Source organism: Adlercreutzia sp. ZJ242, assembly GCF_011038995.1.
Taxonomy (GTDB): domain Bacteria; phylum Actinomycetota; class Coriobacteriia; order Coriobacteriales; family Eggerthellaceae; genus CAAEEV01.
On sequence record NZ_JAAKEE010000007.1, the window covers coordinates 1 to 81,376 of the forward strand.

General features: G+C 67.0%; 71 protein-coding genes and 4 tRNA genes. 13 read left to right on the forward strand and 62 right to left on the reverse strand.

Going from position 1 to position 81,376, the window contains the following annotated elements; all coding sequences use genetic code 11:
• Positions 1 to 115: 115 nt before the first annotated feature.
• The 14 genes from murB to G7Y49_RS03245 all read right to left on the reverse strand — a co-directional run bounded on the left by murB (position 116) and on the right by G7Y49_RS03245 (position 17,585).
• Positions 116 to 1,042, reverse strand: a complete 927-nt coding sequence (murB, locus tag G7Y49_RS03180) for a UDP-N-acetylmuramate dehydrogenase (RefSeq protein WP_165171140.1) — start codon at positions 1,040 to 1,042, stop codon at positions 116 to 118.
• An 8-nt stretch (positions 1,043 to 1,050) separates the two neighbouring features.
• On the reverse strand, positions 1,051 to 2,457 hold the full coding sequence (murC, locus tag G7Y49_RS03185; RefSeq protein ID WP_165171142.1) for a UDP-N-acetylmuramate--L-alanine ligase: 1,407 nt from the start codon (positions 2,455 to 2,457) through the stop codon (positions 1,051 to 1,053).
• 80 nt (positions 2,458 to 2,537) lie between these two features.
• Positions 2,538 to 3,635, reverse strand: a complete 1,098-nt coding sequence (gene murG, locus G7Y49_RS03190) for an undecaprenyldiphospho-muramoylpentapeptide beta-N-acetylglucosaminyltransferase (protein ID WP_165171144.1) — start codon at positions 3,633 to 3,635, stop codon at positions 2,538 to 2,540.
• A 6-nt stretch (positions 3,636 to 3,641) separates the two neighbouring features.
• The gene (locus G7Y49_RS03195) at positions 3,642 to 5,066 is read right to left on the reverse strand and encodes an FtsW/RodA/SpoVE family cell cycle protein (protein WP_165171146.1); all 1,425 of its coding nucleotides are present in this window, start codon (positions 5,064 to 5,066) and stop codon (positions 3,642 to 3,644) included.
• 12 nt (positions 5,067 to 5,078) lie between these two features.
• Positions 5,079 to 6,572 (reverse strand): UDP-N-acetylmuramoyl-L-alanine--D-glutamate ligase, encoded by a 1,494-nt coding sequence (gene murD / locus G7Y49_RS03200; RefSeq protein WP_165171148.1) that lies wholly within the window; start codon positions 6,570 to 6,572, stop codon positions 5,079 to 5,081.
• 1 nt (position 6,573) lies between these two features.
• Complete coding sequence (mraY, locus tag G7Y49_RS03205; RefSeq protein ID WP_165171150.1) at positions 6,574 to 7,620, reverse strand: phospho-N-acetylmuramoyl-pentapeptide-transferase; 1,047 nt, start codon at positions 7,618 to 7,620, stop codon at positions 6,574 to 6,576.
• 1 nt (position 7,621) lies between these two features.
• Positions 7,622 to 9,235: a UDP-N-acetylmuramoyl-tripeptide--D-alanyl-D-alanine ligase gene (gene murF / locus G7Y49_RS03210; protein WP_165171152.1), complete on the reverse strand. Its 1,614-nt coding sequence runs from the start codon at positions 9,233 to 9,235 to the stop codon at positions 7,622 to 7,624.
• A 3-nt stretch (positions 9,236 to 9,238) separates the two neighbouring features.
• Complete coding sequence (locus tag G7Y49_RS03215; protein ID WP_165171154.1) at positions 9,239 to 10,771, reverse strand: UDP-N-acetylmuramoyl-L-alanyl-D-glutamate--2,6-diaminopimelate ligase; 1,533 nt, start codon at positions 10,769 to 10,771, stop codon at positions 9,239 to 9,241.
• Between the two features lie 7 nt (positions 10,772 to 10,778).
• The gene (locus G7Y49_RS03220) at positions 10,779 to 12,569 is read right to left on the reverse strand and encodes a penicillin-binding protein 2 (RefSeq protein WP_241157244.1); all 1,791 of its coding nucleotides are present in this window, start codon (positions 12,567 to 12,569) and stop codon (positions 10,779 to 10,781) included.
• An 11-nt stretch (positions 12,570 to 12,580) separates the two neighbouring features.
• Entirely contained in the window at positions 12,581 to 13,042 is a 462-nt protein-coding gene (locus tag G7Y49_RS03225; RefSeq protein WP_165171156.1) for a cell division protein FtsL, read from the reverse strand.
• Positions 13,043 to 13,096: 54 nt separating this feature from the next.
• Positions 13,097 to 14,056: a 16S rRNA (cytosine(1402)-N(4))-methyltransferase RsmH gene (rsmH, locus tag G7Y49_RS03230; protein ID WP_165171238.1), complete on the reverse strand. Its 960-nt coding sequence runs from the start codon at positions 14,054 to 14,056 to the stop codon at positions 13,097 to 13,099.
• A gap of 18 nt (positions 14,057 to 14,074) precedes the next feature.
• Positions 14,075 to 14,554, reverse strand: coding sequence for a division/cell wall cluster transcriptional repressor MraZ (locus tag G7Y49_RS03235; protein WP_165171158.1), 480 nt, complete (start codon positions 14,552 to 14,554; stop codon positions 14,075 to 14,077).
• 452 nt (positions 14,555 to 15,006) lie between these two features.
• Positions 15,007 to 15,918, reverse strand: coding sequence for a site-specific tyrosine recombinase (locus tag G7Y49_RS03240; RefSeq protein WP_165171160.1), 912 nt, complete (start codon positions 15,916 to 15,918; stop codon positions 15,007 to 15,009).
• 41 nt (positions 15,919 to 15,959) lie between these two features.
• Complete coding sequence (locus tag G7Y49_RS03245) at positions 15,960 to 17,585, reverse strand: CTP synthase (protein ID WP_165171162.1); 1,626 nt, start codon at positions 17,583 to 17,585, stop codon at positions 15,960 to 15,962.
• 230 nt (positions 17,586 to 17,815) lie between these two features.
• Here G7Y49_RS03245 and G7Y49_RS03250 point away from each other — a divergent pair, with 230 nt between their 5' ends.
• Positions 17,816 to 19,297 carry a DUF1846 domain-containing protein gene (locus tag G7Y49_RS03250; RefSeq protein WP_165171164.1) on the forward strand — a complete coding sequence of 494 codons (1,482 nt, stop codon included), beginning with the start codon at positions 17,816 to 17,818 and terminating at the stop codon, positions 19,295 to 19,297.
• Positions 19,298 to 19,350: 53 nt separating this feature from the next.
• Here the strand turns inward: G7Y49_RS03250 and G7Y49_RS03255 are convergent, their stop codons facing one another.
• From G7Y49_RS03255 to G7Y49_RS03275, 5 genes are all read right to left on the reverse strand, one after another.
• The gene (locus G7Y49_RS03255; protein WP_165171166.1) at positions 19,351 to 20,505 is read right to left on the reverse strand and encodes a M23 family metallopeptidase; all 1,155 of its coding nucleotides are present in this window, start codon (positions 20,503 to 20,505) and stop codon (positions 19,351 to 19,353) included.
• 98 nt (positions 20,506 to 20,603) lie between these two features.
• Positions 20,604 to 21,464 (reverse strand): NAD(+)/NADH kinase, encoded by an 861-nt coding sequence (locus tag G7Y49_RS03260; protein ID WP_165171168.1) that lies wholly within the window; start codon positions 21,462 to 21,464, stop codon positions 20,604 to 20,606.
• 13 nt (positions 21,465 to 21,477) lie between these two features.
• Entirely contained in the window at positions 21,478 to 23,403 is a 1,926-nt protein-coding gene (gene asnB, locus G7Y49_RS03265; protein ID WP_165171170.1) for an asparagine synthase (glutamine-hydrolyzing), read from the reverse strand.
• Entirely contained in the window at positions 23,376 to 24,185 is an 810-nt protein-coding gene (locus tag G7Y49_RS03270) for an aspartate/glutamate racemase family protein (protein ID WP_165171172.1), read from the reverse strand. Before G7Y49_RS03270 ends, asnB begins: the two co-directional genes overlap by 28 nt.
• A gap of 13 nt (positions 24,186 to 24,198) precedes the next feature.
• Positions 24,199 to 25,434 (reverse strand): ATP-grasp domain-containing protein, encoded by a 1,236-nt coding sequence (locus tag G7Y49_RS03275; RefSeq protein WP_165171240.1) that lies wholly within the window; start codon positions 25,432 to 25,434, stop codon positions 24,199 to 24,201.
• Between the two features lie 141 nt (positions 25,435 to 25,575).
• Here G7Y49_RS03275 and murJ point away from each other — a divergent pair, with 141 nt between their 5' ends.
• Positions 25,576 to 27,180 (forward strand): murein biosynthesis integral membrane protein MurJ, encoded by a 1,605-nt coding sequence (murJ, locus tag G7Y49_RS03280; protein WP_241157245.1) that lies wholly within the window; start codon positions 25,576 to 25,578, stop codon positions 27,178 to 27,180.
• A gap of 15 nt (positions 27,181 to 27,195) precedes the next feature.
• Here the strand turns inward: murJ and map are convergent, their stop codons facing one another.
• The 11 genes from map to G7Y49_RS03340 all read right to left on the reverse strand — a co-directional run bounded on the left by map (position 27,196) and on the right by G7Y49_RS03340 (position 32,751).
• Positions 27,196 to 27,969, reverse strand: a complete 774-nt coding sequence (gene map, locus G7Y49_RS03285) for a type I methionyl aminopeptidase (RefSeq protein WP_165171174.1) — start codon at positions 27,967 to 27,969, stop codon at positions 27,196 to 27,198.
• A gap of 388 nt (positions 27,970 to 28,357) precedes the next feature.
• Positions 28,358 to 29,068, reverse strand: coding sequence for a 50S ribosomal protein L1 (rplA, locus tag G7Y49_RS03295; protein ID WP_165171176.1), 711 nt, complete (start codon positions 29,066 to 29,068; stop codon positions 28,358 to 28,360).
• 133 nt (positions 29,069 to 29,201) lie between these two features.
• Complete coding sequence (gene rplK, locus G7Y49_RS03300) at positions 29,202 to 29,702, reverse strand: 50S ribosomal protein L11 (protein ID WP_165171178.1); 501 nt, start codon at positions 29,700 to 29,702, stop codon at positions 29,202 to 29,204.
• Positions 29,703 to 29,813: 111 nt separating this feature from the next.
• On the reverse strand, positions 29,814 to 30,344 hold the full coding sequence (gene nusG / locus G7Y49_RS03305) for a transcription termination/antitermination protein NusG (protein ID WP_165050517.1): 531 nt from the start codon (positions 30,342 to 30,344) through the stop codon (positions 29,814 to 29,816).
• Between the two features lie 4 nt (positions 30,345 to 30,348).
• Positions 30,349 to 30,762 carry a preprotein translocase subunit SecE gene (secE, locus tag G7Y49_RS03310; RefSeq protein WP_165171180.1) on the reverse strand — a complete coding sequence of 138 codons (414 nt, stop codon included), beginning with the start codon at positions 30,760 to 30,762 and terminating at the stop codon, positions 30,349 to 30,351.
• A gap of 85 nt (positions 30,763 to 30,847) precedes the next feature.
• Positions 30,848 to 30,924: transfer RNA gene (locus G7Y49_RS03315), tRNA-Trp, on the reverse strand.
• 27 nt (positions 30,925 to 30,951) lie between these two features.
• Positions 30,952 to 31,101, reverse strand: a complete 150-nt coding sequence (gene rpmG, locus G7Y49_RS03320; RefSeq protein WP_022363057.1) for a 50S ribosomal protein L33 — start codon at positions 31,099 to 31,101, stop codon at positions 30,952 to 30,954.
• A 115-nt stretch (positions 31,102 to 31,216) separates the two neighbouring features.
• Positions 31,217 to 32,413, reverse strand: a complete 1,197-nt coding sequence (gene tuf, locus G7Y49_RS03325; RefSeq protein WP_165171182.1) for an elongation factor Tu — start codon at positions 32,411 to 32,413, stop codon at positions 31,217 to 31,219.
• Between the two features lie 91 nt (positions 32,414 to 32,504).
• Positions 32,505 to 32,581, reverse strand: a tRNA-Met gene (locus G7Y49_RS03330).
• Between the two features lie 5 nt (positions 32,582 to 32,586).
• A tRNA-Thr gene (locus G7Y49_RS03335) sits at positions 32,587 to 32,662 on the reverse strand.
• Between the two features lie 4 nt (positions 32,663 to 32,666).
• A tRNA-Tyr gene (locus G7Y49_RS03340) sits at positions 32,667 to 32,751 on the reverse strand.
• A 410-nt stretch (positions 32,752 to 33,161) separates the two neighbouring features.
• On the opposite strand from G7Y49_RS03340, the gene G7Y49_RS03345 reads away from it, so the two are divergent.
• On the forward strand, positions 33,162 to 34,265 hold the full coding sequence (locus G7Y49_RS03345) for an NlpC/P60 family protein (protein WP_165171184.1): 1,104 nt from the start codon (positions 33,162 to 33,164) through the stop codon (positions 34,263 to 34,265).
• 242 nt (positions 34,266 to 34,507) lie between these two features.
• Here the strand turns inward: G7Y49_RS03345 and putP are convergent, their stop codons facing one another.
• Positions 34,508 to 36,070, reverse strand: a complete 1,563-nt coding sequence (putP, locus tag G7Y49_RS03350) for a sodium/proline symporter PutP (RefSeq protein WP_165171186.1) — start codon at positions 36,068 to 36,070, stop codon at positions 34,508 to 34,510.
• 187 nt (positions 36,071 to 36,257) lie between these two features.
• On the opposite strand from putP, the gene G7Y49_RS03355 reads away from it, so the two are divergent.
• Positions 36,258 to 37,553, forward strand: a complete 1,296-nt coding sequence (locus G7Y49_RS03355) for an aminotransferase class I/II-fold pyridoxal phosphate-dependent enzyme (protein WP_165171188.1) — start codon at positions 36,258 to 36,260, stop codon at positions 37,551 to 37,553.
• Between the two features lie 255 nt (positions 37,554 to 37,808).
• Here the strand turns inward: G7Y49_RS03355 and G7Y49_RS03360 are convergent, their stop codons facing one another.
• The 5 genes from G7Y49_RS03360 to G7Y49_RS03380 form a co-directional block, all read right to left on the reverse strand.
• The gene (locus tag G7Y49_RS03360) at positions 37,809 to 38,699 is read right to left on the reverse strand and encodes a DmsC/YnfH family molybdoenzyme membrane anchor subunit (protein WP_241157246.1); all 891 of its coding nucleotides are present in this window, start codon (positions 38,697 to 38,699) and stop codon (positions 37,809 to 37,811) included.
• A 139-nt stretch (positions 38,700 to 38,838) separates the two neighbouring features.
• Positions 38,839 to 39,417: a Tat proofreading chaperone DmsD gene (dmsD, locus tag G7Y49_RS03365; protein ID WP_241157247.1), complete on the reverse strand. Its 579-nt coding sequence runs from the start codon at positions 39,415 to 39,417 to the stop codon at positions 38,839 to 38,841.
• Between the two features lie 451 nt (positions 39,418 to 39,868).
• Positions 39,869 to 40,732 carry a DmsC/YnfH family molybdoenzyme membrane anchor subunit gene (locus G7Y49_RS03370; RefSeq protein WP_165171192.1) on the reverse strand — a complete coding sequence of 288 codons (864 nt, stop codon included), beginning with the start codon at positions 40,730 to 40,732 and terminating at the stop codon, positions 39,869 to 39,871.
• A gap of 1 nt (position 40,733) precedes the next feature.
• On the reverse strand, positions 40,734 to 41,354 hold the full coding sequence (locus G7Y49_RS03375) for a 4Fe-4S dicluster domain-containing protein (protein ID WP_165171194.1): 621 nt from the start codon (positions 41,352 to 41,354) through the stop codon (positions 40,734 to 40,736).
• A gap of 30 nt (positions 41,355 to 41,384) precedes the next feature.
• Positions 41,385 to 43,799: a DMSO/selenate family reductase complex A subunit gene (locus G7Y49_RS03380; RefSeq protein WP_165171196.1), complete on the reverse strand. Its 2,415-nt coding sequence runs from the start codon at positions 43,797 to 43,799 to the stop codon at positions 41,385 to 41,387.
• A gap of 259 nt (positions 43,800 to 44,058) precedes the next feature.
• Between G7Y49_RS03380 and G7Y49_RS03385 the strand changes: the two genes are divergently transcribed.
• Entirely contained in the window at positions 44,059 to 45,783 is a 1,725-nt protein-coding gene (locus tag G7Y49_RS03385) for a helix-turn-helix transcriptional regulator (RefSeq protein ID WP_241157248.1), read from the forward strand.
• 578 nt (positions 45,784 to 46,361) lie between these two features.
• On the opposite strand, the gene nifJ is transcribed toward G7Y49_RS03385, so the two are convergent.
• Positions 46,362 to 49,901: a pyruvate:ferredoxin (flavodoxin) oxidoreductase gene (gene nifJ / locus G7Y49_RS03390; RefSeq protein WP_165171198.1), complete on the reverse strand. Its 3,540-nt coding sequence runs from the start codon at positions 49,899 to 49,901 to the stop codon at positions 46,362 to 46,364.
• A gap of 506 nt (positions 49,902 to 50,407) precedes the next feature.
• On the opposite strand from nifJ, the gene G7Y49_RS03395 reads away from it, so the two are divergent.
• The 8 genes from G7Y49_RS03395 to G7Y49_RS03430 all read left to right on the forward strand — a co-directional run bounded on the left by G7Y49_RS03395 (position 50,408) and on the right by G7Y49_RS03430 (position 61,015).
• On the forward strand, positions 50,408 to 52,021 hold the full coding sequence (locus G7Y49_RS03395; RefSeq protein ID WP_165171200.1) for an ABC transporter substrate-binding protein: 1,614 nt from the start codon (positions 50,408 to 50,410) through the stop codon (positions 52,019 to 52,021).
• Positions 52,022 to 52,126: 105 nt separating this feature from the next.
• Positions 52,127 to 53,032 carry a GDSL-type esterase/lipase family protein gene (locus tag G7Y49_RS03400; protein ID WP_165171202.1) on the forward strand — a complete coding sequence of 302 codons (906 nt, stop codon included), beginning with the start codon at positions 52,127 to 52,129 and terminating at the stop codon, positions 53,030 to 53,032.
• Positions 53,033 to 53,276: 244 nt separating this feature from the next.
• Complete coding sequence (locus G7Y49_RS03405; RefSeq protein ID WP_165171204.1) at positions 53,277 to 54,233, forward strand: ABC transporter permease; 957 nt, start codon at positions 53,277 to 53,279, stop codon at positions 54,231 to 54,233.
• Between the two features lie 4 nt (positions 54,234 to 54,237).
• A complete protein-coding gene (locus G7Y49_RS03410) occupies positions 54,238 to 56,259 on the forward strand; it encodes a dipeptide/oligopeptide/nickel ABC transporter permease/ATP-binding protein (RefSeq protein ID WP_165171206.1) in 2,022 nt (673 codons plus the stop codon).
• Positions 56,259 to 57,116, forward strand: coding sequence for an ABC transporter ATP-binding protein (locus G7Y49_RS03415; protein WP_165171208.1), 858 nt, complete (start codon positions 56,259 to 56,261; stop codon positions 57,114 to 57,116). Before G7Y49_RS03410 ends, G7Y49_RS03415 begins: the two co-directional genes overlap by 1 nt.
• Before the next feature lie 143 nt (positions 57,117 to 57,259).
• Positions 57,260 to 58,210, forward strand: a complete 951-nt coding sequence (locus G7Y49_RS03420; protein WP_165171210.1) for a dihydrodipicolinate synthase family protein — start codon at positions 57,260 to 57,262, stop codon at positions 58,208 to 58,210.
• An 88-nt stretch (positions 58,211 to 58,298) separates the two neighbouring features.
• On the forward strand, positions 58,299 to 59,540 hold the full coding sequence (locus tag G7Y49_RS03425) for an AGE family epimerase/isomerase (RefSeq protein WP_206214538.1): 1,242 nt from the start codon (positions 58,299 to 58,301) through the stop codon (positions 59,538 to 59,540).
• Positions 59,541 to 59,638: 98 nt separating this feature from the next.
• A complete protein-coding gene (locus tag G7Y49_RS03430; protein WP_165171212.1) occupies positions 59,639 to 61,015 on the forward strand; it encodes an ROK family protein in 1,377 nt (458 codons plus the stop codon).
• A 134-nt stretch (positions 61,016 to 61,149) separates the two neighbouring features.
• Here G7Y49_RS03430 and nagA read toward each other — a convergent pair whose 3' ends face one another.
• The 25 genes from nagA to G7Y49_RS03555 all read right to left on the reverse strand — a co-directional run.
• The gene (gene nagA / locus G7Y49_RS03435; protein WP_165171214.1) at positions 61,150 to 62,304 is read right to left on the reverse strand and encodes an N-acetylglucosamine-6-phosphate deacetylase; all 1,155 of its coding nucleotides are present in this window, start codon (positions 62,302 to 62,304) and stop codon (positions 61,150 to 61,152) included.
• Positions 62,305 to 62,325: 21 nt separating this feature from the next.
• Positions 62,326 to 63,054, reverse strand: a complete 729-nt coding sequence (gene nagB / locus G7Y49_RS03440; protein ID WP_165171216.1) for a glucosamine-6-phosphate deaminase — start codon at positions 63,052 to 63,054, stop codon at positions 62,326 to 62,328.
• A 15-nt stretch (positions 63,055 to 63,069) separates the two neighbouring features.
• Positions 63,070 to 65,247 carry a cytochrome C oxidase Cbb3 gene (locus G7Y49_RS03445; protein WP_165171218.1) on the reverse strand — a complete coding sequence of 726 codons (2,178 nt, stop codon included), beginning with the start codon at positions 65,245 to 65,247 and terminating at the stop codon, positions 63,070 to 63,072.
• Positions 65,248 to 65,340: 93 nt separating this feature from the next.
• Positions 65,341 to 65,967, reverse strand: a complete 627-nt coding sequence (locus G7Y49_RS03450) for an adenylate kinase (RefSeq protein WP_165171220.1) — start codon at positions 65,965 to 65,967, stop codon at positions 65,341 to 65,343.
• 109 nt (positions 65,968 to 66,076) lie between these two features.
• Entirely contained in the window at positions 66,077 to 67,357 is a 1,281-nt protein-coding gene (secY, locus tag G7Y49_RS03455; RefSeq protein ID WP_165171222.1) for a preprotein translocase subunit SecY, read from the reverse strand.
• Positions 67,351 to 67,800 carry a 50S ribosomal protein L15 gene (gene rplO / locus G7Y49_RS03460; protein ID WP_165050157.1) on the reverse strand — a complete coding sequence of 150 codons (450 nt, stop codon included), beginning with the start codon at positions 67,798 to 67,800 and terminating at the stop codon, positions 67,351 to 67,353. The genes secY and rplO overlap by 7 nt, the downstream gene beginning before the upstream one ends.
• 334 nt (positions 67,801 to 68,134) lie before the next feature.
• Entirely contained in the window at positions 68,135 to 68,326 is a 192-nt protein-coding gene (rpmD, locus tag G7Y49_RS03465; protein ID WP_165171224.1) for a 50S ribosomal protein L30, read from the reverse strand.
• The gene (gene rpsE, locus G7Y49_RS03470; RefSeq protein WP_165050119.1) at positions 68,326 to 68,853 is read right to left on the reverse strand and encodes a 30S ribosomal protein S5; all 528 of its coding nucleotides are present in this window, start codon (positions 68,851 to 68,853) and stop codon (positions 68,326 to 68,328) included. The genes rpmD and rpsE overlap by 1 nt, the downstream gene beginning before the upstream one ends.
• Positions 68,854 to 68,868: 15 nt before the next feature.
• Positions 68,869 to 69,237 carry a 50S ribosomal protein L18 gene (rplR, locus tag G7Y49_RS03475; RefSeq protein ID WP_165171226.1) on the reverse strand — a complete coding sequence of 123 codons (369 nt, stop codon included), beginning with the start codon at positions 69,235 to 69,237 and terminating at the stop codon, positions 68,869 to 68,871.
• A gap of 34 nt (positions 69,238 to 69,271) precedes the next feature.
• The gene (gene rplF / locus G7Y49_RS03480; RefSeq protein WP_165171228.1) at positions 69,272 to 69,811 is read right to left on the reverse strand and encodes a 50S ribosomal protein L6; all 540 of its coding nucleotides are present in this window, start codon (positions 69,809 to 69,811) and stop codon (positions 69,272 to 69,274) included.
• Between the two features lie 19 nt (positions 69,812 to 69,830).
• Entirely contained in the window at positions 69,831 to 70,229 is a 399-nt protein-coding gene (gene rpsH / locus G7Y49_RS03485) for a 30S ribosomal protein S8 (protein WP_165050075.1), read from the reverse strand.
• A 103-nt stretch (positions 70,230 to 70,332) separates the two neighbouring features.
• A complete protein-coding gene (locus tag G7Y49_RS03490) occupies positions 70,333 to 70,518 on the reverse strand; it encodes a type Z 30S ribosomal protein S14 (protein WP_103265579.1) in 186 nt (61 codons plus the stop codon).
• 101 nt (positions 70,519 to 70,619) lie between these two features.
• Complete coding sequence (rplE, locus tag G7Y49_RS03495; protein WP_165171230.1) at positions 70,620 to 71,165, reverse strand: 50S ribosomal protein L5; 546 nt, start codon at positions 71,163 to 71,165, stop codon at positions 70,620 to 70,622.
• 294 nt (positions 71,166 to 71,459) lie between these two features.
• Positions 71,460 to 71,771, reverse strand: a complete 312-nt coding sequence (gene rplX, locus G7Y49_RS03500; RefSeq protein ID WP_165171250.1) for a 50S ribosomal protein L24 — start codon at positions 71,769 to 71,771, stop codon at positions 71,460 to 71,462.
• A 20-nt stretch (positions 71,772 to 71,791) separates the two neighbouring features.
• Positions 71,792 to 72,160: a 50S ribosomal protein L14 gene (gene rplN / locus G7Y49_RS03505; protein WP_022740329.1), complete on the reverse strand. Its 369-nt coding sequence runs from the start codon at positions 72,158 to 72,160 to the stop codon at positions 71,792 to 71,794.
• Between the two features lie 50 nt (positions 72,161 to 72,210).
• A complete protein-coding gene (gene rpsQ, locus G7Y49_RS03510; protein WP_165171232.1) occupies positions 72,211 to 72,471 on the reverse strand; it encodes a 30S ribosomal protein S17 in 261 nt (86 codons plus the stop codon).
• Between the two features lie 20 nt (positions 72,472 to 72,491).
• Positions 72,492 to 72,686, reverse strand: a complete 195-nt coding sequence (rpmC, locus tag G7Y49_RS03515) for a 50S ribosomal protein L29 (RefSeq protein ID WP_160710048.1) — start codon at positions 72,684 to 72,686, stop codon at positions 72,492 to 72,494.
• Positions 72,687 to 73,109, reverse strand: coding sequence for a 50S ribosomal protein L16 (gene rplP / locus G7Y49_RS03520; RefSeq protein ID WP_165050028.1), 423 nt, complete (start codon positions 73,107 to 73,109; stop codon positions 72,687 to 72,689).
• Complete coding sequence (rpsC, locus tag G7Y49_RS03525; RefSeq protein ID WP_165049999.1) at positions 73,109 to 73,819, reverse strand: 30S ribosomal protein S3; 711 nt, start codon at positions 73,817 to 73,819, stop codon at positions 73,109 to 73,111. The genes rplP and rpsC overlap by 1 nt, the downstream gene beginning before the upstream one ends.
• A 5-nt stretch (positions 73,820 to 73,824) precedes the next feature.
• Entirely contained in the window at positions 73,825 to 74,166 is a 342-nt protein-coding gene (rplV, locus tag G7Y49_RS03530) for a 50S ribosomal protein L22 (RefSeq protein ID WP_165049990.1), read from the reverse strand.
• A gap of 14 nt (positions 74,167 to 74,180) precedes the next feature.
• Positions 74,181 to 74,456, reverse strand: coding sequence for a 30S ribosomal protein S19 (gene rpsS, locus G7Y49_RS03535; protein WP_165049968.1), 276 nt, complete (start codon positions 74,454 to 74,456; stop codon positions 74,181 to 74,183).
• Positions 74,457 to 74,480: 24 nt separating this feature from the next.
• Entirely contained in the window at positions 74,481 to 75,311 is an 831-nt protein-coding gene (gene rplB, locus G7Y49_RS03540; RefSeq protein WP_165049944.1) for a 50S ribosomal protein L2, read from the reverse strand.
• A gap of 266 nt (positions 75,312 to 75,577) precedes the next feature.
• Positions 75,578 to 77,578, reverse strand: a complete 2,001-nt coding sequence (locus G7Y49_RS03545; protein ID WP_241157249.1) for a YgiQ family radical SAM protein — start codon at positions 77,576 to 77,578, stop codon at positions 75,578 to 75,580.
• Positions 77,579 to 77,585: 7 nt separating this feature from the next.
• Complete coding sequence (tig, locus tag G7Y49_RS03550) at positions 77,586 to 78,929, reverse strand: trigger factor (RefSeq protein WP_165171234.1); 1,344 nt, start codon at positions 78,927 to 78,929, stop codon at positions 77,586 to 77,588.
• A 117-nt stretch (positions 78,930 to 79,046) separates the two neighbouring features.
• Positions 79,047 to 81,376, reverse strand: a 2,330-nt coding sequence (locus tag G7Y49_RS03555) for an MBG domain-containing protein (RefSeq protein ID WP_304518551.1), incomplete at its 5' end; no start/stop codon positions are given.

An 81,376-nucleotide genomic window follows, 5' to 3' on the forward strand; every position in this document is an offset into this window, starting at 1 on the left:
AGGGCGCGGGCCCGCCGCCGGGCGCGCCGGCATGCCCGAACCCGCATGAGGGCGCGCCGGGGCGCGCCCTGCCGCGGCAGCGCGCGCCCCGCGCGGGTTGTTCTGCCCCCGCGGCCTAGTTGAACCCGAGGAACCGGACCTCGGGCGCGAGTTCGATGCCATAAGCCTCATGCACTTTCGAAGCGATCAGCGAGATGAGGGCGCGCACGTCGCGCGCCGTCGCCTCGCCGGTGTTGACGATGAAGTTGGCGTGCACGTCGGACACGCGCGCGCCGCCGATGGTCGCGCCCTTGAGCCCGAGCTCCTCCACGAGCACCGCCACGTGCGCCCCCTCGGGGTTGCGGAACACGCTGCCGCAGCTCGGCTCGCCGAGCGGCTGGCTCTTCTTGCGCCGCGCGAGGTTCGCCTCCATCTTCCCGCGGATGTAGAAGGGGTCGGACGGCTCCACGCTCAGCTCGCACTCGAGCACGATCTCGTCAAGCGCGAAGGAGGAGGCGCGATACCCCCACGTGATCTCGGAGCCCGCGCGCCGCTCCAGGCCGCGCCCCGGCCGCAGCGTGGTGACGCTCGCCACGCGGCTGCCGATCCACTCGTCGCGCGTGCCCGCGTTCATGCGCAGGGCGCCGCCGATGGTGCCCGGCGTGCCCACGGCGAACTCGAGCCCCGCGACTGACCGGCGGAACGCCTCCTGCACCACCGCCGAGAGGAGCACGCCCGCGCCCGCGACGAAGCAGCTGCGCTCCGCGTCGAAGCGGAAGGAGCGGAAGTCGCGCCCGAGCGAGATGACCACGCCCGGGAAGCCCTCGTCGGCCACGAGCAGGTTCGACCCGCGCCCCACGACGACCCACGGCACGCCCTCCTTCTCGCACACGTCGACGAGTCGCGTGAGCGCGCCGATGGAGCCCGCGCGCACGTAGAAGCGCGCCGGCCCCCCGATGCGGTAGGTGGTGTGGCGAGCCATGGGCTCGTGAGCGTAGATGTCGCCGTCGAACCGCTCGTCGACGAGAAGCGCCTGCAAGGGCGAGGTATGCCGTGCCGCCATGGGCGCCGCTAGCCCTCGCGAGCCGCGAGCGCGTCGATGATGTGCGGGCCGAGGGCCGTCACGTCGCCCGCGCCCATGGTGATGACCAAATCGCCCTCCTTCGCGAGCTGCGCCATGAAGGGCGCCGTGTCGATGCGGCGGGGGACGTAGTGCGCCTCGGGATGCCCCTCGTGCTCGAGCACCACGTTCAAGAACGTCTTGCCGTTGATGCCGGGCACGGGCGCCTCGCCCGCCGAGTACACGTCCATGAACGTGACGGTGTCGGCCGCGTCGAACGCGCTGCCGAACTCGTCTTTGAGCACCTCGGTGAACAGCCCCGCGCGCGAGTAGCGGTGCGGCTGGAACAGCACGTGCACGCGCGCGAAGTCGAGCGCGCGCGCCGCGGCGATGGTGGCCGCGATCTCGGTGGGATGGTGCGCGTAGTCGTCCACCACCGTCACGCCCTGCTCCTCCCCCACCAGATCGAAGCGGCGGCGCACGCCCGTGAACGCGCGCAGCTTCTCGGCCGCGGCGTCCACGTCGAGCCCGAGCGCGTCGATGAGCGTGAGCACGGCCGCGCCGTTCGACACGTTGTGCATGCCCGGGTTCTGCTTGATGGAGCTCTCCACCTCGCGCCCGTCGGGCAGGCGCAGCGTGAAGGCGGACCCCACGCCGCGCGCCTGCGCGCGCACCACACGCGCGTCGCAGCCCTCGGAGAAGCCGTAGGTGATCACGCGCCCGCGCGCCTCCTTGCGCGCGAGGCGGGTGAGCGCCTCGTCGTCGCCGCACACCACCACGGGCGCGCCGGCGGGCACCGACGCGATGAACTTGCCGAACTGCGCGTAGATCTCCTCGAGGCTCTCGTAGTGGTCCAGGTGGTCGGTCTCCACGTTGGTCACGATGCACGCCGCAGGCGAGAGGAAGGTGAACGACTTGTCGGACTCGTCGGCCTCCACCACGTAGTAGCGGCCCTTCCCGGAATGGGCGTTGGTGCCCCACGCGCGCACGATGCCCCCGATGAGGAAGGTGGGCGAGGCGCCCATGGCGTCGAGCGTGGAGGCGAGCATGGAGGACGTGGTGGTCTTGCCGTGCGTGCCGGCCACGGCCAGCGTGTCGAGGTTGCGACCGAGCGCGGCCAGCATCTCGGCGCGGTGGCGGATCTCCAGGCCGCGGCGGCGAGCCTCCATGAGCTCGGGGTTGTTGTCGAGGATGGCCGTCGAGACCACCACCGTGGGGTTGCCCGCGGGGATGTTCCTGGCGTCCTGGCCGATGAACACCGTGATGCCCGCCTCCTCGAGCTGCTTGGTGTAGCGGCTCTCCTTGAGGTCGGAGCCGCTCACGCGCATGCCCTGGTCATGCGCGACGCGCGCGATGCCGCTCATGCCCACGCCGCCGACGCCGATGAAGTGCAGGGCCTCGGTTTCCACTTCGTTCATGGTTCTACGCCTTCCCTCTCGCGATCAGCCGCAGGCAGGCGCCCGCGGCTCGATACCTCACGCCATTGTAATACGTCACCCTACGCGCGCGCCGCCGCCATCACAACATCTGCCAATCTGGAGGCGGCATCGGCGGTCTTCTGCGCGCGCGCCGCCGCGGTCATGCCCGCGCGCACGCCCGCGTCGTCGACGAGCGTGAGCACCTTCTCGGCGAAGGCGGGATCGCCCAGGTCGGCGTCAGGCACCATGAAGGCGCACCCCGCGTCCACGTACGCGCGCGCGTTGGTGGTCTGGTGGTCCTCGGTGGCGTAGGGGAAGGGCACGAGCAGCGCCGGGATGGCGCGCGCTGAGATCTCGGCGAGCGAGGTGGCGCCGGCGCGCGACACGATGGCGTCGGCCGCGGCGAGCGTCTCCCCCATGCGGTCCTGGTACCCCATCACGTGCCAGCGAGCCTCCTCCGCAGGCGTGAGCGCGAGCGCCTCGCGCACGCTGTCGAGCTCCTTGGGGCCCGTGATGTGCACCACGTGCAGGTCGGCGCGGGAGAGCAGGTCGGGCTTGAGCGCGCAGACGGCCTCGTTGATGTGGCGCGCGCCGAGGCTCCCGCCGAACACGAGCAGCATGCGCGCCTCGTCCGGGATGCCGAGCAGCGCACGTCCCTCCGCACGGCTCGCCGCGAGCACCGAGGAGCGCACGGGGTTGCCCGTGAGGTGCACGCGGCTCTTGTCGGCCACGTCGCGCGCCGAGCACTCGTAGGTCACGCACACGGCGGCGGCCTTCTTCGCGAGGTACTTGTTCGCCATGCCCATGACCGAGTTCTGCTCGTGCAGGACCACGGGGACGCCGGTCTTCTCGGCCGCGCGCGCCACGGGGATGGACACGTACCCGCCGAACCCGACGACCACGTCGGGCCTCACCTCGGCGAACCACTTCTTGGCCGCCGCGGTCGACTTGGCGATCTTCGACACGCCCGTGACGATGGTGGCGGGGTGGCTGCGGTTGAAGCCCGACGCCTCGAACGCCTTGAACGGGATGTCGGCCTGCGGCACGAGGCGCGCCTCGACGCCGTGGGGCGTGCCCGCGAACAGCACCTCGCAGCCGCGGTCGGCGAGCACCTCGGCGAGCGCGAGCGCGGGGTTGATGTGGCCTGCCGTGCCTCCGCCGGAAAGGATTGCGCGCATAAGACATTACCTCCTTGCGCCGGACGGCGAGAGGCGCCGCCCCGCGTGAGACGAGCTGGGACGTGCGGGCGCATGGCCGGCGCCGGCGCGCGCACGCGAGACCGCCGCGCGGGGCCGGGCGGACGCGGACGCGGGCGCGAAGGCGTCGACTTCGACGAAGCGGGCGCCCGAGCGCGGGCGCGACGAGCCACCGCGCGAGCCCGAGCGGCCCGGCGCACGCGACGCGGCGCGCCCGGGATCGCCGTTCGCGCGCACCACGCGCAGATCGGCGCGGCGCTGCTCGTACACCGACGGGGCGTCCGCGGCCTGCGCCACCGACAGGATGAGCCCCACCATGCTGAACGACACGAGGAGCGACGTGCCGCCCGACGAGATGAACGGCAGCGGCTTTCCCGTGGTGGGGAACACGCCGATGGTGCAGCCGATGTTCAGGAACGCCTGGAACACGAGCATGATGGCGAAGCCGCCCGCGATGAGGGCGCCGAACTCGTCCGGCGCGCCGTTCGCGATGCGCAGGCCCGCGAACAGGATCACCAAGAACAGCGCGATCACGACGAGCGCGCCGAGCATGCCGAGCTCCTCGCACACGATGGCGAAGATGAAGTCGCTGTCGGAGGCGAACAGGTAGTCGAACCGCTCGTGGCCCTGCCCGACGCCCACGCCGAACAGGCCGCCCTCCGCGATGGCGTAGTACGAGCGGATGATGTTGTAGCCGGTGCCGTAGCCGCCCTGGCCGTCGTTCCACGGGTCGAGGTAGACCATGCGCCCGCTGCGGTAGTCGCTGCCGAAGATGGCGTAGAGCACGAACAGCACGCCGAGGACGCAGAGCGCCGCGAGGTACTTCGCCGGCACGCCGCCGAGCCACAGCACCGCCACGATGCCCACGGCGCAGATGAGCGTGGTGCCCAAGTCGGACTGCGACCAGTACAGAAACAGCAGCGGCGCCAAGATGAGCAGCAGGATCTGCACGAGCATGGCGCGCGGCTCCATCGAGCCGGAGCGCACGGCGCAGATCACGCGGATGGACATGAGCAGGAAGGCCACCTTGGCCACCTCGGAGGGCTGCAGGCTGATAGGCCCGAGGGACAGCCAGCGCGTGGCGCCGTAGCCCTCGCTGCCCATGAGCGCCGTGAGGGCCAGGAGCACGAGCGCGATGCCCCACGCCGCCCACGTCCACGCGCCGTTCCACACGTGGTACGGGATGAGCTTCCACACCACCGCCATGACCACGACGCCGAGCACCGCGTAGATCGCCTGGCTCCTCACGTCAGCCCACGGCACCTCGCCGGCGCCGGCGAGCGAGGCCGACGAGGCCGAGTACACCATCACGAGCCCGATCACCGTGAGGGCGATCGTCGCGAGGAGCAGCAGGACGCACGGCCCCTGCGCCCCGAGGAAGCTGGCGGACCTCTGTCGCGCGGATGACGCCATCAGGCGCTCCCGCTAGCGCGTCGCGCGCGCGGCGCGCTCGGCCACGAGCTGCTTGAAGACGCGCCCGCGCTCCTCGAAGCAGCTGAACTCGTCGAACGACGCGCATGCCGGGGAGAGCACCACCACGTCGCCCGCCTGCGCGAGCGCCAGCCCCGCGTCGAGCGCGGATTCCATGCCGGCAGCCTCCTCTACGGCGATGCCGTCGGCGCGCAGAGGCTCCATGGCCGCGTGGAAGCGCTCGCGCGCTTCGCCGAAGCACACCACGCCCTTGGCGTGGACGCGGCAGGCGTCCACGAGCGGCCCCAGGTCGGTGCCCTTGTCGCGCCCGCCGAGCAGGATGACGGGGCGCGCGGGCTCGAACGCCGCGATCGCCTTGAGCACCGCGTCGACGTTGGTGGCCTTCGAGTCGTTGTAGCAGCTGACGCCGTCAACGCTCCCGCACGGCTCGATGCGGTGCTCGAGCGGCGCGAAGCTGGCGAGAGCGCGTGCGACCGCGTCGGCGTCGGCCCCGAGCGCCACGGCGCACGTGGCGGCCGCCAGCGCGTTCGCCACGTTGTGTGCGCCCTTGATCTGGAGCTCGTCGCGTGCGGCGAGCACGACCTCCTCGCCGCGCAGGGCCACGCGCAGGCGCCCGTCGGCGCCCACGAAGGCGGCGTTCTCCGCGCCGCACGCCGCGCGCATGTCGGCGTCCACGCCGCGCGCGGTGCCCACGGGCACGTAGTCGAACCCGCGTTCCTCGCGCGAGAGCGCCTTGAGCGCGCGCACCTTGGCGCGCACCTCGTCGTCGGTGGCGTCGAGCACGGCCACCCCGCCGGGCACGCTGCCCAGGTTGGCGAGCACCTTCCACTTGGCCGCGGCGTAGTTCTCGTGCGTGCGGTGCCACTTCACGTGGTCGGGCGTGATGTTGAGCACCACGGCCACCTGGGGCGCGAACGCGCGCGTCGACGCCAGCTGGTAGGAGGACACCTCGGCCACGTAGACGTCGGCGTCGTCCGCCGCCACGGCCTCGATGCACGTGTCGCCGATGTTGCCCACCGCCCGCGCGCGCATGCCGCACGCCGCGAGCACGTGGGCCGCGAGCGCCGTCGTGGTGGTCTTGCCGTTCGTCCCCGTGATGGCCACCCACTTCGACTCCGCGCGGCTCTCGCGCCATGCGAACTCCACCTCGCTGATGACCTCGTCGCTGTGCGCGGCGGCGTTGCGGTAGAACGCCGAGAACTCCGAGATGCCCGGGCTCGCGACGCACACGTCGTAGCGCCCCGTGATCTCCTCGGTGTCGAAGGTCACCTCGGCGCCGCGCGCCCGCGCCTCGCGCGCCCACGCGCGCGCCTCGTCCGTCGCCGCGCCCGCCGCCACGGACATGCCCTCGACGCGCGTGCCGAGGAGGTCGAGCAGGTAGCCCGCGCACGCGCGCCCGCTCACGCCGAGCCCCAGCACGAGCACGCGCCCGAGGTTCTCGGGCGCGAGCTTCCTGCCGTCAACCAGCTTCTTTCCGCTTGCGCTCATATCAAGCCACCACCATCATCGACTCGGCGAAGTACAGCACGAAACCACAGGCCGCGAGCACCCCCGACACGATCCAGAACCGAACGACCACCTTCGTCTCGCTCCAGCCCTTCTTCTCGAAGTGGTGGTGGAGCGGCGCCATGAGGAAGATGCGCTTCTTCGTCCGCTTGTAGTAGAACACCTGGATCATGACCGAGAGCGCCTCGGCGACGAACAGCCCCCCGATGATGATCACCACGAACTCGGTCTTGGTGACCACCGCCAAGCACCCGAGCGCCATGCCGAGCGCGAGCGAGCCCGTGTCGCCCATGAAGATGTCTGCCGGGAAGGAGTTGAACCACAGAAAGCCGATGCACGCGCCTGCGAGCGCCGCCGCGAAGATGGCGGGCTCGAGCAGGTCGGAGCGGTACGCGATGGCCGCCATCACGATCATCACGATCATCACCGTGCCCGCCGCCAAACCGTCGAGGCCGTCGGTGAGGTTCACGGCGTTGCACAGGCCCACGAGCAGGATGAGGTCGAAGATGAGGTAGAGCCACGGGACGGCGATGCCGTCGCCGATGGGGATGACGGTGGTGAGGACGCCGAGGTCGAACGTGTAGACGAAGGGGATCTCCACCGTCGGCGCCACGCCGAGCAGGTTGACCGCCACCTCGACGAACACGGCCGCGATGACGAACTGGCCGATGAGCTTCGCCTTCGGCGTGAGGCCGAGCGAGCGCTCATGCGCCACCTTCGACGCGTCGTCGATGAGCCCGAGCGCGCCCGTGAGCACCGTGGCGCCGAGGAGCAGCAGCGTCTCGGGCACGGGAAGCCCCACGAGCAGCGCCGTGATTATGACGGCGATGAGCATGATGACGCCGCCCATGGTGGGCGTGCCCTGCTTCACGAGGTGGCTCTGGGGGCCGTCGGCGCGCACCTGCTGGCCGATGTGGCTCGACCTCAAAAAGCGGATCCACGCCGGCATGAGGGCGATGGTGAGCACGAGCGACAGCACGATGGCCAGAAACACCAGAAACGTCGGATATGCTGCGAAAAAAGAGAACATGCTAGTTAACCAACCCTTCGACCACGCGGGTAAGGCCCATGAAGTGGGACGCCTTGACGAGCACCGCGTCGCCCTTCTCCAGATACACGTCGAGCTCCTCAAGCACCTCGGCCACCGCGTCCGCGCGCATGACGCGCGCGGGGTCCATCCCTGCGTCGAGCGCGCCCTGCGCGATGCCGCGGGACAGCTCGCCCACGCAGATGAGCAGGTCGAGCGGCAGGCCCGCCGCCACCTCGCCGATGCCGCGGTGGCACGCGGGCGCGAAGTCGCCCAGCTCGCCCATGTCGCCGAGCACCGCCACGCGCCGCCCGGGCACGTCGAGCGCGCAGAACGTGGAGAGCGAGGCGCGCATGGAGTCGGGGTTGGCGTTGTACGCGTCGTTCACGATGCTGAAGCCCCCGCGCGCCGCGAGGACCTCCTGCCGCCCGCTCTCGGGCACGGAGGATGCGAGCGCTGAGGCGATCGCGCCGAGGTCGATGCCGAGCGAGCGCCCCACCGCCGCGGCGGCGCAGGCGTTGCCCACGTTGTGCAGGCCGCGCAGGCTCAGGTGGCACGTCGCGCGCTCCACCGCGAAGGCGGGCTCGGGGGAGGATGCGGCCGCCTCACGCGGGGCCGCGCCGGATGCGGCTGGCGCGCCTGTCGCCTCCGCGCCCGCGTCGGCGCTCGGCGCGGCGGCGAACCCGCAGGCGCACAGCGTGAAGCGCGGGCGCCCCTCGCCGTCGAGCTCGACGTCCTCGGCCCACACGCGCGGGCCCGCGGGCAGATCCACGTTGTCGGACGCCAGCACGGCGGCCGGCACCTCGCGCGCATGCCCCGTGCAGCTGAACGCCGCGTGCCCGCTGCCGTCGTAGGCGACGCACGCCACCGCGCGCTCGGAGAGGCCCGCGCGCTCGGCGATGGAGGCCGCGAAGTCGTCGGCCGCGTTCAGGAACGCGCGGCCCACCCCCGCGGGCAGCGCCTCGAGGAGCTCCGCCTTGGCGCGCGCGATGTTCTCGCGGCTGCCCAGAAGCTCGATGTGGCTCTCCCCCACGTTCGTGACGATGCCCCACTCCGGGCGCACCACCTCGCACAGCTGCGCGATCTGGCCCAAGCCCCGCATGCCCATCTCGACCACCACGCACTCGGTCTCGGGGTCGGCGGCGAGCAGCGTGCGCGGGACGCCCAGCTCGTTGTTCTGGTTGGCCTTCGTGGCCACCACGCTTCTGCCCGCGCGGACCACGTCGCGCACGAGGTTCTTCGTGGTGGTCTTGCCCGTCGACCCGGTCAGCGCGACGACGCGGCCCCTGAGGTGGCCGCGCCACTCGCGCGCCAGGTCGGTGACGGCGCTGTAGGTGTTGGGGACCTCGATCACCGAGGCGCCCATCTCGCGCGCCAGAAGGCGCGTCTCGCGGTCGAGCGCGTCGCACACGAGCGCCGCGCGCGCGCCGGCGCGCAGGGCGGCCGCCACGAAGTCGTGCCCGTCGACCCGTTCGCCCGAAAGCGCCACGTAGAGCCAGCCCGGCTCGATCTCGCGCGAGTCCCACGAGATGCCGCAGACGAGCTCGGAGGCGTCGATGGGATCGACGACGAAGCTGCCTCCCGTGTAGGCGGCGATCTGCTTGTGGTTGAGGCGCATGGGCTACTTCACCTCGGTCGCGTCATGCGGCTGCGAGCCGCCGGCCGCGCCGGTTGCGTCGCCGAACGCGCGCGTGAGCTCCTCGGCGGCCACCACGCGGTCGTCGAAGGAGAGCACCTCGTCGCCGACGAGCTGATAGTCCTCATGCCCCTTGCCCGCGACCAGGATGCTGTCGCCCGGCTCGGCGAGCGCGATGGCGCGCGCGATGGCGCGCCGGCGGTCGGGCTCCACCTCGAAGCGCCCCGCGCCCTCGGTCATGCCGGCCAGGATGTCGTCGATGATGCCGAGCGGGTCCTCGTGCCGCGGGTTGTCGCTCGTGACCACGGCGAAGTCGGCCGCCAGGGCCGCGCGTCCCATGATGGGGCGCTTGCTCGCGTCGCGGTTGCCGCCGCAGCCGAACACCACGAGGGTGCGCTGCGACGAGAGCGCCTTCACCGACGAGAGCGCCTTGGCGAGCGCGTCGGGGGTGTGCGCGTAGTCGACGTAGACCGACACGCCGCCGTCGGCGGGCACCTTCACGCGCTCGAGGCGGCCCGGCACCGACGGCACGTCGGCGAGCGCCTCCACGATCACCTCGGGGGCGATCCCGAGCTGCATGCCGATGCCGAAGGCGCACATGACGTTCTCCACGTTGAAGCGCCCCACGAGCGGGTAGGTGAAGTCGAAGCGGCGGCCGCGCACGTCGAGCACGACGTGCGTGTGCGCCGCGGCGTAGTCGACCTCGACGGGGAAGATCTGCGCCGAGGAGTCGAAGCCGAACGTGATGACGGCGTCGCCCGCCGCCGAGCAGCGGCGCAGAAGCTCGAGGCCCCACTTGTCGTTCACGCTGATCACGCGGCGCGCCGGGTAGTCGCGTGAGAACAGGAGCGCCTTCGCCTCGAAGTAGGCGTCGAAGGTGTGGTGGTAGTCGAGGTGGTCCTGCGTGAGGTTCGTGAACGCCGTGACGGCGAACTGCGTCCTCCACGTGCGCACCAGGTCGAGCGCGTGCGAGCTCACCTCCATGGCCACGACGTCGCAGCGCGCCGCGCGCATGCGCGCGAACGTCTCCTGCAGGTCAGGCGACTCGGGCGTGGTGTGCTCGGAGCGCTCCTGCACGTCGCCGATGCGCGTGCCCACGGTGCCGATCACGCCGGTGCGCTTGCCCGCCACGCGCGCGATGTGCTCCACCAAATACGTGGTGGTGGTCTTGCCGTTGGTGCCGGTGATGCCCACGAGCTGGAAGGCAGCCGACGGCTCGTCGAAGAAGCGCGTCGCCGCGTACGCCATGGCCTTGCGGCTGTCCGACACCACCACCTCGGTGACGTCGGTGGCGTCAGCCAGGTACACCTTGCGCTCGACCACGAGCACGCGGGCGCCGCGGTCGATGGCGTCCTGCGCGAACGAGTGGCCGTCGGTGGTGAGTCCTACGATGCAGAAGAACATGTCGCCTTCGCTCACGCGGTCGCTGCGGTAGGCGAGCCCGGTCACTTCCTCGTCCGCGTTACCGATGATGGTGCATTCAAGCCCCTCGAAGAGCTCGGCGCATGTCTTGCCCATGATTCGCTCATACCTCCGGCACGATGTTGTACTGCTCGATAGCATTCGCCATTATATCCTTAAACGTAGAGGCCACCGAAGCCTGGCTGTAAACCTCGTTTGCACTCACAAAACAAACTAACTGGCTCGAGGAGTTGTCGATGAAGCCGGTGAAGCACAGGTTGTACTTGCCCTTGACGTAGCCGCCCTCGCCGGCGATCTCGGCCGTGGAGGTCTTGCCCACCACGTCATAGCCCTCGATGTTGGCGGCCGTGCCCGTGCCCTCCTGCACCACCGTGCGCAGCATGCTCTTGATCTGCTCGAGGGCGGCCTCGTTGTCGGTCACGCGCTTGGTCTCGTACTCGGGCACCTCGCCGCTCTGCGGATACGAGATGAGGAAGTGAGGCGTCACCGCCACGCCGTCGTTGGCGATGGCCGCGTAGAAGCGCGTCATCTGCAGCGGCGTGCAGGTGAGGCCCTGCCCGAAGCTCACGTTGTAGCCGGTGATGCGCGCCCACTCGTCGAAGTCCTGCATGAGGCCCGACGCCTCGCCGGGGTAGTCCACGCCAGTGGCCTCGTTCAACCCGAAGCGCTCGATGGCGTCGTTGAGCTTGTCGAAGCCGGCCTTGTTGATGGCGAGCGAGATGCCCACGTTGGAGGAGTTGTTGAGGATCTCGCGCAGCGTCATGGTCACGTCGCCGCGCGCGTGCGCGTCGGAGATCTTGTACTCGTCAGCCTGGATGTAGCTCGGGCAGAAGAGCGTGTCCTCCGCGGTCATGGCCCCGGACTCGAGCACGGTGAGCGCCGAGACCGCCTTGAAGATGGAGCCGGGCTCGAACGCCTGCGTGACGGCTGTGAGGTTGTCCGAGCCGACGTCGGACTCCGCGAGGTTCGTGGGGTCGAGGTAGGGCAGCGAGCAGATGGCGTAGATCTCGCCCGTGGCGGCGTCCATCACCACCGAGTTGCCCTTCTCGCCCGCGATGGCGGGGTCCTCCACGCCCGCCTTGAGCGCTTCCTCCACCACGTTCTGCAGCTTGATGTCGAGCGACACCATGATGTCCTGCCCGTCGACGGCCCGCGTCTGCTCCTTCACGCCGCCGGGGATGGGCGTGCCCTTGCGTCCGCGCTCGGCCTCGTAGGTGCCGGGCGTGCCGCGCAGGACGTCGTCGTACTGCAGCTCGAGGCCCGTGATGCCCTCGCCGTCGACGTTGCAGATGCCGATCACCTGCCCGCCCACGGCGCCGTTGGGGTACTCGCGCCGCGTGTCGTCGATGAAGTAGATGCCGTCGAGCTCAAGCTCGCGCAGCTGCGCGGCCTTGTCCACGTCAGCCTGGCGCTTCACGTAGACGAAGGTGGCGCCGGGCGTGCTGAGCGCCTCCTTGTAGTCGGCCACCTCGCCGCCGAGCACCGAGGCGATCTTTTTGGCCTCGTAGCTCGCGTCGGTCACCTCGGCGGGGTTCGCGTAGACGGTGGTGGCGTCGACGCTCGTGGCGAGCACCACGCCGTTGCGGTCGTAGATGGTGCCGCGGCGCGGCGTGGTGTCGAAGCTCACGGTGCGCGACTCGCTCGCCATGGCGGCGTAGTGGTCGCTCACGATGACCTGCAGGTAGAACAGCCGCGCGAAGAACACGACCACGATGATGCCGAACAGCGCCATGACGAAGGCGAGGCGCGCCGAGCCCATGGCCTCGGTCAAGGCCCCGAACTGGGTGTTCACGGTATCGGAGAAAGAAGACGCGCGACCAGCCCTGCGGTCGCGCGCACGGCGAGGCTCGCGCGAGCCGCGGCGGTCGCGCGCGTTGCGGGGACGGGACGCCAAGGGAGCCCCTCTCACATGCCCGCGGCGGCCGCGACGCTGCCTGAGAGCGAGAGCGCGCCCGTCTCGTCGGTGACCACCACGTCAGCAGGCAGGTTGATCTTCACCGTCTCGGTCGCCGGCGCCATGCCGAGCGCCGTTGCGGCGCCCTTCACGGCCGTGGGGTTGGTAAGCGTGCTCTGCGCGACCTCGAGCTGGCTGCCCGTCACGCGGGCCTCCTCGATCTGCGCGCTGAGCTGCTGGGACTCTATCGCGGTGGCCACCGTCGCCGAGCTTAGGGCAATGCGCGCGACGCTCAGGAGCGCGAACGCCAGAAGCATGGCAACCGCCGCCGTGGCGAGGACCGCCACAGAAGAAGAGCGCGGCTCGCTCTGGACGGAGCGGCCGCGACCGGGCACGACGCTGATGTCGGGGCGCGCATGCCGCTCGCGCTCCAGGGCGCGCGCTTGGAAGTCGTACGCTGGCGCTGCGCTCATGGGCCTGCCCTCCTTCTGCTTCGTTTCGTGTGCGTTTCAGCGGGCGAGAAGGACTCAGGCGCGCTTGAGCGCCACGCGCAGCTTGGCGCTGCGGGCGCGCGGGTTGCGCTCGACCTCCCCGGGCGTGGGCGGAAGCGGCTTGCGCGTGACTACGTCGAGTACCGGCTTCTTGCCGCACACGCACACCGGAAGGTCCGGCGGGCAGGTGCAGCGGTTCGCGAACGCCGCGAACGTGTCCTTGACGATGCGATCCTCCAGGGAGTGGTAGCTGATGACGGTTATGCGCCCGCCTGGGTTGAGCCAGCGGACCGCCGCGTCGAGACCGCGACGCAGGACGGTCAGCTCCGAGTTGACTTCAATCCGAAGCGCCTGGAAGGTGCGCTTGGCAGGATGCCCCCCGGCGCGGCGCGCCGAAGCGGGGATGGCTGCCTTGATCACGTCGACCAGCTGCCCGCTCGTCTCAAGCGGCGCGTCCTCGCGGGCGCGCACGATGAACTCGGCGATGCGGCTCGCCCACCTCTCGTCAGAGTAGGCGCGAATGATCCGAGCGAGATCTGCTGCGTTGTAGGTGTTGACGATCTCTGCTGCGGTGAGGGTGGTGTTACCCGGATCCATTCGCATGTCGAGCGGGGAATCCTCCTTGAAGGAGAACCCGCGAGACGGCGTGTCGATCTGCACGGAGGAGACGCCCAGGTCAAAGAGTATCGCATCGATGCCGGGGACCTCTGCCTCCACGAGAAGCTCGTCGAGGTTGCCGAAGTTGCCGCGCAGAAGCTCCAAGCTCGGGCGGCGATCATCGGGTATCTGGCCGAGGCGCTCGGCGGCGCTTGCGAGCGCCACCTCGTCCTGGTCGATGCCGATGAGCACGCCTTCGCTCCCAAGCCGCTGCGCCGCCTCGAAGGAGTGGCCGGCGAAGCCCAGGGTCGCGTCAACGAACACGTCCCCCGCTTCGAGCCTCAGCTGCTCAAGGCATTCGGCGAGCATGACTGGTATGTGCCGGTATTCGCTTGTCATCACGCTCACGTCTTACGACTAGTCCTCGTAGAACATCGACGGGTCGAAGTCCTCGAAGTCCTCGTCGTAACGCTTCGCGTCCCAGATCTCAAAGTAGCCCGTGTTGCCCACGAGCACGACGTCCTTGTCAATGCCGACTGCGCTGCGCACGTCCGCCGAGAGCATGATGCGCCCGGAGGAGTCCACCTCCACGTCGTCAGCGCGCGACTTCAGAAAGCGGCGCGCCTTGGTGTGGGTGCGGTTCGTCGAGCGGAACTCGCCGAACCTCTCGGCGAGCATCTGCTTGACCCAGTCGTCGAAGATCGGTCGGTCGAAAACGCGAACGTACTCGTCCGTGGGGTCGGGGGTTACGATAAGCTCTGTAGGAAGTACCTTGCGGAATTTCGCGGGAAGGGCCATGCGGCCTTTGCTGTCGACCTTGAAGCGAAACGAACCGTACAGCTCAACGGGCTCGTGCGGTTGAGCGGTGCGCTGCGCCTCTGTGACGGCGTCGGCCATGGGGTCCTTTCCGTGCTGCGTTTAGGCTGGGTTTCGAATCGTGTTGGTGGTGCGTTTCAAAATCCCGGCAAGGTAGTGTTCCGTGGAATGCATATTACCCCACATCGACCCACTTCGCAACATTTTGCTGCACCTAAAGTGCTTTTTCGAGCCACTTTCGGCGCGGTGGACGGAGGCTCCGAAGCCGTGCAGGGTGCCGCAATATAGCGGCGTTTCAACGCGTTTTGAGCTTGTTGGCGCTATATGTTGTGGTTTTCCATTTTGGTCTCCACCCTATCTGGGAAGGCGGTGGGGCGAAGTGGGGGGGCGCGGCGGCGCGAAGCGAGGCTTGGGGCGCGCATGACGCGCCCGCCCGACCGTCATCCGCCCGTCACCGCGCCCCTACGTTCCCTCCACATTTCGGGCCGCCAGAGCCGGCGAGCGGCGAGGGGCACGCGAGTCCCTGCGGGCCCCTACCCCTTCGCGCGCGGGTGGGCGGCGCGGTACTCCTCCTGCAGGTGGGTGCGGTCGACGTGCGTGTAGATCTGGGTGGTGGAGATGTCGGAGTGGCCGAGGATCTCCTGGATCACGCGCAGGTCGGCGCCGCCCTCGAGCATGTGCGTCGCGAACGAGTGGCGCAGCGTGTGGGGGTGCAGCCCCGCGATGCCGACCGCCGCGCCCGCGCGCTCCACGATGCGGTGGACGCCCTGGCGCGAGAGCCGCCCGCCGCGCGCGTTCAGAAACACCGCAGGCAGGTCAGCCGCGCGCGGGGAGGTCGCCTTCATGCTGAGCGCCGGGCGCGCCTCGGCCAGGTAGCGCCCGAGGCTCTCCGCCCCGCAGCCCGACAGCGGGGCGATGCGCTCCTTCGCGCCCTTGCCCACCACGCGCACGAACCCCTCGTCGAGGTACACGCTGCCCACGTCGAGCCCGCACGCCTCGCTCACGCGCAGGCCGCAGCCGTAGAGCACCTCGAGCAGCGCGCGGTCGCGCACGCCTGCGGGCGCGGGGTCGCAGCACGCGTCGATCACCCGGCCCACGTCGGCGACGCTCAGCACGTCGGGCAGCCGCCCGGGGACCTTCGGCAGCGCCAGCGCGCTCGCCGGGTTGTCGGCGGCGTAGCCCTCGCGCACCAGGTAGCGGTGCAGCCCCTTCACCACCGACATCCGCCGCTTGACCGACGAGGGTGCGTAGCCGCGCGCGATCACGTGCTCCTCGAAGTCGCGCAGCACCCCGCGCGTCACCTCGTCGGGGCGCGCGATGCCGCGCTCGGAAAGGAACGCCTGGTAGTCGCGCAGGTCGCGCTCGTACGCCTCCACGGTGCGCGCCGAGGCGCCGCGCTCTATGCGCAGGTACGCAACGTACTCGCCCACGTATGCCTCGATCATCGCGCCGCCTCCTTCCGCCACGCGCCCTTCCCCACGTGCCGTCAATTGTAGCGCGGCCTCCCGCCCTGCCCGCGCGCGGACAGGGCGGCTCCCACGAAGTCGCGGAACAGGGGGTGCGGGCGGTGCGGGCGGCTCTTGAACTCGGGGTGCCCCTGGCTGGCCACGAACCACGGGTGGTCGGGCAGCTCCACCATCTCGGTGAGGCGCCCGTCGGGCGAGAGCCCCGAGATCACCATCCCCGCGTCCACGAGGCGGTCGCGGTAGGCGTTGTTCACCTCGTAGCGGTGGCGGTGCCGCTCGTAGACGACCGCCTCGCCGTACGCCGCGGCCGCGCGCGTGCCGGGAAGGACCTTGCAGGGGTAGGCTCCCAGGCGCATGGTGCCGCCCTTGTCCTCCACGTCCTCCTGCTCGGGCATGAGGTCGATCACGGGGTGGGCGCACGCAGGGTCGAACTCGGCCGACGTGGCGCCCTCGAGCCCCGCCACGTGGCGCGCGAACTCGCACACCGCCGCCTGCAGCCCCAGGCAGATGCCCAGGTAGGGCACGTCGTGCTCGCGGGCGTAGCGCGCCGCGGCGATCTTGCCCTCGAACGCCCGCTGCCCGAAGCCGCCCGGCACCAGGATGCCGTCCATGCGCCCGAGCACCTCGGCCGCGTTGGCGTCGGAGAGCTCCTCGCCGTCGACCAGGTGCACGTTCACGTGGCGCCCGTGGTGCACGCCCGCGTGCCCGAGCGCCTCGATCACCGACAGGTACGCGTCGGGCAGGCTCACGTACTTGCCCACCACGGCGATCTCCACCTCCCCCTCGCAGCTCGCCGCGTCGCGCAGGAAGCCGCGCAGGTCGCTGAGGTCGGCACAGCGGCGCTCGAGCCCCAGGCGGTCGAGCACCTTCGCGTCGAAGCCCTGATCGGACAGGCTCAGCGGCACCTCGTAGATGGAGGGCGCGTCGATGCAGGCGAGCACCTCGTCGGCGGCCACGTCGCAGAACAGCGCGATCTTCTCGCGCACCTTCGCCGAGATCTCGTGGTCGGACCTGCAGACGATGAAGTCGGGCTGCACGCCGACGGAGCGCAGCTCCTTCACCGAGTGCTGCGTGGGCTTGGTCTTCACCTCGTGCGCGGCCGCGATGTAGGGCACGAGCGTCACGTGCACGAAGATCACGTCGCCGGCGGGCTTCTCCTTCTTGAACTGGCGCGCGGCCTCGATGAACGGCTGGCTCTCGATGTCGCCGATGGTGCCGCCGATCTCCGAGATCACGATGTCGGCGCAGCTCTGGTCGGCGATCCGGCGCAGGCGCTCCTTGATGGCCTCGGTCACGTGCGGGATCACCTGCACGGTGCCGCCCAGGAAGTCGCCGCGGCGCTCGCGCGCGATGAGCGTCTGGTAGATGGAGCCCTGCGTGAAGTTTGACTCGCGCGTGAGGTTCTCGTCGATGAAGCGCTCGTAATGCCCCAGGTCAAGGTCGCCCTCGTGCCCGTCCTCGGTCACGAACACCTCGCCGTGCTGGAACGGGCTCATGGTGCCGGGGTCCACGTTGAGGTAGGGGTCCATCTTCTGCATGGTCACCTTGTACCCCCGCGCCTTCAGCAGATGCCCGAGCGACGCCGCCGTGATGCCCTTGCCCAGCGACGACACGACGCCGCCCGTAACGAAGATGTGCTTGGCCATGATGCTCTCCTTCCCGCCCGAAAAAGAAAAAGCGCCGCACGGCGCCGTCATGAGACGCCCTGCAAACGCCTTTCTATTCTACGAGCCGCCCCGCCCGCGCTCCCCGCGCGCCCCCTGCTTTTTACAAAGGCGAAACGAAAGCGCGGCCGCCTTCGCTATAATACGTTGGTACGCGCTATTCGTGCGTACGCCTCCACTGACAAGCACGACGAGAAGGGGCAGGCCCACACATGCAGCGCGGCTTCGACAACGACAAGTACATCACCCTGCAGGCAGAGCACATTCGCGAGCGCATCAACCAGTTCGGCGGGAAGCTCTACCTCGAGTTCGGCGGGAAGCTCTTCGACGACTACCACGCCTCCCGCGTGCTGCCCGGCTTCGAGCCCGACTCCAAGATCCGCATGCTCAGAAGCCTCATCGACGACGCGGAGATCGTGATCGCCGTCAACGCCAACCACATCGAGAAGGCGAAGGTGCGCGGTGACCTGGGCATCACCTACGATGACGACGTGCTGCGCCTCATGGACATCTTCCGCTCCATGGGCTTCATGGTGGGCAGCGTGGTCATCACGCACTACGCCAACCAGCCCGCCGCCGACGCGTTCCGCAAGCGCCTCACGTCCATGGGCATCACGAGCTATCTGCACTACCCCATCACGGGCTACCCCTACGACATCGACCACATCGTGAGCGAGGACGGCTTCGGCCGGAACGACTTCGTGGAGACCTCGCGCCCGCTCGTGGTGGTGACCGCGCCCGGCCCCGGCTCGGGCAAGATGGCCACGTGCCTCTCGCAGCTCTACCACGAGAACAAGCGCGGCGTCGTGGCGGGCTACGCCAAGTACGAGACGTTCCCCATCTGGAACCTGCCGCTCAAGCACCCCGTGAACATCGCGTACGAGGCCGCCACGGCCGATCTGGCCGACGCGAACATCATCGACCCGTTCCACCTGGAGGCCTACGGGAAGACCACCGTCAACTACAACCGCGACGTGGAGATCTTCCCCGTGCTCAAGGCCATGATGGAGCGCATCCTCGGCGAGAGCCCGTACCAGTCCCCCACCGACATGGGCGTGAACATGGCCGGCATGGCCATCGTCGACGACGACGCGGTGCGCGCGGCGGCGAACATGGAGATCGTGCGCCGCTACTTCCAGACCGCCGTGAAGGCCAAGCGCACGGGCACGGGCACCGAGGAGGTGGAGAAGCTCGAGATGCTCATGAACCAGGCGGGCATCAACGCGAACCTCTCGCCGGCGCGCTCGGCGGCGCTGCTGAAGGAGGAGATGACGGGCGGCCCGGCGGGCGCGATGGCGCTGCCGGACGGCACGGTGGTCACCGGCAAGACGGGGAACCTCCTCGGCGCGGCCTCGGCGCTGCTGATGAACGCGCTCAAGGGCGTCTCCGGCGTCGACGACGAGCTCTACGTGATCTCCGACGACGTTCTCGAGCCCATCTGCCACCTCAAGACCGAGCACCTGAAGAGCCAGAACCCGCGCCTGCACTCCGACGAGACGCTGCTGGCGCTCTCGATCAGCTCGGTCACCAACCCCATGGCCGAGCGCCTCATGGAGAACGTGGACAAGCTGCGCGGCTGCGACGCCTACTTCAGCGTGATCATCTCGTCGACCGACGAGAAGCTCTACCGCACGCTCGGGATCAACGTCTGCTGCGAGCCGAAGTACGAGCAGCACCGCTACTACCACAAGTAAGGGCGGCAAAAGCAAAAGCGGGGCGGTCGCCGCCCCGCTTTGGTCTTCGCCCCTTAGAAGCTGAAGAAGTTCCTCGGGTTGATGGGAGTGCCGTTCACCTCGATCTGGAAGTGAAGGTGCGGGCCGGTGGACAAGCCGGTGGAGCCCACGTACCCGATGAGGTCGCCCGCCGACACCTGCTGCCCGACGGATGCCGCCGTCTGGCTCTGGTGCATGTAGATGGTGCGCACGCCATCGCCATGCGACACGATGACGGAGTTGCCGCCCGTGCCGTACCAGCCCACGTACGTGACCGTGCCGGACTTCGCGGAGAGGATGGGCGTGCCCGACGAAGCTCCCAGGTCGATGCCGTTGTGCGAGCCGGTTATCGGCGAGTAGCCGAACTCGCAGGTGACGCCGTAGTAGCCGGGGCACGGGCTCGTCCAGCCGCCCGTGTTCGGCACCGCAGCGCTCGCGCCGCCGCCCGAGCTCGCGCCCGAGCCTGCGCTCTGCTGCATCTGCTGCACGTACTGCTTCTCGAGCTCAGCACGACGCGCCGCCTCCTCGGCAGCGATGCGCTCCTGCTCTTCCTTCGCCTGCAGAACGGCGATCTCCTCGGTGACCTTCGCAAGCTGCGTCTCCATCGACGCCTTGGTCACCGCGATCTCCTCCTGAGCCGCCTTCGCGTTCGTCATCTCCGCGGCGGCCTTCTCCTGCTGCTCGCGATAGTCCGCCTCGGCAGCTTCCGCCTCGGCACGCGCGTCCTTGCTCTCCTGAATGAGGTCGGCGTCCTGCCCGGCGATCATCTGGATGGCATCCCACGAGACGAGGAACTCCTCGAACGTCGAGGTGCCGAGGAGCACCTCGACGAGCGAGGCGGAGCCGCCCGTCTTGTACATGCCGCGCGCGCGGTCGCCCAAGCGCTCCTGCAGGTCGGCGATGCGCTCGCGAGCCTCCTCGGCGCGCGCCTGCGCCTCGTCAGCGGCAGCCGAAGCGGCTTCGTGCTCGGCCATGGCGCGCTCGTATTCGGCATTCGCCTCGTTGAGGTTCGTCTGCAAGGCGTCGATGGCGGCGGCGATCTCGTCTGCCTCCACCTGCTTCTCGCTCGACGTCACGGCCCATGCCTGCTGCGGCGCGGCAGCTCCCGCGCCCAAGGCGGGTACCGCCAGCACGCTGGCAAGGGCGCAAGCCAGCGCAGCTCTGCCCATTCGCGTTGTGGTTTTAGTCATGTATGCATCCTCACTGCTGCTTGGCGCAAAAGTTTCGTTCATGGTACCAGTCTGCGCTCAGGGCAGGCCGATCTTTCATCAAAGGTGCATACGCGCAGCTAGCGCAGGAAAACGTCCGCGATGTGCTTGTAGAAGCCGTCATGGCCGAGGCGCAGAAGGCGCGTGGGGCGCTCGCCCGTGCGCACGCGCACGCGCCTCAGCGCGCCCGAGAACCCCACCGCGTCGCCGTCTACGAAGACAGACACCTCGCTGCGCCTCTCGTCGACGCCGAGGCGCACCTCCACCACGTCATCGCCCTCGGTGACGATGGCGCGTGACACGAGCGTATGCGGCGCGATGGGCGCCACCACAAGCCCCCGATGGCGCGGCGACACGAGCGGGCCGCCCGCCGAGAGCGCATAGGCCGTCGAGCCGGTGGCCGTCGCCACCACCACGCCGTCGCCGCGCATGCGCAGCACGCCCTCTTCGGCAACCGCCACCGAGAAGTCCACGATGCACCCCGACGCCGCGCGCGCCACCGCCACCTCGTTCAGCGCGAAGCACGTCAGCGACTCGGCCGTGGTGGCGATCTCCACCACGGCGTTCACGCGCTGCTCCTCGGTTGCCGCGCCCGCAAGCGCCGCATCCACCATGTGCGCGACGCTCTCCACGCACGGGTTCGCCAAAAAGCCCAGATGCCCGAAGTTCACGCCCAGAACCGGCGCGTCGAGCGCGTGCGCCACGCGCGCCGACTTCAGAATGGTGCCGTCGCCGCCGAGCACGACCACCAGCTCGAACGGCGACGAGAGCGAGAGCCGCTCGAGGGCCTCGTCAAGCGCGTCCCCCATCACGCATGACGGCAGCGCACGCGAGTCGAGCACCACGTGCTGCACCTGGCGCTTCTCCAGATGGCGCGAGAGGCCGCGCACGGCGCGCGCCGCCTCGGGGTTCGCGTTGTTGACGACCGTGAGAATCCGCATGGAAGGCCCTCTCCTACGCCCCTGCGCCCAGGCCCACGGCGACGTCTGCCGCACCCGCGCCCTCCAAGCTGCGGCATCGGGCGCGCGCGCCGTCTCCGAAGAACTGCTCGTACCACACGATGAACGTGTAGAACGACCAGATCTGCTGCATGTGCGAGACTTCCCCGCCCCTGTGCTCGTCGAGCAGGCGCACCAGCTCCTCGGGCTTGAAGAACTCGCGCGCCACCGCGCCCGTGAACGCGTCGCGCACGCGCGCGTAGTACTTCTCCTCACGCAGCCACACCGCCAGAGGCGACGGGAACCCGAGCTTCTCCTTGCGGTACACCGTCTCGGGCAGGCGGCGCGCGGCGGCGTGGCGCAGCGCTATCTTCGACTCGTCGTCATGCGCGCGGAACCGAGCCGGGATGGTGAGCGCGAGCTCGAGCACCTCCTTGTCCAGGAACGGCACGCGCAGCTCGAGGGAATGCGCCATCGACATGCGGTCGGCCTTCAGCAGGATGTCGTAGGCCATCCACGTCTTCATGTCCACGTACTGCAGCTGCGTGACCGCGTCAGCGTACGCCACCTCATCGTAGTAGCGCTTCGAGTACGCCTGAGGATCCTCGCTCACGATGGCGTCCGCCAGATAGCGCTGGCGATCCTCGTTCTCGAACACGTAGTCGGCGCGCGAGTTGCGCTCCCAGGGCTCCATGGCGCCGTGCGTGAGGAAATGGCGGCCCTTCATCTGCGGCAGCGCGCCGGCGAGGGCCCCTGCCGCGCGGCGCAGCGCGCGGGGCACCTTGCGCTCGTAGGCGGCGATGTGGTCTTCTTGCAGGTAGTTCGGGTATCCGCCGAACAGCTCGTCAGCCCCCTCGCCCGAGAGCACCACCTTCACGTGCTTCGCGGCGTTCTCCGCCAGGAAGAACAGCGGGTTCTCCGACGGATTGGGCAGCGGCTCGTCCATCACGTACTGGATGTCGGGCATGGCGTCGAAGAAGTCGTCGGCGGAGATCTTGTTCGCGATGTTCTCCACGCCGAGCCCCTCGGCGAACGCGCGCGCGTAGGACAGCTCGCTGTACTTCTCCTCCTCGTACCCTACCGAGAACGTGCGGATGGGAGAGCCTTCGTGGAACACCCGCTCCACCACGTAGCTCGAGTCCACGCCCGACGACAGAAAGCCGCCCACCTCCACGTCGGCGATCTGGTGCGCCTTCACCGACTCCGTGAACACCGCCTCTATGCGGTCCGCCCACTCGTCAAGCGAGAGCGTCTCGTCTATCCTGTAGCGCATCTCGTAGTAGCAGCCGGTCTCGAAGCTGCCGGTCTCGGCGCTCCACTCGAACCAGTGCGCAGGCAAGAGCTTGCACACGCCCTCGAACAGCGTGTTCTCGTACGGGATGTACTCGTAGGAGAGGTACTCGGGGATCTTGGCGCGGTCGATGCGCTTCACGAAGCCCGGATGGTCCATGAAGCACTTGATCTCCGAGCCGAACATGAACTCGCCGTTCTCGCGATAGTAGTAGAAGGGCTTGATGCCGAAGATGTCGCGGGCACCGAAGAGCTTGCCGGTGTTCTTGTCCCAGATGACGAACGCGAACATGCCGCGCAAGCGGTCGAGCACGCCCCTGCCGTACTCCTCGTACCCGTGCAGGATGGTCTCGGAGTCGCTCTCGGTAGTGAACTCATGCCCGCGCGCGAGCAGGTCGGCGCGCAGCTCCTGGTAGTTGTAGATCTCCCCGTTGAACACCAGCACGCGCGAGCCGTCCTCGTTCAAGATGGGCTGGCGCCCGCCTTCGAGGTCGATGATCGACAGGCGGCGATGTCCCAGCGCCATGCGCTCGTCCACGTAGTAGCCCGCGTCATCGGGACCGCGATGCCTGATGCGGTCGCCCATGAGCTCGATGGTCCGCCGCGGATCCTCCACGCGCTTCGTCAGGTAAAAGCCGGTAATGCCGCACATAAGACAATCCTCTGCTCTCTCTTCGCGCCGCGCTCACACAAGCGGGCGAGTTCAGGTGAAAACGAGCGGGCGACCTCGGACCTCCGCAAAGACGCGCCGCAGGCGACCACGCAGCTCGCCGCGAGGACGTCGAGCGCGTCGACCACGGGCACGCCCGCCACGCACGGCGGCATGCCGAGCACGGAAAGCTCCGTGCAGCCCAGCACGACGCCGTCGCAGCAGCGCTCGGCGAGCGCCTCCACCAGCGGCGTGAGGCTCTCAGGCCCGGGCACGTCCCCCCTCTTCACGCGGTCGTAGATGACCTCCATCACCGCGCGCTGCTCGTCAGGGGAAAGGGGCGCGAGCTCGAGCCCCTCCGCCGCGAGCGCACGCGCGTACACGCCCGTCTGCATGGTGCCGTCGGTGGCGAGCACGCCCACGCGGCGAGCCCCTCCGCGCGCGAGCAGGCGCGCGGAGGCGTCGGGCATCGGCACGAACCGCGCGCGCGTGAGCGGGGCGGCGATGTCTTCCAGGCGCGCATGCGAGGTGTTGCACGGCGTGGCGAGCACCGTGCAGCCCGCCGCCTCGAGCTCGCACGCGGCCTGGCGCATGGGCTCCACGAAGGAGCGCGCGCCGGGCACGCCGAGCAGATACGCCGTGCGGTCGGGAATCTGCGGGCGGCAGAGCACCGTGACGTCGAGGTGGTCCTGGTCACGCTGGGCGTCGGTGAACTCCACGACGCGCGTCATCAGCCGCGCCGTGGCAGCAGGCCCCAACCCCCCGATGATGCCGAGCTTCTCCACGCGCGCGCACCGCCTAGTCGTTCACGTGACGGCGGTTGAAGCATGCCGCGTACTGCTTCTTGTAGTTGCGCTGGTTCACCTTGAAGCTCACCCAGCGCATGAGCGACCTGTCGTCCTCGCTCCAGTACGACCACCTCACGCGCCCCTCGCGCATGAGCCGCTCCGCGCGGGCGAGCACGTCGGGCTCGCTTACGTACGTGCGGATGACCTCGAGGGGGATCATGGTCCAGAGCACCTCGTCGTCGAGCGTGGCCACCTCGCAGGCGTCATCGCGCCCCTCCACCACGTCGCGCACGAGGTAGCGCGCCAGGTTCTTGCCCGAGGCCGTCGTGAAGTAGCTGGACCGGCCCTGGCGGGGGTTGATCTCGAAGAGCTTGTAGGATCCGTCGCGCTCGTCGAGCTTCAAGTCGAAGTTCGAGAAGCCGATGTAGCCGATCTCCTCCAGAAAGCCCTTGATGCGCTCGTTCACCGCGGGGTCGTACCCCGTCATGATGGCGCCGTAGCTGCCGATGCCCTCGGGCGTGTGCTCCTCGAGCAGCACGTCCCCGAGCGCCATCATGGTCACGCGCCCGTTGCGGTCGCTGTAGCAGTTCATGACGCGCATGCGGCTGTCATCGCCCGGGACGAAGTCCTGCACGATCATGGCGTCATCGTAGCTCGACGAGTACACGCCCGCCAGGATGGCGTCCATCTCCGCCTGGTCGCGCACTACGAACACCTTCTTCTTGCCCGGATACGAGCAGTTCCAGTACATGACCGAGTTCGACGGCTTCACCACCACGGGGTAGTCGAACGGCGGCTTGAACCCCTTGGCGGCATCCTTCGTGACCTCGCAGGTCTTCGGGAACTCGAGGCCGTAGCGCTCGCACGTGCCGTAGAACCGCTCCTTGGTGGAGAGCAGGTCGAACTGGTCAGGCGTCATGATGGAGAACCGGTAGGCGTCGCGCAGCGCGTCTTGGTTGCGCACGAGCATCTTGGTGTAGTTGTCGCCGCACGGCGCGAGCACGAGCGTGCGCCCCTCGAAGCGGAGCGCGAAGTCGAGGAGCGTGCGCGTGAACACCTCGTCGTCCTCCAGGTTCGGCTCGACGACGTCAATGGACAAGAGCTTCGAGTTCTGGCAGATGTGGAACGCGCCCTTGCACACCACGTGCGACTTGGTGCCGTACTCCTCGTAGAACGACCGCGCCATGCCGTAGGCGTTGGCATCTCCGCCCAACAAGACGGGCACGAAATCAGCTGTTGTAGTCACGCTTTGCTTTTCCATTCTTTAGGTGAATTTTCCTTCTTGCGCATAGGTGTTGATCATTATAGTCGTGTTGCATTTGCGTCCGCTGAGCGGCTGCAGCTTGCTACACAAGTTTCATAGAAGACTGCCGAAGGAGAGAACTACGTGGCGAACACGTCTGTTGCCCGTTCCACCGCGCTCATGTCCATAGCCACGCTCGGCTCGCGCGCAACCGGGCTCATCCGCACGTGGACGATGGCGTTCGCCCTGGGCAACACGCTCATCACCTCGGCGTACCAGGTGGCCAACAACATGCCCAACGTGGTATACGAGCTGGTGGCGGGCGGGCTCTTGGGCGCCGCCTTCATCCCGGTGTACCTCTCGCAGAAGGAGAAGCTCGGCACGAAGGGCGGCAACCTGTTCGCCTGCAACCTGCTGAACCTGTGCATCGTGGTCCTCGGCGTGCTCTCCATCCTCGCCACGGTGTTCGCGCCGCAGGTCATCGCAACGCAGACGTTCACCGTGAGTGACACTGCCGCCGTCTCGGTGTACGCCACCATGTTCTTCCGCATCTTCGCCGTGCAGATCGTGTTCTACGGCATCGGCGGCGTCATCACGTCCATCCTGAACGCAAACCGCGTGTACTTCCTGCCCTCGCTTGCGCCGGCGCTGAACAACGTGGTGGTCATCGCGTCGTTTCTGGCATACGTGCCCCTGAGCGCCGTCAATCCCGACCTCGCGCTCGTGGTGCTCGCGGTCGGCACGACGCTCGGCGTGGTGGTCCAGTTCTCCATCCAGATACCCGCGCTCGCCAAGCTGGGCTTCCGCTGGAAGCCGCGGATCAACCTGCACGACCCCGCGCTGCGCGAGGCCATCAAGATAGCCGTCCCCACGTTCGTCTACATCGTGGGCACCATGGTGTCGTTCTCGTGCCGCAACGCGTTCTCGCTGCAGGCAGGTGACAACGGGCCCTCCACGCTCATCTACGCCTGGACGTGGTACCAGCTGCCGCACGGCGTGGTGGCGGTGTCGCTGTCGCGTGCGCTGTTCACCGAGATGAGCGAGGACGTGGCGAAGGGAGACGTTCGCGCGCTGCGCCGCCACATCACCTCGGGCGTGTCGGGCACGCTCCTGCTCATCGTGCCCTTGGCGGGGCTGGTGGGAGCGCTCTCCACGCCGCTTATGCAGCTGTTCCAGGCGGGCGCCTTCAACGCGGAGGACGCGCAGTACGTCGGCTCCATCCTGGCGCTTTGGGTCGTGAGCATGCCGTTCTACTCGGTTCTGATGTACCTGTACAACGTGTACGCCAGCATGCGGAAGTTCATGACGTTTGCGCTGGTCAGCACCGTCATGGTGGCGGTGCAGTGCGGGCTGTACTACTACCTGTGCGCACCTGGCGTGCTCGGGCTTGCCGGCGTGCCCGTAGCTGATCTGGTGTACTACGGAAGCTGCTGCATGGTGCTGCTGGGAATCCTGCGCTTCAGCCTGGGCGGCATCAAGCTCGGCGCCATCTTGTGGAAGGCGGCGCGCACCGTCGCCGCCACCTGCGTGGGGCTGGCGCTCGTGTGCCTGCTGCAGCGCGTGCTGCCCTTCGGCGACGGCATGGCAGGCGGGCTTGCGACCATCATGGTGTGCGGGCTTGCGGGGCTCGCAGTCATCTTCGCGCTTTGCGCGGCCTTCCGCATCCCCGAGATGGCGATGGTGACTCGCCTGCTCGATCGGTTCCTCCCCTCCAGCAAGAAGGCCCGCAGGGGACGCCACGCGAGATAGCGTCCCGCGAGGACCCTACACGGGTCGGCGGTGACCCTCCTCGGTGGTGAGCACCACGGGACCGTCCTCGGTGATGGCGACCGTCTTCTCGAAGTGCGCCGAGGGCTTCCCGTCACGCGTGCACACGAGCCAGCCGTCGGGCATCGCACGCGTCTTGTGCGTGCCCATGTTGATCATCGGCTCGATGGCGATCACCATGCCAGGCTGGAGGCGCATGCCCGTGTGGCGGAACCCGTAGTTGGGGACGTTGGGCTCCTCGTGCATGACGCGCCCGACGCCGTGCCCCACGTACTCGCGCACCACGCCGTATCCCGCCGCCTCGGCCACCGTCTGCACCGCATGCCCGATGTCGCCGAGGCGGTTGCCCGGCCGCGCGGCCTCCACGCCGGCCCACATGCACTTCTCCGTCACCTCGAGCAGGCGCGCCTTCTCGGGCGAGACCTTCCCCACGGCAAACGTCCAAGCGTTGTCGCCCACCCAGCCGTCGACCACGGCGCCCGTGTCGATGGAGATGATGTCGCCTTCCCTGAGCACCACCTTCGCCGACGGGATGCCGTGCACGATCTGCTCGTTCACCGACGCGCAGATGGAGCCGGGGAAGCCGCCGTAGCCCTTGAACGCCGGGACGCCGCCCTCGAGGCGGATGAGCGCCTCGGCGAACTCGTCGAGCTCGAGCGTGGTGACGCCCGGGCGCACCATCTTGCCCACCTCACGCAGCACCTTGGCGGACACGCGTCCCGCCTCCTTCATCGCCTCGATCTCCGACGCGCTCTTTATGACAACGCCCATGCCAAACCCTTCCCATCAACTTTCACGCCGACCCATTATACCTGATCATCTGGCGAAACACCCCATAAGCGGAAGCGGAAGCCCGCTCGGCACCCACCAAGCGAGCCCTGTGCGCGCCGAAGCGCCCTGCGGGCGTTTCATATGAGATGCACATCTACGCGGCTAGATTTCAACCCCCACACGCGAGCGGAGGCGGGGCCGGGCGGTGCTCACCAAGCGAGTTCCGCACGAGCCGAAAGCGCCAGTGGCGCTTTCGCGCGAGCAGGACTGTCTGAGCGACTGAGCTCCGCCCGGCCCCGCCTCCGCACCCCGCGCACATCCGCCCCTCGCCCAAACGCAAAAAGGCCGCCCCACAAGGAGCGGCCTTCAAATGATGAGAGAGTGTCTGCTACTCAGCAGCCTCGAGGTAGTTGCGGGTCACCGCGGAGTCAACGGGCACGCCCGGGCTCATGGTGGAGGCAACCGTGACGGACTTCACGTAGCGGCCCTTGGCGGCAGCCGGCTTCATGCGCAGGATCTCGTCGAACACGGCGCCGTAGTTCTCAGCGAGCTGCTCGGCCGTGAAGCTCACCTTGCCGAGCGTCACGTGCGCGATGCCGTAGCGGTCGGCGCGGTACTCCACGCGGCCGCCCTTGAGCTCCTTGATGGCCTTGGCGACGTCGTTGGTCACCGTGCCGAGCTTGGGGTTCGGCATGAGGCCGCGGGGGCCGAGGATCTTGCCGAGGCGGCCGACCTTGCCCATCTGATCGGGCGTGGCCACGGCGGCGTCGAAGTTGAACTCACCGGCCTGCACCTGGGCGACGAGCTCCTCGGTGCCGACGATGTCAGCGCCCGCCTCCTCGGCGGCACGCGCAGCCTCGCCCTCGGCGAACACGGCGACGCGCACGGTCTTGCCGGAGCCGTTCGGGAGGCTCACGGTGCCGCGCAGCTGCTGGTCAGCCTGGCGGGTGTCGATGCCGAGGCGGAAGTGGCCCTCGACGGTCTCGTCGAAGTTCGCGGTCGCGATCTCCTTGACGAGCTTCATCGCGGCGAGCGGGGAAACGGGCTGCTCGGGGATCTGCTCCATCGCAGCGAGGTACTTCTTGGACTTCTTGGTCATGCTCTGATCCTTTCGTGGTAATGGCGAGCGCTTCCAGCTCTTCCACTTACAACTGACGTGTCATGCGAGCGTATGCTCGCGAACGCCGCTCAAAGCCTCGCAGGGGCCGTGCCGCCTGCGAGCCTGCGGCAGGCTACTCCTCGATCGTCTTGCCCTGCAGCATCGCGGCGACCTTGCGAGACGGAACGTACTTCTTCTTCATCTCGCGGCCCTCGATGCGCACGCCCATGGAGCGGGCCGTGCCGGCGACGATCTCCATGGCGGCCTCGATGGTGTTGGCGTTCAGGTCGGGCATCTTGATCTCGGCGATCTCGCGGAGCTGATCCTCGGTCAGCGTGCCGACGGTCTGCAGCTGCGGGATGCCCGCGCCGCTCTTGATGCCGAGCTTCTCCTTGATGAGCACAGCCGCCGGGGGCGTCTTGCACACGAAGGTGAAGGTCTTGTCCTCGTAGATCGTGATCTCAACGGGGATGATGGTGCCGGACTGGTCCTGCGTCTGGGCGTTGAACGCCTGGCAGAACTGCATGATGTTGACGCCCTGGGCGCCGAGCGCCGGGCCGACCGGCGGTGCGGGGTTCGCGGCACCCGCGGGAATCTGCAACTTGACGAAGCCCGTCTGCTTCTTCTCAGCCATCTGTTACTACCTTTCAGATGTGGTCGAATACTCTCTCTATCACAAAAACCTCGCGCTCGTGAGAAGCCCCGGTCCACGCGGGCACGAACGCGACGTTCAGTGTGTTCAAACTTAGATCTTGGCCACCTGGTCGAACGAAAGCTCAACCGGGGTTTCGCGGCCGAAGATCGAAACCATAACCTTAACCTTGCCGGCTTCGGGGGACACCTCGGAGATCACGCCGTCGAACTCGGCGAGCGGGCCGGAGACCACCTTGACAGGCTGTCCCACCTCAAGGCTCGACGAGGTCTTCTTCGGAGCCTCGTGGCTCGTGCGCTTCATGATCTTGTTGTACTCGTCGCGCGTCAGCGGCGAGGGGTTGCCTTGGCTCCCCACGAATCCCGTGACGCCCGGCGTGTTGCGGACGGCAGCCCAGCTGCGGTCGTCGAGCTCCATGCGCACCAGGACGTAGCCCGGGAACACCTTCTTCTCGCTCTCGACGCGGCGGCCGCCTTCCTTGATCTCCGTGACCACTTCGGTCGGGATCTCGATGCCGAACACGTTGTTTTCGAGGCCCATGGTTTCAATGCGGGTCTCGAGGTTCGTCTTAACCTTGTTCTCATACCCGGAATAGGTATGCAGGACGTACCACTTCTTAGCCATAACGTTAAGCTCCAATGCCAGAGATCAGGACGAGAAGCGGCGTGATGATGGCGTTGTCGAGCAACGCGACGAACACGCCGAAGAACAGGAGGGCCACGACCACGACGCCCGACCAACGCAGGACGTCGGTGCGGGTCGGCCAGGTGACGCGCTTCATCTCGGAGCGGACCTCGCGGAGGAACTTGAAGCGCTTCTTCTTGGGCTTCTTCTCCTCAGCCTTCTTGGCAGAGCCCTTGGGCTCAGGGCTTTTCGCAGCCGCGTCATCGCTCGTCTTCTTGAAGAGCGACTTCTTGGGAGCCTCCTCGACCGCCGGAGTCGTCTCGACGCTCGGGTTGAGCTCCTCCTGCTCACGCGCAGCCTTGCGCTGCTGACGAGCCGCGGATGCCTTCGCTCTCTGTGTCTTGGACTTCTTCGCCATGAGAATCCTTCTGAAAAAAGTGGTGAAATGATTAATCGTCTAAACGCCAAACAAGCAGCCGTCGGGCTGCTCGTACCAAACAAGCTGGCAGGCCAGGAGGGACTCGAACCCCCAACATGCGGTTTTGGAGACCGCCGCTCTACCAATTGGAGCTACTGGCCTATGCCTGTTTCCTAAAACACCAAACCTCTAGCGAGTTTCCTTGTGCATGGTGTGATGCCCACACCACTTGCAGTACTTCTTGAACTCGATGCGGTCAGGGTTGTTCTGCTTGTTCTTCTTGGTCGTGTAGTTGCGGCGCTTGCACTCGGTGCAGGCCAGGGTGACCAACGTACGCATGAATTCTCCTTTTGCCGTTAAACTCGAGCAAGCTTAGCGCATACACATGAATTCCGAAGAACAGGGCTTGCGCCTGCGAGCAAGCGCAAGCCCTGCGGTATCAAGCAAGGTTCAGTTACTTGATGATCTTGGTCACGCGGCCGGAGCCAACGGTGCGGCCACCCTCGCGGATAGCGAACTTGAGGCCCTCTTCCATGGCGATCGGATGGATGAGCTCGCCCGTGATGGTGACGTTGTCACCAGGCATAACCATCTCGGTGCCCTCGGGAAGATGCGCAACGCCGGTGATGTCGGTGGTGCGGAAGTAGAACTGCGGACGATAGCCGTCGAAGAACGGGGTGTGGCGGCCGCCCTCTTCCTTGGTCAGGATGTAGACCTGACCCTCGAACTCGGTGTGCGGGGTCACGCTGCCGGGCTTGCAGAGAACCTGGCCGCGGACGATCTCCTCGCGCTTGATGCCGCGAAGCAGGCAGCCGATGTTGTCACCAGCCTGGGCCTCGTCGAGCAGCTTGCGGAACATCTCGATGCCGGTGCAGACCGTGTTCTGGGTCTCGCGGATGCCGATGATCTCCAGCGGGTCGTTCACGTGCAGGACGCCGCGCTCCACACGACCGGTGGCAACGGTGCCGCGGCCGGTGATGGTCATGGTGTCCTCGACAGCCATCAGGAACGGCTTGTCGACGTCACGCTCGGGAGTCGGGATGTGCTCGTCAACGAGATCCATGAGCTCCCAGATCTTCTCCTGCCACTCGGCCTCGCCCTCGAGGGCCTTCAGAGCAGAGCCGCGAACGATCGGGCAGTCCTCGAAGCCGTAGGAGTCGAGCAGCTCGGTGACCTCCATCTCGACGAGCTCGATGAGCTCCTCGTCGTCGACCATGTCGCACTTGTTCAGGAAGACCACGATGTAGGGAACGCCAACCTGGCGGGCGAGCAGGATGTGCTCACGCGTCTGGGCCATGGGGCCGTCGGTGGCGGCGATGACGAGGATCGCGCCGTCCATCTGAGCAGCGCCGGTGATCATGTTCTTGACGTAGTCGGCATGGCCGGGGCAGTCAACATGAGCGTAGTGACGCTTGTCGGTCTCGTACTCGATGTGAGCGATGGAGATGGTGATGCCGCGCTCACGCTCCTCGGGAGCCTTGTCGATCTGATCGAAGGCGGTGAAGTCAGCGCGAGCAGTGCCGTGCGCGCCGTCGTTCTCGGACAGGGTCTTGGAGATGGCGGCCGTCAGCGTGGTCTTGCCATGGTCGACATGACCGATCGTGCCGATGTTAACATGCGGCTTGGAACGCTCGAACTTCTCCTTAGCCATGTTTCATCCTCCTTATTAAAAGAGATTCCTTCGCATACGCGAAACAAACAAAATAAACGCGTCCGCAAGGAGCGGACGCGACAGTTCCTCATGGTAGCGGTGACTGGATTTGAACCAGTGACGCCACGGGTATGAACCGTGTGCTCTGACCAACTGAGCTACACCGCCATTAATGGAGCCTGCGACCGGACTTGAACCGGTGACCTCTTCGTTACCAACGAAGTGCTCTACCGACTGAGCTACACAGGCGAAATGGTGGGCGCGCTAGGATTCGAACCTAGGTAAGCATAGCTAACGGGTTTACAGCCCGTCCCCTTTAACCACTCGGGCACACGCCCATTTCGGCACTTAATTCATGTGTATTTATCAAGCTGCCACCCGCCCGTCCAAACGTGCTCCGAACAAGCGAGCGAATGAATAATACGCTACCGGATACCGCCTGTCAACTACTTACACGCCTCCGGGCGTATCCACACATCTCCTCCGCAAATCACGCATGGCGAGCGAGAAAACCTCCTTCGCATCAGGCATTATGCCGAATGATGCGCACCTGCTCCCCTTCTTTATAAGAGTATGGCGCGTGCAATCCCTGAAAAAAGTTCGAGCATAATCAAGCACCTAACGCAAAGCAGCGAGTTATGAAGGCTTTCTCAAGGAAGCCTTCACTCGGAGTTGTCATGTTATGATAGCGAACATGTTTGCATCAAACGACATTCACTGTGCTCAATCTAGGGAGGTTCATAATCTGATGAGCGAGCATTTCAACACCGTAAGCAGACGCGCGTTCCTCGGGAGCGCCGCGGTCTTCGGGGCCGCAACTTGCACCCTGGCCCTCAACCCCCTCGCCGCCCTCGCCGTGCCCACGGCCGCCGAGAAGCAGGCTGAGGCCGCCGCCACGCTCGACAAGCTCAACGCCATGCAGACGCAGCTCGACGCCGCGTCTGACGACTACTTCGACGCGCTGGCCGAGCAGGAGGCCGCGCAGGAGAAGATGGACGAGGCGCAGGCGCGCATCGACGAGGCCAACGGGCAGATCGCCGACCTCCAGGACAAGCTCGGCACGCGCGCGCGCAGCATGTACCGCACGGGCTCGCTGTCCTTCATCGACCTGCTCTTGGGCTCCACCACGTTCCAGGCGTTCTCCAACAACTGGGACCTGCTCAACAGCATGAACGAGAACGACGCGAACATGGTCCAGCAGACCAAGGACCTGCGCGCCGAGGTGGAGGCCCAGAAGGCCACCTACGCCGAGCAGGAGCGCATCGCCGCCGAGCAGGCCGAGACGGCCCGCCAGGTGAAGGAGGAGGCCGAGGCCACCGTCGCCGAGATACAGGCCATCTACGACAACCTGAGCGCCGAGGCTGCGGAGCTGCTCGAGCAGGAGCGCGAGGCGCAGCGCCGCGCCGAGGAGGCTGCGGCGGCATCCGTCGTCCAGCAGGCCATCCAGCAGGCCACGCAGCCGTCGGGCGGCGGGAGCTCCGATGGCGGCAACGCGGGCGGCAGCGCCAGCAACGCCCCTGCCTACGTTCCCGCCGACGCAGGCTCGGTCGTCGGACGCGCGCAGAGCTACGTGGGCAACGCCCAATACGAGTGGGGCGCCTGCGCACCGGGCCGGTTCGACTGCTCGGGCTTCGTGTCCTACTGCCTCACCGGCTCCTACAGCCGCTTGGGCAGCACGAGCACCTTCCTCGGCTGGCCGCGTGTGAGCGACCCGCAGCCGGGTGACGTGTGCGTGAACTCCGGTCACTGCGGCATCTACGTGGGCAACGACCAGATGATCCACGCCGCAGACTACGGCGTCGGCGTCATCTACGGCCCCGTGCAATCCGGCATGGTGTTCGTCCGCTACTAAGACGCCACCTCAACTTGGCGCAGCACCGCGCCGCGCTCCGTGTGCTGCCGCGCTCCATGCCGCAAGGTCAAGCATCCTGAGATAAAAAGATCCCCGCCGAAGCGGGGATCTTTTTTCATGGGGAAGCACGTTACGCGGGCCATGCGGACACCTTCACGAGGAGCGAGGCCCGAACCCGCGACGAGCACCATGCGGCGGGCAAGACGCCAACGGCGTCGGCCGCGCCATGCGACTGGAATCCGCTAGACGTCGAGCTCCATGTAGGTGTCGAAGTCGTCGAGCACCTCCTGCTTGGGCTCGGGCGTGAGCAGCGACACCACCACGATCACCACGAGCGCGAGCACGAAGCCGGGCAGAAGCTCGTACACGCCGAACCAGCCGCCGAGCGGCTTGATGAACATGTTCCAGACCACCACGGTGCACGCGCCCGTGAGCATGCCGGCCACCGCGCCCTGCATGGTGGTGCGGCGCCAGTACAGCGACAGCAGCATGAGCGGGCCGAACGACGCGCCGAAGCCCGCCCATGCGTACGACACGATGTTGAAGATCGAGGAGTCCTGGTCGAGCGCGAGGAAGCAGCCGAGGATCAGGATGGCCGTCAACGTGACGCGCGCGGCGATCATGACCTGGGAGTCAGTGGCGTCGCGCTTGAGCAGGCCCTTGAAGATGTTGTTCGCCACAGCCGAGCCCGAGATGAGCAGGTAGGACGACGACGAGCTCATGGCCGCCGCGAAGATGCCCGAGACCACCAGCCCGCAGAAGAACGAGGGCAGGAGCATGCGCGAGAGCACGATGAACACGCTCTCGGCGGAGGCCTGCGTCAGAAACTCGGCGGGGATGACCGCGCGGCCGATGAGGCCGATGCACACCGCGGAGCTCAAGGAGACCACGAGCCAGATCATGGCGATGAGGCGCGACTTCTTGATCTCGCTCGAGTGGCGGATGGACATGAAGCGGATGAGCACCTGGGGCATGCCGAAGTAGCCGAGGCCCCACGCCAGGCCGCTCACGATAGTGACCAGGCCGTACGCGCCCGCCTCAGCGAAGAGCGGCTGGCCGTTCTCGACCACCTGCTTGCCGGCCTCGTCGACGATCGGCACCGCGATCTCCGTCCCCGACAGAAAGCCCGGGATCGACTGCAGGAAGGCCACCGTGTTGTCCACGCCGCCCGCCGCCGTCACGCTGCCGACGAAGATGGTGGCCAGCGCGAAGAACATGAGCGAGCCCTGGATGAGGTCGGTGGTGCACACCGAGAGGTAGCCGCCCAGGAAGGTGTAGAGGAACACGATGATGGCGCCGATGATCATCATGGTGGCGTAGTCCCAGCCGAACAGCGTGGCGAACAGCTTGCCCACCGTCACGAAGCACGAGGCCGTGTAGATGGTGAAGAACAAGATGATGATCAGCGCGGCGATGGTCATGAGGACGTGCTTGCCGTCATGGAATCGGTTGGAGAAGAAGTCGGGCACCGTGATGGAGTTGTTCGCCTTCTCCGAGTACTTGCGCAGGCGCTTCGCCACGAACTTCCAGTTGAGGTACGTGCCGATGGCCAGGCCGATGGCCGTCCACATGGCGTCCGACGCGCCCGTGAAGTACGCCACGCCCGGCAGGCCCATGAGCAGCCAGCCCGACATGTCCGACGCCTCGGCCGACAGCGCCGTGAGCCACGGCCCGAGGCCGCGCCCGCCCAAGAAGTACTCCTCACTCGAGGAGTTGGAGCGCTTCGCATACACAAAGCCGATGCACACCACTACCGCGAAGTAGATGAGCATCGCGAATACTACCCAGACATCGCTCTCTATCATTTCCCTTTAGCTTTCTCCCCTTGCGGCCCCGCACGCGCTTATCTGCGCGTTAAATCTGAAGATGCCCTCGCTGGCGGGGTCTTACCCTATCATGTGACTAAACAGGGGGATTATACTTTATCCGAGTGGAGTGTTTCGCTCTTTCTCGCCCAAGTTACGAATGTTTAACGGTGAAAGGACGCATGCTATGACGCGCTTTGCGGAAATGCCCATCGACCAGCTGCGCGACGAGCTGGCGGCTCAGCAGGAAACGTACGCGGAATTCAAGGCGCGCGGGCTTGCGCTCAACATGGCGCGCGGCAAGCCGGCGTCCGACCAGCTCGACCTGTCCATGCCCATGCTCGGGCTCGTCACCTCGGCGGCCGACTGCTTCTCCGAGGACGGCACCGACTGCCGCAACTACGGCGTGCTCGACGGCCTGCCCGAGGCGAAGCGCCTCATGGCCTGCCTGCTCGACGACGAGCCCGCAAACGTCATCGTGCTCGGCAACTCGAGCCTCACGGCGATGTACGACGCGCTGGCACGCTGCCTCGACTTCGGCTGCCTGGGCAGCGCGCCGTGGTGCGCCTGCGACGCCGTCAAGTGGATCTGCCCCGTTCCGGGCTACGACCGCCACTTCGCCATCACGCAGGCGTTCGGCATCGAGATGATCCCCGTCGAGATGAACGAGGACGGGCCCGACATGGACGAGGTCGAGCGCCTCGCGGCCTCGGACGCGCGCGTGAAGGGCATCTGGTGCGTTCCGAAGTACTCCAACCCCGGCGGCGTCACGTACTCCGACGAGGTGGTGCGCCGCCTGGCCTCCATGGAGTGCGCCGCCGAGGACTTCCGCATCTTCTGGGACAACGCCTACGCCGTGCACCACCTCCATGACGAGGCGAGCGAGCAGGACCAGCTGCTCGACATCGCCCGCGCGTGCGCGGAGACGGGCAACCTCCACCGCTACCTCAAGTTCGCGTCCACCTCGAAGGTGACCATCCCGGGCGCCGGCGTGGCGGCCATGGCGGCCTCGCCGGAGAACATCGCGGAGGCGAAGTCCCACCTCACCGTGCAGATGATCGGGCACGACAAGCTCAACCAGCTGCGCCACGTGAAGTTCCTGCGCGACGGGGACGGCATCGCGGCGCACATGGCGCTCCACGCCGCCATCCTGCGTCCGAAGTTCGCGCTCGTGGCGCGCAAGCTGGAGGAGGGGCTCGGCGAGGCGGGCGTCGCACGCTGGACGAGCCCGCGCGGCGGCTACTTCGTGAGCTTCGACGGCCCCGAGCACACGGCCGCGCGCATCGTGGCGCTTGCGCGCGAGGCGGGCGTGGTGATGACGGGCGCGGGCGCCACCTGGCCCTACGGGCGCGACCCGCACGACTCCAACATCCGCATCGCCCCCACCCTGCCGCCCACGGAGGAGCTCGAGGAGGCCATGGACGTGTTCGTGTGCTGCGTGAAGATCGCCGCGCTCGAGCAGCTGATCGCGCAGGCAGAGTAAGGCTGCCAGGAGCAGGGCTCGCTCGCTCGGGGCTCGGGAGCAGCGAAGCTCATCTGGCGAGCACGGGGTTGCCGCCCCTAGGCGCTCGGGCTCGCGGGGCCCGGGGGCGGAGGGGGAACCCCGTGCTCAAACAGGCTTCGCTTGGTGAAACAGCCCACTGGGCTGTTTCAGTCGCTGTAGAACCTGCGCGCGGGGCACCCCCTCCGCCCCCGGGCCCCGCGAACCCGAGCAGCACCCCCTGCCCTGCGATGCGGGCTACACGCCCAGGCCCACCGTCAGGTGCATCATGTAGAAGGCGAACCTCATCACGAAGATGCCGGCGAGCGCGAGCACGCAGGCCACCACAAGGCGCACCGTGGTCGAGCGCCGCGTGCCCGAGCCTGCTCGCAGCGCGCTTGCCGCAACGCCGACGCCCGCCCCCACGAGGACCGCGAACGCGCCGAGCATCGCGAAGTAGCCCGGCACCTGCGACGCCGCCGTGGTCACGTGGTTCTCGATGCCCGCGAGGCCAAGCCCCTGCAGCACGTAGACGCACGCGTTGGCCGCCGCGAGCAGCGCCGCCGCGCACACGAGCGCCCAGCCGAGCCGACCGCGCACCGCGCGATATCCCGCGACGTGCAGGCCGAGCAGCGCGAGCAGGGGTCCGCCCGAAAGCGCGTTCAGGCAGAGCGCCAACGGCACGTAGGGCGTGCTCCACGCGAGGATGGTGGGGGCGTCATAGGCGAACGCGATGGCGCCCACGAACGCCATGCCCGCCGCGCACACAAGCGCGAGCCCCGCGCGGCGCAGCCTTACGCGCTGGCGCTCCGAGAACGCCGTGAGCCAGTACACGCCGGCGAGCCCCAGAAACACCACGCCCGCGAACACCTCGTTCGACAGCGGCGAGCGTCCCACGCCCGCCAGCACGTAGAGCGCGTTGGCGGGGTTGCCCAGATGCGTGGTCGACACTACGAGCCCCGTCAAGGTGACGGCGATGGGGATGCACATGAAGCGGTCGATCGCCACGCGCTCGCGCTCGCCCGCGCGCCCCGAGAGGAAGGGCAGGGCCATGAGGATGAGCGCCACCACGCCCGAGGGCGCGAGCGTGGTGAAGAGCACGAGCGTGATCTCGCCGAACGCCGTGCTCAAGCCGTCCATGCTGTACATAGCCCTCCCCTTTCTCGAAGACGGCGGGAGCGCGGGAGCGCCGCCCGCCGTCGCATGCGCGAGCCGACGAAATCTTCTGCCGCGTGCGCCGCCCGACGCTGCCCGCGCACGCGTCGCAGCCGTCCTGCCGAGGATCTGCCTAGCGGTAGAAGCGCGGGTAGGTCACCTCGAGGCCGCGCGCCTCGCACACGCCCTCCAAGCTCGCACGCGTCAGGCGCGCCAGGCCCTCGTAGAACGGATGCGCCGCCTCGCGCTCGACGAGGGAGAGGAAGTGCCCCGCCCAGGTGAGCAGGTGCTCGCGCAGGTACTCGTCGAGCAGCTCGGGGCGGTTGTCGGCGATCCACGTCATGAGCAGCAGCATGAGCCCGATGTGGTCCTCCGGCTCCGTCTTGTCGCCCAGCCGCTCGATGCCGTGTGCGCGCATCCACGCGCGCAGCTCAAGCGTGCTCGCGCCGAACACCACGCACTCGCGGTCGGTGTACACCGAGCCCCACGGCGGCGCGGCCTTCTTCGCCGGCCCCACGAACAGCCGCCGGTACTCCCACACGAGGTCGTCGTCGACGCCGGCGGCAGCGCCGGCGCGCATGAGCTCGAGCGCCGCGCGCGTCTCCTCCTCGTCGACGAAGGGCCACTCGGCGGCGGCCGCCCGCACGTCGAGCGACGCGAAAGACGCCAGGGCCGCGCAAGCCGCCTCGCCGCCGCGGCCGGGGTCGTTCAAGAACAGCGGCCCGAGCGTCTCCCGAGAAACGCCACCTGCTCCAAGGCGTGCTCCAAGGCGTGCTCCGGGGCAGCTTCGCACGCCGCGCCGTTGAGGTCGTTCATGGTTCTCTCTCCCTTCGTGCGAGAAACACGCGATCTGATACCCGCCGTCGCGCAAGCAGCCTGCCGGCGTGGGCGCAGCCCGGCAAACTGCAGGCAAAACCGCAGGTCCGCCTCGCGCCAAGCAGCCGCGCATGCGGCCCGGGAAGCCCCGATGGTATCAGATCGCGGCTTTCTCGCCCCTTCCTTCGCAAACTCTCCGACAACGAGCCGATAACGAGCGAAGCGGGGTGCGCCGACGTCGACGCACCCCGCCCTCAGGCAGCAGGACCCAAGCCCGCTGCCCCACTTGGCCGAGGTCGGAGACAGCAGGATGCGCTCCCGCCGCCTCGGCCAACCCCGCGCAGGCCCTAGAACACGTACAGGCCGACCGACAGGGACATGGCGTAGAACGCCAGGCGCGCGCACAGGATGCCGACGACCGCCAGCACGCAGGCTGCGGCACCCAGGGCGAGCGGGCGCGGCGCGCGCAGCGCCAGCACCGTGCACGCGCAGGCCGCGATGATCCCCACGACGCCCGCGCCGATGAGGGGCGCGGCCGCAGCCACCAGGTCAGAGCCGAGGGTGAGGGCGTTCTGCAGCCCCGAGGCGGTCACGGCCTGCCCGGCCAAGCCCGCGATGCCGAGCACCGCGCCCGAGACCGACACAACCAGGATCGCCTTCTTGGCCGGCTTGAGCGCCTCGGCGTCAAGGCCGCCGAGGGCGAGCACCAGCACGCCCGCCGCAGCGCCGCCCATCAGGGCGAAGTTGACCATCTGGAGGGGCGAGAACACCGTGTCCCACGAGGGGATGGTGCTCATCATGTACGCCAAGCCCATGAACAGGGCGTACACCACGGCCAGCGCGGCCACGGCGGCGCTGAGCCCGCGCCGCGCGCCCGCGGGGAGCTTGCCGGCAACCGCCAGCGCCCAGTAGACGACGGCCGTCACCGTGAACACGCAGCCCACGGCGATCTCATTGGACAGCGGCGAGCGACCCACGCCCGCAAACACCTGCGGGGCGTTCATGACGTTGGCCAGGTGGAAGAACGCCGCGATGAAGCTCACCAGGATGAGGGCCAGCGGGATCGCCGTCATCTTGTCGATCTTGCCCAGCTGCTCAGCGCTCGGCTTCGTGGTGGCAAGCGCCACGGCCAGCGTGACGAACGCGCCCGCGCCGATGGCGGACAGCGTAGTGAACAGCGCCAGCGGCATTTCGGCGAGTACGGCCTCCATGCTACATCACCTCCAGGGGGTTCGCGACCTTCGCGTCCATGTCGCCCGCAGGCTTCGCGTCCGCAGAGGGCTTGACATACAGGTTGGGCTCGGTGTAGTCGGGCTCGGGCAGAGGCGCGATGTTGCCGCGCTCGCCCTTCTCGGCCATCTCCTCGACGGTGCCGAAGTCGAGGGCGCGCGCCGGGCACGCCTTCACGCACACCGGCTTCTCGCCGACGGCCAGGAACTCGGCGCAGCCGTCACACTTCACCGAGTGCCCCTTGGCGCGGTCCACCTTCGGGGCGTTGTAGGGGCAGGCCATGTGGCAGTAGCCGCAGCCGATGCACTTGTCGGCGTCGACGCTCACCAGCCCCCGCTCGGCGTCCTTGCTCATGGCGCCCGTGGGGCACACCTCCACGCACGCCGGCTTGTCGCAGTGGTTGCACGACATGGACAGCGGGTAGCTCACGCACGAGGTGGTGAAGCAGCCGTCCGCGTCCGCGCTCGTCTCGCCGAGCGTCACCTCGTACACCTTGCGGAACGCGATGCCCCGGTCAAGGTCCTTGTAGTCCTTGCAGGCCATCTCGCAGGTCTTGCAGCCCGTGCAGCGAGTGCCGTCAAAGTAAAACGCATGCTGAGTCATGTTTGTTACCTCCTTCTCCTACTCGCTGCCCTATGCCTTGGCCACTTCGCAGATGTTGGTGTGCTGAGGGTTGCCCTTCGACAGCGGCGAGGGGCGCTGGGTGGTCATGGTGTTGATGGAGCCGCCCACGTCAACGCCGTTGGCGTCAGCCTCGAACCAAGCGCCCTGCGAGACGGCGACCGTGCCGGGGACCACGCGCGGGGTCACCTTGGCGAGAAGCTCGATGATGCCGAACTGGTTGGTCACGCGCACCTTGTCGCCCTGCTCGATGCCGCGCGGGTCCGCGTCGGCCGGGTTGATCCAGACCTCCTGCGGGTTGACGTCCTTAAGCTGCTCGATGTTGCCCCACGAGGAGTGGATGCGGCCGCGGTAGTGGAAGCCGGACAGCGCCAGCGGGAACTCGCTGGTCGTGGTCTCGACGCCGTACCATTCGGGGATGTATGCCGGGACGGCGGGCAGCGTGTCCATGCCGGGGAGCGTGTCGCCCTCCGCGAGCTCCCAGCCCTCCGTGAACTGCAGCAGCTTCTCGGAGAAGATCTCGATCTTGCCCGACGGCGTGGCGAGCGCGTTGGCCTCGGAGTCGTCGCGGAACTTCTTCATGGAGACGACCGGCTTGCCGCGACGCGTGTACACGCCCATCTCGACTGCCTCTTCCCACGTGGGAAGCTCGCCGTCCTTCTTGCGCGACGCCTCGTAGAGCTCCTTGATCCAGTCGTCCTCGGTCTTGCCCTCAGTGTAGGCGTCCTTCACGCCGAGCTTCTCAGCCACGAGCGTCGCCATCTCGTAGGCGGTCTTGCGCTCGAACTTCGGGGACGTGCAGGCCGTGCCGGTGATCACGTAGCCGTGGTCGGAGCCCGTGGCGATCTGCGAGGTCTGCTCGAAGCGGAACAGGTCGGGCAGGATGATGTCGGAGTACATGATGGAGTCGCACATCACCGTGTCGACGCCCAGGATGAACTCGCACTTGGTGTCGTCGGCGAGGACCTCGTGCGCGCGGTTGATGTCGGAATGCTGGTTGGTCAGGCAGTTGCCCGCGTAGTTGACCAGGAACTTGATGCCCACGGAGAGCTTGTCAGCGCCCTTGATGCCGGCGTTCTTGGAGGTCATCTCCGGGCCGTGGTCGATGGCGTCGGTGAACAGGAAGCACGGGATGGACGTCTTCACGGGGTTGGTGCCCGCCGGAAGGGAGCTCAGGGACGGGCTGTTGCGGTTCTCGCGCGTGCCGTTGCTGGTGCCGGGAAGGCCGACCTGACCCACCAGGCACGGCAGCGCCATGATCGCCCACGCCGTCCACTCGCCGTTGGAGCGGCGCTGCGGGCCCCAGCCCTGCGTCACGTAGAGCGGCGAGGTCGTGCCGATCTCCTGGGCGAGCTCCTCGATGCGCGCTGCGGGAATGCCCGTGATCTTGGCAGCCCACGCAGGGGTCTTCTCCACCTTGTCGTAACCCTCGCCCATGATGTAGGACTTGTACGACATGTTCTTGCCCTGGTACGCCTCGGGCATGGTCTCCTCGTCGTAGCCCACGCAGTAGGTGTGCAAGAAGTCGAGGTCGACCAGGTCATGCTTGATCAGGTAGTGGGCGATGCCCGCCACGAGCGCCGCGTCGGTGCCCGGGTTGATGGGCAGCCACCCGTCGGAGTGGCCCATGATGGAGTCGTTCATGCGGTAGTCGATCATGTAGATCTTGGCCTTCGTGCGCTCGCGCAGGTGCACCCAGTCGTAATGCGTGGTCAGGCCGCCCTGGCGCGTCTCCGTGGGGCTGCTTCCGAACACCAGGATGAGCTTGGAGTCCTCGCCTGCGGAAAGCGAGCTGCCGTTGCTGCCCTTGGACCCGTACATGTACGGCGTGATGCAGGAGATCTGCGCCGTTGAGTAGCTGTTGTAGTAGCCCAAGAAGCCGCCCATGAGGTTCATCAGGCGGTGAAACGGACGCGAGCTGGTGGCAGACACGCCCGTGGCGTACGCCAGGTAGACGGCCTCGTTGCCGTACTTGCCGATGACCTCCTTCAGCTTGTCGGCGATGATCTGCGTGGCCTCATCCCAGCTGACCTGCTCGTACTTGCCCTCGCCGCGCTTGGTGCCCTCGACGCGCTTGAGGGGGTAGCTGATGCGGTCGGGGTGGTTCGCCCACTGGCGGTAGGTGCGCCCGCGCAGGCACGCGCGCGGCTGCAGGTCGTCGAAGTCGGCGTCGGAGCTCGTGCAGGTGTCGACCCACATGATCTCGTCGCCCTTCGTGTGGACGCGCAGCGCGCAACGACCCGGGCAGTTGATGGCGCAGTGGCCCCACGTCACCTTCTCCTGCATCTCGGCGTGCGCCTCGGCCACGCCCTCGCCGAAGAGCGCGTCGGTTGCGGCGAGGCCGCCTCCGGCCACCGCAAGCGCCCCGAGCGCTCCGCCCGTCTTCAGAAACGTGCGGCGGCTTAGGTTAGAAAAGCCATTCTCCATAGCGTTCCCTCCTCTTTCCTCTTGATCACTGATCCTCGAGCGCGGCCCGCGCGCCCAGACCAACGGCGCCACGATACGCCCCAAAACCCGACCGCCCGTCACATACTATGTGTGATATTTGCAAAGTCGCAGGTCATACGCTGTATATCCCCAGTTGCGCATATAGGGTGAATAAACGGCGGAGCCCCTTGCCGCGCCGCGCGTTCGGTATACTGGCCGTCATACCGTCATGCCCGAGACGAGCCGGGAGAGGTGATTCGTGAACGCAGCCAGCGTACTCAGCGTGCTCAAGCCGAGCGTCACCTCGCTCGGCTACGCGCTCTTCCTGGCCGTCAACGCCGCTGGCGTGTGGGGCGGCGTGTTCCCGTTCCTCCCCATGGACTTCCAGACCCACGAGATCGTGCTCCGGTTCTTCCTCGCGCAGTCGCTCACGTTCGCGGCGAGCTTTTTGGCGAGCGCCGTGGGCGTGTACTTTCTGCCCGGCCCCACGCGCACGTTCCTCGTGAAGCTCACGAGCGCGCCCTACGCGGCCGGCTGGGCGGCGCTCATCGCCGCCATCTACCTGGACGACTTCGCGCTGGAGTTCGTCACCTTGGGCGGCGCCTTGCTCGGGCTGGGGTCGGCTGGGTTCTACATGCTGTGGCAGCGCCTGTTCGCCAGCCAAGACCCCGAGAGCGGCACGCGCGACCTCGTGACGGGCAGCGCCTACGCGGCGCTCCTGTACTTCTCGCTCTACCTCATCCCCCAGGCGGTGACGGCCTTCCTCATTCCGCTCGTGTTCCTGCCGCTGTTCGGCCTGTGCATCGCGCTGCGAAGCCGCGAGATAACGCTCGACCAGCCCATGTTCGAGGACGTGCCGCGCGAGCACCCGCAGGTGTACCGCCGCATCCTGCGCGACTTCTGGCGCAGCGCGCTGTCGGTGGGCACGCTCGGGTTCTGCGCCGGCGTCATGCGCTCGCTTGCCGTGGCCGACCCCCAGGTGGGGTCGCTCGTGAACATCATGTCGATGGCGGGCATGCTCGTGGCCGCGCTGGCGCTCCTGTTCGCCTGGCGCTTCCGCAACGTGCACCTGAACGTCATCGGCATGTACCGCATGGCGTTCCCGTTCATCGTCACGTCGTTCCTGCTGCTGCCGCTTCTGCCGGGCGCGTACCAGCGCGGGCTCGCGGCAGTGCTCTACGCCGCCTACAGCGCGGCCCTCATGATCATGATGGTCCAGAGCGCGCAGGTGTCGCGCGACCGCGGCGTGAACCCCGTGTTCGTCTACGGCTTCTTCGGCGCCGTGGTCTACGCGCTGCACGACATCGGGTTCGTCGGCGGCACGTTCGCCGAGGCCGCCTCCTTCATCGGCGTGTCGCCCGACGCCCTAGTGGCGCTTGTGGCGCTCTACCTGCTCGGGATCATGCACTTCGTGGGGTCAGGCGGGTTCGCGCACGCCGCCGCCCGCGAGGCCGCCGACATCGAGTTCATGGCCCTGAGCACGCCCGAGCCAGCCCGCAAGGCCGCAGAGGCGAAGGCGGGGGCGGCGAGGGAGCGCACGGCGAAGGGAAGCGGAGCGAAGATGGACGTGGCGAGGGAGCGCACGGCGAAGGGAAGCGAAGCGGCAAGAAGGCTCGAGGTGGGGCGCAAGCTCGCAGCGGCGCAGAGGCCGCCCGCCGAAGCATCCCCCGCCCCGCCTGCGACGCGCGGGCAGGTCGCAGGCGCCGGGCACGCCGTGCACGCGTCCGCGCCGCACGACGAGCTCGGCCCCGACCGCATCGCCGCCCAAGCCCAGGCGCTGCGCGAGCACTACCGCCTCACCGCGCGCGAAGCCGAGATCATGGAGCTCATCGCCCGCGGCAACACCGTGGCGCGCATCGCCGAGATGCTCGTGGTGTCCGAGAACACGGTGCGCACCCACTCCAAGCGCATCTACGTCAAGCTCGACATCCACAAGAAGCAGGAGCTCGTCGACCTCATCGACACCTTCGCCCCCGCCCGCTGAGCGCCCCTGAAACGAAGGGTCAGGGCCGCGAAGGCGGTGTGCAGGTTGAGAAGACGAAGGGACCGAAGAGGGAACGGATAGTCAGGGCCGCGAGGGCGGAGGGGTGCCCCGCGCGCAGGTTCTGCAGCGACTGAAACAGCCCAGTGGGCTGTTTCACCAAGCGAAGCCTGTTTGAGCACGGGACGTCCCCTCCATCATCACGACACCAAAGACAGCCGAGAAGCCGAAACCGTGAGGGCGGGTTGACCCGATCACTTCGACAAGATGTAGCGAGTGCTCTTTCCTGCTCCGATGCGATCAACCGCGCACTTTCCCGCAGTTCCTGCGATTCGCTCTCGGCAAATACGTCATTCCGATGGAAGATGAGCTTGGTTCCGTCAGGCGTACGCGCGCACTCGACACGCGCGCCGAAGGCCTCTCTTCGCTGATGGAATTATACTCCGCGTCGCCCCAAGGCGAGCCTCGGCGAAAAAGAAGGGAGCCCCGCATGTGGCGAGACTCCCTGATCGAGCGGGGCGGCGGGGGCGGCGGGCTGCATGCCCGCTGCCCCGCCCCGCTTCGCCAGCGTCAGCGGCCTCTTACGCGTCGGCGTAGAGGTCCTTGAGCTTCACCAGGTGCTCGTAGCGCTCCACGGCAGCCTGCTCGTTGCGCTCGAAGAGCTCCTGCGCGCGCTCGGGGAACTCGCGCGTCAGGCGGCTGTAGCGAGCCTCGTTCATGAGGAACTCGCGGTAGCCGCCGGCCGGCTCCTTGGAGTCGAGCGTGAACTTCTTGCCCGCGGGCGCCGCCGGGTTGAAGCGGTACAGGTTCCAGTAGCCGCACTCCACCGCGCGCCTCATCTCCTCCTGGCAGTTCTTCATGCCGCCCTTGATGGAGTGCATCTCGCACGGCGAGTAGCCGATGATGAGCGACGGGCCCGGATACGCCTCGGCCTCCTGGATGGCCTTGAGCGTCTGGGCCGGCTTCGCGCCCATGGCGACCTGCGCCACGTACACGTAGCCGTAGGCCATGGCGATCTCGGCGAGGCTCTTCTTCTTGATGTCCTTGCCGGAGGCGGCGAACTGCGCCACCTGGCCGATGTTAGACGCCTTGGACGCCTGGCCGCCGGTGTTGGAGTACACCTCGGTGTCGAACACGAACACGTTCACGTCCTCGCCCGACGCCAGCACGTGGTCGAGTCCGCCGTAGCCGATGTCGTACGCCCAGCCGTCGCCGCCGAAGATCCAGACGCTCTTCTTCGCCAGGTACTCCTTGTCCGCGAGGATCTCGGGGGCCGTGGGGCAGCCCGCCTCAGCCGCGGCCTCGAGCGCCGGGATGAGCGCGCGGGCGGCTTCGGCGTTGGCCGCGCCGTCCTCGAGCGTGTCCACGTACGTCGCGATGAGCTCGCGCGTGGCCTCGGGCGTCGCCTCGGCGGCGGCCATGTCGCGCAGCTTCGCCACAAGGCGCGTGCGCACGGCCTCGTGCCCGAGCAGCATGCCCAGCCCGTGCTCGGCGTTGTCCTCGAACAGCGAGTTGCTCCACGCCGGGCCGTGGCCGTCCTTGTTCACCGTGTAGGGCGAGGTGGCCGCCGGGCCGCCCCAGATCGACGAGCAGCCGGTGGCGTTGGCCACGAACATGCGGTCGCCGAACAGCTGCGTGACCAGGCGCGCGTACGACGTCTCCGCGCAGCCCGCGCAGGAGCCGGAGAACTCGAGCAGCGGCTGCTTGAACTGGCTGCCCTTGAGGCTCGCGTCCGCGAGCTCCGGCTTGTCGGAGACGTTCGCCACGCAGTAGTCGAAGGCCTCCTGCTGGGGCAGCTCGCCCTCGACGGGCACCATGGCGAGCGAGTTGGTGGGGCACACGCCAATGCACACGCCGCAGCCCATGCAGTCGAGCGGCGAGATGGCGAGCGTGTAGGCGAGGCCCTTCGCCGCCTTGCCCTTGGCGGCCACGAGCTTGGCGGCCTCGGGGGCGCTGGCAGCCTCGTCGTCGGTCAGCGCGAACGGGCGGATGGTGGCGTGCGGGCAGACGAAGGAGCACTGGTTGCACTGGATGCAGGCGGAGGCGTCCCACGTGGGCACCGTCACGGCCACGCCGCGCTTCTCGTAGGCGGCCGCGCCCTGCTCGAACTGGCCGTCCACGTGGTCCATGAAGGCCGACACCGGCAGCGCGTCGCCGTTCATGCGGCCCACCGGCTCCATGATCTCGGTGACCATGCGCACGAGCTCCGGGCGGCCCGACAGCGCGGGGGCCTCGCCCGCGTCGGCGGCGTCGGCCCAGGCGGCCGGCACCTCGACGCGCACGGCGGCGGTGGCGCCGGCGTCGATCGCGCGGTGGTTCATGTCGACCACGTCCTGGCCCTTCTTCAGGTAGGACTTCGTGGCCGCGTCCTTCATGTAGCGGATGGCGTCCTCCTGCGGCATGACGCCCGCGAGCGTGAAGAACGCGGACTGCAGGATGGTGTTGGTGCGCTTGCCCATGCCGATCTCGATGGCCAGGTCGATGGCGTTGATGGTGTAGAGCTTGACGTCGTTGGCGGCGATGTAGCGCTTCGCCTCGGCGCTCAGGTGGTGCTCGAGCTCCTCAGGCGTCCACTGGCAGTTGATGAGGAAGATGCCGCCCGGCTTCACGTCCTTCACGATGGGGAAGTTCTTCGTGATGTAGGACGGGTTGTGGCACGCCACGAAGTCGGCCTTGTTCACGTAGTAGGGGCTCTTGATGGGGGCGTCGCCGAAGCGCAGGTGCGAGATGGTCACGCCGCCGGTCTTCTTCGAGTCGTACTGGAAGTACGCCTGCACGTACTTGTCGGTGTGGTCGCCGATGATCTTGATGGAGTTCTTGTTGGCGCCCACCGTGCCGTCGCCGCCGAGGCCCCAGAACTTGCACTCGATGGTGCCGGGAGCCGCGGTGTTCGGCGAGGGAACCTCGGGGAGCGACAGGTTGGTCACGTCGTCGACGATGCCGATGGTGAACTCGCGGCGCGGCGCGTCCTGGGCGAGCTCGGCGTACACGGCGAACACGCTCGACGGCGGGGTGTCCTTGCTGCCGAGGCCGTAGCGGCCGCCCACCACGGTGAGGCCGGTGACGCCCTCCACGGCCAGCGCGTTCACCACGTCCATGTAGAGCGGCTCGCCCACGCTGCCGGGCTCCTTGGTGCGGTCCAGAACGGCGATCTTCCTCACCGTCGAGGGCAGCGCGGCCACGAACTTGTCGGTCACGAACGGGCGGTACAGGCGCACCTTCACGAGGCCGACCTTCTCGCCCTGGGCGGTGAGGTAGTCGATGACCTCCTCGGCCACGTCGCAGATGGAGCCCATGGCCACGATCACGCGCTCGGCGTCGGGCGCGCCGTAGTAGTTGAACAGCTCGTAGCTGGTGCCGAGCTTGGCGTTCACCTGGTGCATGTAGTCCTCCACCACGGCGGGCAGCGCGTCGTACGTGGAGTTGCACGCCTCGCGGTGCTGGAAGAAGATGTCGCCGTTCTCGTGGGAGCCGCGCATGGCCGGGCGCTCGGGGTTCAGCGCGTGCTCGCGGAAGGCGCGCACCGCGTCCATGTCGCACATCTCGGCCAGGTCATCGTAGTCCCACACGGCGATCTTCTGGATCTCGTGGGAGGTGCGGAAGCCGTCGAAGAAGTTGATGAAGGGGACCTTGCCCTTGATGGCGGAAAGGTGCGCCACGGCGGACAGGTCCATGACCTCCTGGACGTTGGTCTCGGCGAGCATCGCGAAGCCCGTCTGGCGGCACGCCATGACGTCGGAGTGGTCGCCGAAGATGTTGAGCGCGTGCGTGGCCACCGTGCGCGCGCTCACGTGGAACACGCTCGGCAGCTGCTCGGCCGCGATCTTGTACATGTTGGGGATCATGAGGAGCAGGCCCTGGGAAGCCGTGTAGGTGGTGGTGAAGGCACCCGCCGCCAGCGACCCGTGCACCGCGCCCGCGGCGCCCCCCTCGGACTGCATCTCGCACACCTTGACGGTGGTGCCGAAGATGTTCTTCTTGCCCTGCGCCGCCCACTGGTCGACGTAGTCGGCCATGGGGCTGGAAGGCGTGATGGGATAGATGCCCGCAACCTCGGTGAACGCGTAGGAGACGTACGCCGCCGCGTTGTTGCCATCCATCGACTTGAGTTCTCTCGTCATTTACCTCTCCTTCGAAGGGGGACCTGTGCCTATCGGGAAAAGCCGGGCGACCGGGTCGGCGAGGCCGAGAGGGCCGCATGCGGCTTGGGCTTCCTCGACGAACAGAAATACGCCGTCCATGATACCAGCCACGCGCAAGGCGCGCGCGGCGCGGGAGGGCAAAAGGGCGCCCGCAGAAGGCGCGTATTCGGTAAGTGGGACGCCGCGCTCGCCCCGCGCGGGGCGAGCGGCAGCACAAGCGGGGCGGGCGGGACGGGGCACGAGGGACGGGCCCCAGCCGGGAGCACGCGCGCCATCAGCGGGAACAACGCCCCTCCAGCCGCCTCGCCGCTGCGTGAGAGCCGCTCCGCGGGAAGGCGGACGGGCGGCGTCGAGCATTATTTCGTCGCTTTGCTTTATTTTGCAACGGTTTTCGCCCATAATATAGTTATCGCGCGCGCGAACCCAATAGCCCGTGCATGCGATGCGGGGCTGGCGCCCCGCCGACTCACAAGTTGGAGGGAATTATGGAACAGGTTAATCTGACTCGCCGTGGTTTCTTGGCAGGCACGGCGGCGACCGGTGCCCTCGCGGCGCTCACCCTGAGCGGCTGCGGTGGCGGCGGCGAGGAGAAGAAGCCCGCTGAGAGCAGCGCGGCCGAAGCCCAGGGTGGTGGTACCATCACGGCTGCCTGCAGCTACAAGAACTCGAACTACAACCCCGTCGGCGCGAGCTCCGCTCTGATGCTCCCCGCCATCCAGCACTGCCTCGAGGGCCTCTACGAGCTCGACTACTTCACCGGCAAGGTGAACGCCGCCCTGGCCGCCGGCGAGCCCACCGAGGTCTCCAAGACCGAGTACGAGGTGAAGCTGCGCGAGGGCGCCAAGTACAGCGACGGCAACGCCGTGACCGCTGCTGACGTCGTCGCCTGCGTCGAGGCCAACAAGGCCAACGCCACCTACGCCGACATGCTGTCCTTCATCGAGGCCGCCGAGGCCAAGGACGACACCACCGTCACCTTCAAGCTCGGCTACGAGTTCATCGACAGCGCCAACCTGCTCAAGGAGCGCCTGTCGCTGGTCCGCGTGTTCCCGGCCTCCGAGATCACCACCGAGCCCATGAAGACCCCGGCCACCGGCTCCGGCCCGTGGATGTGGGGCAAGTGCGACGGCGAGGACGGCGGCGCGCTGAACTTCACCCCGAACCCGAACTACAACGGCGCCACCCCCGCCAGCGCTGACGCCATGGAGTGGCTCGTCCGCGTTGACAACACCGCCCGCGTCACCGCCCTGCAGGAGGGCACCGCGGTTGCCGGCGAGAACATCCCGTTCGACAACGTCGACCAGCTCGTCAACGCCGGCGTCACCGTCGAGAGCGTGCCCAGCTACGGCATCGGCTTCCTCATGTTCAACACGCAGAAGGAGCCCTTCAACGACAAGCGCGTGCGCCAGGCGTTCTTCTATGCCATCGACTACGACAAGATCATCTCCAACCAGCTCGGCGGCACTGCTGACAAGATCACGTCCTACCTGCCCGAGTCCAACCCGGCCTACCACAAGGCCTCCACGGTCTACACCTATGACCCGGAGAAGGCCAAGGCCCTGCTCAAGGAAGCCGGCCAGGAGAGCATGAAGGTCACCCTGCTCGTCATCGACAACTGGATCAAGAGCATCTCCAACCAGATCCAGCAGGACCTGCTCGCCGTGGGCATCGACTGCACCCTCGACGTCCAGGCTGCCCCCTACCCGACGATGGCCCCCTCGCCGACCGACGAGATCCTGCCCTTCGACGTGTTCCTGGCCCCCGGCGACGTGAGCTGCTTCGGCACCAACGCTGACGTGCACCTGTCCTGGTTCTACGGCCAGAACACCGACTGGGCCCAGGGTCGCTCCTGCTGGGCCAAGTGCGGCGACGGCAAGTGCGAGGAGTTCAACGGCTACCTCATGGACGCCCGCAAGGCCACCGACGAGGCTGCCCGCCAGGACGCGTGGAACAAGTGCTTCGACCTCATCTCCGAGGAGGTGCCGCTGTACCCGCTGTTCCACAAGCAGGTTACCACCGGCTGGTGGGACGAGAAGATCGAGGGCTTCGAGCCCAGCCCGACCACCGGTCTGTACTTCCAGAACGCTTCGCTCAAGTAGGCACGCCCTCGCTTGACGCAGCGCCTGCAAGCGCATCGGAAGCCCGCCTCACCCGAGGCGGGCTTCTTTTTAACGAGACACTCGAGGACAGGAGGCTGATTCACCATGACGCGTCTTTTCTCCGTTTACGGCGATTCCATCAGCTCGTTCGAAGGCGCGCTGCCCGAGGGCTGGCGCGTGTTCTACGAGGGCGAGCAGCGCGCGGCGACAGGCGTCGACTCCGTCGCCGACACCTGGTGGGGCCAGGTCATAGACCACTTCGAAGGGGAGCTCCTCGCCAACGCGGCCTGGTCGGGCTGCGTGGTCGAGGGCACGGAGTTCCCCGTCGGCGCGAGCGCGGAGCGCATCGCGGCGCTTGCGCGGGACGGGCGGGCCCCCGATGACATCATCGTGCACATCGGCATCAACGACTACGGCTGGGGCTCGGGCGACGCGCAGATCGCCGCGGCCACGCCGTCCGCGCCGCCGAAGCTCGCCGCAGCCTGCCCCTACCACGGCCGCGAGGCCGGCATGGCGCCCGAGGGCGCCGTCGCGAACTTCGCCGCGTCGTACGGCCGCATGGTCGACCAGATGCGGGAGAGGTGGCCCGAGGCGCGCATCTGGGTGTCCACGCTTCTGCCGGGGCGCGTGTCCGGGGCGCGCCGCCCCACCTCGCCGCGCTACTTCCGCGGCGTGTGCGTCGACGAGTACAACGACGCCATCCGCGCCGTCGCGGCGGCGCGCGAGGGCTGCTACCTGGTCGACATGGCCGCGTTCGGCTTCGACTACGACGCCGTAGACGGCACGCACCCCACCGCCAAGGGCATGAGGCAGATGGCCGCCCTGTTCATCCGCGGCATGGAGCAGGCGTGCGCCGAGCTTCCCCGCACGCCGTACGCGGGGGCCGACCTCCTCACCGAGGACATGCGCAGCGCGGAGTTCTGCACGAGGCCCTGCGTCGGCTGCGAGCACGCGCGCGGCACGGGCAACAGCTGGTGGCACGTGTGCGAGAGGCAGCTCGCCGACGCCTAGCGCGCCCGCGCGGCGCCTGCCGCCTCGCGACGACCTGACAGCCGCCCGGTGCCGGCGGCAAGTCAACGGGGACGCGACTTGCGTCCCCGTTGACTTGCCCTTTACTTTCCCGAAAAAAACACGGTTTCTCCCCTTATAATGGAAGATGGCTATTTCTATTGAGACGTCGGACCAGGGGAGCTCTTTCAGAAAGGCCGTCTACAGGAAAGAGGGCTCGTCAGAGCCGAAACGAAAGGGGGATTCAGTGAACAATCTCTTACGATTGATCGGCAACCGCCTCATCTGGCTACCGATCATGATATTTGGTGTCACCGTCCTCGTGTTCTTCCTCATGTCGCTCTCGCCCATCGACCAGGCCTACTCGGCGCTCGGCGAGAACGCGGCGCCCGAGCAGCTTGAGGCCTACCGCGAGTCGCACGGCCTCAACGACCCGACCGTCGTGCAGTACGGCCGCTACATGGCCGGCTTCTTCCAGGGCGACCTGGGCACCTACGGCGCGGCGAGCCAGTCGGTGGCAGACCGCATCGCGCAGGCCCTGCCCGTCACGCTGCAGCTGGGCTTCTTCGGCTTCATCATCGCGATCATCCTCTCGGCCATCCTGGGCGTCGTCTCGGCCCTGTACCGCGACCGCTGGCCCGACCAGGTCATCCGCGTGTTCTCGATCGCGTGCATCGCGACGCCGTCGTTCTGGCTCTCGGTGCTGTTCATCCTCCTGTTCTCGTCCACCTTGCACCTGCTGCCCGCATCGGGTCCGCTTCCCCCGCTCCTTGAGGACCCCGCCGGATGGCTCGCCCGCATGGCCATGCCCGGCGTCGCGCTCGCGGTTCCCCTGACCGGCCAGATGACGCGCATCATCCGCACCTCGATGGTCGAGGAGCTTGACAAGGACTACGTGCGCACCGCGCGCGGCTTCGGCATCCCCTACGGCACCGTCGTCGCCCGCAACGTGCTGCGCAACGCCCTCATCACGCCCGTCACCGTGCTCGGCCTCAAGTTCGGCTACATGATCGGCGGCGCCGTGGTCCTCGAGGTCATCTTCGCCCTGCCCGGCATGGGCATGGCCATCCTCTCGGGCGTCACATCGAACTACGTCATGTTGGTACAGGGTGTCGTCCTCGTGGTCGCCATCACGTTCATCATCGTGAACGTGATCGTCGACATGCTCTACATCCTGATCGATCCGCGAATCAGGACGGTGTAGCGCTATGGTACAGCTTCGTGGAAACCTCACCAAGAAACTCGAGGACAACGCCGGCAAGGTCCGCTTCCGCCGCTGGAAGGCCATGACCATCGGCGCGCGCATCTCGCTCGTGATCCTCATCCTCATCATCCTCATGGCGCTGCTGGCTGACTTCATCGCGCCGTACGACCCGCTGGCCATCTACACGGCCCGCACGCCTCCCAACGCCGACTTCCTCTTCGGCACCGACGACAAGGGCCGCGACGTCCTGTCGCGCATCATGTGCGGTGCGAAGTACTCGCTGGCCATCGGCCTGGGCGCCACGACGTTCGCGCTCGTGGTGGGCTCCGTCATCGGCGCCATCGCCGCCGTGGTGCGCCCGCACATCTCCAACGTCATCATGCGCATCCTCGACATCATCATGTCGTTCCCGGGCATCGCCCTGGCCGCCACCTTCATCGTGGTGTTCGGCAACAGCGTGCCCTCGCTCATCTTCGCGATCGGCTTTCTGTACATCCCGCAGATCGCGCGCATCGTGAGGGCGAACGTCATGAGCGAGTACAACCAGGACTACGTCCGCGCGGCCATCGTGTCCGGCGCGCACGCGCCGTGGATCCTCACCAAGCACGTGGTGCGCAACTGCATCGCGCCCGTGCTCGTGTTCACCATCGTGCTCGTGGCTGACGCCATCGTGTTCGAGGCGTCCCTGTCGTTCATCTCGGCGGGCATCCCCGAGCCGACGCCCACCTGGGGCAACATCCTCGCCGACGCGCGCAACGGCGTGCTGGCCGGCCGCTGGTGGCAGGCGCTGTTCCCCGGCATCGCCATCATGGTCACGGTGCTCTGCCTGAACATCGTGTCCGAGGGCATCACCGACGCCATGGCCGCCCCCAAGAGCGCCGTGAAGCTCACCGAGTCCGACCTCAAGACCGACCGCGAGGCCGATCGCCTGGTCGCCGACCCGAAGCTCGCCTACGCCGCTCAGGCTGACATGCTCGAGAAGCGCCTCGCCCGCCTGAAGGAGATGGAGGGCATCCGCAACGACCGCTTCGAGGCGCGCACCGACGTGCCGCCCATCCTCGAGGTCAAGGACCTCTGCATCAAGTTCCCGCGCCACGGCGACGTGAACGTGGTGGACCACGTGAGCTTCGTGGTGCGCCCGCGCCAGTCGATGGGCCTCGTGGGCGAGTCCGGCTGCGGCAAGTCCATCACCTCGCTGGCCATCATGGGCCTGCTCGACCCCAAGGCCGAGATCTCCGGCGAGATCCTCTACGACGGCAAGAACCTGCTCACCATGACGCAGAAGGAGATCAACGAGCTGCGCGGCAAGGAGATCTCCATGGTCTACCAGGACGCGCTGTCCTCGCTCAACCCGTCCATGCTCATCAAGACGCAGATGAAGCAGCTCACCTCCCGCGGCGGCACCCGCACGGCCGAGGACCTGCTCGAGCTCGTGGGCCTCGACCCGAAGCGCACGCTCGGCTCCTACCCGCATGAGCTCTCCGGCGGCCAGCGCCAGCGCGTGCTCATCGCCATGGCGCTCACGCGCGACCCGAAGCTCGTCATCGCCGACGAGCCCACCACCGCCCTCGACGTGACGGTGCAGAAGCAGGTCGTCGACCTGCTGAACCGCCTGCAGCACGAGCTCGGCTTCGCCATGGTGTTCGTGAGCCATGACCTCGCGCTCGTCGCCGAGGTGGCGAACTCCATCACCGTCATGTACGCCGGCCAGGTCGTGGAGCAGGGCCCGGTGAAGGACATCCTCACCCACCCCATCCACGAGTACACCCGCGGCCTTCTGGGCTCGGTGCTCTCCATCGAGGCCGGCGGCGACCGCCTGCACCAGGTCCCGGGCTCGGTCCCGTCTCCGAAGGACTTCCCCGAGGGCGACCGCTTCACCCCGCGCTCGAGCCATCCCGACAAGGTCTCCCAGATCCGCCCGATGCTCAAGCGCTACCTCCAGACCGACCACTACTACGCCGAGCTGCCTGACAGCGAGCTTGCACGCCTCGGCATCGAGCCTTACGTGAAGGGAGGTGTCGAGTAATGACCGAGGAGATCAAAGCCGAGGCCGTCGAGACGAAGGCTTCCGACGAGCAGACTCCCATCATCTTCCTTGACGACGTGAAGGTGACCTTCAAGACCCGCACGGGCTCCATCCTGCACCCCAACAAGGTCCAGGCCGTGCGCGGCCTCACGCTCAAGCTCATGCCCGGCGAGACCATCGGCATCGTCGGCGAGTCCGGCTGCGGCAAGTCCACCACGGCGAACGTGATGTGCGGCTTGCAGAAGCCCACCGAGGGCCGCGTGTTCTTCAAGGGCAAGGACGTCACGCACCGCACCGCGGCCGACCGCCGCACCATCGGCCGCGTGATCTCGGTGGTGTTCCAGGACCCGGCGACGGCCCTGAACGCCCGCATGACCGTCCACGACCAGCTCATGGATCCGATGAACCTGCACAAGGTGGGCACCCCCGCCGAGCGCGAGGCGCGCGTCCACGAGCTCATCGGCATGGTCGGCCTGCCCGAGAGCGTGCTCGAGGCGCTGCCCGGCCAGATGTCCGGCGGCCAGCGCCAGCGCGTGGCCATCGCCCGCGCCCTGTCGCTCAAGCCCGACGCCATCATCGCCGACGAGCCCACCAGCGCCCTCGACGTGTCCGTGCGCGCGCAGATCCTGAACCTGCTCATGGACCTCAAGAAGGAGCTGGGCCTGGCCATGGTGTTCATCAGCCATGACATCCAGACCGTGCGCTACATCTCCGACCGCATCATCGTGATGAACGGCGGCCTCGCGGTCGAGGTGGGCACGTCCGAGCAGGTATTCAACAACCCGAAGGACGACTACACGCGCCTGCTCCTGGGCGCCGCCCCGTCGCTGCTCCATCCCGACCTGGGCAAGAAGTAGACCCTTCGACATGGCGACGAGAAAGGAGGCTTCCGACTGCGTTGGGGGCCTCCTTTTTTCCTTGACCCCACCACCTGAACCATCTATAGTTTGTCGCTATAGTTTGTCTCGCCGGGACCTAAACTTCGAAGAGAAGGTGTGCTATGGAAACCTCAAAGATCCGGGGCGTCATACCCCCTGTCATCATTCCGCTCACTGAGAAGAAGTCGCTCGACCTCGATGCCTTCAACCGGTCGGTCAACCGCATGATCGACGCGGGCGTCGACGGCCTGTTCTTCCTCGGCTCGAGCGGCGAGGTGGCGTTTCTGACCGACGCGCAGCGCTACCACGTGCTGCAGGAGGCCGTCGCCATCGTCAACGGGCGCGTCCCCGTGCTGGCCGGCATCGTCGACATGGAGACCATGCGCGTCGTGGACCAGGCCAAGCGCGCCGCGGGCTTCGGCGTCGACGCGCTCGTGGCCACGGCGCCCTTCTACGCGCTCGGCGGCCCGAAGGAGACGGAGCGCCACTTCCGCGCCATCCGCGAGTACACCGACCTGCCGCTGTTCGCCTACGACCTGCCCGTGTGCGTGCACACCAAGCTCGACCCGAGCATGCTGGTGCGCCTGGGGTGCGACGGCGTGCTGCAGGGCGTGAAGGACTCCTCGGGCGACGACGTCAGCTTCCGCTGGCTCATGCTCGAGAACGAGGATGCAGGGCATCCCCTGCAGCTGCTCACCGGGCACGAGGTCGTCGTCGACGGCGCGTATCTGGGCGGCGCCGACGGCTCGGTGCCGGGGCTCGCGAACGTCGACCCCTACAGCTACGTGGAGCAGTGGCGCGCCGCGCAGGCGGGTGACTGGGAGCGCGTGAAGGAGCTCCAGGACCACCTGGCGCGCCTCATGTTCGTCACGCGCCACGTGAGGGCTACCGTGGGCTTCGGCGCGGGCGTGGGCGCCTTCAAGACGGCGCTGTGGCAGATGGGCGTGTTCAACACCAACCAGATGCGCGAGCCCGTCCAGCCGCTCAAGGGCGACGACGTGGAGGGCATCGTGGCCATCCTCAAGCGGGAGGGCATGATGGACCCCGACGCGCCCGTGCGCACCACCTACTAGGGGCCGCGACACGGCACGACGCGAAGACCGCCGGGGCGCCCCACGGCGCCCCGCAGACCAGGCAACGCACTTAACGTGAGGAGGGCCATTGACTGCTGAGGACATCACGAGGCTCGCGGAGGCGCGCGAGTGGATCCGCACGGAGCTGAACGCCAGCGTCAGCTTCTGGCTTGAGCACGGCATGGACGCCGAGAACGGCGGCGTGTACACCTGCCTCGACCGCGCGGGAGCGGTCTACTCCACCGACAAGAGCGTGTGGATGCAGGGGCGCTGCGGCTGGACGTTCTCCTACCTCGCCCACCTGTACGGCGAGGAGGCGCCCGCATGGCTCGACACCGGCAAGGCCGACTGGCTCGCCGCCGCCAAGAGCAGCATCGACTTTCTGGAGGACCACTGCATCAACCACGACGCGGGCGGGCGCCTGTACTTCACGGTGACGGCCGAGGGCGCGCCCTTGCGCCAGCGCCGCTACTGCTTCTCCGAGGGCTTCTACTGCATCGCCAACGCCGAGTACTACGGCGTCACGGGCTCGCCTGAGCACCTCGAGCGCGCGCGGCGCGCGTACCGGCTGATCTACGAGCTGAACAACGGCCTCATCGAGGACCCCGCGGGGCTCGGCCCCAAGACCATCGCGGCCACGCGCTCGGGCTACGCGCTCGGCGACCCGATGATCTTCCTCAACATCATCGGCATCATGCGCCGGGTCGACCCGGCCCACGCCGACGAGTACGACCGGCACGCGCGCGAGTGCACCGACCGCATCGTGAGCTTCCACTACCGCCCCGAGCTCGGCTGCACGCTCGAGAGCGTGAACGCCCAGGGCGAGCCCGAGCTGTGGTACACGGCGGGGCGCGTGGTGAACCCCGGGCACGACATCGAGTGCAGCTGGTTCATGATGGACGAGGCGAACTACCGCGGCGACGAGAAGCTGCACGCCACAGCCGAGGACATCTTCCGCCTGGCCATCGAGGCCGGCTGGGACGAGGAGTACGGCGGGCTTCTGTACTTCATCGACGCCAAGGGCCTGCCGCCCGAGGCGTACGAGCACGACATGAAGCTGTGGTGGCCCCACAACGAGATCATGATCGCCGCGTCGAAGGCGTACCGCGACACGCGCGACCCGTACTTCCTGGAGTGGTTCTTCAAGACGCTCGACTACGCGCGCGAGCACTTCGCCGACCCGGAGTACGGCGAGTGGTACGGCTATCTGCGCCGCGACGGCAAGCCCACCATGCCCTCCACGAAGGGCTCCACGTTCAAGGGACCCTTCCACGTGCCGCGCGCCCTGGCCATGACCGAGCGCATCCTGACCGAGATCCTGGAGGGCTAGCCTCCCCCGCGGGGCTAGCCTCCCCTGCGGGGCCGGCCCTCCCCACGAGAACCGGCCTCCCCCACCCCTTGCAAACGCTTCTCCGAGAAAGGAAGAACATGAGCAACTACCTGGGCATCGAGTATTCCGTCGAGAACATGCCCGTCCTGGATGGCGACTACGTCCCCTTCGGCGTGTGGATGCGCGAGTACCTCAAAGGCGCCACGCACCCCGTCAAGGTGGCCGTCGAACGCGAGGACGGCCTGATCTCCGTGCGCGAGAGCGCGATCCGCGGCGGCGAGTTCGCCGAGGCCGACCTGCGCTACGTCGAGCGCCTCATCAAGTTCTCGCTGTGGAGCATCGGCGGCTTCAAGGTCTACGTCTGCGGCTGCGACGACATCGCCGAGAAGATCGCCGCCATGTACAGCCCGCAGGGCGCCCGCGCCTTCGACCACGGCTTCGTGGACGACCTCTACGAGAAGGACCTCGAGGTGGTGGCGGTGTCCGAGGCTGACTTCCCCGCCGCCAACGAGGCCCCCAAGGCCATCGGCGGGCACACCGAGGGCTGCCGCATCGGCTTCGACGCGGGCGGCTCCGACCGCAAGGTGTCGGCCGTCATCGACGGCGAGTCGGTGTACTCCGAGGAGGTCGTGTGGTTCCCCAAGGTCACCGAGGACCCCGCCTACCACTTCAACGAGATCGTGACCGCCTTCAAGACGGCCGCCTCCAAGATGCCGCGCGTCGACGCCATCGGCGTGTCCTCCGCGGGCGACTACGTGAACAACCAGCCCATGGTGGCGTCGCTGTTCATCAAGGTGCCGCGCGAGCGCCGCGAGGAGGTCAAGAGCATCTACACGCGCGCCGCCGCCGAGATCGGCGACGTGCCGCTCGTGGTGGCCAACGACGGCGACGTGACGGCGCTGGCGGGCTTCATGTCCACCGGCAAGGGCAACATCCTCGGCATCGCCATGGGCACGTCCGAAGCCGTGGGCTACGTGAACGCCGAGGGCAACGTGCTCGGCTGGATCAACGAGCTGGCCTTCGCGCCGGTCGACCTCGCGCCCACCGCGATGCAGGACGAGTGGTCGGGCGACTTCGGCGTGGGCTGCAAGTACTTCAGCCAGGACTGCGTGATCAAGCTGGCGCCGGCCGCGGGCATCGAGCTTGACCCCGAGCTCTCCCCCGCCGAGAAGCTGAAGGTGGTCCAGGGCCTGGCCAACGAGGGGCATGCCGGCGCGCTCGACATCTTCCGCTCCATCGGCGTGTACCTGGCGCACACCCTCGTGCTGTACAGCGCCTTCTACGAGATCGACACGCTGCTGATCCTGGGTCGCGTGACCTCGGGCGTCGGCGGGGACCTCATCATCAGCGAGTGCAACCGCGTGCTGGGAGAGGAGCACCCCGAGCTGGCGGCGAAGGTGAACGTGACGCTGCCCGACGAGATGATGCGCCGGGTCGGCCAGTCCGTGGCCGCCGCCTCCCTCCCCGAGCTGTAAGGACGAAGTCTGCGCAAGAAGCCCGCGCAAGGCTGAGAGCCCCTGCGAACGAAGAGAGGACCCTCCCTCCGGGGGGTCCTCTCGTTTTCCGGGAAGCCTTCCCGCGGCGCGCGCTGCCGTGCGCCGCAGCGGCCCTACAGCGCCTTGCCGCGGAGGATGACCTGCTTCACCTCGAGCGTCTCCTGGTCGAGCAGGACGGCGTTGGCGACCGCCCCTGCGTCCAGGGTGCCGTAGCGACCCTCCAGCCCCAGGGCGCGCGCCGGGTTGGACGCAGCGGCCTTCACAGCGCTTGCGAGCGGTATCCGCATGTCATGCACCGCGACGTAGAGGCAGCGCATGAGGTCGCTCACCGAGCCGGCGAGCGCGCCGTTGTCGATGCGCGCCTCAAAGCCCTTCACCGTGACGTCCTGCCCGCCGAGGTCGTACACCCCGTCGGGCATGCCCGCGGCGCGCAGCGTGTCCGAGATCAGGATCATGCGGTCATCGCCGAACAGGTTGAACGCCAGGCGCACCATGGCCGGGTGGATGTGCACGCCGTCGGCGATGATCTCAGCCGTCACGTCGTCGCGCTCGGCCGCCGCCGGGATGGGACCGGGCTTGCGGTGGTGCATGGAGTTCATGGCGTTGTACAGGTGCGTGAGGTGCCGCGCGCCCTTCTCGAAGGCGAGCGCGGCCGTGTCGTAGTCGGTGCAGGTGTGCGCGAGCGAGACGCGCACCTCGCCCCCCAGCTCCTCGACGAACTCCATGGCGCCGGGCTCCTCGGGCGCGATGTCGACCAGCTTGATGAGGCCGCCGGACGCCTCCTGGAGGCGGCGGAACATCGCCGCGTCGGGGACGTGCACGTACTCGGGGTTCTGCGCCCCCACCTTCGAGGGCGAGATGAAGGGGCCCTCCATGTTGACGCCCACGAGCTCGGCCTCGTCATCAGCCGGCTCGAAGGCCGCCGCGACGCCCAGCGCGTGCCCGAGTATCTCCTCGGACAGCGTCATGGTGGCCGGGCACATGGCGCCGATGCCGCGCGACGCCTCGTAGGCGCCCATCGCGTGCAGCCCGCCGTCGTCGCCGTCCGACACGTCGCCGCCCGCGGCGCCGTGGAAGTGCAGGTCCACCAAGCCGGGGATCACGTAGCAGCCGGCGGCGTCGATGACGTCACCCGCGCCCGCGCTGTTCGCGCCCGCGCTCGCGGCGCCGGCGGCCGCGTCCGCCTCGGCGAACATGCCGCCCGAGACGAGCACGTCACGCGCGACGAACCCCTCGCCGTCAAACGCCAAGCCGTTCTTGATTATCATGGGCACGTCCTTTCTCGGGACCTACTCGCAGAGCCTTCCGGCCTCCTCGTCGACGATCACCGTCACGTTGGGATGGAACTGCAGGATGGACGCGGGGACCTCGGGCGTCACGGGGCCGAAGAACGCGCGGCGCACGATGTCGGCCTTGCCCTCGCCGTTGGCCACCACGAGGATCTCGCGGGCCTTCATGATGGTGCCGATGCCCATGGTATACGCCTCGCGCGGCACCTCGTCAACGGAGTTGAACAGACGGCTGTTCGCGTTGATGGTGCTCTCGGTGAGCTGCACGCAGTGCGTGGCCTTCGGGAACTCGTCGCACGGCTCGTTGAACCCGATGTGCCCGTTGTGCCCGAGGCCGAGGAGCTGGATGTCCACGCCGCCGGCCGCCTCGATGGCCGCCTCGTACGCAGCGCACGCCTCCTCGGCGTCAGCGCAGGCGCCGTCGGGCACGTGCGTGCGCGCCTTGTCGATGTCCACGTGGTCGAACAGGTTGTCGTTCATGAAGTAGCGGTAGCTCTGGTCGTGGTCGCCGGAAAGACCGCGGTACTCGTCGAGGTTGTACGTCTCCACGTCGGCGAAGCTGATCTCGCCCGCCTCGTAGTCGCTCACCAGATCAGCGTACAGTCCGATGGGGGTCGAGCCCGTGGCCAGGCCCAGCACGCAGCTCGGCTGCTCCTTCACGCGCGCAGCCAGCACGTCGGCGGCGCGGCGGCTCATGTCCTCGTACGATTTCGCGATGATCAGCTTCATGTCGTTATCCCTTCCTTAGGTCCAGAATTGGGCGGTTTCAATTATATCCTGATAGGCCCACGGATAGATGTCCGAGTACCAGCCCGTCTCGGGCACGAAGCACAGAAGCGCGCTGTACAGCACGCTGAGCGCGACCAGCACGAGCAGCACCTTCATGCCGATCACGTGCGCCGTCGAGCCCGCCGCCATGTTCTCGTTCACGATGAACGCCAGGAGCACCACCGCCGCCAGGAACATGAAGCTGAAGTCGGCGTAGTAGCGCTGCAGGATGCCCGCCATCTCCGCGTCGAGCAGGGCCACGAGCACGCCCGAGGCGAGCAGCACCACGATGACGCCCATGATGGTGCGCGTGGAGCGCGCGCGGCGGCGCAGGTCGAGGATGCGGCGCGCGAACGGCAGGATCCACAGCACGGGCAGGCACGCGAAGATGCCGCCGAAGGTGACCTCCTTGATGGTCTGCCCCATGTAGGTGGTGCTGAAGTCCACCGCCTGGATGAACGGGAACGTGCCGGTGACGTTGGGCGGCTGCAGGAAGTACGCGAAGAACGCGGGTGCGAGGCGGCCGACGTTCATGCCGCGCTTGGTCATGTCGTTCACCGTGAGGTTGTAGTTGGCGCCGAAGTCGGTGAGGGACCCGAAGCGCGCGTAGTTGTAGCCCATGATGCCCGCGGCCACCACCACGTACGGCGCGATTAGGCACGCGAACTCGCGCGCGCCCGCCGGGGTGAGCAGGCGGCGCTTCGTGATGTAGGTGCGCCAGAACAGCGGGAACGCCAAGAGCGAGAGCGCGAGCAGCTGCGGGCGGCATCCCGCCACGAGCGCCATGCAGAGCGACCCGGCCAGATACCACGCGCACGCGTGCTTCGAGAGGCGCCCGCGCATCCAGCAGTACAGCCCCCACACCGAGAACGCCAGCCCGCACATGATGGGCAGCGAGTAGAACGTGGGGAACTTCACCAGGTAGAGGATGCCGCAGCAGAACACGAGCGGGATCTGCAGCAGCAGGTAGAGCCCCAGGCTCACGCGCTTGAAGTGGTAGCGCGCGAAGCGGTCGAGCAGCGCCGAGCAGCCGAGGATGAAGGCGAGGGCCGCTATGAGGACGCCGACGGCCGTGGGGAAGCTCGCACCCGTCACCAGGTAGAACGGCAGGTAGAACAGAAGCACCGGCACCACGCCGAAGTACACGTAGTAGTGCCCCTCGTAGTAGGCCACGTCGAACAGGTACGCCTCCCCCGTCTCCTTCTGCGCCTCGTCGCGGGCGCCCTTGTCGTAGGGGTCGGGCATGTCCTGCAGCCACTGGGGCGGCTCCTCGTCGAGGTAGAGCTGGCCCTTGGCCATGGCGCGCGCGAGCTCGGCGTACTGCTGGGCGTTGTCGCCCCCCACCTCGAAGGTGTTCACCACCGAGGTGCCGTCCCACGAGCCGAAGTTGTAGCTCGAGGTGGCCACGCCCACGAGGTTCGACCCGAAGAACAGAAGCGAGCTCACGAGCGCCATCTCGACGGCGACCATCCCGATGACGCCCGCCTTCGAGCGGCGCGGGTTCTCCACGATGTTGATGCGGTAGATCGACGAGCGCGGGCGGAACATGAAGCACAGCAGAAGCAGGCCGAACGCCGCAGTGAAGCGCGCGCCGCTGAAGGTGAAGGGGCAGTGCGCGTTGAGCGAGACCGTCCAGAGCTTGATGGGGTAGGTCACCTCGTCGCCGACGACCTCGATGCGCAGGTTGTTCACGTAGCCCGCGGTGTTGAGGTTGATGTACTCGCTCTCGGTGACGTACGTGGAGACGTCCACCTCGGGCACGCCGACGGTGTACTCGGTGGAGTCGAAGTAGGTGTGGTGCGCGTCGTCGGTGAACTGGACCTTCACGCGCAGGTTCTGCGCCGGCTGGTGCTCGTCGAAGTCGATGCGGATGTTGCGCACCTCGGTGTTGAGGTTCTTGAACTCCATCACGTGGTCGACCGCCGTCAAGCGGAACAGCCCGTCGTCGCCCTTCGCAAGCTCGATCTGGTCCTTCAGGTTGATCGGCTTGTTCGACAGCGTGGCGAAGTAGTTGTAGTTGAAGACGAACACCTCGAGCAGCAGCGCTGCGAGGAAGAGCACCGCCACCGAGCGCACGATGTGGACGATCGACGCGCGGTAGGGCTTGACCGAGCGCTTGTAGGCGTAGGAGATGTTCTGGCGAATGGTAGGCATGTCAGTCCATTATACGAAAAAATCCCGCGCCAGACACGCTGGCGCGGGATCACGTCCCCAAGAGAGCGCAGGTACCGTCAGGGCAGGCGGAGCCTAGAGCTTCAGGGCCTCCTTGACGTCGGCGTAGACCACCTGCGGGTCGCGGTCGCCGTCGATGGTGACGAGCAGCTCGCAGCCGCGGTAGTAGTCGATGAGCGGACTCGTGGACTTCTCGTACACGTCGAGGCGGTTGCGCACCGTGGCCTCGTTGTCGTCGTCGCGCTGGTACATCTCGCCGCCGCACTTCGGGCACGCCGCGTCAGCGGCGGAGCCGATGTGCCCACACTCCTTGCACATGCGGCGCGAGCAGAGGCGGTTCACGATGACCTCGGCCTCCACGTCGATCAGCAGCGCCGCGTCGAGCGGGCGGCCGAGCTCGGCGAGCATGGTGTCGAGCGCCACGGCCTGGGTGGTCGTGCGCGGGAAACCGTCGAGGATGACGCCCTTCTCGGTGTCAGGCTGCTGAATGCGCTCCTTCATGAGGTCGATGATCAGGTCATCCGGCACCAGATCGCCGGCGTCCATGTAGCCCTTGGCCTTCACGCCCAGAGGAGTCTGGTTCTTCACCGCCGCGCGCAGAATGTCACCCGTGGAGATGTGGCACAGGCCCTCCTCTTCGACGAGCTTCGCCGCCTGCGTGCCCTTGCCGGCACCCGGTGCACCCAGCAACACAATGTTCATTTCAGTCGATCCTTTCGATGGTGGACAGATTGGTGGTTCTATTCTAGCAAAAGAGAGGACCCGCCCCTTGCGAGACGGGTCCTCTCTCCAGTTAACGTGCGAGATTTCCCTACTTGAAGAAGCCCTCGTAGTTGTGCTGCTTCAGCTGGCTCTCGACCTTGCTCATGGTGTCGAGCGCGACGCCGATCATGATGAGGATCGAGGTGCCGCCGAACGACTGGATGAGCTGGTTGCCCGTGAAGTAGAAGATGATCGTGGGCACCACGGCGATGAAGGCGATGAACAGGCCGCCCGGCAGCGTGATGCGGTGGATCACGTTCTTGATGTAGGTGACGGTGGCCGAGCCCGGACGCACGCCCGGGATGAAGCCGCCCTGCTTGCGGATGTTGTCAGCCGTCTCCTCGGGGTTGAACACCATGGAGGTGTAGAAGTACGCGAAGAACACGATGAGCACGAGCGTGAGGATCCAGTTCACCACGCCGGTGGAGCACCAGTTCGCGAACGTCGTCAGCCAATCCACGTTGAAGATGGCCGCCAGCTGCGCCGGGAAGTAGATGATGCAGCTCGCGAAGATGATCGGGATGACGCCCGCAGCGTTCACCTTCAGCGGGATGTAGGTGGACTGGCCGCCCATCATCTTGCGTCCCTGGACGCGCTTGGCGTAGTTCACCGGGATGCGGCGCTGCGCGCGCTCCACGTAGATGATCAGCGGGATGCACACGAGCACCACGGCCAGGATCAGGATGGTGAGCGCGATGCCCATGCCCAGATCGCCCGTGAGGTTCACGGACGAGAAGATGGCGGAGGGCACGCGGGACACGATGCTCACGAAGATGATGAGCGACATGCCGTTGCCGATGCCGCGCTGGGTGATGAGCTCGCCCATCCACATGATGAAGGCGGTGCCGGCGACCAGCGTGAATACGATGACGATGTCGGTGACGATCTCGGGGACCTCGGTGGAGAACACCACGCCGTAGGCCGGCGACTTGAACAGCAGCAGGTAGCCGATGGCGTTGATGAGGCCCAGGCCCAGCGTGAGGTAGCGCGTGACCTGCGTGATCTTGCGGCGACCGGAGTCACCCTCACGCGCCCAGCGGCCCACGGCGGGGATGACGCCCTGCATCAGCTGCATGATGATCGATGCGGTGATGTAGGGCATGATGCCCAGCGAGAACACCGAGAAGTTCGACAGCGCACCGCCGGTGAACAGGTCGAGCATCGTCATGGCGACGCCGGTGTCCGCGAAGGCCGTGGCGAAGTCATGGAACGGGATGCCCGGGACCGGCACATAGGCGCCGAAGCGGTAGAGCGCGAGGATCGCCAGCGTGAAGAGGATCTTCTTGCGCAGCTCCGGTACCTTGAACGCGTCTATGATCGAGCTTAGCAAGGCTCTTCGACCTTTCCTCCAGCTGCTTCGATCTTCGCCTTGGCGGAAGCAGAAACCTTATCGACCTTGACCGTGAGGGCCTTGGTGATCTCGCCGTCGCCGAGCACCTTCACGAGCGCGTCGGCATGCTTGATGATGCCCTTGGCGCACAGGGACTCGCCGTCGACGACCTCGCCGGCCTCGTACTTCGCCTCGAGGCGGCTCACGTTCACCGGCAGGTACTCCACGCGGTTGAAGTTGCGGAAGCCGGGGAGCTTCGGCAGACGACGGGCGAGCGGCGTCTGGCCGCCCTCGAAGCCCGGACCCTTGCCACCGCCGGCGCGGGACTTCTGGCCGTTCATGCCGCGGCCGGCCGTCTTGCCATGGCCGGACGCAGGGCCGCGGCCCACACGCTTGCGGTTCTTCTTAGAGCCCTCAGCAGGCTTCAGATCCTTGAGTTCCATTGAGTCAATCTCCTTATTACGCTTCGGGGGAGCAGGTTCGCCCCTCCCCCGATGCTGGCAGCTCGCCGCCAGCAAACTTCCAAATACTATGCCAACGGCGCACCTCATGAGAAGGCGCGCCGAACAGCATTATACCCGAATAAGAACATTAATATGCTCTCATCCATTACAGCCAACTGCCCCTCACATGGACGGCTAAGTCAGCGAGGGTTCGTACGGTGCCTGGAATAGCCCCGCCTTGGGGCCAAGCGGCCTTCGCGCCGCGCCGCGCCCCAAACAAGGGGCTAGGCTAGGTGCCGTACGAAACCGCAGCGTCGGCGTAGAAGTTGAAGAGCTAAAGCTCTTCAACTTCGATAAGATGCTTCACCTTGAAGATCATGCCGCGGACGGACTCGTTGTCCACCTGCTCCACCGTGCGGCCGATCTTGCCGAGGCCGAGAGCCTTGAGCGTCTTGCCCTGGTCGGCCTTGCGACCGATGGCGCTCTTCACCTGCGTGATGCGCAGGGTCTTCTTCGCGTCAGACATTACTTCTGCTCCTTCCAGCCAAAGATCTCGCCGACGGACTTGTCGCGACGAGCGGCAACCTCAGCCGGGCTCTCGAGGGACTTGAGGCCCTCGGCGGCAGCCTTCACGATGTTCATGGCGTTGTCGGTGCCGAGGGACTTGCCGATGACGTTCTTCACGCCGGCAAGCTCGAGCAGCGCGCGGACGGAGCCGCCGGTGATGACGCCGGTACCGGGAACGGCCGGCTTCAGCAGCACGCGGCCGGCGCCGTACTCGCCGAGCACCTCGTGGGGAATGGTGCCGCCCTCGGTCAGCGGGACCGAGAACATGTTCTTCTTCGCGTCCTCGACGCCCTTCTTGATGGCGGTGGGAACCTCGGCGGACTTGCCCATGCCCACGCCGACGCGGCCCTTGCCGTCGCCGACGACCACGAGGGCCGTGAGCTGCATGCGGCGGCCGCCCTTGACGGTCTTGGAAACGCGGTTGATGCTGACGACGCGCTCCTGGAGCTCAGGAACGGCGTTCTCCTGCTGTTGTTTACGAGCCATAAGCTAAAACCCCTTCTAGAATTTCAAACCAGCTTCACGGGCAGCCTCGGCCAGAGCCTTGACGCGTCCGTGATACAGGTGGCCGCCACGGTCGAACACAACTTCCGTCACGCCGTTTTCCAGTGCCAGCTTGCCGGCGATCTCACCGAGGGCAGAGGCGCCCTCGACGTTGCCGCCCCTCTTGCCCGTGGCCTTGAACTCAGGGCCGAGCGTGGAGACGCCGCAGATGGTGGTGTGGGCAACGTCATCGACGAACTGAACGTAGATGTTGTTGTTGCTGCGCGTAACGCACAGACGAGGACGAGCCGCCGTGCCAGAGATCTTCGCGCGAACGCGACGATGGCGACGTGCCAACCCGGCCTGCTTTTTCTGAAGCTTATTCATTGATAATCCCTTCAATCAGATACCGAGCGGACGCTTAGTCCTTGCCAGCCTTGCCAACCTTGCGACGGACATGCTCGCCCTCGTAGCGGATGCCCTTGCCCTTGTAGGGCTCCGGCTTGCGCCACTTGCGGATGTTCGCGGCAACCTGGCCGACCTGCTCCTTGGAGGGGCCGGAGACGACGATCTCGGTCTGGCTGGGAACCTCGAAGGTGATGCCCTCGGGGGCCTCCACCAGAACGGGATGCGAGTAGCCGAGCTGCATCTCGAGGTCCTTGCCCTTGAGCGCGGCGCGGTAGCCGACGCCCACGAGCTGCAGCTTCTTGGAGAAGCCGGCGGACACGCCCTCGACCATGTTGTGGATGAGGGTGCGGGTCAGGCCGTGGAAGCTCTTGGACTCACGGGTGTCATCAGGACGGGAGACGATGATCTCGCTGCCCTCCTGCGTGATGGTCATGCAGGGCTGAAAGGTGCGCGTGAGCTCACCCTTGGGGCCCTTGACGGTCACCGTGGTGCCGTCGATGGTCACGTCAACGCCAGCAGGAACGGTGACGGGCATCTTGCCGATACGAGACATAATGCAATACCTCCCTTTCCTACCAGATGTAAGCGATGACCTCGCCGCCGACGCCCTTCTTGCGGGCATCGCGGTCGGTCATGACGCCGTGACTCGTCGAGATGATTGCCGTGCCGAGGCCGCCGAGCACGCGGGGCAGCTCGTCCTTGCCGGCGTAGATGCGCAGGCCGGGCTTGGAGATGCGCTTGATGCCGCGGATGGTCTTGGCCTTCTTCGGGCCGTACTTCAGCGTGATCTCAAGCGTCGCGCGGGGCTCGCCGTCGATTACCTCGTAACCGCGGATGTAGCCCTCCTGGTCCATGATGCGAGCAATCTCGATGAGCTTCTTGCTCGAGGGCATGGACACCGTTTCCTTGCCGGCAGACTGGGCATTACGCACGCGCGTAAGCATATCTGCGATGGGATCGGTCATTGTCATGTTTGTTTTCTCCTTTGATTCGTGATGAGCCGAGCGTTCGGTTCGTCGGCGCCCTTAGCGCCTCCGCCTTTCACGTCGACACACCCTAAACGTGTGCCAGCTCTTACCAGGAAGACTTGGTCACGCCGGGCAGCTCGCCTTTGTTGGCCAATTCACGCAAGCAGATGCGGCACAGGCCGAACTTGCGATAGTAAGCACGGGGGCGTCCGCAACGCGTGCAGCGGTTGTGCTGACGCGTGGAGAACTTCGGCTCGCGCTTGGCTTTGGCGATCATCGATTTCTTAGCCATGCATTCCTTCTTTCTTGCTTAAAGACCCGAAACCCCATGCTTCAGGTCTTGTTGCCTGAGGTTACGCAAACAAGCCGCCCCTTGCGAGGCGGCTGTCTGGTTTACTTGCTCTTGAACGGGAAGCCCAGCGCGGAAAGCAGCGCGAAGGCGCTCTCGTTATCGTCAGCCGTGGTCACGAACGTGACGTCCATGCCGCGGGTGCGATCAATCTTGTCGTAGTCGATCTCGGGGAAGATCAGCTGCTCGGTGATGCCGAGCGTGTAGTTGCCGCGGCCGTCGAAGCTCTTCGGCGAGATGCCGCGGAAGTCGCGCACGCGGGGAAGGGCGGTCGCCAGCAGGCGATCGAGGAACTCCCACATGCGGTTGCCGCGCAGGGTGACCTTGCAGCCGATGGCCTGGCCCTCGCGCACGTGGAAGCCGGCGATGGACTTCTTGGCGCGGGTGACGCAGGGCTGCTGGCCGGTGATGATGCGCATGTCGTTCATGGCGGCGTCGAGCAGCTTGGAGTCGCCGGCGGCAGCGCCCACGCCCATGTTCACGACGATCTTCTCGAGACGCGGAACCTGGTTGATGTTGGTGATGCCGAGCTCGCTCTCGAGCTTGGCGACGATCTCGTTCTGATACTTTTCCTTCAAACGAGGAGCCATAGGTGAAACCTTTCCGTCGATGAATTAAACGCGGGATTTCCGACCCCGCGTCCCTGGTATCCCAGGGCCATAGAGCGCATGGGCGCCCGAAGAAGAGACTTTACCTGAAAGCCCCTCCCCGGTCAACCCATGCGCTCAAAATAGCGTTCTGCCGCCGCTCTTGCGGCGGCAGAAAATTATCTCTCATCCCCTACGAGGGTGAGCTTGGCGAGTGCAGGAGACGTGGCTAGCGGAGGGAGTTGGCTTCGTCCAACGACCGGAGCTAGACGCGGCTCCTGTGCCGCCAAGGTCGGCCTAGTCGATGTCCTTGCCGCACTTCTTGCAGACGCGGACCTTCTTGCCGGCCTCGTTCACGCGCTTGGAGACGCGGGACGCCTGGTTGCAGTGCGGGCACACCAGCATCACGTTGGAGACGTGGATGGGGGCCTCAACGGTGGAGATGCCGCCCTGCGGGTTCGCCTGAGTCGGGCGCATGGCCTTCTTCATCATGTTGGCGCCCTCGACGACCACGCGCTGCTTCTGCGGGATCGAGCGCAGGATCTTGCCCTGCTTGCCCTTGTCCTTGCCGCACAGGATCTTGACGGTATCGCCCTTCTTCACATGCATTTTCATGACTGACACCTCCCTTAGAGCGTTTCCGGTGCCAGAGACACGATCTTCATGTACTTCTTGTCGCGGAGCTCGCGAGCGACGGGCCCGAAGATGCGGGTGCCGCGCGGAGAGCCGTCGTTGTTGATCAGAACGGCGGCGTTCTGGTCGAAGCGGATGTAGGAGCCGTCGGCGCGACGGACCTCCTTCTTCACGCGCACGATCACGCAGCGGACGACCTCGCCCTTCTTCACGTTACCGTTGGGCATAGCCTCTTTCACGCTGCAGATGATCACATCACCGAGGCCCGCATAGCGGCGCTTGGAGCCGCCGAGGACCTTGATGCACTGCACCTTGCGAGCGCCGGAGTTGTCGGCCACCGCGAGCATGGATTGCATCTGAATCATATGCTTTACCTAACTTTCCTAAAAAGATAGCTGCATGCAACGCACACGCGCTATTTGGCCTTCTCGACGATCTTCACGAGGCGCCAGCGCTTCATCTTGGACAGCGGGCGCGTCTCCATGATCTGAACGGTGTCGCCGACGCCGGCTTCGTTGTTCTCATCATGGGCATGGAACTTCTTCGTGGTGGTCATCATCTTGCCGTACACCGGATGGGGCTTGCGCTGCTCGACGGCTACCACGATGGTCTTGTCATTGGTGTCGCTGACCACGACGCCCTGACGGACCTTACGCAAATTGCGCTCTTCAGTCATTTCTCACACCTTCCCTTAAGCTACGCGCTCAGCTCACGAGCACGCATCTCGGTCTGGATGCGCGCGATGTCCTTCTTAACCTGCTTGACGCGGGCGGTGTTGTCGAGCTGGCTCGTGGCCATCTGGAAGCGCAGGTTGAACAGCTCAGCGCGCGCCTCCTTCAACTTCGCCTGCAGGTCTTCGGCAGAAAGTTCACGAATCTCTGCTGCTTTCATTTATTCCTGCCCTTCCGTCTCGCGAGTGACAATCTTGCACTTGATGGGCAGCTTGTTGATGGCGAGGCGCAGGGCCTCCTTGGCCGTCTCCTCGTCAACGCCGTCGATCTCGAACATGATGCGACCCGGCTTGACGACAGCTACCCAGCCCTCGGGGTTGCCCTTGCCGGAACCCATGCGGGTCTCGGCGGGCTTCGAGGTGATCGGCTTGTCGGGGAAGATCGTGATCCACACCTTGCCGCCACGCTTCATGTAGCGGGTCATGGCGATACGAGCTGCCTCGATCTGGCGGTTGGTGATCCAGTGGGCCTCAAGGGCCTGGATGCCGTAAGAACCGTGGTTCAGGCGCGTGCCGCCCTTGGCCTTGCCCTTCATGGAACCACGCTGCACCTTGCGGTGCTTGACGCGCTTAGGTACGAGCATTACTTGTGCCCCCTCTCGTTACGATCGTTGCGACGGCGGCTCGGGCGGGAGCTTCCCTCGAGAGCCGGCTGCGGAGCCTTCTGGCCGGGGAGCACGTCGCCGTGGTAGACCCACACCTGGACGCCGATGGAGCCCATGGTGGTGGCGGCGGTGGCGAAGCCGTAGTCGATCTTGGCGCGCAGGGTGTGCAGCGGCACGCGACCCTCGCGGTACCACTCGCGGCGGCTCATCTCGGCGCCGCCGAGGCGGCCGGAGCACTGGATGCGGATGCCCTTGGCACCGGACTTGCGGGCGGACTGGACGGCCTTGCGCATGGCGCGACGGAAGGCGACGCGGCCCTCGAGCTGCTCGGCCACGGACTGGGCGATCAGCACGGCGTCAAGCTCGGGGCGCTTGATCTCGACGACCTCGACGGAGACGGGGCCGGAGGCGACCTTCTCGAGCTTCTTGCGCAGGGCGTCGATCTCGGCGCCCTTCTTGCCGATGACCACGCCCGGGCGGGCCGTGGTGATGATGACCTTGATCTTGTCGCCGGCGCGCTCGATCTCAACCTTGGAGACAGCGGCACGGGCAAGGTAGGTGTCCAGGAACTTGCGGATGGCAAGATCGTTCTCGAGGGTAGCGGCGTAGTTCTTGTCGGCGTACCAACGGCTGCGCCAATCCTCGGTGATACCCAGGCGGAACCCAGTAGGGCTGACTTTCTGACCCATGGACTTTATGCCTCCTCTCGCGGTGCGACGATGATGGTGATGTGGCTGGTGCGCTTGTTGATGCGCGACGCGGAGCCTTTGGCACGCGGGCGGATGCGCTTCAGCGTCGGGCCCTCGTCCACGTAGGCGGCCTTCACGACGAGCGTGTCGGCGCGCAGGTGGTTGTTGTGCTCAGCGTTGGCCACGGCGGAGTTGAGCGTCTTCTCGACGGTCTCCGCGATGGCGCGGTTGGTAAATGCCAGAATCTCACGAGCCTGCTCGACGGACTTGCCGCGAACCAGGTCGACAACGACGCGAGCCTTGCGAGGGGAGACGCGAACGTAGCGGGATACTGCCTTAACTTCCATTGTTCACCCCTATCCTATCGCTTCTTGCCCTTGTCGGCCGAATGACCCTTGAACGTGCGGGTCGGGGCGAACTCGCCCAGCTTGTGGCCAACCATGGACTCGGTGATGTATACCGGCACGTGCTTGCGACCATCGTGAACGGCGATGGTGTGGCCGACCATCTCGGGGAAGATGGTGCTGGCACGGGACCAGGTCTTGATGACGTTCTTTTCGCCAGCCGCGTTCATAGCCTCGATACGACCCAGAAGGCGCGGTTCTACGAAAGGACCCTTTTTCAAACTTCTGCTCACTTTTACTCCTTAAAGTGTCACGCGCTACTTCTTGCGACGGCGAATGATCAAGCGGCTCGACGCCTTCTTGGGGTTGCGGGTGCGATGGCCCTTGGTGGGAACGCCCCACGGCGTGACCGGATGACGGCCAGCGGACTTGTTCTTGCCCTCGCCGCCGCCATGCGGATGGTCGACCGGGTTCATGACGGTGCCGCGGACGGTGGGGCGAACGCCCATCCAGCGCTTGCGGCCGGCCTTGCCGATCTTGATGTTGGAGTGCTCGGCGTTGCCGACCTCGCCGATGGTGGCGCGGCACGTGAGGAGCACGCGGCGCATCTCGGAGGAGGGCATGCGCAGGATGGCGTACTTGCCTTCCTTGCCCATGAGCTGAATGCTGGTGCCAGCGGAGCGGGCGATCGCCGCGCCGCGACCCGGCTGCAGCTCGACGTTGTGGACGAGCGTGCCGACGGGGATGTTGGCCAGCGGCAGAGCGTTGCCGGGCTTGATGTCGGCCTCGGGGCCGCTTACCACCATGTCGCCTACCTTGAGGCCCTTGGGGTGGATGATGTAGCGCTTCTCGCCGTCGACGTAGTGCAGGAGGGCGATGCGAGCCGAGCGGTTGGGATCGTACTCGATCGTGGCGACCTTGGCGGGCACGCCGTCCTTGTTGCGCTTGAAGTCGATGATGCGGTAGCGCTGCTTGTTGCCGCCACCCTGATGACGGGTGGTGATGCGGCCGTAGTTGTTGCGCCCGGCCTTCTTAGGCTTCGGCGCAAGCAGCGACTTCTCCGGCTTCGACGTGGTGATCTCCGCGAAGTCGGAGACCGTCTGGAAGCGTCGGCCGGGGCTTGTCGGCTTGTACTGTTTAATACCCACAGTTCAACCTTTCCTGTACCTTCGAGCTAGCGCGCCTGCGCCCCGCGCCTGGTGACGGCAGGTGGAACGTCGGCGGCAGCTCGCCGAGACCCTTGCTCGCGCGCCTCTCCGCACACCAAGGACCTCCTCTACGTTACATGGCCAGGCGATTGCCGATCATGCGCCGATGGAGGCTCGGCGCCGCGACTCCGTCTAACCACGCGTCCGGGTGTATCCATAACACACGCAGACGCAAAGAGATATTATATGCGCGCGCAGGAAGGATTTCAAGAACGTTTTTTTCCTCTCCCCTTCGCGGGGTTTCGGGAGCTGCGGGGCTTGCGGGGGCGGATGAGGCATTCGGGGCCGTAGCCGATGAGGTCGCGGCGGCCCGCCTTCGCGAGCGCCTCGGCCACCAGGTCGTAGTTGGCGGGGTTGCGGTACTGGATGAGGGCGCGCTGCAGGGCCTTCTCGTGCGGTGAGCGCGGCACGTAGACGGGCTGCATGGTGCGCGGGTCGACGCCGGTGTAGTACATGCAGGTGGAGATGGTCGAGGGCGTGGGGTAGAAGTCCTGCACCTGCTCGGGGTTGTAGCCCATGTCGCGGCAGAACTCGGCGAGCTCGACGGCCTCCTTGAGCGTTGAGCCGGGGTGCGACGACATGAGGTAGGGCACGAGGTACTGCTTCTTGCCCGCGCGCCTGTTCTCAGCCTCGTAGGCGCGCACGAACGCGTCGTACACCGCGCGGGAGGGCTTGCCCATGTGGCGCAGGACCTCGTCGGACACGTGCTCGGGCGCCACCTTGAGCTGGCCCGACACGTGGTGGGCCACGAGCTCGCGCAGGAACGCGGGGTCGGGGTCGGCCATCACGTAGTCGAAGCGGATGCCCGAGCGCACGAACACCTTCTTCACGCCCGGCAGCGCGCGCAGCTTCCGCAGAAGCTCCACGTAGTCGGCGTGGCTCACGTCCATGGCGCGGCAGGGCTCGGGCACAAGGCAGCGCTTGCGCGCGCACGCGCCGCGCTCGAGCTGGTGCGAGCAGGCCGGCGCGCGGAAGTTCGCCGTGGGGCCGCCCACGTCGTGGATGTAGCCCTTGAACCCGGGGTCCTGCGTGATGAGGCGCGCCTCGTCGAGGAGCGACTCGTGGCTGCGCGCCGAGATGACGCGCCCCTGGTGGAACGTGAGCGCGCAGAACGAGCATTCGCCGAAGCAGCCGCGGCAGCTCGCGAGGCTGAACTTCACCTCGGCGATGGCGGGCACGCCGCCGGCCGCGTCGTAGGCGGGGTGCCACGTGCGCGCGTACGGCAGGCGGTAGACCGCGTCCATCTCGGAGGTGGTCAGCGGGGGCGCGGGCGGGTTCTGCACCACGAACTCGTGGTCGGAGTAGGGCTCGACCAGGCGCTTGCCGCGGACGGGATCGGCGTTGTCGTACTGGACGGCGAAGCTCTCGGCGTACTTCAGCTTGTCGGCGCGGATCGCGTCCCACGAGGGCAGGAGCTCGTAGTCGTACACGTGCTCGAGCGAGCGCGCCCGGTACACGGTGCCGTCGATGAACGTGAGGTCGGAGACGGCGAGCCCCGCGGCGAGCGCGTCGGCGATCTGGATGATGGAGTGCTCCCCCATCCCGTAGCTCACGAGGTCGGCGCCTGAGTCGAGCAGGATGGAGCGCTTGAGGGAGTCCGACCAGTAGTCGTAGTGCGCCAGGCGACGCAAGCTCGCCTCGATGCCGCCGAGGATGACGGGCGTCTTCTTGTAGGTGCGGCGGATGAGGTTCGCGTACACCACCGCCGCGTGGTCGGGGCGGCGCCCCGCCTCGCCGCCCGGCGTGAACGCGTCGGCGTGACGGCGCTTCTTGGCCACGGTGTAGTGGTTCACCATGGAGTCCATGTTGCCCGCCGACACCAGAAAGCCCAGGCGCGGCTCGCCGAGCACGGTGACGGAGGCCGGGTCGCGCCAGTCGGGCTGCGCGATGACGCCCACGCGGTAGCCGTGCGCCTCGAGCAGGCGCGTGATGATGGCGTGGCCGAACGAGGGGTGGTCGACGTAGGCGTCGCCCGACACGTACACGAAGTCGAGCTCGTCCCACCCGCGCGCGGCCGCCGCCTCGCGCGTCATGGGCAGGAAGTCAGCGGCCGTGGGGCGCGGCTGCGGGGGCTGCTGCGAGCCGTGGGCGCTGCGAGCGCCCTTCGCGCCGTGGGCGCCGCGAGCGCCGCGAGGGCGCGAAAAGGCCGCAGCCTCCTTTCGCGCGGGGGCTGCGGCCTTGTTCTCTCGGGGCTTCGCGTGCGGCAAGGGCGAGCTACTCCGCGGCTTCCTCGGCTGCGGGCGCCTCAGGCGCTGCGGCAGGTGCCTCCTCGGGATGCTTCACGATCGCGTGCTCGAGCGCCCAGCGGTTGGCCTTCATGCGCTCGGCCGACTCTCGCAGGGCGAAGCCGCGGCCCGACTGCTCGAACTGCTGGCGAATCTGCTTGGGGTTCGCCTGCGGGTTCATCATGCGGCAGGCGGCGTTGATGTCGTCGTCGGTGAGCGTGAGCTTCTCGTGGCGGAACACCGCGTCGAGCGCGAAGCCCTGCACGAGCATCTCGCGCGTCTGGAGCATGAGCATCATGCCGAACTGCTGCTCGCCGCCGTTCTCCTGCACGAACTCCTCCCAGTCCTTGCCCTGCTGCTGCAGGTTGACGCGCAGGTTCTGCACGAGGTTGTCGCGCATGGCCTCGTAGGCCTCGTCGGCGATCTTGCCCTGGAAGCGGCGCCCGAGCTCGGAGGCGACCGCCTGCATGCAGTAGGTGTCGTACTGCTCGCGGTCCTGGCGCTCGAGGTTGCGGCCGATGTCAGCGCGCAGCGCGGCGAGGTCCTTGTACATGGGCATGTTCTTGGCGATCCACTCGTCGTCGATGGCGGGGACCGCCTCCTTCTGGATCTCCTTCACCGTGAGCGTGCAGTCGATGACCTGCGTGATCTCGTTGAAGTCGTCGTCGATGCCGGGGCCCTCGAAGGTGAACTGCTTCGTCTCGCCCGGCTGCATGCCCAGGATCGCCTCGTCGAAGCCCTCGGGCATGTAGCCCTTGCCGGCCGTGTAGGTGCGGCCCTCGGTGCTGAGGCCCTTGAGCTCCTCGCCCTTCTCGAAGCACTTCATGGCGATGAGGCAGCTGTCGCCCTTCTCGACCGGACGGGGGTCGTCTGCGACGAAGGAGGTGTAGCGCTTCGCCATCTCCTCGATCTGCGCGTCGACGACGGCCTCGTTGAAGCGGTAGGGCTGGACGGTGACCTCGACCGGGTCGTACGAGGAGAGCTCGTAGGCGGGCTTCAGCGTGACCTCCACGTCGAAGGAGAACTGGCGGCCGCGCTTGAACGGCGACTTCGGCTCGGCCTTCGGCGGGAACAGAGGCACGATGTTCTTCTTGTCGAGCGCGAGCGGGACGAGCGCCTCGATGGCGCTGGCCTCCACGATGGAGTCGAGGTTCTTGATGCCCATGTGCTCCTCGGCGACCTCGGCGACCGTCTTGCCCTGCTGCGGCTGCAAGCCCATGGACTGGGCGAACGCCACGTGCGCCGCCTGCAGGACGTTGCTGACCTCGTCGACGGTGGCGACGGCCTCGAGGCGGACCTTGCCGGGCTCGAGCTTCTTCTGGTTGACCTTCATGAGGGGTTTCTCTCCTTCGTCTCCCGTGCGCCCTTGCGGGCGCCTCGTTGTGCTTGGGCATCATTCTATCGCAGGAACAGCGCAAAAGCACACGGATTAGGTGTATCCAGCCCTTCCCTACTTGCTTTGGCTCGCGAACGCCGTCGCCGTCGCGCCCCGCGGAGCCATCGGGATCGGGCCGAGCCCGAAGCCCTTGCGAACAGGCTCCCTCGAAGGCGAGCTGTCGTCGTCTGCGAGGTCGTCCTCGTATTTCTTGAGGCGGTGCGAGAACAGCGCGCGGCGAGCCGCCACGCATGCCGCGTAGGCGAGCGTGACGATGATGCCGAGGATGATGTAGAGGTGCACCCAGCAGCTCACGTGGCGCTCGGCCAGCGGGGTGGCCTCGTCGCCGATGTCGGCGAGCGGCGTGGCGTCCTCGCCGATGACGGTCTCGGCCGCGCCCTCGAGCGCGTCGACGAGAGGCGTGATGACGGGGGCAGCCGCCCCGTCAGGCACCGTGCCAGGGATCTGCGCCGGCGTCGGCGGAGTCGGGACCACCGGCAGGATGCTGCCGGGGGTGGTACCGCCGGGAGTCGGCGTGGTGCCGCCGGGAGTGGTACCACCAGGCGTGGTCCCGCCAGGGGTGGTGCCACCGGGGTTGCCCGGCGTGGGGCCCTCGGGGGTAGTGCCGCCGGGCTCTTCGTCATCAGGAGTCGTCCCACTCGGCGTGTCAGGTGCGGGCTCCTCGGGAACAGGAGCAGCCGTGATGGTGAAGTCACCGGGGACAACCGTCACCGAGTAGTTCGGGTTGTCAGCGAAGCTTGCCGTCAGCACGCCGGCATAGGCTCCCACGGCCTCGTCATCGCCGATGCGGCTGTAGGCGATCTCGCCCAGGTCGTCCTCGGCCACAAGCCCAGAGACCGCGCCTGTGAACGTCGGGTCAGCCGAGCCGGCCACCTTGGAGGCATCAGACACCGTGATGGTGACGGGAGCCGGAGTGACGGAGAGAACGTAGCTGCCAGTCGCCGTCCAGTAGTTCGGGTTGGTGGCACGCACCTGAACGGTCATGGGACCCTCATCGGCGTTTATGATAGCAGGCGCGATCTCAGACCACGTAGCTCCACCGTCAACGCTGTATTCAAGCAAAGTGCCCTCGCTAACGCTCGGGACGGCGAAGCCGCCATGCGCGACGCCATCATACACGCCCGTGTAGCCAGTGACGGCCAACGCCAAAGCGTCGGAAGAGGAGATGGTGAAATCAGCGGGCGCGTAGGACACCCGGTAGTTGCCCTGAAGCTCATCGCCGGAGGCGACGATGGCGTTCTCGTAGGTGCCGACCGCCTCATCGGCGCCAGCGCCAGGGCGCGTGACCGCGTAAGTTACCGCATCGAAGCCAATGAGACCCTTGACGTCAGCAGCAAAGACCGGGTCATCGGCGCTATAGACCTTGGTCGAAGCCAAAGCCCTAACCTCAACCAAAGCCGGGGTGATCTGGTAGCTGCGATCAACCACGCCCGAATAGCCGCCTATGCCCGTAACGGTAACTGCGACGGCGCCGACGTTGGTGACGTCGTCGCTGTAGCTCAGCGTGTAGTCAACGTCTTCAACTAGCACCGCGCCCGTAACCGTATTGGTAACTACAACAGGTTCCCTCTGCTCGCTACCGTTGTAGACGGTGTCAGAAGGATTGGAGACGTCGAAGGTGGCTGCGTCGGAGATGTCGGAGGCGGTCACCGTCAGCCTGCCGAGGGTCGCGCTGATCCCGTAGTTGGACTCCTCGGCGGTGCCGTCCCACACCAGGCTGTAGGTGTTGTCGGACGAGCCGACCGCGGTCTGCGTGCCGGTGGTGGCGAAGGTCGCCGTCTCGTCGTTGACGAAGCCGGTGATGGCGCCCTCGGCCGTCAGGGCCGTGCCGTCGTAGGTCTTGCTGGCATCGGGCGTGGTGACGGTGAGGGGCGCGGGGTTGATGGTGATGGAGCCGTCGACGTAGCCGATGTTGAGCTTGGAGGTGACGTCCTCGCCCGCCGCGTTCCTGATCACGAGCGTGTCGCATTTGGCCGCGACGGCGCCCTCGGCGACGTCGGTCGCCGCGGCGCTCGAGGTCGCGGTCTCGACCGTGTAGCCCGTGGGCAGCGCGGAGACCGCCACGGTCGCGCCGTGGGCCTGGCCGTCGTAGGTGAAGACGCCGCCGGTGGTGGTGACCGTGATCTCGTCAGAGCTCTCGCTGACCGTCAGCCTGCCGAGGGTCGCGCTGATCCCGTAGTTGGACTCCTCGGCGGTGCCGTCCCACACCAGGCTGTAGGTGTTGTCGGACGAGCCGACCGCGGTCTGCGTGCCGGTGGTGGCGAAGGTCGCCGTCTCGTCGTTGACGAAGCCGGTGATGGCGCCCTCGGCCGTCAGGGCCGTGCCGTCGTAGGTCTTGCTGGCATCGGGCGTGGTGACGGTGAGGGGCGCGGGGTTGATGGTGA

Coding starts and splice junctions, on each gene's coding strand:
- rpmG (WP_022363057.1), bottom strand. CDS start 31,101: ATGCGTACGTTGGTCACCCTGGCCTGCACCGAGTGCAAGCGCCGCAAC.
- rplR (WP_165171226.1), bottom strand. CDS start 69,237: ATGAATAAGCTTCAGAAAAAGCAGGCCGGGTTGGCACGTCGCCATCGT.
- map (WP_165171174.1), bottom strand. CDS start 27,969: ATGGGCGTTGTCATAAAGAGCGCGTCGGAGATCGAGGCGATGAAGGAG.
- rplV (WP_165049990.1), bottom strand. CDS start 74,166: ATGGAAGTTAAGGCAGTATCCCGCTACGTTCGCGTCTCCCCTCGCAAG.
- rsmH (WP_165171238.1), bottom strand. CDS start 14,056: ATGACAAGCGAATACCGGCACATACCAGTCATGCTCGCCGAATGCCTT.
- nifJ (WP_165171198.1), bottom strand. CDS start 49,901: ATGACGAGAGAACTCAAGTCGATGGATGGCAACAACGCGGCGGCGTAC.
- G7Y49_RS03380 (WP_165171196.1), bottom strand. CDS start 43,799: ATGGAGAATGGCTTTTCTAACCTAAGCCGCCGCACGTTTCTGAAGACG.
- nagB (WP_165171216.1), bottom strand. CDS start 63,054: ATGAAGCTGATCATCGCGAAATCGTACGAGGACATGAGCCGCCGCGCC.
- G7Y49_RS03245 (WP_165171162.1), bottom strand. CDS start 17,585: ATGGCCAAGCACATCTTCGTTACGGGCGGCGTCGTGTCGTCGCTGGGC.
- G7Y49_RS03420 (WP_165171210.1), top strand. CDS start 57,260: ATGGAAACCTCAAAGATCCGGGGCGTCATACCCCCTGTCATCATTCCG.
- rplF (WP_165171228.1), bottom strand. CDS start 69,811: ATGTCTCGTATCGGCAAGATGCCCGTCACCGTTCCTGCTGGCGTTGAC.
- rplN (WP_022740329.1), bottom strand. CDS start 72,160: ATGATTCAGATGCAATCCATGCTCGCGGTGGCCGACAACTCCGGCGCT.
- G7Y49_RS03445 (WP_165171218.1), bottom strand. CDS start 65,247: ATGCCTACCATTCGCCAGAACATCTCCTACGCCTACAAGCGCTCGGTC.
- rpmD (WP_165171224.1), bottom strand. CDS start 68,326: ATGTCTGACGCGAAGAAGACCCTGCGCATCACGCAGGTGAAGAGCGCC.
- G7Y49_RS03235 (WP_165171158.1), bottom strand. CDS start 14,554: ATGGCCGACGCCGTCACAGAGGCGCAGCGCACCGCTCAACCGCACGAG.
- nusG (WP_165050517.1), bottom strand. CDS start 30,344: ATGGCTAAGAAGTGGTACGTCCTGCATACCTATTCCGGGTATGAGAAC.
- G7Y49_RS03240 (WP_165171160.1), bottom strand. CDS start 15,918: ATGATCGAGGCATACGTGGGCGAGTACGTTGCGTACCTGCGCATAGAG.
- rplP (WP_165050028.1), bottom strand. CDS start 73,109: ATGCTCGTACCTAAGCGCGTCAAGCACCGCAAGGTGCAGCGTGGTTCC.
- putP (WP_165171186.1), bottom strand. CDS start 36,070: ATGATAGAGAGCGATGTCTGGGTAGTATTCGCGATGCTCATCTACTTC.
- G7Y49_RS03250 (WP_165171164.1), top strand. CDS start 17,816: ATGCAGCGCGGCTTCGACAACGACAAGTACATCACCCTGCAGGCAGAG.
- rpsC (WP_165049999.1), bottom strand. CDS start 73,819: ATGGGTCAGAAAGTCAGCCCTACTGGGTTCCGCCTGGGTATCACCGAG.
- murD (WP_165171148.1), bottom strand. CDS start 6,572: ATGAGCGCAAGCGGAAAGAAGCTGGTTGACGGCAGGAAGCTCGCGCCC.
- G7Y49_RS03415 (WP_165171208.1), top strand. CDS start 56,259: ATGACCGAGGAGATCAAAGCCGAGGCCGTCGAGACGAAGGCTTCCGAC.
- G7Y49_RS03345 (WP_165171184.1), top strand. CDS start 33,162: ATGAGCGAGCATTTCAACACCGTAAGCAGACGCGCGTTCCTCGGGAGC.
- rplX (WP_165171250.1), bottom strand. CDS start 71,771: ATGCATGTGAAGAAGGGCGATACCGTCAAGATCCTGTGCGGCAAGGAC.
- G7Y49_RS03260 (WP_165171168.1), bottom strand. CDS start 21,464: ATGCGGATTCTCACGGTCGTCAACAACGCGAACCCCGAGGCGGCGCGC.
- G7Y49_RS03450 (WP_165171220.1), bottom strand. CDS start 65,967: ATGAACATTGTGTTGCTGGGTGCACCGGGTGCCGGCAAGGGCACGCAG.
- rplA (WP_165171176.1), bottom strand. CDS start 29,068: ATGACCAAGAAGTCCAAGAAGTACCTCGCTGCGATGGAGCAGATCCCC.
- G7Y49_RS03400 (WP_165171202.1), top strand. CDS start 52,127: ATGACGCGTCTTTTCTCCGTTTACGGCGATTCCATCAGCTCGTTCGAA.
- G7Y49_RS03255 (WP_165171166.1), bottom strand. CDS start 20,505: ATGACTAAAACCACAACGCGAATGGGCAGAGCTGCGCTGGCTTGCGCC.
- rpsE (WP_165050119.1), bottom strand. CDS start 68,853: ATGGCTCGTAAACAACAGCAGGAGAACGCCGTTCCTGAGCTCCAGGAG.
- G7Y49_RS03355 (WP_165171188.1), top strand. CDS start 36,258: ATGACGCGCTTTGCGGAAATGCCCATCGACCAGCTGCGCGACGAGCTG.
- G7Y49_RS03215 (WP_165171154.1), bottom strand. CDS start 10,771: ATGGGCAAGACATGCGCCGAGCTCTTCGAGGGGCTTGAATGCACCATC.
- murB (WP_165171140.1), bottom strand. CDS start 1,042: ATGGCGGCACGGCATACCTCGCCCTTGCAGGCGCTTCTCGTCGACGAG.
- rplK (WP_165171178.1), bottom strand. CDS start 29,702: ATGGCTGAGAAGAAGCAGACGGGCTTCGTCAAGTTGCAGATTCCCGCG.
- G7Y49_RS03410 (WP_165171206.1), top strand. CDS start 54,238: ATGGTACAGCTTCGTGGAAACCTCACCAAGAAACTCGAGGACAACGCC.
- G7Y49_RS03360 (WP_241157246.1), bottom strand. CDS start 38,699: ATGTACAGCATGGACGGCTTGAGCACGGCGTTCGGCGAGATCACGCTC.
- nagA (WP_165171214.1), bottom strand. CDS start 62,304: ATGATAATCAAGAACGGCTTGGCGTTTGACGGCGAGGGGTTCGTCGCG.
- G7Y49_RS03490 (WP_103265579.1), bottom strand. CDS start 70,518: ATGGCTAAGAAATCGATGATCGCCAAAGCCAAGCGCGAGCCGAAGTTC.
- murC (WP_165171142.1), bottom strand. CDS start 2,457: ATGAACGAAGTGGAAACCGAGGCCCTGCACTTCATCGGCGTCGGCGGC.
- murF (WP_165171152.1), bottom strand. CDS start 9,235: ATGCGCCTCAACCACAAGCAGATCGCCGCCTACACGGGAGGCAGCTTC.
- G7Y49_RS03430 (WP_165171212.1), top strand. CDS start 59,639: ATGAGCAACTACCTGGGCATCGAGTATTCCGTCGAGAACATGCCCGTC.
- tuf (WP_165171182.1), bottom strand. CDS start 32,413: ATGGCTAAGGAGAAGTTCGAGCGTTCCAAGCCGCATGTTAACATCGGC.
- G7Y49_RS03225 (WP_165171156.1), bottom strand. CDS start 13,042: ATGAGCGCAGCGCCAGCGTACGACTTCCAAGCGCGCGCCCTGGAGCGC.
- rplO (WP_165050157.1), bottom strand. CDS start 67,800: ATGGAACTCAAGGATCTGAAGCCTGCTGAGGGCTCTAAGAAGAACCGC.
- tig (WP_165171234.1), bottom strand. CDS start 78,929: ATGAAGGTCAACCAGAAGAAGCTCGAGCCCGGCAAGGTCCGCCTCGAG.
- G7Y49_RS03370 (WP_165171192.1), bottom strand. CDS start 40,732: ATGGAGGCCGTACTCGCCGAAATGCCGCTGGCGCTGTTCACTACGCTG.
- G7Y49_RS03375 (WP_165171194.1), bottom strand. CDS start 41,354: ATGACTCAGCATGCGTTTTACTTTGACGGCACTCGCTGCACGGGCTGC.
- G7Y49_RS03195 (WP_165171146.1), bottom strand. CDS start 5,066: ATGGCGTCATCCGCGCGACAGAGGTCCGCCAGCTTCCTCGGGGCGCAG.
- rpsH (WP_165050075.1), bottom strand. CDS start 70,229: ATGACAATGACCGATCCCATCGCAGATATGCTTACGCGCGTGCGTAAT.
- murG (WP_165171144.1), bottom strand. CDS start 3,635: ATGCGCGCAATCCTTTCCGGCGGAGGCACGGCAGGCCACATCAACCCC.
- G7Y49_RS03395 (WP_165171200.1), top strand. CDS start 50,408: ATGGAACAGGTTAATCTGACTCGCCGTGGTTTCTTGGCAGGCACGGCG.
- rpmC (WP_160710048.1), bottom strand. CDS start 72,686: ATGAAAGCAGCAGAGATTCGTGAACTTTCTGCCGAAGACCTGCAGGCG.
- rpsQ (WP_165171232.1), bottom strand. CDS start 72,471: ATGACTGAAGAGCGCAATTTGCGTAAGGTCCGTCAGGGCGTCGTGGTC.
- asnB (WP_165171170.1), bottom strand. CDS start 23,403: ATGTGCGGCATTACCGGCTTTTACCTGACGAAGCGCGTGGAGGATCCG.
- secE (WP_165171180.1), bottom strand. CDS start 30,762: ATGGCGAAGAAGTCCAAGACACAGAGAGCGAAGGCATCCGCGGCTCGT.
- rplE (WP_165171230.1), bottom strand. CDS start 71,165: ATGGCTCCTCGTTTGAAGGAAAAGTATCAGAACGAGATCGTCGCCAAG.
- mraY (WP_165171150.1), bottom strand. CDS start 7,620: ATGTTCTCTTTTTTCGCAGCATATCCGACGTTTCTGGTGTTTCTGGCC.